Annotated in this window: 89 protein-coding genes and 2 pseudogenes (2 of these 91 running past the window's edge); 49 read left to right on the top strand and 42 right to left on the bottom strand. The window is 72.2% G+C overall.

Annotation, left to right across the window (positions count from 1 at the left end):
• Positions 1 to 274, bottom strand: partial view of a nitroreductase/quinone reductase family protein gene (locus ACGFWI_RS09870; protein WP_393905425.1) — the 5' end (the start) only. It extends 569 nt beyond the left edge of the window; 274 of the gene's 843 nt are visible here — the first part of the coding sequence; its start codon is at positions 272 to 274; the stop codon falls past the left edge of the window.
• 763 nt (positions 275 to 1,037) lie between these two features.
• On the opposite strand from ACGFWI_RS09870, the gene ACGFWI_RS09865 reads away from it, so the two are divergent.
• Positions 1,038 to 2,177 (top strand): glycoside hydrolase family 88 protein, encoded by a 1,140-nt coding sequence (locus tag ACGFWI_RS09865; RefSeq protein WP_393905424.1) that lies wholly within the window; start codon positions 1,038 to 1,040, stop codon positions 2,175 to 2,177.
• A 135-nt stretch (positions 2,178 to 2,312) separates the two neighbouring features.
• On the opposite strand, the gene ACGFWI_RS09860 is transcribed toward ACGFWI_RS09865, so the two are convergent.
• The 5 genes from ACGFWI_RS09860 to ACGFWI_RS09840 form a co-directional block, all read right to left on the bottom strand.
• On the bottom strand, positions 2,313 to 3,326 hold the full coding sequence (locus ACGFWI_RS09860) for a zinc-dependent alcohol dehydrogenase family protein (RefSeq protein WP_393905423.1): 1,014 nt from the start codon (positions 3,324 to 3,326) through the stop codon (positions 2,313 to 2,315).
• 148 nt (positions 3,327 to 3,474) lie between these two features.
• A complete protein-coding gene (locus ACGFWI_RS09855; protein ID WP_393905422.1) occupies positions 3,475 to 3,936 on the bottom strand; it encodes an RpiB/LacA/LacB family sugar-phosphate isomerase in 462 nt (153 codons plus the stop codon).
• 72 nt (positions 3,937 to 4,008) lie between these two features.
• Entirely contained in the window at positions 4,009 to 4,812 is an 804-nt protein-coding gene (locus ACGFWI_RS09850) for a triose-phosphate isomerase family protein (RefSeq protein WP_393905421.1), read from the bottom strand.
• A 187-nt stretch (positions 4,813 to 4,999) separates the two neighbouring features.
• Positions 5,000 to 7,108 carry an alpha-galactosidase gene (locus ACGFWI_RS09845; protein ID WP_393905420.1) on the bottom strand — a complete coding sequence of 703 codons (2,109 nt, stop codon included), beginning with the start codon at positions 7,106 to 7,108 and terminating at the stop codon, positions 5,000 to 5,002.
• A 288-nt stretch (positions 7,109 to 7,396) separates the two neighbouring features.
• A complete protein-coding gene (locus tag ACGFWI_RS09840; RefSeq protein WP_393905419.1) occupies positions 7,397 to 9,301 on the bottom strand; it encodes a multicopper oxidase family protein in 1,905 nt (634 codons plus the stop codon).
• A 436-nt stretch (positions 9,302 to 9,737) separates the two neighbouring features.
• Here ACGFWI_RS09840 and ACGFWI_RS09835 point away from each other — a divergent pair, with 436 nt between their 5' ends.
• From ACGFWI_RS09835 to ACGFWI_RS09815, 5 genes are all read left to right on the top strand, one after another.
• The gene (locus ACGFWI_RS09835) at positions 9,738 to 10,082 is read left to right on the top strand and encodes a DUF1330 domain-containing protein (protein ID WP_393905418.1); all 345 of its coding nucleotides are present in this window, start codon (positions 9,738 to 9,740) and stop codon (positions 10,080 to 10,082) included.
• Between the two features lie 268 nt (positions 10,083 to 10,350).
• The gene (locus ACGFWI_RS09830) at positions 10,351 to 12,405 is read left to right on the top strand and encodes a restriction endonuclease (protein WP_393905417.1); all 2,055 of its coding nucleotides are present in this window, start codon (positions 10,351 to 10,353) and stop codon (positions 12,403 to 12,405) included.
• A gap of 412 nt (positions 12,406 to 12,817) precedes the next feature.
• A complete protein-coding gene (locus ACGFWI_RS09825) occupies positions 12,818 to 14,149 on the top strand; it encodes an NAD(P)/FAD-dependent oxidoreductase (RefSeq protein WP_393905416.1) in 1,332 nt (443 codons plus the stop codon).
• Positions 14,150 to 14,285: 136 nt separating this feature from the next.
• On the top strand, positions 14,286 to 16,742 hold the full coding sequence (gene uvrA / locus ACGFWI_RS09820) for an excinuclease ABC subunit UvrA (protein WP_393905415.1): 2,457 nt from the start codon (positions 14,286 to 14,288) through the stop codon (positions 16,740 to 16,742).
• Positions 16,743 to 16,824: 82 nt separating this feature from the next.
• Entirely contained in the window at positions 16,825 to 17,037 is a 213-nt protein-coding gene (locus tag ACGFWI_RS09815; protein WP_393905414.1) for an EF-hand domain-containing protein, read from the top strand.
• 20 nt (positions 17,038 to 17,057) lie between these two features.
• On the opposite strand, the gene ACGFWI_RS09810 is transcribed toward ACGFWI_RS09815, so the two are convergent.
• The gene (locus ACGFWI_RS09810) at positions 17,058 to 17,255 is read right to left on the bottom strand and encodes a hypothetical protein (RefSeq protein WP_393905413.1); all 198 of its coding nucleotides are present in this window, start codon (positions 17,253 to 17,255) and stop codon (positions 17,058 to 17,060) included.
• 50 nt (positions 17,256 to 17,305) lie between these two features.
• Between ACGFWI_RS09810 and ACGFWI_RS09805 the strand changes: the two genes are divergently transcribed.
• Positions 17,306 to 17,566, top strand: coding sequence for a hypothetical protein (locus tag ACGFWI_RS09805; protein WP_393905412.1), 261 nt, complete (start codon positions 17,306 to 17,308; stop codon positions 17,564 to 17,566).
• Here the strand turns inward: ACGFWI_RS09805 and ACGFWI_RS09800 are convergent.
• Complete coding sequence (locus ACGFWI_RS09800; protein WP_393905411.1) at positions 17,531 to 19,912, bottom strand: GH92 family glycosyl hydrolase; 2,382 nt, start codon at positions 19,910 to 19,912, stop codon at positions 17,531 to 17,533. The genes ACGFWI_RS09805 and ACGFWI_RS09800 overlap by 36 nt on opposite strands.
• Before the next feature lie 289 nt (positions 19,913 to 20,201).
• Positions 20,202 to 20,678 (bottom strand): annotated as a pseudogene (locus ACGFWI_RS09795) (glycoside hydrolase family 2); the annotation flags it as partial.
• Between the two features lie 312 nt (positions 20,679 to 20,990).
• Here ACGFWI_RS09795 and ACGFWI_RS09790 point away from each other — a divergent pair.
• Positions 20,991 to 21,467, top strand: a complete 477-nt coding sequence (locus tag ACGFWI_RS09790) for a hypothetical protein (protein WP_393905410.1) — start codon at positions 20,991 to 20,993, stop codon at positions 21,465 to 21,467.
• 79 nt (positions 21,468 to 21,546) lie between these two features.
• Here the strand turns inward: ACGFWI_RS09790 and ACGFWI_RS09785 are convergent, their stop codons facing one another.
• From ACGFWI_RS09785 to ACGFWI_RS09770, 4 genes are all read right to left on the bottom strand, one after another.
• A complete protein-coding gene (locus ACGFWI_RS09785) occupies positions 21,547 to 22,998 on the bottom strand; it encodes an amino acid permease (protein ID WP_393905409.1) in 1,452 nt (483 codons plus the stop codon).
• Between the two features lie 125 nt (positions 22,999 to 23,123).
• A complete protein-coding gene (locus tag ACGFWI_RS09780) occupies positions 23,124 to 23,339 on the bottom strand; it encodes a dodecin (RefSeq protein WP_393905408.1) in 216 nt (71 codons plus the stop codon).
• 94 nt (positions 23,340 to 23,433) lie between these two features.
• Positions 23,434 to 23,895, bottom strand: a complete 462-nt coding sequence (locus tag ACGFWI_RS09775) for a universal stress protein (RefSeq protein ID WP_393905407.1) — start codon at positions 23,893 to 23,895, stop codon at positions 23,434 to 23,436.
• Positions 23,896 to 23,974: 79 nt separating this feature from the next.
• Positions 23,975 to 24,682 carry a PAS domain-containing protein gene (locus ACGFWI_RS09770; protein ID WP_393905406.1) on the bottom strand — a complete coding sequence of 236 codons (708 nt, stop codon included), beginning with the start codon at positions 24,680 to 24,682 and terminating at the stop codon, positions 23,975 to 23,977.
• Between the two features lie 105 nt (positions 24,683 to 24,787).
• On the opposite strand from ACGFWI_RS09770, the gene ACGFWI_RS09765 reads away from it, so the two are divergent.
• The gene (locus tag ACGFWI_RS09765; RefSeq protein WP_393905405.1) at positions 24,788 to 27,964 is read left to right on the top strand and encodes a bifunctional cytochrome P450/NADPH--P450 reductase; all 3,177 of its coding nucleotides are present in this window, start codon (positions 24,788 to 24,790) and stop codon (positions 27,962 to 27,964) included.
• Positions 27,965 to 28,292: 328 nt separating this feature from the next.
• Here the strand turns inward: ACGFWI_RS09765 and ACGFWI_RS09760 are convergent, their stop codons facing one another.
• Positions 28,293 to 28,832 carry a DUF2165 domain-containing protein gene (locus tag ACGFWI_RS09760; protein ID WP_393905404.1) on the bottom strand — a complete coding sequence of 180 codons (540 nt, stop codon included), beginning with the start codon at positions 28,830 to 28,832 and terminating at the stop codon, positions 28,293 to 28,295.
• A 176-nt stretch (positions 28,833 to 29,008) separates the two neighbouring features.
• Here ACGFWI_RS09760 and ACGFWI_RS09755 point away from each other — a divergent pair, with 176 nt between their 5' ends.
• Positions 29,009 to 30,043: a phosphatidylinositol-specific phospholipase C domain-containing protein gene (locus ACGFWI_RS09755; RefSeq protein WP_393905403.1), complete on the top strand. Its 1,035-nt coding sequence runs from the start codon at positions 29,009 to 29,011 to the stop codon at positions 30,041 to 30,043.
• Here ACGFWI_RS09755 and ACGFWI_RS09750 read toward each other — a convergent pair.
• From ACGFWI_RS09750 to ACGFWI_RS09720, 7 genes are all read right to left on the bottom strand, one after another.
• A complete protein-coding gene (locus ACGFWI_RS09750; protein WP_393905402.1) occupies positions 30,015 to 31,139 on the bottom strand; it encodes a trypsin-like serine peptidase in 1,125 nt (374 codons plus the stop codon). The genes ACGFWI_RS09755 and ACGFWI_RS09750 overlap by 29 nt on opposite strands.
• A gap of 329 nt (positions 31,140 to 31,468) precedes the next feature.
• A complete protein-coding gene (locus tag ACGFWI_RS09745) occupies positions 31,469 to 32,398 on the bottom strand; it encodes a phosphatidylinositol-specific phospholipase C (protein ID WP_393905401.1) in 930 nt (309 codons plus the stop codon).
• A gap of 147 nt (positions 32,399 to 32,545) precedes the next feature.
• The gene (gene egtD / locus ACGFWI_RS09740) at positions 32,546 to 33,508 is read right to left on the bottom strand and encodes an L-histidine N(alpha)-methyltransferase (protein WP_393905400.1); all 963 of its coding nucleotides are present in this window, start codon (positions 33,506 to 33,508) and stop codon (positions 32,546 to 32,548) included.
• Complete coding sequence (gene egtC / locus ACGFWI_RS09735; protein ID WP_393905399.1) at positions 33,505 to 34,260, bottom strand: ergothioneine biosynthesis protein EgtC; 756 nt, start codon at positions 34,258 to 34,260, stop codon at positions 33,505 to 33,507. Before egtC ends, egtD begins: the two co-directional genes overlap by 4 nt.
• 37 nt (positions 34,261 to 34,297) lie before the next feature.
• Complete coding sequence (gene egtB, locus ACGFWI_RS09730) at positions 34,298 to 35,617, bottom strand: ergothioneine biosynthesis protein EgtB (RefSeq protein WP_393905398.1); 1,320 nt, start codon at positions 35,615 to 35,617, stop codon at positions 34,298 to 34,300.
• The gene (egtA, locus tag ACGFWI_RS09725; protein ID WP_393905397.1) at positions 35,614 to 36,891 is read right to left on the bottom strand and encodes an ergothioneine biosynthesis glutamate--cysteine ligase EgtA; all 1,278 of its coding nucleotides are present in this window, start codon (positions 36,889 to 36,891) and stop codon (positions 35,614 to 35,616) included. The genes egtB and egtA overlap by 4 nt, the downstream gene beginning before the upstream one ends.
• 322 nt (positions 36,892 to 37,213) lie before the next feature.
• Positions 37,214 to 38,425: a pyridoxal phosphate-dependent aminotransferase gene (locus ACGFWI_RS09720; RefSeq protein WP_393905396.1), complete on the bottom strand. Its 1,212-nt coding sequence runs from the start codon at positions 38,423 to 38,425 to the stop codon at positions 37,214 to 37,216.
• 113 nt (positions 38,426 to 38,538) lie between these two features.
• Between ACGFWI_RS09720 and ACGFWI_RS09715 the strand changes: the two genes are divergently transcribed.
• From ACGFWI_RS09715 to ACGFWI_RS09705, 3 genes are all read left to right on the top strand, one after another.
• Positions 38,539 to 39,228, top strand: a complete 690-nt coding sequence (locus ACGFWI_RS09715; RefSeq protein WP_393905395.1) for a winged helix-turn-helix transcriptional regulator — start codon at positions 38,539 to 38,541, stop codon at positions 39,226 to 39,228.
• Entirely contained in the window at positions 39,225 to 39,707 is a 483-nt protein-coding gene (locus tag ACGFWI_RS09710; RefSeq protein ID WP_393905394.1) for a hypothetical protein, read from the top strand. The genes ACGFWI_RS09715 and ACGFWI_RS09710 overlap by 4 nt, the downstream gene beginning before the upstream one ends.
• A 117-nt stretch (positions 39,708 to 39,824) precedes the next feature.
• Positions 39,825 to 40,895, top strand: coding sequence for a glycosyl hydrolase family 18 protein (locus ACGFWI_RS09705; protein WP_393905393.1), 1,071 nt, complete (start codon positions 39,825 to 39,827; stop codon positions 40,893 to 40,895).
• On the opposite strand, the gene ACGFWI_RS09700 is transcribed toward ACGFWI_RS09705, so the two are convergent.
• Complete coding sequence (locus ACGFWI_RS09700; RefSeq protein ID WP_393905392.1) at positions 40,839 to 41,735, bottom strand: helix-turn-helix transcriptional regulator; 897 nt, start codon at positions 41,733 to 41,735, stop codon at positions 40,839 to 40,841. The genes ACGFWI_RS09705 and ACGFWI_RS09700 overlap by 57 nt on opposite strands.
• Before the next feature lie 206 nt (positions 41,736 to 41,941).
• On the opposite strand from ACGFWI_RS09700, the gene ACGFWI_RS09695 reads away from it, so the two are divergent.
• Genes ACGFWI_RS09695 through ACGFWI_RS09685 form a run of 3 tightly spaced genes read left to right on the top strand, consistent with a single transcriptional unit; the run spans position 41,942 to position 45,305 of the window.
• On the top strand, positions 41,942 to 42,940 hold the full coding sequence (locus ACGFWI_RS09695; protein WP_393905391.1) for an NADPH:quinone oxidoreductase family protein: 999 nt from the start codon (positions 41,942 to 41,944) through the stop codon (positions 42,938 to 42,940).
• Positions 42,937 to 44,148 carry an acyl-CoA dehydrogenase family protein gene (locus tag ACGFWI_RS09690; protein WP_393905390.1) on the top strand — a complete coding sequence of 404 codons (1,212 nt, stop codon included), beginning with the start codon at positions 42,937 to 42,939 and terminating at the stop codon, positions 44,146 to 44,148. Before ACGFWI_RS09695 ends, ACGFWI_RS09690 begins: the two co-directional genes overlap by 4 nt.
• On the top strand, positions 44,145 to 45,305 hold the full coding sequence (locus tag ACGFWI_RS09685) for an acyl-CoA dehydrogenase family protein (protein WP_393905389.1): 1,161 nt from the start codon (positions 44,145 to 44,147) through the stop codon (positions 45,303 to 45,305). The genes ACGFWI_RS09690 and ACGFWI_RS09685 overlap by 4 nt, the downstream gene beginning before the upstream one ends.
• Positions 45,306 to 45,333: 28 nt before the next feature.
• Here the strand turns inward: ACGFWI_RS09685 and ACGFWI_RS09680 are convergent, their stop codons facing one another.
• On the bottom strand, positions 45,334 to 45,894 hold the full coding sequence (locus tag ACGFWI_RS09680; RefSeq protein WP_393905388.1) for a hypothetical protein: 561 nt from the start codon (positions 45,892 to 45,894) through the stop codon (positions 45,334 to 45,336).
• Positions 45,895 to 46,097: 203 nt separating this feature from the next.
• On the opposite strand from ACGFWI_RS09680, the gene ACGFWI_RS09675 reads away from it, so the two are divergent.
• A complete protein-coding gene (locus ACGFWI_RS09675) occupies positions 46,098 to 47,462 on the top strand; it encodes a hypothetical protein (protein WP_393905387.1) in 1,365 nt (454 codons plus the stop codon).
• 99 nt (positions 47,463 to 47,561) lie between these two features.
• On the opposite strand, the gene ACGFWI_RS09670 is transcribed toward ACGFWI_RS09675, so the two are convergent.
• Positions 47,562 to 48,104, bottom strand: coding sequence for a cell wall hydrolase (locus ACGFWI_RS09670; RefSeq protein WP_393905386.1), 543 nt, complete (start codon positions 48,102 to 48,104; stop codon positions 47,562 to 47,564).
• Positions 48,105 to 48,207: 103 nt separating this feature from the next.
• On the opposite strand from ACGFWI_RS09670, the gene ACGFWI_RS09665 reads away from it, so the two are divergent.
• The 11 genes from ACGFWI_RS09665 to ACGFWI_RS09615 all read left to right on the top strand — a co-directional run bounded on the left by ACGFWI_RS09665 (position 48,208) and on the right by ACGFWI_RS09615 (position 60,301).
• Positions 48,208 to 49,437 carry a S1 family peptidase gene (locus tag ACGFWI_RS09665; protein ID WP_393905385.1) on the top strand — a complete coding sequence of 410 codons (1,230 nt, stop codon included), beginning with the start codon at positions 48,208 to 48,210 and terminating at the stop codon, positions 49,435 to 49,437.
• A gap of 111 nt (positions 49,438 to 49,548) precedes the next feature.
• Positions 49,549 to 50,025, top strand: a complete 477-nt coding sequence (locus tag ACGFWI_RS09660; protein ID WP_393905473.1) for an acyl-CoA thioesterase — start codon at positions 49,549 to 49,551, stop codon at positions 50,023 to 50,025.
• A gap of 69 nt (positions 50,026 to 50,094) precedes the next feature.
• The gene (locus ACGFWI_RS09655) at positions 50,095 to 51,000 is read left to right on the top strand and encodes a LysR family transcriptional regulator (RefSeq protein ID WP_393905472.1); all 906 of its coding nucleotides are present in this window, start codon (positions 50,095 to 50,097) and stop codon (positions 50,998 to 51,000) included.
• Positions 51,001 to 51,145: 145 nt separating this feature from the next.
• Positions 51,146 to 52,315, top strand: coding sequence for a CaiB/BaiF CoA transferase family protein (locus tag ACGFWI_RS09650; protein ID WP_393905384.1), 1,170 nt, complete (start codon positions 51,146 to 51,148; stop codon positions 52,313 to 52,315).
• Positions 52,316 to 52,374: 59 nt separating this feature from the next.
• The gene (locus tag ACGFWI_RS09645) at positions 52,375 to 53,187 is read left to right on the top strand and encodes a crotonase/enoyl-CoA hydratase family protein (RefSeq protein ID WP_393905383.1); all 813 of its coding nucleotides are present in this window, start codon (positions 52,375 to 52,377) and stop codon (positions 53,185 to 53,187) included.
• A 12-nt stretch (positions 53,188 to 53,199) separates the two neighbouring features.
• Positions 53,200 to 53,937: an acetoacetate decarboxylase gene (locus ACGFWI_RS09640; RefSeq protein ID WP_393905382.1), complete on the top strand. Its 738-nt coding sequence runs from the start codon at positions 53,200 to 53,202 to the stop codon at positions 53,935 to 53,937.
• Positions 53,938 to 53,963: 26 nt separating this feature from the next.
• The gene (locus ACGFWI_RS09635) at positions 53,964 to 54,929 is read left to right on the top strand and encodes a 3-hydroxyacyl-CoA dehydrogenase NAD-binding domain-containing protein (protein WP_393905381.1); all 966 of its coding nucleotides are present in this window, start codon (positions 53,964 to 53,966) and stop codon (positions 54,927 to 54,929) included.
• On the top strand, positions 54,926 to 56,134 hold the full coding sequence (locus ACGFWI_RS09630; RefSeq protein WP_393905380.1) for an acyl-CoA dehydrogenase family protein: 1,209 nt from the start codon (positions 54,926 to 54,928) through the stop codon (positions 56,132 to 56,134). The genes ACGFWI_RS09635 and ACGFWI_RS09630 overlap by 4 nt, the downstream gene beginning before the upstream one ends.
• Positions 56,135 to 56,418: 284 nt before the next feature.
• Positions 56,419 to 58,440 carry a LodA/GoxA family CTQ-dependent oxidase gene (locus ACGFWI_RS09625; RefSeq protein ID WP_393905379.1) on the top strand — a complete coding sequence of 674 codons (2,022 nt, stop codon included), beginning with the start codon at positions 56,419 to 56,421 and terminating at the stop codon, positions 58,438 to 58,440.
• Positions 58,437 to 59,585: an NAD(P)/FAD-dependent oxidoreductase gene (locus tag ACGFWI_RS09620; protein ID WP_393905378.1), complete on the top strand. Its 1,149-nt coding sequence runs from the start codon at positions 58,437 to 58,439 to the stop codon at positions 59,583 to 59,585. The genes ACGFWI_RS09625 and ACGFWI_RS09620 overlap by 4 nt, the downstream gene beginning before the upstream one ends.
• Entirely contained in the window at positions 59,582 to 60,301 is a 720-nt protein-coding gene (locus ACGFWI_RS09615) for a hypothetical protein (protein WP_393905377.1), read from the top strand. The genes ACGFWI_RS09620 and ACGFWI_RS09615 overlap by 4 nt, the downstream gene beginning before the upstream one ends.
• Positions 60,302 to 60,405: 104 nt before the next feature.
• On the opposite strand, the gene ACGFWI_RS09610 is transcribed toward ACGFWI_RS09615, so the two are convergent.
• Positions 60,406 to 61,335: a LysR family transcriptional regulator gene (locus tag ACGFWI_RS09610; RefSeq protein WP_393905376.1), complete on the bottom strand. Its 930-nt coding sequence runs from the start codon at positions 61,333 to 61,335 to the stop codon at positions 60,406 to 60,408.
• A 138-nt stretch (positions 61,336 to 61,473) separates the two neighbouring features.
• Between ACGFWI_RS09610 and ACGFWI_RS09605 the strand changes: the two genes are divergently transcribed.
• Both ACGFWI_RS09605 and ACGFWI_RS09600 read left to right on the top strand, forming a co-directional pair.
• Complete coding sequence (locus ACGFWI_RS09605; protein ID WP_393905375.1) at positions 61,474 to 62,529, top strand: YncE family protein; 1,056 nt, start codon at positions 61,474 to 61,476, stop codon at positions 62,527 to 62,529.
• Between the two features lie 144 nt (positions 62,530 to 62,673).
• A complete protein-coding gene (locus ACGFWI_RS09600; RefSeq protein ID WP_393905374.1) occupies positions 62,674 to 63,558 on the top strand; it encodes an NAD(P)H-binding protein in 885 nt (294 codons plus the stop codon).
• Positions 63,559 to 63,711: 153 nt separating this feature from the next.
• On the opposite strand, the gene ACGFWI_RS09595 is transcribed toward ACGFWI_RS09600, so the two are convergent.
• Positions 63,712 to 64,548, bottom strand: coding sequence for a helix-turn-helix transcriptional regulator (locus ACGFWI_RS09595; protein WP_393905373.1), 837 nt, complete (start codon positions 64,546 to 64,548; stop codon positions 63,712 to 63,714).
• A 117-nt stretch (positions 64,549 to 64,665) separates the two neighbouring features.
• On the opposite strand from ACGFWI_RS09595, the gene ACGFWI_RS09590 reads away from it, so the two are divergent.
• Complete coding sequence (locus ACGFWI_RS09590) at positions 64,666 to 65,730, top strand: aldo/keto reductase (protein WP_393905372.1); 1,065 nt, start codon at positions 64,666 to 64,668, stop codon at positions 65,728 to 65,730.
• Positions 65,731 to 65,789: 59 nt separating this feature from the next.
• On the opposite strand, the gene ACGFWI_RS09585 is transcribed toward ACGFWI_RS09590, so the two are convergent.
• Together ACGFWI_RS09585 and ACGFWI_RS09580 are read right to left on the bottom strand one after the other, a co-directional pair.
• Positions 65,790 to 66,554, bottom strand: a complete 765-nt coding sequence (locus ACGFWI_RS09585) for a YqjF family protein (protein WP_393905371.1) — start codon at positions 66,552 to 66,554, stop codon at positions 65,790 to 65,792.
• A 245-nt stretch (positions 66,555 to 66,799) separates the two neighbouring features.
• A complete protein-coding gene (locus tag ACGFWI_RS09580; RefSeq protein ID WP_393905370.1) occupies positions 66,800 to 67,582 on the bottom strand; it encodes a DeoR/GlpR family DNA-binding transcription regulator in 783 nt (260 codons plus the stop codon).
• 274 nt (positions 67,583 to 67,856) lie between these two features.
• Between ACGFWI_RS09580 and ACGFWI_RS09575 the strand changes: the two genes are divergently transcribed.
• The 13 genes from ACGFWI_RS09575 to ACGFWI_RS09515 all read left to right on the top strand — a co-directional run bounded on the left by ACGFWI_RS09575 (position 67,857) and on the right by ACGFWI_RS09515 (position 92,626).
• Entirely contained in the window at positions 67,857 to 69,182 is a 1,326-nt protein-coding gene (locus ACGFWI_RS09575) for an MFS transporter (RefSeq protein WP_393905369.1), read from the top strand.
• Between the two features lie 13 nt (positions 69,183 to 69,195).
• Complete coding sequence (locus tag ACGFWI_RS09570; protein WP_393905368.1) at positions 69,196 to 70,770, top strand: FGGY family carbohydrate kinase; 1,575 nt, start codon at positions 69,196 to 69,198, stop codon at positions 70,768 to 70,770.
• Positions 70,763 to 72,277: an FGGY-family carbohydrate kinase gene (locus ACGFWI_RS09565; RefSeq protein WP_393905367.1), complete on the top strand. Its 1,515-nt coding sequence runs from the start codon at positions 70,763 to 70,765 to the stop codon at positions 72,275 to 72,277. Before ACGFWI_RS09570 ends, ACGFWI_RS09565 begins: the two co-directional genes overlap by 8 nt.
• Positions 72,274 to 72,900, top strand: coding sequence for a histidine phosphatase family protein (locus ACGFWI_RS09560; protein WP_393905366.1), 627 nt, complete (start codon positions 72,274 to 72,276; stop codon positions 72,898 to 72,900). Before ACGFWI_RS09565 ends, ACGFWI_RS09560 begins: the two co-directional genes overlap by 4 nt.
• Positions 72,901 to 72,977: 77 nt before the next feature.
• On the top strand, positions 72,978 to 74,021 hold the full coding sequence (locus ACGFWI_RS09555) for a 2-hydroxyacid dehydrogenase (RefSeq protein ID WP_393905365.1): 1,044 nt from the start codon (positions 72,978 to 72,980) through the stop codon (positions 74,019 to 74,021).
• A gap of 226 nt (positions 74,022 to 74,247) precedes the next feature.
• Positions 74,248 to 81,471: an SDR family NAD(P)-dependent oxidoreductase gene (locus ACGFWI_RS09550; RefSeq protein WP_393905364.1), complete on the top strand. Its 7,224-nt coding sequence runs from the start codon at positions 74,248 to 74,250 to the stop codon at positions 81,469 to 81,471.
• Positions 81,464 to 86,131: a beta-ketoacyl synthase N-terminal-like domain-containing protein gene (locus ACGFWI_RS09545; RefSeq protein WP_393905363.1), complete on the top strand. Its 4,668-nt coding sequence runs from the start codon at positions 81,464 to 81,466 to the stop codon at positions 86,129 to 86,131. The genes ACGFWI_RS09550 and ACGFWI_RS09545 overlap by 8 nt, the downstream gene beginning before the upstream one ends.
• A complete protein-coding gene (locus tag ACGFWI_RS09540) occupies positions 86,121 to 86,438 on the top strand; it encodes a phosphopantetheine-binding protein (RefSeq protein ID WP_393905362.1) in 318 nt (105 codons plus the stop codon). Before ACGFWI_RS09545 ends, ACGFWI_RS09540 begins: the two co-directional genes overlap by 11 nt.
• A 7-nt stretch (positions 86,439 to 86,445) precedes the next feature.
• Complete coding sequence (locus ACGFWI_RS09535; RefSeq protein ID WP_393905361.1) at positions 86,446 to 87,234, top strand: alpha/beta fold hydrolase; 789 nt, start codon at positions 86,446 to 86,448, stop codon at positions 87,232 to 87,234.
• Positions 87,231 to 88,550 carry a nucleotide disphospho-sugar-binding domain-containing protein gene (locus tag ACGFWI_RS09530; protein WP_393905360.1) on the top strand — a complete coding sequence of 440 codons (1,320 nt, stop codon included), beginning with the start codon at positions 87,231 to 87,233 and terminating at the stop codon, positions 88,548 to 88,550. Before ACGFWI_RS09535 ends, ACGFWI_RS09530 begins: the two co-directional genes overlap by 4 nt.
• 5 nt (positions 88,551 to 88,555) lie before the next feature.
• Positions 88,556 to 90,415: a methyltransferase domain-containing protein gene (locus tag ACGFWI_RS09525; RefSeq protein WP_393905359.1), complete on the top strand. Its 1,860-nt coding sequence runs from the start codon at positions 88,556 to 88,558 to the stop codon at positions 90,413 to 90,415.
• Positions 90,412 to 91,398, top strand: a complete 987-nt coding sequence (locus ACGFWI_RS09520) for a galactokinase (protein ID WP_393905358.1) — start codon at positions 90,412 to 90,414, stop codon at positions 91,396 to 91,398. The genes ACGFWI_RS09525 and ACGFWI_RS09520 overlap by 4 nt, the downstream gene beginning before the upstream one ends.
• Positions 91,399 to 91,441: 43 nt before the next feature.
• Positions 91,442 to 92,626 (top strand): alkaline phosphatase family protein, encoded by a 1,185-nt coding sequence (locus ACGFWI_RS09515; protein WP_393905357.1) that lies wholly within the window; start codon positions 91,442 to 91,444, stop codon positions 92,624 to 92,626.
• 159 nt (positions 92,627 to 92,785) lie between these two features.
• Here the strand turns inward: ACGFWI_RS09515 and lysX are convergent, their stop codons facing one another.
• A complete protein-coding gene (gene lysX / locus ACGFWI_RS09510; protein ID WP_393905356.1) occupies positions 92,786 to 96,103 on the bottom strand; it encodes a bifunctional lysylphosphatidylglycerol synthetase/lysine--tRNA ligase LysX in 3,318 nt (1,105 codons plus the stop codon).
• A gap of 68 nt (positions 96,104 to 96,171) precedes the next feature.
• Positions 96,172 to 97,032, bottom strand: coding sequence for an Ig-like domain-containing protein (locus tag ACGFWI_RS09505; RefSeq protein ID WP_393905355.1), 861 nt, complete (start codon positions 97,030 to 97,032; stop codon positions 96,172 to 96,174).
• 439 nt (positions 97,033 to 97,471) lie between these two features.
• On the opposite strand from ACGFWI_RS09505, the gene ACGFWI_RS09500 reads away from it, so the two are divergent.
• Both ACGFWI_RS09500 and ACGFWI_RS09495 read left to right on the top strand, forming a co-directional pair.
• The gene (locus ACGFWI_RS09500; RefSeq protein WP_030088015.1) at positions 97,472 to 97,666 is read left to right on the top strand and encodes a hypothetical protein; all 195 of its coding nucleotides are present in this window, start codon (positions 97,472 to 97,474) and stop codon (positions 97,664 to 97,666) included.
• A pseudogene (locus ACGFWI_RS09495) lies at positions 97,663 to 98,524 on the top strand (MFS transporter). Before ACGFWI_RS09500 ends, ACGFWI_RS09495 begins: the two are co-directional and overlap by 4 nt.
• A 36-nt stretch (positions 98,525 to 98,560) precedes the next feature.
• Here ACGFWI_RS09495 and ACGFWI_RS09490 read toward each other — a convergent pair.
• A complete protein-coding gene (locus tag ACGFWI_RS09490) occupies positions 98,561 to 99,775 on the bottom strand; it encodes a phosphodiester glycosidase family protein (protein ID WP_393905471.1) in 1,215 nt (404 codons plus the stop codon).
• Positions 99,776 to 99,862: 87 nt separating this feature from the next.
• Between ACGFWI_RS09490 and ACGFWI_RS09485 the strand changes: the two genes are divergently transcribed.
• Positions 99,863 to 100,720 (top strand): phosphatidylinositol-specific phospholipase C/glycerophosphodiester phosphodiesterase family protein, encoded by an 858-nt coding sequence (locus tag ACGFWI_RS09485; RefSeq protein ID WP_393905354.1) that lies wholly within the window; start codon positions 99,863 to 99,865, stop codon positions 100,718 to 100,720.
• 86 nt (positions 100,721 to 100,806) lie between these two features.
• Here the strand turns inward: ACGFWI_RS09485 and ACGFWI_RS09480 are convergent, their stop codons facing one another.
• The 5 genes from ACGFWI_RS09480 to xylB all read right to left on the bottom strand — a co-directional run bounded on the left by ACGFWI_RS09480 (position 100,807) and on the right by xylB (position 107,585).
• Complete coding sequence (locus ACGFWI_RS09480; RefSeq protein ID WP_393905353.1) at positions 100,807 to 101,445, bottom strand: N-acetylmuramoyl-L-alanine amidase; 639 nt, start codon at positions 101,443 to 101,445, stop codon at positions 100,807 to 100,809.
• A 241-nt stretch (positions 101,446 to 101,686) separates the two neighbouring features.
• Positions 101,687 to 103,102, bottom strand: a complete 1,416-nt coding sequence (locus tag ACGFWI_RS09475) for a family 2B encapsulin nanocompartment shell protein (RefSeq protein WP_393905352.1) — start codon at positions 103,100 to 103,102, stop codon at positions 101,687 to 101,689.
• Between the two features lie 132 nt (positions 103,103 to 103,234).
• The gene (locus tag ACGFWI_RS09470) at positions 103,235 to 104,647 is read right to left on the bottom strand and encodes a family 2B encapsulin nanocompartment shell protein (protein WP_393905351.1); all 1,413 of its coding nucleotides are present in this window, start codon (positions 104,645 to 104,647) and stop codon (positions 103,235 to 103,237) included.
• A gap of 165 nt (positions 104,648 to 104,812) precedes the next feature.
• Entirely contained in the window at positions 104,813 to 106,090 is a 1,278-nt protein-coding gene (locus ACGFWI_RS09465; protein WP_393905350.1) for an ROK family protein, read from the bottom strand.
• A 64-nt stretch (positions 106,091 to 106,154) separates the two neighbouring features.
• The gene (gene xylB, locus ACGFWI_RS09460) at positions 106,155 to 107,585 is read right to left on the bottom strand and encodes a xylulokinase (RefSeq protein ID WP_393905349.1); all 1,431 of its coding nucleotides are present in this window, start codon (positions 107,583 to 107,585) and stop codon (positions 106,155 to 106,157) included.
• 131 nt (positions 107,586 to 107,716) lie between these two features.
• Here xylB and xylA point away from each other — a divergent pair, with 131 nt between their 5' ends.
• Entirely contained in the window at positions 107,717 to 108,880 is a 1,164-nt protein-coding gene (gene xylA / locus ACGFWI_RS09455; RefSeq protein WP_393905348.1) for a xylose isomerase, read from the top strand.
• Between the two features lie 28 nt (positions 108,881 to 108,908).
• Here xylA and ACGFWI_RS09450 read toward each other — a convergent pair whose 3' ends face one another.
• Positions 108,909 to 109,874, bottom strand: coding sequence for an acetylxylan esterase (locus ACGFWI_RS09450; protein WP_393905347.1), 966 nt, complete (start codon positions 109,872 to 109,874; stop codon positions 108,909 to 108,911).
• Positions 109,875 to 110,009: 135 nt separating this feature from the next.
• On the opposite strand from ACGFWI_RS09450, the gene ACGFWI_RS09445 reads away from it, so the two are divergent.
• Positions 110,010 to 110,870, top strand: a complete 861-nt coding sequence (locus ACGFWI_RS09445; RefSeq protein ID WP_393905346.1) for a hypothetical protein — start codon at positions 110,010 to 110,012, stop codon at positions 110,868 to 110,870.
• Here ACGFWI_RS09445 and ACGFWI_RS09440 read toward each other — a convergent pair.
• From ACGFWI_RS09440 to mmuM, 5 genes are all read right to left on the bottom strand, one after another.
• On the bottom strand, positions 110,851 to 112,170 hold the full coding sequence (locus ACGFWI_RS09440; RefSeq protein ID WP_393905345.1) for an esterase-like activity of phytase family protein: 1,320 nt from the start codon (positions 112,168 to 112,170) through the stop codon (positions 110,851 to 110,853). The genes ACGFWI_RS09445 and ACGFWI_RS09440 overlap by 20 nt on opposite strands.
• A 78-nt stretch (positions 112,171 to 112,248) precedes the next feature.
• A complete protein-coding gene (locus ACGFWI_RS09435) occupies positions 112,249 to 113,088 on the bottom strand; it encodes an amino acid ABC transporter ATP-binding protein (RefSeq protein ID WP_393905344.1) in 840 nt (279 codons plus the stop codon).
• On the bottom strand, positions 113,085 to 113,870 hold the full coding sequence (locus tag ACGFWI_RS09430) for an amino acid ABC transporter permease (protein ID WP_393905343.1): 786 nt from the start codon (positions 113,868 to 113,870) through the stop codon (positions 113,085 to 113,087). Before ACGFWI_RS09430 ends, ACGFWI_RS09435 begins: the two co-directional genes overlap by 4 nt.
• Before the next feature lie 11 nt (positions 113,871 to 113,881).
• Entirely contained in the window at positions 113,882 to 114,676 is a 795-nt protein-coding gene (locus tag ACGFWI_RS09425) for a basic amino acid ABC transporter substrate-binding protein (protein WP_393905342.1), read from the bottom strand.
• A gap of 193 nt (positions 114,677 to 114,869) precedes the next feature.
• A protein-coding gene (gene mmuM, locus ACGFWI_RS09420; protein ID WP_393905341.1) for a homocysteine S-methyltransferase crosses the window boundary here: on the bottom strand, positions 114,870 to 115,343 show its 3' portion. Its footprint extends 447 nt past the window's final position; the window shows 474 of its 921 coding nt (coding positions 448–921); its start codon lies beyond the right edge, outside the window; its stop codon occupies positions 114,870 to 114,872.

The following is a 115,343-nucleotide window of genomic DNA, read 5'->3' as shown; positions in this document are numbered from 1 at the left end:
CGTAGGTGAAGACACCGGCCTCGACCGTGACCCGAGGATGGGCCACGAGATTGTGGAACCAAGCCGGGTGTTTCGGTGCGCCGGCGGCCGAGGCGATGACCAGGACACGCCCGCCGCCGTCGGGGAGATAGCCGAGCGGGGTGGTGTGCGGGGCGCCGGAGCGCGCGCCGAGAGTGGTCAGCAGAAGCAGGCGGCCGCCCTCGAAGGGGCCGCCGACGCGACCGCCGTTGGCGCGGAACTCCTCGATGATCTGTCGGTTGAAATCGATCGGCATCTTCGGTGTTTTCTCCAGGAGTGGTAAGTGCGATGGATGAGCGTGGATGAGCCCCCGGTTGTGTGGGGGCATGGCGGAAAACCCCGGTCGGTGAGACGGGGAACCGCGCTTCGGGCAGGGCGCATCGACCGCGGTCGACAGGAACTCGACCGTGGTGCGGAAAGGTGGAACGGCCCAAAGGCCGAAAGGGGGGAGGAGTTGCGCGCGCAGGCGGACGGTGCGGACAAGCGCGGTATGCGCAGGCCGGCGAAATCTGCGGGCAGAAAGGAAGCATCTGCGGAGGAAATCGCCGTACGGACGACATCCGTCAGCAGACGAAAGGCGCGAAACGCGCAAACAGTGGAGGAGAGGAGGGGCGGGCCTCTGATGGCCCGCCTGGCGGTCACGAGGTGACCGGGTACCTCACTCGCTCGTGGCACATGGCCGACCCGGTAGTCACGGGTCAAAGGTAATGCCGTAAAGGCATCGAGGCAACGCCGGACGGTTATTTCGTGCGTCTCGTATCCCGGCCGGTCCGGGGCGCCAAGGCTCCGGCGGGACGGCGCCGTGTGCGGCACGGCGTCCGGATGGCGCCCGCGGTGGTGCGCCCTGGAGGCGTCCCGAACCCCCCTTCCACAACCGGGAGTTGGCTGTCACCATGTCCCTCGCTGCACATCACATGAAAGAACGCTGTTCGCGTACATGAATGATGCGGGCAGGTGCCTGCAGGGACATGTCGGTGTTCAGCCGCATGCCTGAACGTCCGTACCGGAGGGGTGTGTTCATGGAACGTCGGCAATTCCTCGCCACCGGTGCCGCGCTGACGGCCGGCGCCGCACTGTCCGCCCGACCCGCCGCCGCCACGCCGGGCCGCCGCCCCGCCGACCGGCTGCCGGCCCGCGCCGAGACCGTCGCCGTACTGCGCCGGGTCGCCGACCACTGGATCGGCGCGCACGCCGACCCGGGTGACAACCAGTGGGCCCGCGCCACCTTCTTCAGCGGGCTGCTGGCCCTGCATCGCCTCACCGGGGAGCCTCGCTACCTCGCCCATGCACGCGGCTGGGCGGAGCATCATGCGTACGGGCTGCACAACGGCGTCACCACCCGGCATGCGGACGACCACTGCGCAGGTCAGGCCTACCTCGATCTCTATGCGCTGGACGCCGCGCCGGACCCGGCCAAGATCGCTGCCATCGAGGACTCCCTGCACCGCATGGTCGTCACCTCGGCCGAGCGGCACGACGACTGGTGGTGGGACGACGCACTGCACATGGCGATGCCGCCGTTCGCCCGGCTCGGCGCGCTGCGCGCCGACCCCGCCTACTGGGACGCGATGCACGCGCTCTACACCCACACCAAGAGCGCCGAGGGCGGCCCCGGGCTCCACGACCCCCACAGCGGCCTGTGGTACCGCGACAAGCGGTTCCTGCCCGGCGGCATCTCCTCCCCGAGCGGCAGGCCCGTCCTGTGGTCGCGCGGCAACGGCTGGGTCGCCGGGGCCCATGCCAAGGTGCTCGCCGTCCTTCCCGACACCTTCGCCCCGGTCCGCGCGTACCGGGCCACCCTGGTCGGGGAACTGGCCGCGCTCCGGGCCGTCCAGCGGTCCGACGGGTTCTGGAATGTGAACCTCGCCGATCCCGCGCAGCTGCCCGGTCCGGAAACCAGCGGCACCGCGTTCTTCACGTACGGGACGGCGTATGCGCTGCGGGCCGGGCTCGTCCCGCGCGACCGCTACCGTCCGATGGCCGCCAGGGCGTGGAACGCGATGGTGGAGACCGCCGTACACCCCGACGGTTTCCTCGGCTACGTCCAGAACGTCGGCGACCGGCCGGAATCCAGCCAGCCGGTCACCTACGACTCCACCGCCGACTTCGGCGTCGGCGCTTTCCTGCTGGCGGGTACGGAGGTGGCGGCGCTGGGCTAGGGCATGTCACCCAGGTCCCGTCGTGCGCCCGCGGGCCAGGCGGGACGTGGCGGACACGCCCCGTGCCCTGGCGCCCTGGCGGGCGGTCCCCGCCGGGACCGCCCGCCGAGTCCGCGGTGGACGCGTTCGCCGAGGTCAGGCGAGCGGCCCGCGCGGGACGATCTGCAACTTGCGGCCGGAGCCCTGCTGGAAGGTGTCCAGCGCGGTGACGTACTCGTCGAGCCCGAAACGGTGCGTGATCATGGTGTCGGAGTCGATGAAGCCCTTGCCCAGCAGGTCCAGGGCGCGGCCGTAGCTGTGCAGAATCGCCATGCTGCCGACGATCCGGATCTCGTCGTTGTAGATACGGAACGGGGAGAAGCGCGCCTCCTCCTGGTCGGGCGCGCAGCCGAACTGCTGGAAGGTACCGCCCCGGACGGGCCGCGTCAGCCCGTCCTCGATGGCCTGGATGTTGCCGGTGCAGTCCGTGACCACCTCCCAGCCGCGCGGGTGGGCGGCGGTCAGCGCGTCCGCGCTGGTGGCGACGGCGTCGGCGCCGAGCTTGCGGGCCACCGCCAGCCGGTCCTCGTTGAGGTCGACGACCGATACGGAGGCGGCGCCGGCCCGCTGGGCGACCTGGAGATAGAGCAGCCCCATGGTGCCGGCGCCGTAGATCAGGAAGTTGTCGCCGAGCTTGGGATTCACGAGGTCGAAGCCGCGCACGATGGTCGACAGCGGTTCGATCAGCGGGGCATGGGCGAGCGGCACGGTCTCCGGCAGCCGGTAGCAGTTGCCCGCCGGCACCTTGACGTACTCGGCGCAGGCGCCGTCGACGGTGATGCCGATGGTGCCCCACTGCTCGCAGAGGTTGCCGCGGCCGATGGCGCAGAAGTGACAGGAGCCGCAGTAGATCGCCGGGTCGGCGGCGATCGCGTCGCCCTCGGCGAACTCCGTGACATCTGCGCCCACCGCGACGATCTCGCCGGAGAACTCGTGGCCGGGGATCACCGGATAGCGCGTCGGCCCGAACTCCCCCGCCAGCATGTGCACATCGGTGCCGCACAGACCGGCCGCGGTGACCTTGACGACGACCTCGCCGGGGCCTGGCGTGGGGTCCGCGACGGTGCTGACGGACAGCTGGTTCGGTTCCTCGAGGACAACTGCACGCATGGGCGTTACCGCCTTTCGGAAGTGGAAACGGGTGAGGACGGGAGCTGACGGGAGAGGGGGAGAGGACGGGGACGGGAACGGGGGCCGAGGGCGGGCGGGGAACCGCGGGCCGGTCCCGCGCGCTCCGGACGGAGTCGGGGCGGCGGACTCAGGCCGCGCGCAGATTGCGCGATTCGACCTGCTTGATCTTCTCGACCTTGGGCGCGGAACCCCCGCCGGCGAAGTCGGAGACCAGCCAGTGCTGCAGGCACACCAACGCGGCCTCCACGCCCATGGTGCGACTGCCGAAGCAGGCGATCTGTGCGTCGTTGGACTTCCGGGCGCGCTCGGCGCTGTAGCTGTCGGGGATCTGGGCGGCGCGGATGCCGGGGACCTTGTTGGCGGCGATGGCCATGCCGATGCCGGTGCCACAGATCAGTACGGCGCGTGCGTGCTCGCCGCGGGCGACGCTCCGGGCAACGCGTTCGGCGACGTCCGGGTAGTCCTCGGTGGCGGTGGCACTCATATCGATGACCGGGTAGCCGTGTCCGGTGAGGTAGGCGACCATCGCCTCCTTCAAGACGATCCCGGCGTCGTCGGCGCCGATCGCGATGCGGTAGGTGTCCTGCACGATGGTCTCCCTCGAGGCTGGTGCTGAGGCGGGCGGGCGGTGGACTGCGGTGCGGTGTGGCGGTGCCGGTCGTCAGCCGCCGGGGATCTTCACCCCCGGGACCTCCGCTCCGGCGATCTCTTCGAGGACCTTGCGCAGGCCCTCGGTGTCATGGGCCAGCCGGCCCAGGAACAAACCGTCGACGGCGCCCGCCAGTTCGCCGTACGTACCGGGTCCTGCCGTGCCGCCGTAGATCAGGCGCCCGCGAACCCCGTGATCGCGCAGCACGCCGCGGATGGCCCCGGCCACCGTGCGGACATGCCGGGCGGGGGCCGGTTCACGGGCGCCGATCGCCCAGACCGGCTCATAGGCGATGACGACCTCGCTGCCCGGTGCGGCGCCCGCCAGCGCGGCCCGTACCTGGGACAGCGTTTCGCCGACGGCCGTGTCGAGTTCCTCGGCACGCCGCTCACCGGCGCAGATCACCGGGATCAGCCCGGCACGGGTGGCCGCGCGCGTTTTGGCGGCGACTGCCTCGTCCGTCTCGCCGAAGTACCGGCGGCGCTCGGCATGGCCGACCTCGACATAGCGGGCGCCCGCCTCGGCGAGCATCCCGGCGGAGACCTCGCCCGTGAACGCACCGGTGTCGGCCCAGTGCACATTCTGGGCGCCGAAGGCGATGCGGGTGGCGCCGAGCAGTTCGCGGGCGTCAGTGAGGGCTGGGAAGGAGGGCAGCACGAAGAGGTCGACGGGGCGGGGGAGGGCGGCCAGTGTCGCGTCGAGCGCCGCCACCTCCGCGAGCCAGGTCCGGGTACGCGCCAGGCCGAAGTAGAGCTTCAGCGAGACGCCGATCACCGGGCGAGGGCTCACGGCGGATGGCGAGTTCTCAGGGATCACGTCGTTCATGATGCTTCAAACAAAATCACATGTGAAGTTCTCAAATCAAGACGTGAACTTCACGGGATGCCTGTGATTTTTCTGCCCGCCAGGAACCGCCGACACTGCATGCCCCCACACGCACCCACCCCCACTCATCTCCGCGCCCCACTCATCTCCGCGCCCCCACTCACCTCCGTATGCCCGCTCACCTCCGTACGGCCTCCAGCAGCACCAGCCGCTCCGGGAACAGCGTCGGTGCCTGCACCCCCACCTCGGCCAGCACCCGGCCCGGCAGCGTCACCCCCGTCTCCCACCAGGGCAGCGCCGAGGTGAACGGCCCCTCCGGGCGGTCACCCGGCGCCAGTGGCGACAGGTGGTAATCCGCATCCGGATCCAGCCCCGGCAGCCGCACCCGTCCGGCCGGCGACTGCACACTCGTCGCCATCTGCACCAGCGCGAACACCGCTCGCCCGCCGTCCCCGCCCACCACGCCATGCACCCACAGCGCCGGATCGGGATGGTCGCCGTGCACCACCGTCCCGCTGTGCAGCAGCGGCCGCAGCTCCCGGTACAGCGCCACCCACTCGGCCAGCCGCGCCCGCTCCGCCGCGCTCGCCGCCGTCAGATCCCACTCGATCCCGAAGTGGCAGAACAGCGCCGTCCCCGCCCGGAAGTCCAGGGTGTGCATGCGTCCCGTCGTATGGGCGACCGGCGCCCCGACATGCGCGCCGAGCAGCTCCGGCGGGAGCAGCAGACCGGTCCAGCGCTGGATCCGCTGGCGCTCCAGCGCATCGATGCAGTCACTGGTCCACACCCGGTCGGTGCGCTCCAGCACCCCCAGATCCACCCGGGCGCCCCCGGATGAACAGGACTCGATCTCCAACCGGGGGTGCCGTGCGCGCAGTTCGTCCATCAGCCGGTAGGCGGCCGTCGTCTGGTGGTGCGCGGCCGCGTCCACGAGGTCGCGGTTGTGGTCCCACTTGAGGTAGTCGATACGGTGCTCGCGCAGCAGGGTGTCCAGCCGCTGGAGGATGCAGGCGTACGCCTCGGGGCGCGCCAGATCGAGGACTTGCTGGTGACGTGAGGCCGGCGGCAGCCGTGCCGGAGAGGCGGCCAGGATCCAGTCGGGGTGCGCACGGGCCAGATCGGAGTCCGGGTTGATCATCTCCGGTTCGACCCACAGCCCGAACCGTAGCCCCAGACCGTGCACGGTGTCGATCAGCGGATGCAGTCCGTCCGGCCAGACCTCCGCATCCACATACCAGTCACCGAGCCCGGCACGATCGTCCCGCCGCCCCCGGAACCACCCGTCGTCCAGCACGAATCGCTCCGCCCCGACCTCGGCCGCCGCTTGCGCCAGCCGAGTCAGCGTGGCCAGGTCCTGGTCGAAGTAGACCGCCTCCCAGGTGTTGAGGGTGACCGGCCGCGGGGACGAGGGATGCCCGTCGCGGGTGCGCAGCTCGCGGTGGAAGCGGCCGGCCAGTTCGTCCAGGCCGTGGCGCCCGTAGGAGCCGTAGATCCACGGGGAGCGGTAGGTGTCGCCGGGCGCCAGCCGGATCTCGCCGGGCAGCAGCAGTTCGCCGCCGGCGAGTACGGCCTGCCCGGCCGGGGTGCGCTCGGCGAGCGAGCGGTGGTTGCCGCTCCATGCCACATGCAGCCCCCACACCTCACCGGACCGGAAGCCGAAGCCCGCCTCCCCGGCGGTCTGCAGCAGCGTCGCATCGCTGCCGGTGCGCCCGCGCCGGCTCTCCCGCAGATGGGTGCCGAGGGTGAACGCATGCCGCTGCGGGGCGCGTTCGCGCAGATGCCGCCCGGTGAGATCGAGGAGCTCGGTGGCTTGCGCGGGCACCGGCAGGGCGGGGGTGAGCTCGGTGAGGTGGTACGGGTCGCCGCCGGTGTTGGTGACGGCGGCACGCAGCCGCACGAGCCCGGCATCGGTCAGTCCCAACTCCAGCGTGAGCGCCAGCCCGCCGTCCGCGTCCGCCGCCTCGACGGTCAGCCGGCGGCCCTCCTCCTGTACGGACCTGTTGCGCACCGTGAACGCGGGCGCGGCGGCGGAGCTTTCGCGATGCCCGCTCAGCCCCGGGGTGCCGAGCCAGCCCGCGGACTGCTGTGGCAGCACGCTCAACGGCACCGGCTCGTCCAGCCCATTGGCGACGGTCTGCGCGACATCGGCGGCAAGCAGCCCGGCGAGCCGGCCGGGCGTGAGCGCGCCGAGGTCGGCGCCCCAGTGCGCCATGCGCGGCAGACCGGTACCGGACAGATCCAGCACCAGGCTGGTGCCGGCGGCCCGGAAGTGCAGGAGGTCGTCCATGGCGGGATCCCTTCGTTACGGACGGGACGGCGGGATGGTGCTGCCCGAGGTGCGGGGGTGTGCAGTGTTCCCTGTTCCGTCTTACTCAGGTCAGGCATCCAAGCCGGGTTCCGGGGCGTCGGAGCCTTCCGCTCCAAAGATGTTGTCCAATCGCCTGGGCTCCCTCCTTGATGACGGGGCGCCGTTGGCGAGAGTCGGCCTGTCGCGGCATGCGCGGGGAGCGGGCAGTACGTGGTTGCTGCCAGATGTCCACGTGCCAACCCGGCACACGCGGGTCAATCGATCCCGTCACTTGCCATGGCCGCCGCCGTGGTTGTTACCGCTTCGGTCGCCGTGGCCGACGATCGTCCACGGGCGCATCAGGTCGTCGTCCTCGTGTTCGAGGATGTGGCAGTGGTGGAGGTACGTCGCCGGCAATTCGGCGCCGCTGCCCGGAATCGACGCGATCGTACCCGTCGGCGGGCTGAATTCCTGAATGATGATTCTGGTCACCGTCTCCGGATAGGACTTGAACGTGTCCTTGTCGGACAGTGCTTCGTCCGGGTCCGGCGGACTCGGTGGTCCGGTGAAATAGTTCGCCACCACCGGCCGGTCCTCCGGTTTGCGACCACCGAAAAGCCACTTTTCGTAAGCTACCTGGTAGCCGGCTGCGTCGATCGGCTGCCTGTTCAACACCTGGAAGTTGACGAGGTGGACATGCATCGGGTGGGCGTCGTGGTTGGGATTGATGTACTCCCAGATCTCGGTCGAGCCCGCCTCGATGAAGTCCTGGGACGGCTCCATGAACGGCACCGCGTTGAACGTCATGGTGCCGAAGAGCTTGTGCTGGTACGTGACCCATTCCCGCCGACGGGTGTGCGGTTTCGGCTCGATAGGTACGACCGCCGGCAGATTGAGTTTCTTGGGCGGCGTCGTATTGTCCGCGCCTCCGGACAATGGTTTGGTGACCTGGAATTGCATGATTTCCGAGATTTCCGGACCTTCACCGGGCATGCCGGGGTAGTGGACCGGCGCGTGGTAGTTCATCAATGTGACGTTCGTGCCCATGGGCATCTGACTGAAGTCGATGAGCAGCTCGTACCGCTCGGCCGGCGAGATCAGGAAGTTCAGCATGGGCAACGGAGTACGGAAGCCGCCGTCGGTGCCGATCAGCCAGAACGGCAGTGTGGGCTGAGGCAGTACGTCCCTGGGAACCTCGAACCTCAGCCGCCAGAAACGCTCGTTCGAAGCGTTGAGAATGCGCAGCCGGTAGCGTCGCGGCTCGACGGCCAGGAAGGGGTACGCCTTCCCGTTGACGACCGGGGTGTCCTCGCCTTCCCTCTGGGCCATGGTGTAGGCGAGCGAGCCGTCCCGGTGGAAGGTCCGGTCCTGCAGGATGAGGGGGACCTCGAATTCGCCTCGCGGCAGCCCGAGCCGCTCGTCGGCGGGGTCACGAATGAGGTAGAGACCGGCAAGGCCCGCATAGACGTTGACGCTGGTCATCCCCATGCCGTGATCGTGATACCAGAGCATGCACGAACGGTCGTGGTTGGTGTAGCCGGAGATCGTTTCGTTGGGTTTGACCCGGCTCGGGTCCAGGGTGGCGTAGGACTCGGCATGGAAGCCGTCCGGGCTGAATGACTGCAGCGGCATGCCGTCGGACTGTGGTGCCGTGAAACCGCCGTGCTGGTGTACGACGTTCCACACGCTGACATTCGGGGGAAATGGCGGTTTGCTCTTGTAGGGAGGCGGAGCGGTCGGGGTGAGCTGGGGGTCCCCGTTGCGAATGCCGTCGATCACGGACTGGAACAGGTGGGTGGTCGGTAGCTTGTTGCGGTACTTGACGACCGTCGGGTGGTCCCTGGTCACGCTGAGGGTCGGCCCCAGATAGCCCATGCCGATCGCCTTGCGAGGATCGTGCGGGTTCGCGGCCCAGTAACCCCACACGGTTGCCGGCCCGAGATCCCGGTGGAAGCGCCACGAACCCTGCCGCATCGTGATCTCGTAGTAGTCGGCGCCCGGATAGACGGAAGGATCCGAGATGGCCGTCATCGGCGTGGGCAGCGGGTCAACGTACCTCTCCAGCGGAGGGGTCTGCGTCACCGAGGCGTCCGAAGACCCTGTTCCGTGAGTGGGTGATGCATGCTGCGCTCCCAGAAAACCCCGTGAAAGCATGGCCGCGCCCCCCATGGCACCGGCCGTGGCACCGGCCATGAGGAATTTCCTTCGCCCGAACATCGTCTCCAGCCTTCCATCGCCGCACGTAACGGCCAAGGGATACCGGGCTGGTTGGGAACTTTGCCGCAGCATGCCGGTCCGGTTCGGGAAAGCCACTCATTGAGCCGATCTCAGCAGCAATTCGGCAGGCATCGGAATGGGAATCACATTATTACTGCCGGCCTGAATACGTGTCACACCCTCGCACCTGGTGCGGCCGAGCTCGTTCATCCCGTCCCCGTCCCCGTCCCCGTCCGCTCCCGTCGAACGGCGACTTCCATCCCAGGAACCCACCCGGGTTCGTTCCCATCTTTTCCCGTTCGCACGGTGCCCCCACTCCGGATCCTCTTACCCCGGAGGTAATCGACCCGTACCGCGGCGGCTGGAAACGTGGCAGCCGACGCACCGGTTCACCCACGGGAAGGGCACTCCCATGACCGCATACGCCATCGCTCACCTCCGCTCCGGCGCCCCGCACCCGGAGGTCTTCGACTACATCGAGAAGATCCAGCCGACCCTGGACCCGTTCGGTGGCCGATTCGTCGTCCACGGCGCCGAAGTGGAGGTCAAAGAGGGCACCTGGCCCGGATCCGTGGTCGTCATCGTCTTCCCCGACCTGGCACGGGCCCGCGGCTGGTACGGCTCACCCGCCTATCAGGAGATCCTGCCGCTGCGCACCCGGCACATCGAGGGTGATGTGGTGCTGGTGCCCGGGGTGCCGGAGGGTTATGACCCTGCCGTGACGGCGGCGAAGCTGCGGGCGGCGGCGGCCGGATGACGTGCGGGGCGGGTGCGCGACGGTGGTGGATGACGTCCGGCGCCGGGTCCGCGACCGTGGCCGGATGACGTCCGTGGCCGGTCCGCGACGGTGGCCGGCGCGCATCGTGCGAAGCGGGCGAAATCTTCGTACCCGACCGTGACCGGCCGCTCGCTCCCCCGCTAAAGTCTCCCCAACAGCGCAGGTGAAACCGCTTCTACAGGGTTCCGGGGGCAGCCGCCCCGGGGGGAGGACACAGAGCGACATGAGCCGCCGTTCCCATGGATTAATGGCCGTCTGGGCCGAGGCGCAGCGTCAGCAGCAGCGCCAACAGGAAGCCCAGCGCCGCGCGCAAGCACAGCAGCAGCGCGACCAGGAACGGCAGGCACGGGACGCCGAACGTGCCATGGCGCGGATGCACCGTGAGCGGCAGACGGCCTACCGGCAGCAACGCGAGGCGGACGCCCGCCGGCGGACCGAGGAACTGGACGCCCGCGTCGCCGCACTGACCGGCCTGCTCGTCGACGGCTGTCGCGCCCCCGCGTTCTCGGCTGCCGTGCTGCTGCACCCCGAACGGATAGCGGAGTTCGCGCCCGGCGCCCTCGCCGGCCCGGTACCGATGCCCGACCCGGTCCGCTACCAGGCGCCGACGGGCGGCTGGCATCTCGGCGCCCGCCGCGACCGTGTCCAGGAGGAGGCCCGCGCCCGCTACGAGCAGGACTGGTACACGGCGCAGGCCGCGGAGAGCCGGCGGCAGGCCCAACTCGCCGCCTACCGTCAGCAGTACGACCAGTGGGCCGCGGGCGCCCTGGCCGAGATCCGGCAGCACAACTCCGGCATCGAGGAGCTGCTCTCCGGCCTGCGCGCCGGCGACGCGGACGCGGCCGTCGAGTACTTCTCCGCCGCGCTGTACTCCTCCACGGCCTGGCCGGAGGGCTTCCCCCGGCAGATCGCGGCCGCCTACGACCCGACGGGCCGCCAGCTCGTCCTGGACTGGGAGCTCCCGGGCTACGACATCGTCCCGGAGACCAAGTCCGTCCGCTATATGCCCACCGCCGACAAGGAGAAGGAGACCGCCCGGCCGGCCGCGCAGCGCCGGGCGCTCTACCGCGAAGTGCTGGCCCAGAGCGTGCTGCTGGTGCTGCGCGACCTCTTCGCCGCCGACAGCCACGGCACCCTGGACTCGGTGGCGCTGAACGGTTTCGTGGACGATGTGGACCCGGTGACCGGCCGCCCGGCCCAGGTGTATCTCGCGACCGTCATGGCGCCCCGTAGCTCCTTCGACTCCTTCCACCTCGCGCAGGTCAGTGCGGTGGAGTGTCTGACCGACGGGCTGCGCGGGCAGCTCGCGGCCCGCCCCGACCAGCGGACCGCGGTACGCCCGGTACGCCTTCCGGGCGATGTCGGCGGCGGGGTCGTCTCGCACGGCACGGACAGCGAACCGGATCTGTACGAGATGGATCCGATCGCCTTCGAGAACCTGATCGCCGAGCTGTTCCGCGCCATGGGCATGCAGGCCGTGACCACGCAGCGGTCCGGCGACGGCGGGGTCGATGTGGACGCGCTGGACCCCGACCCGATCCGCGGCGGCAAGATCATTGTGCAGGTCAAGCGCTACCGCAACACCGTCCCGCCGACCGCCGTCCGCGACCTCTACGGCACCGTCCAGTCCGAAGGCGCCAACAAGGGGGTGCTGGTGACCACCTCCCGGTTCGGCCCCGGCGCCCACACCTTCGCCAACGGCAAGCCGCTCAGCCTCATCGCCGGCCCCGAACTCGTCGATCTGCTCGGCCGCTACGGGCTGCGCGGACGGCTCGGCGCGGACGCCCCGTCCGGCTCCGCCACCGCCGACGAGGCGCCGGACCACAACATCCTCGGTATGAACTGGTCCGGCGAGGTCGCCCTCGATGTCTGCGCCCTGGTGTGCAAGGGGACCAGCGTGCTCAGCGACGATCACTTCGTCTTCTACAACAACCCCCGCAGCCCCGACGGTTCGGTGCGGATGCTGCCCGGCTTCGCCCCCGACCGGGCCGCGATGCAGGTGCGGTTCGAGGCGCTGCCGCCGGCCGCCGACCGGCTGGTCCTGGTCGCGGCGATCGACCCCCAGGTCAACCCCGACGCCGATCTCGCGGGCTTCACCGACGCCCGGGTCCGGCTGCTGGACGCGTCGGGGGAGGAGCTGGGCCGGCTGGAGGTCTCGGACGGGCGGCGCGGCGAGACCGCGCTGGTGCTCGGCTCGTTCCGCCAACGGCCGGGTGGCGACTGGGACTTCGTGATCGGCGGCCGGGGCTTCCCCGGGGGCTTGGAAGCGCTGGTGCAGGAGTACGGCATCGAGGTCGCCTGATGGCCGGGTTCCGGGTTCCGGGCGGCTTCGTCAGCTCCCGGCCATGCGGGAGCTCCGCGACCCGGCGGACCCACGGCCCCGCCGGCCCGGCGGATCTCCTCCAGCGGGTACGGAGTCTCCCGGCTCTCCTTATGGGGCTTCCGGTCATCATGAGCCCCCGGCACATTTACCTGTGTATTACGCAAGTAAGTTCACGGGCGTTAGGCGAACGTTCGGCTCATGGCGCACGCCCTGCCGGTGTGCGCGCACTCAGCGAGATGAGCGAGATGACACTTACCAGCGCCCCGGCGCCGCTGCCCGTGGAACCCCCGAGCGGCTGCGTCTTCGATCCTCCCCCACTGCCGAACCTGCCGGACCGGCCCCGCGCCGCATTCGGCGCCGTCCGTCCGGCCGCCGTGAGCGAGGTCCACGTATGACCGGCCTGCCGGTCGCCGTCGTCGGCGCCTCGGCGGCCGGTCTCGCCGCGGCCGAGGCGCTGCGCCGCTTCGGCTGGCGTGGCCCGCTCACCCTCATCGGTGCCGAGCCCCATCTCCCGTACGACCGGCCGCCGTTGTCCAAGCAGCTGCTGCACGGCGCCTGGGCGCCGGAGAAGCTGCTGCTGCGCACCGCGGAGCAGCTCGCCCCGCTCGATCTCGACCTGCGGCTCGGCACCCGGGCGACCGGGCTCGACGTGGCCGGCCGCACCCTCACCCTCGACGGCGGCGAGCGGCTCGGCTGCGCCGGCGTGATCATCGCGACCGGTGTCGCCGCCCGCACCCTGCCCGGCGCCGAGGGCATCGCCGGAGTGCACACCCTGCGCACCCTCGACGACGCACTGGCCCTGCGCGGCCGGCTGGCCAATGGGGGTACCCCCGGCAGTGGGGGCGTAGCCGCCGGGGGAGGCGCTCGCCGCCTGGTGATCGTCGGAAACGGCGTGCTGGGCTGTGAAGCCGCCGCGGTGGCACGGGAGTTGGGGCACGAGGTCACCCTCGTCGGTATCGAGGCGACACCGATGGCCGCCGCCGTCGGCACCGAGGTCGGCGAGCTGCTCGCCGAGGAGCACCGCGCCCGCGGCGTCCGGCTGCTCACGGGGGCGGTGGCCGGCTTCGAGACGGCGCCCGCCGACCCGGCCGGTGCCGACGGCCCGCAGGTCACCGCCGTCCGGCTGGCCGACGGCAGCCGGCTGCCGGCCGATCTCGTGCTGCCGGCGATCGGCTCCCGGCCCGCCGTCGGGTGGCTGGACGACCCGGCCCTGGACACCACCGACGGGCTGCGCTGCGATGCCTACTGCGCCGCCGCCCCCGGCATCTATGCCGCGGGAGATGTGGCCCGCTGGGACCATCCGGTCCACGGCCGCCCGCTGCGCTTCGAGCACCGGATGAACGCCACCGAACAGGGCATGGCCGCCGCCCGCAACCTCCTGGCCGAACTCGCCGCGGACGCCCCCGCCGCCGGGGCCGTGGACGCCGCCCCCGCCCAGGAACGCCGCCCGTTCGCCCCCGTGCCGTACTTCTGGTCCGACCAGTACGCCGTCAAGATCCAGGCGTACGGGCTGACCGCGGGCGCCGACCGGGTCGAAACCACCGTCCTGGACCGGGCGGAGCGCCGTGCCCTTGCGCTCTACGGCCGGGACGGCAGCGCCGTCGGTGTGCTCGCGGCCGGGCTCCCGCCCCGCCAGGTCCGGGCGCTGCGCGCGGTCGTCGCCACTCCGCTGCCCTGGAAGGAGGCGCGCGAGCGGATCCATGCCGCCACGGCGGCCGGCTGACCGTGCCCGACTCGCGGTGGACCGGGCCCGAGCATGGCCGACCGTGCCCGATCACGGCCGACCGGGCCCAGTCGCGGCTGACCGTGCCCGGTCGCGGCGGCCGTGCCCACTGGTGACCGTGCCCGATGATGGAGGGATGACCGACTCGTACGTACGGGTGCGCGGCGCCCGTGAGCACAACCTCCGCACCATCGATGTGGACATCCCGCGGGACGCGCTGGTCGCGTTCACCGGGGTGTCCGGGTCGGGCAAGTCCTCCCTCGCCTTCGGCACCATCTACGCCGAGGCGCAGCGCCGCTACTTCGAGTCGGTGGCCCCCTACGCCCGACGGCTGATCCATCAGGTCGGCGCGCCCAAGGTCGAGGACATCACCGGACTGCCGCCCGCCGTCGCCCTGGAACAGCGGCGCTCCGCGCCCACCTCCCGCTCCTCGGTCGGCACCGTCACCACCCTCTCCAACACCCTGCGCATGCTCTTCTCCCGCGCCGGCGACTACCCGGAGGGGGTGACGGAACGGCTCGATTCCGACGCCTTCTCGCCCAACACCGCGGCCGGCGCCTGCCCGGAATGCCACGGTCTGGGCACCGTCCACCGCGTCACCGAGGAGTCCCTCGTCCCCGACCCCTCGCTCTCCGTCCGCGAGGGCGCCATCGCCGCCTGGCCCGGGGCCTGGCAGGGCAAGAACCTCCGTGACATCGTCGCCGCCCTCGGGTACGACATCGACCGGCCATGGCGTGAGCTGCCGCGGGCCGACCGGGACTGGATCCTGTTCACCGACGAACAGCCCGTCGTCACCGTGCACCCCGTCCGCGAGGTCGGCCGCATCCAACGCCCCTACAAGGGCCAGTACATGAGCGCCAGACGCTATGTGCTGCACACCTTCGCCGACTCCAAGAGCGAGACCCTGCGCAGGCGCGTCCAGGGGTTCATGGTCGCCGAGCCCTGCCCGGTGTGCCACGGGCGGCGGCTGCGCCCCGAGGCGCTGGCCGTCACCTTCGAGGGCCACGACATCGCCACCCTCGCGGGCCGCCCGCTGAGCGCCCTCGCGGAGCTGCTGCGGCCCACCGCCGGGGGGACGGACGACGAGGTGGCGCCGGTGCTGGCCCGCGACCTGGTGGCCCGTATCGAGGTCCTCACCGAACTCGGCCTGGGCTATCTGAGCATGGACCGGCCCTCGCCCACCCTGTCCGCCGGCGAGCTCCAGCGGCTGCGGCTGGCCACCCAGCTGCGCTCCGGCCTCTTCGGCGTCGTCTACGTCCTGGACGAACCGTCCGCCGGCCTCCACCCCGCCGACACGGAGTCCCTGCTCACGGTGCTGGGCCGGCTCAAGGAAGCGGGCAACTCGCTGTTCGTCGTCGAGCACGACATGGACGTGGTGCGCCGCGCCGACTGGATCGTGGACGTCGGCCCGCACGCCGGGGAGCACGGCGGGCAGGTGCTGCACAGCGGCCCCGTCGCCGCGCTCGCTGACGCCCCCGCCTCCGCCACCCGCCGGTTCCTCTTCGACACCGCACCGCCCGCCGAGCGCACCGTGCGCAGCCCCTCGGGCACGCTGACGCTGCGCGGCGTCACCCTGCACAATCTCCGCGGCCTGGACGCGACCTTCCCGCTCGGCGTCTTCACCGCCGTCACCGGCGTCTCGGGATCGGGCAAATCGACGCTGGTCACCCGCGTTCTCGCGGAAGCCGTACGGGACCACCTCGGCGCGGGCGAGGAGCAGCAGGAGCCCGCCGACGGCGACGGCACCGGACCGATGGCACGGGCACAACTCACCGGCGCCGAGGGCCTGGAGGCGATCGACCGGCTGGTCCGCGTGGACCAGAAGCCGATCGGCCGGACCCCGCGCTCCAACCTCGCCACCTACACCGGGCTGTTCGACGCGGTACGCAAGGTCTTCGCCGCCACCGACGAGGCCCGCGCCCGCGGCTACACGGCGGGACGGTTCTCCTTCAACGTCGCGAGCGGCCGCTGCGAGACCTGCCAGGGCGAGGGCTTCGTCGCCGTCGAACTCCTCTTCCTGCCCGGTACGTACGCGCCCTGCACCGCCTGCCACGGCGCCCGCTACAACCCCGAAACCCTCCAGATCACCTACCGGGACCGGACCATCGCCGACGTCCTGGCGATGACCGTCGACGCCGCCGCCGCGTTCCTGGCCGATGTCCCCGCGGCGGCCCGCAGCCTGCGCACCCTCCAGGACGTCGGGCTCGGCTATCTGCGGCTCGGCCAGCCCGCGACCGAGCTGTCCGGCGGCGAGGCACAGCGCATCAAGCTCGCCACCGAACTCCAGCGGACCCGCCGCGGCCACACCCTCTACCTCCTCGACGAGCCCACCACCGGACTGCACCCCGCCGACACCGAGGTGTTGCTGCGCCAGCTGCACGGCCTGGTCGACGCCGGGCACTCCGTCGTGGTCGTCGAGCACGACATGGGCGTGGTCGCCGGCGCCGACCACGTCATCGACCTCGGCCCCGGCGGCGGTGCGGACGGCGGCCGGATCGTGGCGGCGGGAACCCCGGCCGAGGTGGCGGCGGCACCGGAGAGCCGTACCGCGCCCTATCTGGCGCGGCGGAGGGCGCGGCCGGACGCCTCTTGAGGGTCCGCTAATGTACGCAGGTCAGATCACCAGTCAACAGCACCGCGCAGCACTGCGCAGCACCACGAAGGGGGCACCTCTCATGGCAGACATAGAGAAGGCCAGGGCGGCGTTCGACCGGTTCGACGCGGACGGCGACGGCCAGGTCACGCCGGAGGAGTTCAAGCACGCGATGGCCGAGATGGGCGACCCGTTCGTCACCGGCCCGGTCGCCGAGGCGGTCATCAAGGCCAAGGACACCGACAGCGACGGCCGGATGTCCTTCGACGAGTTCTGGCAGTCCCTCCAGGACTGACGTCCGTACCCCGGCCTTCCTCAGGCCCCCTTCGCCTCCCGTTCGCCCGCGGCCGCGCGCAGCGCCGCCAGCCCGCGGGCGATCGGGGGCTGCCGCTCACTTCCGTGGCGGACGGCCGCCACGAACCGCCGTACCGGCAGGGGCTCGCCGCGCAGCGGGACCCGGACGACCGGGTACTGCTGCGGCACCGGCGCCGGCCGCGGCACCAGCTGCGGCACCAGTCCTGGGACGCCCCGCTCGGGCCTATCTCGCCTTTCTGGGACTGACGTTGATCAATCCCTGGGCGGTCCTCTACTTCTCCGCGCTGGTGCTCGCCGGTGGTGCGGGCACCCCCGGCGCCGGTGCCGCCGGCCCCGCCGCCTTCGTGGCGGCGGTGACCCTCGCCTCCGCGAGCCGGCAGCTGTTCCTGGCTGCCGGGGGGACCGTATGGGGCAGGACGCTCAGCGGCCCGCGGGGGCGGGTCGCCACCGCGCTGCTCTCCGCCGTGGTGATCTCAGCGCTGGCGACCGGACTGCTGCTGCGCGGATGAGGTGCCCACGGGCGGCGGTGCGGCATGGTCGCCGGTGCCCCAGCGGGAGGGCTTCGGGCCCACGGTGAAGGCGAGTTCACGGCCCGAACGCAGCTCATCGGTGGTGAGGTACGTCCGGTCATGTCCGGCACCGTCCAGGCGTACCGACTGCACATAGCGGTCGGTGGTGGACGTACCGGGTGCGGCGACGGTGAAGTGCCCGGCCGGGTAGTAGCGCCGGTCCAGGGTCAGGTCCACCCGGTCGAAGACCGGCGTGCTCAGCCCCCAGCTGTCGGTGCCCGGCTGCACCGGGAACACCCCGATCGAGGAGAGCACCATCCACGCCGACATCGTCCCCAGATCGTCGTTCCCGGTCATCCCGGTGGGGGCGTCGGTGAACAGCGTCAGCGCCGCATGCACCACGTCCGTGGTCTTCCAGGGGCGGCCGGTGGAGAGATAGGTGTACGGAGCGATGAGATCGGGCTCGTTCTGCGGGTTGTACTTGTCCGCGTTGTAGTAGTCGTACGGCCCGTTGACCCATACCTCACGGGCCGTCTTCTCCGGGTCCTGCAGCAGCTTCGGGTAGGCGAAGAACGAGTCGAGACGCTCATCGGCCTTGTCCTTGCCGCCGATCAGCTTCAGCATCCCCGGCAGATCCTGCGGAACCAGCCACTGGTACTGCCAGGACGTGCCCTCGTGAAAGCCCTCGCTCTTGGCCGGATCGGCGGGCCCGGCGAAGGCGCCCTTCCCGTCGCGGGCCCGGAAGAAGCCGGTCGAACTGTCGAAGATCTTGCGGTAGTTCTGGGCGCGGGCCGCATACCGGTCGGCGTCCTCACCGTGCCCCAGATCGCGTGCCATCTGTGCCAGCATCGCGTCCGACAGGGCGTATTCGAGGGTGGCCGAGGCGCCGTGGTCGAAGTCGGAGTCGCCGGGCTTGGCGTGCGGACGGCCCTTGAGGTACGGGGCGAAGCCGTCCTTCAGGTACTGCGCATTGGCCTCCCGTCCGACGGCCGGCGCATCGGCCGGCGGCACGCCGTCGGCGTTCTTCTTCAGTGCCGCGTACGCCTGCTCCTCATGACCCCGCAACAGCCCCTGCTGGTAGGCATTGGTGAGGAACGGAGTGACCGGATCGCCGGTCATGATGTTCGTTTCGACCGTTCCGTAGCCCCACTTGGGCAGCCAGCCGCTCTCCTTGTCGATCCGCAGGACCGACAACGCCATATCGCGGGACTCCTGCGGCGCCAGCAGCGCCAGCAGCTGCGCCTGGGTGCGATAGGTGTCCCACAGCGACCAGTTCTGGTAGTACGTGAAGCCCCTGGCGCGATGAGTCCGCTGGTCCCAGCCGGTGTAGCGGCCGTCCACGTCACTGCCGATGTTCGGCGCGAGGAAGGACCGGTAGAGGGAGGAGTAGAAGGTGCGGCGCAGCGTCTTGTCCCCGCCCTGGGCCTTCACCAGTCCGAGCCGCCGCTCCCATGCGGCATCGGCCGCTGCCTTCGTACGGTCGAAGGAACCGCCGCCCTCGGCCCGCAGATTGCGGGCCGCACCCGCCGCGTCCACATAGCTGAGCGCGGTGGTCGCCTCGACGGTGCGGTCCTTGCGGGTGTCGAAACGGGCATAGGCGCCGTGCCGGCCGGTGGCGGTGGAGTCCTTGGAGCCGGCTGTCACCTTGTCGCCGTCCCAGGATCCGTACGAAGCGAACGGCCGGTCGAAGCGGGTGATCGTGTAGACGGTGTACGGCTTGGTGTCCTGGCAGAAGCCGCGGCCGGTGATGGCGGTGCGGATGGTGCGGGAATCCAGCACCTCGACCCGCGTCGAGACCGTCTTGTGCAGCGACTGGCCCGCGTTGAGCAGCACATTGGCCTTGTCGGTGGCCGGGAAGGTGTAGCGCTGTCGGCCGGTGCGGGCGGTGGCGGTCAGCTCGGCGGTGATCCCGCCGTAGGACGTCAGGCCGACGCGGTAGTAGCCGGGCCGGGCCGACTCGTCGTCATGGCCGTAGCCGGCCGCGTACTTGGCATAGTCGGTCTCGGTGATGTCGCCCGTGGTGGGCAGCACCGGCAGATCACCGCCGAGCCCGCAGCCGACGCCGGAGATGTGCACCGAACTGAAGCCGCGGATGTGGTCGTCGTCGTAGCCGTAGCCGGTGGTGTGGCCGGTGTCGGGGGAGAGCTGCACCATGCCGAACGGGACGGCCGCGCCCGGGTAGGTGTTGCCGTCGTTCCGGCTGCCGATGAACGGGTTGACCAGGTCGGTGAGCGGGCCGCCGGGCGGCTCCGCCTGCGCGGCGGGGGCCGCGAGCGCGCTCCCGATGAGCGCGGCCGCCAGCACCGCGCCCGCGGTACGCAGCCGGGTGCGACTGAGCCATGGCATGGATCCGGACCTCCGGGATCGGGTCGCCGAGCGGCCCGTCGGGCGTGCGAGGGCGCACACGGCCGCACGGTTCGACAACGTTGTCAGGGCGCGCTCATTCTTGGCGCCGGTCAGGTGCGCGTCAAGAGGTGGCGCGGCGGTAACTCCGGCACGTCCGGCCCCCGTCGCGGGCCGGGTGCGGGCCGTCGCGAGTGTGTGCGGGGGCCGGACGTGCCGGGCGTGCGGGGCTGGACGTGCCGGGTGTGCGGGAGCGCGACCGGGCGATGCGCTCAGCGGCTTCCGCGCTCCGTCACGGGGTGTCGCAGGGCATCGAGGCGGGATCGGACGCATCCGAGATCAGCGCGCGGTGCGCCGCCGCCAGCCGCCCTACATCGGGTTTGATCACCTTGCGGTCATAGGTCATCAGACCGTTCAACTCGCCCTCCACATCGCTGATCTGGGTGTAGACGGCGCCATTGCCGCCCTGGCAGGCGAGCTTGCGGACGTGGGCCAGCTCGGCCAGATAGTCGTCCGTGTACTCGGCCTGGTCCACGCCGACATAGGTGTGCTGCACCGGCCAGGCGTGGCCCGGTACCGCCAGTCCCAGCCCGCCGTACTCCCCGCTGACCAGCGCGCGGGTGCCGTCCGCCGCGGGCAGCTGCGGGCTCGGATAGCCGTGGGCGTCGGCCACGTCGCCGTTGCCGCCGTCGTGCGCGCCACAGCAGTTGAGCCCGCTCATGTTGTTCACCAGCCGGGTCGGGTCCCAGGACTTCACTTCGTCGCCCAGGGCCGGCGTGCCGCCGACCGGATGATCGAGGCGACCGGCGGCAAGGGCGATAGCGTTCGCCGCGGTCGCGAGGGCGCCGACCCATCCATTGGCGCAGACACGTCAAAAATCATGAAGTGTCTGCCTTGCTCTCTTCAGGGGCGCGTGCCTCAATGGTCAGCGATTCAGGTCGCTGACCACCCGTCAGATCTGGACGGTGGCCGGCACGGGGCCCGACCGCGGGCCCCCACATGGCCGCCAGTCGTTCCCTCGCATCCCCCCCGGCGACCGGTGCCATGGGCCTGCACCCCCCTCAAGAAGGCGGTACCCCCCATGAGACACCTCAGACCAGGCACGCTCGGATTTGGTTCGGCACTCGCCGTCGCAGTCGCCGCCGCGGGCACGCTCGCGATGGCGCCGGCCGCCACCGCGGTGACCCCCGACACCGCCACCCTCTCGTTCGACTGCGGTAGCTTCGGCTCCGGCACGGCGACGCTCACCGCCACCCAGGACGGCACGGCCGCGACCATCAGCCTCGCCACGTCGGCGATCACCTCACCGATAGACATCGGCGCGAACTCGGTCAGCTCCACGCTGACCCTCACCAAGAACGGCTCCGGGACCACGGAGTTCAGCGGCAGCTCCAACCCGGCGATCCCGGCCGGCAGCGAGGTCTCCACCGGTCCGCTCAGCGGCACGGTCGCCGCGGGCGACAGCCTGGAGGCCACGTCCCTGAAGGTCGTGGTGTTCGGCGTCACGGCCACCTGCAATGCCACGTCTCCGCAGTCCCCGGGACCGTTCGTCTTCTGATGCCGAGGGCAGGCGGGGACCGGCGGGCCTTCGTCCGCCGGTCCCCGCCGTCCCTGCCGCGCGGTTCAGCGACCGCGGCTCACGGCCGCGTCCCGCCGCTCGCGCCACCGGCGCTCTCCCGTTCCGCCTGTGCCAGGTTCGAGCGGCGGTAGGAGTACGCGAAGTAGATGACCATGCCGACCAGGAACCACACCACGAACCGCACCCAGGTCTGCCAGGACAGGAACGTGATCAGCCAGATCGAGAAGCACACCCCGATCGCCGGGACCACCGGCATCCCCGGCGTGCGGAACGTCCGCGGCAGGTCGGGACGCTTGTAGCGGAGCACGATCACCGCGACGCAGACCACCACGAACGCCAGCAGGATGCCGATGTTGGTCAGTTCGGCGGCCTCACCGATCGGCAGGAAGCCCGCGATGACCGCGGAGGCGAAGCCGACGATCCAGGTCACCCGGGTCGGCACATGGTGTTTGGGACTGGTCTTGGCGAACCACTTCGGCAGCAGCCCGTCCCGGCTCATCGAGAACCACACCCGGGTCACCCCGAGCATGAAGGTGAACATGACCGTCAGAATGCCGATGATCGCGCCGACCGCGATGACATCCGCCAGGCTGCCCAGGCCCACCGACTTGAACGCCGAGGAGAAACCGCTCTCCGGGTCGATGGACTTGTAGTTCTGCATACCCGTCAGCACCAGGCAGGCCAGGATGTACAGCACCATCGAGATCGCCAGCGAATACATGATCGCCTTCGGCATATGGCGCTGGGCGTCCTTGGACTCCTCGGCCGCCGTGCTCATCGCGTCATAGCCGAAGACCGCGAAGAAGACGGTGGCCGCCCCGGTGAAGGCGCCGCTCGCCCCGAACGGGAAGAACGGCGTGTAGTTCGAGGTCTTGATGTGGAAGAAGCCGACCGCGATCACCACGATCACCACGATGACCTTCAGGGCCACCACGACCGTCTCGAAACGCGCGGCGTTCTTGATGCCCAGCGTCAGCAGATAGGCGATCAGCAGGCACAGCACCGCGGCGAAGAGGTCCACCCGGTGTCCGGGACCGGTCCCCGGCGCGCCCATCATCCAGGCCGGCAGATCGACGCCGAGATCAGTGAGCAGAAAACCCAGATAGCCGGAGATGCCGATCGCGACCACCGCCACGATCGCGGTGTACTCCAGCAGCAGGTCCCAGCCGATGAACCAGCCCGCCACTTCACCGAGGACCGCATAGCCATAGGTGTAGGCCGATCCCGCCTTCGGGATCAGCCCGGCGAATTCGGCGTACGAGAAGGCGGCCGCGGCGCTCGCGATGCCCGCGATGAGGAAGGAGATCAGGACCGCCGGCCCGGCCTTCCCGTTCGCGACGGTGCCGGCCAGCGTGAAGATTCCCGCGCCGATGATGCCGCCGACGCCGATGGCCGTCAGCTGCCACAGGCCGAGTGCCCGGGTCAGCTGCTGGCTCGCGGTCCCTTCCGTCTCTTCGATGTGCTCGATCGGTTTACGGCGCAATACGCCCTGTCCAGCGCGCAGCCCCATGCGTCATCCCTCCGTACGCTCCATCGTGGTCCGACGGCGGATCATCATGGACCCTCAGGAGCGACTAAGGAAGGCGACTCCCTAATACTGCCGGGACTCGCCGGGAGACGTACACGGGAGAGGCGTCAATCGGCGTCCTCAAGCCGGAAACCGACTTTCAGGCCGACCTGGTAGTGGTCGATTTCGCCCTCGACGATATGCCCGCGGACCTGGGAGATCTCGAACCAGTCGAGATTGCGCAGGGTCCGCGAGGCGCGCTTGATGCCATTTCTGATCGCGTCGTCCACGCTCTGCTGGGACGTACCGACGATCTCGGTCACGCGATACGTGCGGTCGGTCACGGTGGTCTCCCTCGCCGGGGCGGCGCTCCGCCCGTCCACCCTCCACCGTGCCCCAGGGCGGCCCACCCCACCAGCGGGAGCGTCCGGACACGCTCTAGGGGACGACGGTGACCGGCCAGCGCCCGGCCTTGACCAGGCGCACCGCGACCGAGCCCATGATGCGGTGCCCGGCCGATTCCGAGGCACCGACCACCACCGCGTCGGCCTTGAGCTCGTCGGCCATCTGCACCATGCCGTTGTACGGGTCACCACGCAGGGTGTGGAACTCCCAGCGCAGGCTGTAGATCCCCGCAAGCCGCTCGGTCGCCCGGCGGATCTCAGCCATCAGCTCCTCGGCGACCTCGTTGGTCGTATCCGCGACCGGGGCACCCATCGCCGCCCCGGCCGGCAGCACCGGCTGGACGTAGACCAGCACGAGCTTCGAGGACTGGCGCCTGGCCAGCCCCGCCGCATACGAGGCGGCACGCCACGACGAGTCGGAGCCGTCGATGCCGACGACGATGACCTTCGGGCCGTCCGTTCCGCGCTCGAACTGCGCGGCTGCGTTCTCCTCCACACCAGGGAGGTTATCCGCACAGGTGTGCTGCCGGCATGGCGGGCCGTACCGCCGGGCCCCGCGGAGGTGTCCGACCTGCTCAGGCGGGGGCCGGCGGCCAGCTGTCCGGGGACAGCACGCCCAGCACGTACGCCCTGGCGACCAGCGCGGTACGGCCCTGCACCCGCCAGCGGCGGGCCAGTCGGGTGAGGTGGTAGTTCACCCCGTCGACCGTCAGCCCCAGCGCCGTACCGATCGACGCCGTGGTCGCGCCGCCCGCGGCCAGCGCCAGGATCCGGGCCTCCACCGGACTCGCCGACCCCCGCGGCGCCGGCAGCGGGGCACTCTCGCTCACCCGCAGCAGCGCCAGCAGGGCGGGCGGGTGCACCGAAGGGTCACCCACCGGATCGATCGTCAGCTCCCCTTCCCGCTCCGTCCCGTCCGACCCGGCGCGCCAGCGCACCTCGACCGGATAGCGCGAACGGCGCCCCAGGCGCAGGGCCTCGGTGAGCCGGTCGAGCTGGGCCTTCGCGCGGGGCTCGAAAAGGTCCAGCAGATTGCGGCCGCGCAGCGCTCCCGGGGCCGTGCCCCACTGCTCGGCCATCGCCGGATTGGCGATCAGCACCTCGCCGTGCGCCCGGCACACCGCGATCGGCGTGGGGATACGGTCCAGCAGAATCAGGAAGTAGTTGCGCCACGGGCCGCCCGCGTACGGCCCGGCCGGGTCGATATAGCCGCTCCCGCAGGCCGGCGCGCCCGTGCCGTCGGCGTCCGTGTCCGGCGTCCCGTCGCCAGTCCCGTTGTCCATTTCCCCTTCTCAGGTCCGCGCGCAAGAGCGAGCACCGAAAAACCACTGCACAATCATGCAGTTGTCCGGGCGTGACCTGCACGTGGGGGCCCTCACGCTGGAGGTATGACCGACACCATCGCGCTCCACAGCGACGAACGCGCCGCCGATGACGACATTCCGGTGGCCGACCTCACGGCGGCCGGGCTCACCCACACGCCCATCCAGCAGTCCATGGACCTCGCCCGGGTCCACGGCCCGGTCTTCAAGCGCAAGTTCGGCGACCGCGAGACGCTGTTTCTCTCCTCACTGGACCTGGTCACCGAGGTCGCCGACGAGTCCCGCTTCGCCAAGGGCGTGTCGGTCGTCCTGGAGAACGTCAGAGAGTTCGCCGGTGACGGTCTGTTCACCGCTTACAACGACGAGCCGAACTGGGCCAAGGCACATGAGGTCCTGATGCCGGCCTTCGCCCTCGGCTCGATGCGCACCTACCACCCGGCGATGCTCAAGGTCGCCCGCCGGGTCATGGCTTCCTGGGACCGGCGGGTGGCCGACGGCACGCCCGTCCAGGTCGCCGAGGACATGACCCGGATGACGCTGGACACCATCGGGCTCGCCGGTTTCGGCTTCGACTTCGAGTCGTTCTCCCGCGGCGACACCCCGCATCCGTTCGTCGAGGCGATGGTGCGCTGCCTCGAATGGAGCATGACGAAGTTCTCCCGCGACCCCGACGCGGACCACTCCGCTGCCGACGCGGACTTCCAGCGTGACGCCGACTATCTCGCGTCGGTCGTCGACGAGGTCATCGCCGCCCGGACGCAGAGCGGGGAGAGCGGTGACGACGATCTGCTGGGCCTGATGCTCGGCGCCGGGGGCCAGGGGGACGGCGGACCGGCCCTCGACCTCGCGAACATCCGCAACCAGGTCATCACCTTCCTGATCGCCGGCCACGAGACCACTTCGGGCGCGCTCTCCTTCGCCCTCCACCACCTGCTCAAGGACCCGCTCGCGCTGCGCATGGTCCAGCGCGAGGCCGATGAGCTGTGGGGCGACCGGAGCGACCCCGACCCCTCGTTCGAGGACATCGGGCGACTGCCGTTCACCCGCCAGGTCCTCAACGAGGCGCTGCGGCTGTGGCCCACCGCCGCCGCTTTCACCCGGCAGGCCCGCGAGGACACGCTGCTCGGCGGCCGCTACCCGGTCAAGGCCGGCGAGCTGGTCACGGTGCTCACCCCGATGCTGCACCGCGACCCCGTCTGGGGCGACAACCCCGAGCTGTTCGACCCGTCCCGCTTCAGCCCGGAGGCCGAGGCGGCCCGCTCGCCGCATGCGTACAAGCCGTTCGGGACCGGTGAACGCGCCTGCATCGGGCGGCAGTTCGCGCTCCACGAGGCGACCATGCTGCTCGCCCTCCTCGTGCACCGCTACCGCCTGATCGACCACGGCGACTACCGGCTGCGCATCAAGGAGACGCTGACCCTCAAGCCCGACGGGTTCACCTTCACCCTGGCCGCCCGTACGCCCGCCGACCGGGCCGCGGTCCGCGCCGCGCTGGCCGTGCTCCCCGGCGGCGGCGCCGGCACCACGGACGACACCGCCACCGACGACGGGCTGCCGACCCGCGTCCCGCAGGGCACCGGCCTGCTGCTGTTGCACGGCAGCAACTACGGCACCTGCCGGGAGTTCGCCGAGCGGCTCGCCGACGAGGCCACCGGCCTGGGCTTCGCCACCGATGTGGCGCCGCTCGACGCGTATGCCGGTGCGCTGCCCGCCGACCGTCCCGTCGTCATCGTCGCCGCCTCCTACAACGGCCGGCCCACCGATGACGCCGCCGCCTTCGTCAACTGGCTCAACACCGCGCAGGACGGCGCCGCCACCGGCCTCCCGTTCGCCGTCCTCGGCGTCGGCGACCGCAACTGGGCCGCCACCTACCAGCACATACCGACCCTCATCGACGACCGGCTCGACGCGCTCGGCGCCCACCGGCTGCTGCCGCGCGCCGAGGCCGACGCCTCCGGCGACCTGAGCGGCACCGTCAAGGAGTTCACCGCGGCGCTGCGCACCCAGCTGCTGACGCGCTACGGCGATCCGGCGAGCATCGGCGCGAGCGCACCGGACGCCGAGGACACCGGGTACACCGTCACCGAGATCACCGGCGGCCCGCTGGACGCGCTCGCCGCACGTCATGACCTCGTCCCGATGACCGTCACCGAGTCCTACGACCTCACCGCACAGGACTGGCCGCGGCCCAAGCGCTTCCTGCGCATCGCCCTGCCGGACGGCGTCGGCTACCGCACCGCCGACCACCTCGCCGTGCTGCCGGTCAACGCCCCGGCCGCCGTCGAGCGGGCCGCCCGCGCCCTCGGCGCCGGCCTGGACACCGTCCTCGCGCTGCACTCCGGCCGCCGCGCGAGCCGCGACACGCTGCCCGTCGACCGCCCCCTGACGGTCCGTGAACTGCTCACCCGTCACCTGGAGTTGGGCATGCGCCCGACCCCCGGGCAGGTGGCGGAGCTGGCCGCCCACAACCCCTGCCCGCCCGAGCGCCAGGCCCTGGAAAACCTCGCCGAGGACGACCCGCGCACCCTGATCGACCTGATCGAGGCCCATCCGGCGCTGCGCGGCGCGCTGCCCTGGCCGACGGTCCTGGAGCTGCTGCCGCCGCTGCGCATCCGGCACTACTCCCTGTCGTCCTCGCCCGCTGCCGACCCACGGCACGCCGATCTGATGGTCTCGCTGCTGCCCGGCGGCACCGGCTCGACCCATCTGCACGCGCTGCGGCCCGGCGACACGGTCCTGGCCCGCGTCCAGCCCTGCCGTGAGGCCTTCCGCCTCGATGCGGCCGATGACACCCCCGTCATCCTGATCGCGGCGGGCACCGGTCTCGCGCCCTTCCGCGGGGCCGTCGCCGACCGCGTCGCCGCGGGCCGGCAGGCCCCCGCCCGGCTCTACTTCGGCTGCGACGACCCCACCGCCGACTTCCTGCACGCCGCGGAGTTCGCCGAGGCCGAAGCCGCCGGCGTCATCTCCGTACGCCCCGTCTTCAGCGCACGCCCCGAGAACGGCCACCGCTTCGTCCAGCACCGGATCGCCGCCGAGGCGGCAGAAGTGTGGGAGCTGCTGCAGGCCGGTGCGCGGGTGTATGTCTGCGGCGACGGCAGCCGGATGGCTCCCGGTGTACGGGCCGCGTTCCGCGAGCTGCACGGAGCCCGCACCGGCGCCTCGCCCCAGGAGTCCGAGGCCTGGCTGCGCGAACTGACCGCCGCCGGCCGCTACATCGAGGATGTGTACGCGGCGGGCTGAGACCCGGCGCCCCCTCCCGGCGGGCCGGATCTTCCGGCCCGCCGGGGTCGAGGCGGCCCCGCGCCGGCCGCAACGACCCTCTCCACCCGCTCCCTGCGCAGTTCCTCGTACACGGCGAAGGCGCTGCCCCCCGGGTCGGGCTCGTCGCGCAGGCACCTGGCGAGGTCGACACCGTCCTCGATGCTGGCCGAGCTCACCGCCTCGGGGGCGACCGGCCGCCCCGACAGCCACAGCCGTACGGAGCGCGGCAGCGCGGGTGCCGACAACTGGCTGACGGGCTACCGCATCGAGCGGTGAGTCCGCGGGGCGGGGAGCGGCGGCGCGCCCGCTACTCCCCGCTCCGGTCCTTCCCGGCCGCGCCCGGCAGATGGACGACCACCAGCGCGATCCCGGCGACCGTGAGATTGCGGGTCGCGGCCTCCAGCCCGTTCCACTCCTTGGACTGCCACATCGCGAACCACTCGCCGCCGATCGCGAGGAAGCCCGCCCCGAACAGCAGCACCACCATCAGCAGCCCGAGGGTGCTGATCTGCCGGGCCCGAGCGAAGCTGCCGCGCCGTGCGCCGACGGCCCACAGTGCGGTGGCCACGAGCAGCACCACCGCGGCCACCGTCTCCCAGGCGATGACCGCCTGGTAGGCGGCGTCCTGCAGCGCGTGCGAGGTGATGGCCCGCCACATCAGGTCCTGGTCCTTGAACGTGGTGTCCATGGCCAGCACATGGCGGACGAACTCCCGGTTGGTGTCGAAGTCGGTGATGTTGCCGAAGGCGACGAGCGAGACGCAGAGCGCGACCGTCCCGGTCAGAAGGGCCGCCGCGAGCGGCAGTCCGGTGCGTGGTGTGCTGTCGGTGCGTTGCTTGTCGGTCATGCGCTCTCCCCGGCCGGTTCCTGTCATCGGCTGTTTCCTTACCCGCCGTTCGCCCGCGTGGCTCCTCCGGTACCGAACTCCCGTACGCTGCTGCCCGATCGACCGGGTGACCGACCGGTCGAAACGACGTTCGGGAACCTTACCGACGGCCGACGACCTAGGGGAAAGCGGGGCACATGAACGGGAAGCGGTGTGTGGGGACGGTCGCCGTCGCGGCGGCGGCAGTGATCGCGGTGAGCGGGCCGGCGGGCGCCGAGCCGGCCGCCACGACATACGGCACCAGCACGTCCGTGGGCGTCCACAACGCCTATGACAAGGAGAAGTACCACTATTTCGCGGACGCCCTGGACTCCGGCGCCGCACTGCTCGAACTCGACCTCTGGTCCAACGGACTGGGCCGGTCCTGGCGGGTCTCGCACAGCAACCCGCTCGGGAACAACAGCAACTGCGAGGGCGCCGCGAACGCCTCGGAACTGCGCACCAAGAGCCGGGACCAGGACTTCGCCGGCTGCCTGGCCGATATGAAGGCCTGGCACGACGCCCACCCCGGCCACCGTCCGGTGCTGCTCAAGGTCGAGATGAAGGACGGCTTCAACGCCAAGGGCGGCCGTGGCCCCGCCGAGTTCGATGCGCTGGTACGGCAGAAGCTGGGCGATGCGGTCTACGGCCCCGGGGACCTCACCGGCGGACATGCCACCGCCGACGAGGCGGTGCGGGCCGGCGGCTGGCCCTCGCGCGCCGACATGGCCGGCAAGTTCCTGTTCGAGCTGATACCCGGCACGGTCGAGGAGAAGAACCCGTTCGACAAGCTGTGGACGGACGTCGAGTACGCCGGCCACCTCAAGGACCTTGCGGCGCAAGGAAAGCTGGCGCAGTCGACGGCGTTCCCCGCGGTGCACGGTGCCGTGCCCGGCGACCCCCGGGAGCGCTACGCCGACCCGGCGCTGCGTCCCTGGTTCGTGGTCTTCGACGGCGACGCCGCGACCTATCTGAACGGCAGTATCGACACCTCCTGGTACGACACCCGCCACTACCTGCTCATCATGACCGACGCCCACAATGTGCCGCCGGTCATCGACGGCACCCACCCGACCGAGGCGGAGGCGCTGGCCCGGGTCGGGCAACTGGCCGCGGCGCATGCGAGCTTCGCGACCGCCGACTGGTATCCGCTGCCGTCCGTCCTCAAGACCGTGGTGCCGCGCGGGGCATGACGCCGGAGGCGGCGGCCCGGACGCCGGGCTGTGCGGCCCGTGGATCCGGCTCCGTGGTCGCCCGCCGGTAGAGCGTGGCCACGTCCTCGCCGAACCGGCTGCTGTACGAGACGAGGTCGTCACCGCCTTCGTCGAGCCCGCCTATCACGCCGATCAGCGACCCGGTGCCGGTGGCCGGGTCGAGGTCGGTGAGCATCGGCCCGCCGCTGGTCCCGTTCGGGAACCCCGCGCAGACGAAGCGGAGTTGGGTCGCGCTCTGGGCGTCCACCGTGTGCCGGCAGCTGACCGGTGCGTCCTGGTCCTCGGGGTAACCGGTCAGCAGTGCCGGCCGTCCGGCCGGTGCGCCGAACCGGATCCGTTCGGCGCCGGTGACGTCCTCTATCCGGCCGCCGGCCTGCCCCGCTCGGCGCACCCTCAGGAACGCCACATCGTGGTCGGGGTCCCGGCTGCTGATCCAGCGCGGATCGACATGGATACGGGTCGGCACCCACAGGCCGTACGGTGCGATCCCGTCGTGCAGTCCGGGCGCGAACACCAGCCGGGTGCGGAAGCCGTCGTCGTGCACACAGTGCGCCGCGGTGACGACGAGGTCGCCCCCAGGGGCATGCACCACGCTGGCCGTGCAGTGGTGGACCGGGGCACCGTCATCGTCGGGGGAGAAGAGCGCGCCGATCGCCGGTGAGGCCGCCGCCGGGGCCGCCAGCAAAGGGTGCGACGCCGTCAGCGGGGCCGCCCTCCCGCCGCCGTACCGCGCCGTCACCGGTGGCCCCGGCCGCTCCCGGTAGGGGCCGGCGAGGACCGCGGCGGCGGCCCGGTCGCCGTCGGCGCGGGTGGCGAGATAGGCGCCGGTGGCGGTGTCCCCGGCGGCCAGGAAGGGGTCGCGTGACGGGGACCCCAGGGCCAGCGCCGTGCTGCCCACGACCACGGTCAGCACCCCGAGCGCCAGGGTCGCCCGCAGCGGAACGCCGACCCGGCCGCGGCCCGTGCAGGCCGGCCCGCCGGGACCGAGGCAGTCCTCGGCCGACGGTGTCCCGGCGTACCGGTCCGCCCCGCCGGCGTTGTCCGCCGGTTCGGTCCCGCGTTCGCTCGTCTCCACCAACAGCCGCCTCGCCGCATCAGCCGGCGGACGCTGGGGCCACACCGGAACCAGACATTTCACCCAGTCTGATGCAGGGATGCGTGCCGCGGTTCGGTCACTTGGCGCATCATTCCGCTCAGGCGTCGAAGATCACGGCAGAGATCCGCGCCGGAACAACCGGCACATCCGCCGTCCGAGGGGCCCGACGGGCCGGGGGCTGACGAGCGCGGCGACCGTACTGCCGGAGCCCGCCCCGCTGAGCCGTTCGGGTGAACCGCGCCGCGCCCCCGCCGAGGCCGGTGCGGACCTCTGCGGCCCGCCGTCCCGCGCGCGCCCGCCGGCCCCGCTCACGCCGCGAGCCGCACTCCCCGCCCCGCGAGGTTGTGCCGGATCAGCGTCTCCGCCAGGCCGGCCTCGTTGGGGAAGTCCATCGGGACGATGCCGAGACCCGTCCAGCCGATCCCCTCCGAGCCCGCCAGCAGATTCTTGACCTGCGGGTTGAGACGGTCCGCGTTGGAGCGGGGCGGAAGCAGGGCGGCGGTGCTGACGTAATTGACGAAGAGCTTGCCGGGCTGGGTGACGGCCTTGCGGAACTGGGTCTCGATCTTCGGGTACTTGCCGAACGGCTCCGCCATGTAGTCGTCCTGGATGTCGAACAGCTGCGGATCGGCGTAACGGACGCCGCCCAGACCGTCGGAGTCCGCCAGCAGGACCACCCGGCCGCGGGCCTGACCCAGCGTCGGCAGGCCGTCGTCCAGCCGGAACAGCGACCGGTAGCCCTTGTCGTCCAGGTAGCTGCCGAAGATCCGGCGGAACTCCTCGGCGCTGACCTCCGAGTACTCCTGCTTGACCCGCATCAGCACCGTCTCGGAGGGATGGGCCTGCAGGAACGCCCGGCAGGCGTTGAGCACATCGCCGAACATCAACTCCTGGTAGAAGGCGCCGTGATGGATGGCGAAGGCGTTGTCGATGGCCCGGCAGCGGACGTCCAGGAAGCGGATACCGCTGTTGAGCTGGGCGTCGACGGGCGTGTTCTGGCAGGCGACCCAGGGGCCGCCTATCCGGGCACCCGAGTCATGGGTGCCGGGGATCGTCAGCCGCTGGACGGGGGTGGCGTCGCCGAGCGCCGACATCCAGTCCTGCACGGACAGTACGGACGCCCGGCGCTGGGCCGCGCCGGCCGTGAACTGCCCGCTGCCGACGCCCGCCAGCGCCCCGGCGGCCGACAGCCCGGCCGCGCCCCGGAGGAAACCCCGCCGATCCAGTCCCAGCCCCATGCCGCTTCCCCTGTCCGTCGAGTCTGCGTGGGTGCGCAGCGGCAGCCCCGGTGCGCACCTGCGGTCGGGGCATCGAACCACATGGAGCGTGCGCGCGGCACCCGGCCGGCGGACCGGAGGGTCACGCCGGCCGGGAAGGGGCGAATATCAGACGCGGAAGGAGAGCGACAGCGCGAAGCGGTCCGCGCTGTCCGTCCACCAGTTGGTCAACTCCAGTCCGGCGGCTGCGAGTTCGGCCCGCACGCCGTCCTGGCGGAACTTGGCCGAGATCTCGGTCCGCAGCTCCTCGCCCGCGGTGAAGCTCACCGCCAGGTCCACTCCGGGAATCTTGACGCTCAGGTCCTTGTGGGCCCGCAGCCGCATCTCGATCCACTCGCGTTCGGTGTTCCACAGTGCGACATGGTCGAAGTCCGCCGGGTCGAAATCGCCGCCCAGCTCGCGGTTGATGACCTCCAGGACGTTCTTGTTGAACGCGGCCGTCACGCCCTGCGGATCGTCATAGGCGGCGACGAGCGTGGCCTCCTCCTTGACCAGGTCGGTGCCGAGCAGCAGCGCATCGCCCGGGGAGAGCATGTCGTGCACGGAGTGCAGGAACGCGGAGCGTTCCTCGGGGAGCAGATTGCCGATGGTGCCGCCGAGGAAGGCGAGCAGCCGCGGACCGGGGGTGTCGGGGAGTTCGATGCCCTGCTGGAAGTCGGCGACCAGTGCATGCACGGTGAGTCCGGGGTGCTCGGTGAGCAGCGTCTCGCCCGCCGCGGCCAGCGCGGATTCGCTGACGTCGATGGGCACATAGGCGTGCAGCTCGGTCAGCGCGCCGATGAGATGGCGGGTCTTGTCGGAGGAGCCCGACCCCAGCTCGATCAAGGTGCGGGCCTGGGTCGCCGCGGCGATGTGATCGGCACGGGTGAGCAGGATCTCCCGCTCGGCGCGGGTCGGGTAGTAGTCGGGCAGCTTGGTGATGTCCTCGAACAGCTCGCTGCCACGGGCGTCGTAGAACCACTTGGGCGGCAGCTGTTTGGGGGTACGGGTCAGGCCCTGGCTGACATCGGCGCGCAGCGCGGCCGCGGTGGCGTCGGCAGGGAGGGTGCGGGTGATGCTGAGCGGGCTCACGTAGCGGGCTCCTTGAGCGGGATGAGGTGGACATCGGTCCGGGTGGCGCGCAGCAGAGTGCGGTCCGGGACCTCGGTCCAGTGGGGGGAATCGTCGTACGGTTCGGAGGCCACTACCGTGCCGCCTCCGGGAACGGCCAGGTGGCACAGCGTGTCGCCCCAGGCGGTGGCGGCGATGGCGGTGCCGTCGGTCAGCAGCAGATTGAGCCGTGAGGCGGGCGCGGCCGCGACGACCGCCGCGACGGTGCCGGCCAGCGCCTCGCCGAGCTCGTCACCGCGCGCCAGCCGGTGCCGGACCAGCGCCCACAGGAACGCCGCGTCGCAGCGGGCCGGCAGCCGCAGCAGCTCCCCCGGCGGCAGCTCGGCAGCCAGCGGGGCGAGCGACTCCGGCCAGCCGGACACCGCGCCGTTGTGGCTGAACAGATAGCGCCCCTCGGCGAACGGCGCGGCCGCGGCCTCGGCGTCCGCACCGGCCACGGTGGCGTCCCGTACGGCGGCGAGCAGCGCGCCGGTGCGTACCACCCGCCCCAGGTCGGGCAGCAGATCGTCGCCCCAGATCGGCCCGGCCCGGCGGTAGCGGGCGGGCACCGGATCGCCCGGCGCGTACCAGCCGACGCCGAACCCGTCCGCATTGACCGTGCCGTGGCGCTGCCGGCGCGGTTCCCACGACTGCCGGTAGAGGCTGTACGGCGGAGCGAGTACCACCTGGCCGAAGGGTATCTCCGGCCCCAGATAAGCAAGATGACGGCACATCAGGCAACGGCCTCCCGGGCCGGCGGGGCCGCGGCCGTCATGCGTCCGCCGCCGGGTCGGCGTCCCGGGCGGTACGGAACCCGGAGAAGATCTGGCGCCGGACGGGCAGGTCCCAGTTGCGGAAGGTGCCCCGGCAGGCGACCGGGCCGACCGCGAACGAACCGCCGCGCAGCACCTTGTACTCGTCGCCGAAGAACACCTCCGAGTACTCCCGGTAGGGGAAGGCGGCGAAGCCCGGATACGGCAGGAAGTCGCTCGCCGTCCACTCCCACACATCGCCGATCAGCTGCCGTACGCCGAGCGGCGACCGGCCGTCGGGGTAGCTGCCGATGGGGGCGGGCCGCAGATGCCGCTGGCCGAGGTTGGCGTGCGCCGCCGTGGGGTCCTCGTCGCCCCAGGGATAGCGCCTGGCCCGCCCGGTCGCCGGGTCGTGCCGGGCGGCCTTCTCCCACTCGGCCTCGCTCGGCAGCCGTCGGCCGGCCCAGCGCGCATAGGCGTCCGCCTCGTACCAGCTCACATGCAGTACGGGCTCGTCCGGCGGCACCGGTTCGGTCACCCCGAACCGCCGGCGCAGCCACTGGCCCCCGTCGCGCTTCCAGAAGAGCGGTGCGCGCAGCGTGTGCTCCTGTACGTGGGCCCAGCCCTGCGCGGACCACCAGCGCGGCTCCTCGTAGCCGCCGGCCTCGATGAACCGCTGGTAGGCGCCGTTGCTGACGGGTGTGGTGTCGATCAGGAAGGAGGGCACCAGCCGGCGGTGTGCGGGCCGCTCGTTGTCCAGCGCCCAGGGCTCGGTGGAGGTGCCCATGGTGAACGGCCCGCCGGGAACGAGGACTTCGGCGGGCAGGATGTCGTCGGAGGCGGGCGGCGGCTCGGGCGCGGTGAGTACGGCCGGGCCGTGGCGCAGCTGGTGGGTGATGAGCATGGTCTCGTCGTGCTGCTGCTCATGCTGCGCGATCATGCCGAAGGCGAAGCCGGAGTCGAGCAGCGGACCGCCGTGCAGCGGAGCGCGCTCCAGGATGTCCAGCACCCGGCCGCGGACCTCGGCGACATAGCCGTGCGCCTCGTCGGGCGCCAGCAGCGGCAGGGAAGGGCGCTTGGCGCGGGGGTGCTCGAAGGCGTCGTAGACGGAGTCGATGTCCGGGCGCAGTGCGTCACGGCCGCCCACGGTGCGCAGCAGCCACTGCTCCTCCTGGTTGCCTATGTGCGCCAGGTCCCACACCAGCGGGGACATCAGCGGGGAGTGCTGCGCCATGAGGTCGGGATCCTCGACGCAGGTGGTCAGCAGGCGGGTGCGGTCGCGGGCGGCGAGCAGTGCCGAGGCCGCGCGTTCACGAAGGAGCTCGGGGTCGAGGGTCACTGGCTGTCCTTCCCAACTATGAGATCGCCCTCCGCGGCGTACAGGGCGTCGAGATGATCGTCCGCGGGGCAGCGGCCGGGTGTCACATAGCGTTCGGTGAACTCCGCGACCGCCGCGAGCACGTCGGGGGAGGCGCCGAGCCGTGGCAGGGCCTCCTGTGCGGCGGCGAAGCAGCCCACCGCCGCCGCGTGCAGTTCCGGGTCGGTCAACGCCCCGCGGGCGGCCCGCCGCCACAGCGGATTGCGCGGTGCGGGGCGGGAACCCGCCGTCTCCGCCAGGGGTTTGACGATGCGGTACGCCCGCTCCGCGGCCTCCGGGTCGTCGAACAGCGCGGCCGTGACGGCCAGCGGAACGACCCACCCGGCGTCGCCCGACTGTGCGTCGATCATGCGCAGTTCCAGATGGCCGCGCGGCCGGACGGGCGGGAAGAGGGTGGTGACGTGGTAGTCCAGATCCTCCTGGGTGGGCGGTCTGGGCACGCCGGTACGGATCCACTCGCGGAAGGTGAGCCCCTCCGGCGCGTCCCAGGGGCCTTCCTCGGCGCGCAGGCACATCACCGGAGCGTCCAGGACGTAGCTCACCCAGGCGGTGCGCGGATCGGGCCCGTGCGACGGGGCGAGCGTACGGCCGGGGTCGAGCTGCGACCAGACGACCTGGCGGGTGGTGCGGTAGCCGGTGGGGCAGCCCTCGCTGGTCGGCGAATTGGCGAAGGCCGCGGCCAGCACCGCGCCCAGCAGATGGGCCAGCAGCCAGCGCCGGCCGTACCCGAGCGAGCCCGGCTCCTCGTAGCCGGCGTCCACACACACCTGCACGGACGCGGTGGCGCACATCATGGACCGCCCGGCGGAGCCCCAGCGGTCGAAGTACGCCTCCATGGCCTGGTAGCGCGGTTCGGTCAGCACCCGCTGCGGGCGGTGCCACGGATTGTGACCGTGGCCGGCCATGCCCAGGCCCATGGCCAGCATGGCGGGGCGGACCAGTGCGAGATCGGCGGTGACCGTCTCGATGCACTCGGTGAGGGAGCGGGCGGGGAGCGAGCTGAGCTCCAGCTGGCCGCCGGGCTCGAAGGTCAGCAGGGAATGGAGGGGAAGGGCGCGCAAGGTGGTGGCCGCGCTGTGCAGCCGGTCCGGCTCGATGGGACATCGGGGGTTGCGCGCGTCATGGACCAGCCATTCGATCTCGACCCCGATACGGCGCGGCGGACCCGTCTTGAAGCATATTCCGTGCAGGTGAGCTTCCAGCTCCGCTTCTGTTTCTGCAGGCCGTACGGGCATGGAATCCCTCTCCCTGGTGGGGTGGCGGCAGGATTGCCGCCCTCCACCTAATCTCCTGCGGGCGATGCGCTCAAGGGCGCGTTCGCGCCGCGGCGGGCGGGACGGGCGTCCACGGGGCGAGGGGGCCGTCCGGGGCGGGAGACCACCGGACGGTGCCGCGGCAACGTCCGGGCGCCAGGACGGCCTTCCCGCCCGCCGCCGGGGACTGGGACCGGACCGGCGGGCGGCGGGTGGGGACGGGGGAGGGGTACGGCCGTTCGAGTGAGTGCCGGGTAGGGCGGGTTTTGCCGCCACGGTGTCACGGCACGTCCGCCGCCCGATGTCACTGTCGGTAGCCCGCCAGGAAGCGTCCGATCCGGCTGATCGCCGCGTCGAGGTCATCGGCGTGGGGGAGGGTGAGGATGCGGAAGTGGTCCGGGTGCGGCCAGTTGAAACCGGTGCCCTGGACGACCTGGATCTTCTCCCGCAGGAGCAGATCCAGAACGAACTTCTCATCGTCGTGGATCTTGTGGACGGCGGGATCGAGGCGGGGGAAGGCGTAGAGCGCGCCCTTGGGCTTGACGCAGGAGACGCCCGGGATCTCGTTCAGCCGCTCCCAGGCCCGGTCGCGCTGCTCACGCAGCCGGCCGCCCGGCAGTACCAGGTCGTTGATGCTCTGCCGGCCGCCGAGCGCGGCCTGGATGGCGTACTGGGCGGGCGCGTTCGGGCACAGCCGCATGGACGCGAGGGTGCCCAGGCCCTCCAGATAGTCGGCGGCGTGCTGCTTGGGGCCGGAGACCACCAGCCAGCCGGAGCGGAATCCGGCCACACGGTAGGACTTGGACAGCCCGCTGAAGGTGAGGCAGACCAGGTCGGGGGCGAGCACCGCGGCATGGTGGTGGACCTCGTCGTCGTACAGGATCCGGTCGTAGATCTCATCGGCGAAGACCATCAGCTGATGGCGCCGGGCGAGATCGAGCATGCCGTCCAGCAGCTCGCGCGGGTAGACCGCGCCGGTCGGGTTGTTGGGGTTGATGATGACCATCGCCCGGGTCCGGTCGGTGATCTTCGAGGCGAGGTCGTCGAGGTCCGGCAGCCAGTCCGCGGACTCGTCGCAGAGGTAGTGCACGGCCTTGCCGCCGGCGAGCGTGGTGACCGCCGTCCACAGAGGGAAGTCGGGGGCCGGGATGAGAACCTCGTCGCCGTCGTCGAGCAGCGCCTGCACCGACATCGAGACGAGTTCGGAGACGCCGTTGCCCAGGTAGATGTCGTCCACGCCGACATCCGGCAGTCCGCTCTGCTGGTAGTGCTGGGCCACCGCGCGGCGGGCCGAGAGGATGCCCTGGGACTCCGTATAGCCGTGCGCGCGGGAGAGGTTGCGCATCACGTCCTGCAGGATCTCGTCGGGGCACTCGAAGCCGAACAGCGCCGGATTGCCGGTGTTCAGCCGCAGCACACTGTGGCCGGCCTCCTCCAGCGCGTCCGCGTGCTCGATCACCGGCCCGCGGATCTCGTAACAGACGTCGGCCATCTTGCTGGACTGCTTGAACTGCATGCGGTGGCCTCCAGGTCCCTCGCTCACCGCGCGGCGCGGCAGCACTCGTAATACCGTACTTGGTTTTACCAAGTGGAGACTTGGAAAGTCCAACCTCTGTCTATGCTGGTGTCATGCCGCGCCGAAGTTATGACCAGTACTGCGCCGTCGCCCGAGCCCTGGATGCCGTGGGCGACCGCTGGACGCTCCTGATCGTCCGGGAACTGCTGGGCGGCTCCCGGCGCTACACCGATCTGCACGCCGACCTGCCGGGCGTCAGTACCGACATGCTCGCCTCGCGCCTCAAGGACATGGAGCGGGACGGCCTGGTCACCCGCCGCCGGCTCGCCCCGCCCGGGGCCGCCTTCGTCTATGAGCTCACCCCGCGCGGCCGTGCGCTGCTGCCCGCGCTCACCGCCCTCGCCGACTGGGGCGCCCCCGCCCTCGACGAGAAGCGCCCGACGGACGCGGTGCGGGCCCACTGGTTCGCGGTGCCCCTCGTCGCACGGCTGGCCCGGCACTTCACCGACGGCATCGACGTGGTCGACATCGCCCTCGACGAGGGCGAGTTCCATGTCGTCCTCGGGGGCGACGGAGCGGGTGGCGACGGGGCGGACCCCGGCAGCCCGGATGGCGGGCCCGGTTATGCGGACGGCCCCGCCGAGCGCCCCGACATCCGGCTGCGCATGGACACCGTGACCTGTGCCGAGATCGCGTACGATCGCCTCTCCCTCGCACAGGGAATCGCCTCCGGCCGGATCGTGGTCACGCCGCCCGAGGTGCCCGGCGAACGGCGGCGACGGAAGAGGACGACAACGGCATGACGACGCGCCCCCTGGCGGTCTTCGACCTGGACGGCACACTCGCCGACACCACCCACCGGCAGCATCTGCTGCAGCGCGCCCCGCGCGACTGGAAGGCCTTCTTCGCGGCCGCCACCGAGGACCCTCCGCTCGCCGAGGGGGTGGCCCTGGCGCTGCGCAGCACCGAGGACTGCGAGGTCGTCTACCTCACCGGCCGCCCGGAGCGCTGCCGCCGCGACACGCTGGCCTGGCTCGCCCGGCACGGGCTGCCCAAGGGCCGGTTGTGGATGCGGCCCGACAGCGACCGGCGCCCGGCCCGGCACGCCAAGCTGGACATCCTGCGCCGGATCGCCCGCGGCCGCGAGGTCCGCCATGTCGTCGACGACGACGAACTCGTCTGCGACGCATGCGAGAAGGCCGGCTTCCGGGTGATACGGGCCCGGTGGGCCACGCCGTCCGACACCCTGCGGGACGCCCAGCAGCGGGCCGGGCGAACCTGAGATCCGTCCGGAGCCGGGTCCGGGCCGCGGAGCGCCCCGGGCCCGCCCCGCCGCCGGGCGCACCCCGTTCGGTCGAACTGACGATGCGTCAGCAATGAAACCGGGCACGCTCCGGAAATGGATCATGCATCAAGAACCCGGACGCGCACCGGGCTTGCGCTCCTGCTGACCGTGGCGGTGCTCACCGGGCTCTGGACCCCGCCGGCCGCGGCGGCGACGGACCCGAGGGGCGGCGGGCGGACCGGCTCGGCCTGGCTGCCCTACTGGGGCGACATGGATGCCGCCTACCGCGACGCGCTGCGGCACGCCTCCCAGCTGCACACCGTCAGCCCCTTCTGGTACGAGACCTCCTCCGACACCACCGTCACGGGACACCCGGGCGCGGGACGGCGCGACATCATCGACGGGTTGCACGACGCCGGGATCGATGTCGTGCCGACCGTGACCGAGACCCTCGGCGCCGAGGAGATGGCCGACCTGATGCACGATCCGCAGCGGCGGCGGGACCACATCGACACGCTGCTGGATCTGGTCGCGAGCCGTGCGTACGACGGGATCGACCTGGACTACGAGGCGATGGCGGTCACCGGCGACCGCGAGACCCGCGACGACGTGCGGACCGGATACAACCGGCTCGTCAAGGAGCTGTGCGCGCGGCTGCACGACCGTGACAAGCAGTGCGTGGTCACGGTGCTCGCCCGGGTCCGCGGCAGCGGCCAGGCCTTCGACTACGAGCGGCTCGGCGGGTACGTCGACCGGTTCCGCATCATGGGCTACGACCTGCACTGGTCGGGCGGCGAGGCGGGCCCGCTGTCCGCCAAGGACTGGTACGACGAATTTCTGCGCTACGCCACCGACACCGTCCCCCGGCACAAGATCGAGGTGGCCTTCCCGGGCTACGGCTGGGACTGGATCAGCGGGGTCACGGGCCATGCGGCCCATCTGACCTGGAAGGAGGCCGAGGCGCTGCGCGAGCGGGAGGACGCGGACTACCTCTTCGACGAGCGGTCCGGCACCCCGCACTTCACCTACCGCAAGGACGGCGTCGACCACGAGGTCTGGTACCAGGACGCACGCGGTGTCAGCGAGCAGCTGCCGCTGCTGAGGAAGTACGGGGTGCGGGGCACCGGCCTATGGGCGCTCGGGTTCGAGGACCCGGAGTTCTGGGCCGCGCTCCGCGGCGAGTAGCCGCAGGGCCGCCTCGGACGGTGAGCCCTGCGCCGCGGTGTACATCAGCACGCCCTGCCCGGAGCCGTCCGGCGTCTGCATCATCTCGAAGTCCAGCTCCAGATCGCCCACCAGCGGATGGTGGAACCGCTTGGTCCCGAAGGTGCAGTTATGGACGGCATGACGTGACCACAGACTGCTGAACTCGGTGCTCTTCATCGACAACTCACCGATCAGTTCGGCCAGTTGCGGATCGTCGGAGCGCTGCCCCGCGGCCACCCGCAGGGAGGAGACGGCCCGCCGGACCTCCTCGTCGCGGTCCGGGTACAGCTCGCGGGTGTGCGGGTCGAGGAAGAGCAGCCGCTGGGCATTGGGGCGGTCCTGCGGGCGGCCGGGGCTGTCGAAGTCGAGGTGCCCGGCGGTCAGGGCGTGCCCCAGGCGATTCCAGGCCAGGATCTCGAAGCGCGGCCCGAGGGCGAGGGCCGGTACGTCCGCCACGGCGGCGAGCAACTGCCGTACGCCGGGGCGGACCTTGTCGTGGCGTACCGCGGGGCGGCGGCGCGCCTTGGCCGGGCTTGCCAGCTCGCGCAGATGCGCCCGCTCGTCGTCGGTCAGCCGCAGCGCACGGGCCAGCGCGTCCAGCACCCCCTCCGAGGCCTGGTGGCTCTCCCCTTGTTCGAGGCGGGTGTAGTACGCGACGCTGACGCCGGCCAGCTGGGCCAGCTCCTCGCGGCGCAGGCCGGGGACGCGGCGGCGCGCCCCGTAGGAGACCAGCCCGACGTCCTCCGGCTGCAGCCGGGCGCGGCGGGTGCGCAGAAAGTCTCCCAAGGCGGCGGGTGAGTCCATGGCGGGTGAGTCCATGCCCGCCAGTCTCCGGCATCGGGCGGGCACGAGCATGACCCTGTCAGTACCAGCCTCGGGCCCCGCACAGTGGGTTCTGCCGGGGCATCGCCGCGATGTGGCGGAGACTGTTCCCTGCGGGATACCGACCGCTTAGTATGTCGCTGGCGAGGGCGCCGGTGCGCCCTCCGTCCGACCCGCGTATCCAAGGTCTGTGGAGGCACCAGGTGAAGGCATGGCGCGTACACGCGAACGGCGAGCCGCGTGAAGTGATGCGGCTGGAGGAGGTGCCGGACCCGCAGCCCGGACCCGGGCAGCTGCTGCTGCGGGTGCGGGCCGCCAACGTCAACTTCCCCGACGCCCTGCTGTGCCGGGGCCAGTACCAGGTGCGGCCGCCGCTGCCGTTCACCCCTGGCGTGGAGATCTGCGGCGAGGTGCTCGCCGCGGGGGAGGGGGCGACCGGTGAGATCGGGGCGCGGGTGCTGGCCCAGCCGCCGCTGCCCGACGGCGGTTTCGCCGAACTCGCCGTCGTCGACGCGGCGACGGTACGCGCGGCCCCCGAGGCTCTGGACGACGCCGAGGCCGCCGCGCTGCACATCGGCTACCAGACCGGCTGGTTCGGACTGCACCGCAGGGCCCGGCTCCAGGCCGGCGAGACCCTGCTTGTGCACGCCGCCGCAGGGGGCGTCGGCAGTGCCGCCGTACAGCTCGGCAAGGCAGCGGGCGCGCGGGTGATCGGCGTCGTGGGCGGCGAGGACAAGGCCAAGGCCGCCCGCGAACTGGGCTGCGATGTCGTCCTCGACCGCCGCAGTGACGACATCATCGCCGCCGTGAAGGAAGCCACCGGCGGCCGCGGCGCGGATGTGGTCTACGACCCGGTGGGCGGTGAGGCGTACGCCAAGTCCGTCAAGTGCATCGCCTTCGAGGGCCGGATCATCGTCGTCGGCTTCGCCGGCGGCGCCATCCCGACCCCGGCGCTCAACCACGCGCTGGTGAAGAACTACGCGATCCTGGGCCTGCACTGGGGCCTCTACAACACCAAGGACCCGGCCGCGGTCGACGCCTGCCACGAGGAGCTCGCCAGGCTCGCCGCACAGGGCGCCGTCAAGCCGCTCATCGGCGGCAGGTTCCCGCTGAAGGACGCCGCCGAAGCCGTCCAGCGGGTCGCCGACGGTACGTCCACCGGCCGGCTGGTCGTGCTGCCCGCGGCGGAGGAGACCCGATGACCGACGCCGAAGACCTGCGCCGGCGCACCGCCGAGCTGCTCGCCGCACACCCGCCCGCCACCACCGGCCGGCTGGATTTCCTGCGCGCCCGCTTCGACGCGGGGCTGGCCTGGGTCCACTTCCCCAAGGGCCTCGGCGGGCTGGACGCGCCGCGCTCCCTGCAAGCGGTCGTGGACGCGGAGCTGGAGGCCGCCGACGCCCCCGGCAACGACCCCGGCCGCATCGGCATCGGCCTCGGCATGGCCGCGCCCACCATCCTGCGCTTCGGCACCGACGAGCAGAAGCAGCGTCTGCTGCGCCCGTTGTGGACCGGCGAGGAGGTGTGGTGCCAGCTGTTCAGCGAGCCCGGCGCCGGCTCCGACCTGGCGGCGCTGGCGACCCGCGCGGTACGTGACGAGGCGGGCGACTGGATCGTGGACGGCCAGAAGGTCTGGACGTCCAGCGCACATCTGGCCCGCTGGGCGATCCTGATCGCCCGTACCGACCCCGACCTGCCCAAACACCGCGGCATCAGCTACTTCGTATGCGATATGACCGACCCCGGCGTCGAGGTGCGTCCGCTGCGGCAGATCACCGGCGAGGCCGAGTTCAACGAGGTCTTCCTCACCGGCGTCCGCATCCCCGACGCCCAGCGCCTCGGCGAGGTCGGCGAGGGCTGGAAGGTCGCCCAGACCACGCTGATGAACGAGCGGGTCGCCATCGGCGGCTCCCGCACCCCCCGCGAGGGTGCGGGCACCCCCGCCGACGGCAGGGGCAGCATGATCGGCGTGGCCGCCGCCGGCTGGCGTGCACGCCCCGAACTGCGCACCCACGATCTGCACCAGCGGCTGCTGAAGCTGTGGGTGGAGGCCGAGGTCGCCCGGCTGACCGGCGAGCGGCTGCGCCAGCAGCTCACCAAGGGCCAGCCCGGCCCCGAGGGCAGCGGGATGAAGCTGGCCTTCGCCCGGCTCGCCCAGGAGATCAGCGGCTGGGAGGTGGAGTTCCTCGCCGAGGACGGGCTGACCTACGACGACTGGACGATGCGCCGCCCCGACGGCGTCGACTTCACCGGCCGCGAGGGCGGCTACCGCTATCTGCGCGCCAAGGGGAACTCCATCGAAGGAGGCACCTCGGAAGTGCTGCTCAACATCGTCGCCGAACGTGTGCTGGGGCTGCCGCCCGAGCCGCGCACCGACAAGGACGTCGCGTGGAAGGACCTCCCCCGATGAACGACGGGACATCCCTGACCGGCACCCCGGCAGCCGACCCCGACCTGCTGTACTCCGAGGACGAGGACGCGCTGCGCGACGCCGTACGGTCGCTGCTCGCCGACCGCAGCGACCCGGCCACCGTGCTCGCCGGGCTGGAGTCGGAGGTCGCCTACGACACCCGCCTCTGGCACGCGCTCGCCACGGAGATCGGCGCCGCGGGGCTGCTGGTGCCCGAAAAGCTCGGGGGAGCGGGCGCGAGCGCCCGCGAGGCCGCCGTCGTGCTGGAGGAGGTGGGCCGCTCCGTCGCGCCCGTCCCCTATCTGACCAGCGCGGTCATCGCGGTGACCGCCCTGCTCGGCTGCGACCACGGCCAGGAGGACGTCGCCGCGCCGCTCGCCGCGCTCGCCGGGGGCCGCACCGTCGGTGTGCTCGCGGTCCCGCTGCCCACCACTCCGGGCGGGCTGCCGGAACCGGCCGTACGAGCCACGGCGGACGGCGCCCTGACCGGCCGGGTGACCTCGGTCGCCGACGCCGCGGGCGCCGAACTCCTGCTGGTCCCGGCCCAGGGACCCGACGGCCCGGCCCTCTACGCGGTCGAGGCCTCGGCGGACGGCGTCCGTACCGACCCCGTGACCGCGCTCGACCTCACCCGCCCCCTGGGCCACCTCACCCTCGACGGTGCCCATGGACGGCTCCTGGCCGGCGGGGACCGGGCCCGCACCGCCGTCGAACGCGCCCTGCTCACCGGGGCCGGGCTGCTCGCCTCGGAACAGCTGGGCGTCGCCGAATGGTGCCTGACCGAAACCGTGCGCTACACGGCACAGCGCACCCAGTTCGGCCGCCCCATCGGCTCGTTCCAGGCGCTCAAGCACCGGTTGGCCGCGCTCTGGCTGGAGGTGGCCTCGGCCCGCGCCGCCGCCCGCAACGCCGCGGACGCGCTGGCCACCGACAGTCCGGACGCCCCGGTGGCGGTGGCCGTCGCCCAGGCGTACTGCGCGCCGGTGGCGGTGCGCGCCGCCGAGGAGTGCATCCAGCTGCACGGCGGCATCGGCATGACCTGGGAACACCCGGCCCATCTGTATCTCAAGCGGGCCAAGAGCGATGAGCTCGCCCTGGGGACGCCGGGGCGGCACCGGGAGGCCCTGGCGGGACTGGTCGCGCTCGGGGCACCGTAGGCCACCTCCCCGGGCCGGTGGTGTGCGGTCATTCGGTGATGGCGAAGGTCCGGCTGACATCGCCGACCGCGGCGTCACCGGCGGTGGCCACCTCCAGGAAGTAGCGGGGGCCCGGCGGCACCTTGGGCAGCGTCACGATCGCCTCACCGGTCGGTCCGGCGTCCGCCCGGGGCACCACCAGGGCCACCCGCTGCGACCGGCCGTGACCCGTCGCCGTCCGCAGCCATACGTCCACCTTCTCGCCCGTGCTGTTCTTCCAGGCCACCGTGAAGCTGCCGTTCGCCTTGTAGTCGACACCCGGCTCCGGCGCGGTCACCTCGATCCGCCCGGTCGGCGGCGAGGCGAACTCCTCGGGTTCCTCGGGCTCCTCGGGTCCGGCACTGGCGGTGGTCGCGTTGAGGGCGGAGGTGGCGGCCCGCGCGGCCGAGCCCGCATGGCCGGACATGGCGGCCGTCGGACTGCCCGCCGAGGGCCAGCTCTTGCCGGCGTCCGGGCGGGACGGCGTCAGCGAGATCACCAGCATGCATCCGACGGCGGTGGCGGCGACGGCGACGGCCAGATTGGTGGCCATCGAGGTGGCCCTGCACATCGTCTCCTCGTTTCCTCGGGGGAGTGGCGAGCCGGAACATCCCCGGCGCTTTGACCGCCAAAAACGACGCGCGGAGCGATCACCTGGATGGACATCTCCGGCGCGACAGCCCTCCGTGAGCGAGGGAAAATACCCCGATGCGGACCGGATCGACCTCTGCATCGGTGATGTCCTGAAAGTGCGGTTCAGGTAGCGTCGAACACATGAAGACCGCAACGCGTCGTGCGCTGATCGGACCGGTTCTGCTGCTGGTGGCCGCACTGCTGGCGGTGGTCGCCGCGATGGCACCGGGAGCCCGTGCGGCCGGCGGGCTCGACGAGGCTGCGGCAGCCCTCAAGAAGGGCCCGGTCTATGTGGATCCCCGCGCTTCGAGCCAGTTCTCCTCGGCCCAAGCGGATGCGCTGGCCAAGAAAATCAAAGACGCGAACAAGCCGGTCTTCGTCGCCGTGCTGCCCCGGGCCGCCGAGTACCAGCCCAGCACACTGCTGCGGGATCTGCGCACCAAGGCCGGGATCAGCGGTGTCTACGCCGTCGAGCTCGGCAACGGCTTCAATGCCGGCGCCGACCCGCGGGTGATGTCGCGCAGCGCGGTGCAGAACCTCGTCGGATCGGTCCAGCGCTCCCACTACCCGAACGTCAGCGGCCGTCTGAACAGCTTCGTCGACACCGCGCTCAAGTCGGCGCACGGCCAGGCCCCCTCCTCCTGGGGCGGTTCCGGCGGCAGCGGCTTCGACACCGGCACCGCCATCGGTCTCGGTGTGCTGGTGGTCGTCGGCGGTGGCGGCGCGTACGCCATCGCCCGCCGCAACCGCAGAAGGCGGGCCGAGGAGGAGCGGGCGGCGCTGGAGGACCTGCGGGTCGTCGTCGACGAGGACATCACCGCCTTCGGTGAGGAACTGGACCGGCTCGACTTCCACCCCGGTGAGCGCGGCGCCGACGACGCGATGCGGGCGGACTACAGCCATGCGCTGGACACGTACGAGAACGCCAAGTCGTCGATGGCGGCGGCCGGGCACCCCGGCGATGTGCAGGCCGTGACCAAGGCCCTGGAGGACGGCCGGTTCTCGCTGGCCACCCTTGCCGCGCGCCGCGAGGGCAGGCCGCTGCCCGAGCGCCGGCTGCCCTGCTTCTTCGATCCGCGGCACGGTCCGTCCGTCGTCGATGCCGCCTGGGCACCCGCGGGCGGCGCCGAGCGCACCGTGCCGGTCTGCGCCGCGGACAAGAGCCGCCTGGACGACGGCCGGGAGCCGCTGGCCCGTACGGTCCGGACCCCGAACGGCGACCGCCCCTACTGGGATGCGGGCCCGGCCTACGGCCCCTGGGCCGGCGGCTACTTCGGCGGCGGCCTGCTGCCCGGCCTGCTGGTGGGCACGCTGCTCGGCAACATGATGTGGTCGACCGACGCCTACGGCGCCGGCTTCGGCGGCCCCACGGGCGCCGAGGGCGGCGACTCCTCCGGAGCCGACTTCAACTCCGACGACTTCGGCGGCGGCTTCGGTGACGGCGGAGGCTTCGGAGACGGCGGCGGCTTCGGCGGCGGTGACGGGGGCTTCGGCGGCGGTTTCTAAGCGTCGGGCGCCCTGCGTGGTGAGTGCTCCAGGCCCCTGAGCGTGTGAGCTGCCACGCCCCCCGCGGTGAGCGCTCTCGCCCCGCCGCCCCCGGGGCGCTCAGCGATCCGCCGCGCGCACCGCCCGCTTGGCGCCGAGGAAGCGCCCGTAGCGCGGGCGCGCCGCGAAGTCGGCATAGCGCCACACGGCGGGCCGGCCGACCTCCCGGCACAGATGCAGCACCTGGTCGGGCCCCAGGTGCACGCCCACATGCGCGCCGTATCCCGGTGGCCGGCCGGCGGCCGGCCCGGAGTCGAACAGCACCAGATCCAGCGGTTGCGGACGGCCGGCCCGCCGTGTTGCCCGTTCGTCCGCCCAGAGTTCCGCCGAGCGCAACGGCGGTATCAGCAGGCCGAAGTGGCGCAGCACCGCATAGGCGTAGCGCTGGCAGTTCGCGCCCCCGGCCAGGTCGGCGAAGGCGTCCGGGGCGGTGCCGCCCGGCGCATCGTCCGCCCCGTCCGGACCGTATGACGGGCATTCAGGTGTCTGCGCTCCCGGATGGCGGGCGCCCGAGTAGGTCACCTTGCGCAGCGCCTCGGGCAGCCGACGGAACGCTACCGCGCCATGGGGGGCGGGGACTTGGCGGCCGGGGTCGTGGATCACCCGGTCATGATGCAGGGGATCTCCCTCATGCCGCACGCGCCGGTGTCGAGCAGGCTCGACGAATCGGATCCGACGTGCTCTCGACACCGCGAGGAGATCCCCGATGGAACGCCGCTTTCGCAAGGCAGCTCTCTGGGGCGCGACCGTCGCCGCCGTCATGGCGGCTGCCGGCCCGCTCAGCCCGGCGCGTGCCGTGTCGCGGCCCGACCCGTCGCCCCAGCCCTCGCCGCGCGCCATGCTGGACGCGATGCGCCGGGACCTCGGGCTGACGGCGGAACAGGTGCGCACCCGGCTCGCGCAGGAGGCCGCCGCCCACCGCGCCGCGGCCGTCGTGCGCCGGGCGCTCGGCGCACCGCCCGCCGGAATGTGGTTCGACAAGTCGGCCGGCAAGCTCGTCGTCGCGGTCACCGGCGCGGCCGATGCACAGCGGGTACGGTCCGCCGGGGCGGTGCCCAAGACGGTGCCGCACGGCCACGCCGCGCTCACCGGGCTGGTGCGGCAGATCACCGGCCGGGCCGGCAAGGGCGTACCGGGCGTCACCGGGTGGGGCGTGGACGAGCGCGCCAACGGCGTCGTGGTCCGTATCGACCACACCAAACGCACCGCCCGGACCGACACCTTCGAGAAGGCCGTCCGCGCTCTCGCCACGCACGCGAAGATCCCCGTCACCATCGATCGTAGCGACCGGACGCCGCGCCAGCAGGGCGGCTCGGTGGTGGGCGGCGAGCGGTGGATGCCCGGCAGCGAGGGCATCTGCTCCATCGGTTTCTCGGTGACCGGGCCGGACGGCTTCCAGGGATTTCTGACGGCCGGTCACTGCACCCTGACCGCCGACCAGGCCGCGTACGGCAAGGACGGCAGCCGCCTGGGGACCTCCAACCAGGGCGGCGGACACAGCATCAACGACCGCGAGGGCGACTTCGGGCTGGTGGAGGTCGACCAGCCGGGCTGGACCGTCAGCTCGTACGTGGCGGGCCAGGGCGGTACGCCGGTTACCGTCACCGGCTCCCAGGAGGGCATGGTGGGTATGTCGATCTGCCGTTCCGGGCAGAGCAGCGGCTGGCACTGCGGGGAGATCACCCGGGTCGACCAGACCGTGGACTACGGCAACACGGTCATCGAGGGCCTCTCGTTCACCAACGCCTGCTCGGCGCCCGGCGATTCGGGCGGCTCCTATGTCACCCAGCCCAACGCCCCGATGGCCATCGGCGTGCACTCCGGTGGCGGCGCCGCCACCTGCGGCAACTTCGGCGGTGCCACCGTCACCATCTTCCAGCCGGTCGGTGAGGCCCTGGCCAAATGGAACCTGAGGCTGAAGACGGGCAGCCCCTGACGGGCCGGCCGCCGCCCGCCGGTCCCCGGCGCCTACGATGGCAAGCTGGCGGCCATGGGGCCGGGGTGCGTCCGAGTGGCGCACGGCACGTACGGGGAACGGGGAGAGATCGTGGCGGAAGCGGCGCAGTCGGGGGACACGGAACGTGGCACGGACGCGGCGGAGCCGTTCGCGGTCCCGATCACCGTGCGCGGATACGAGACGGACACCCAGGGCCATCTGAACCAGAGCGTCTATCTGCAGTACGCCGAGCACGCCCGCTGGTCGCTGCTGCAGGCGAGCGGCATCCGCCAGAGCTCGATGGTGGACCGGCACATCGGCCCGGTGACCATCGAGACCACCATCCGCTATCGGCGGGAGCTGCGGGCCGGTGACGAGGTCGAGGTGAGCTGCGCCTTCCTCTGGGGCGAGGGCAGGACCTTCCGGATCGAGCAGACCGTCCGCACGGCGGACGGGACGGTGGCCGCCGAGGTGAGCGCCGTCGGCGGGGTGCTCGACCTCACCGAGCGCAAGCTGCTCAAGGACCCGCGAGCGGCCTTCCGCGACCTGGCCGATGACCCCTCGCTGCTCGGTCTGGCCGACGACTGACGAGCGTCCCCGGGGCCGCCGCGGTCCGCGAACGGCGGTACCGGCCCCGGGTAGTGTGGTCGTGTGGACATGCTGCACCTGCGCTACTTCGTGGCGGTCGCCGAAGAGTTGAATTTCTCCCAGGCGGCACGCAAGTTGCATATGGCGGCCTCTCCTCTGAGCCAGCGGATCAAGGACCTTGAGCGTGAGCTGAACCAGCCGCTCTTCGACCGCACCACGCATCACGTCGAGCTGACGCCCGCCGGTGCCGCGTTGCTGCCGATGGCGCGCGATGTTCTCGAACGCGTCAACTCCATTCCCTGGCGGCTGCGTGACGCCGTCCGTCCGCAGCGCACCACCCTGCTCATCGGGATGCCCTCCGGGGTGCATCCCGCACTCCGCGCCCGGGTCCGGGAGCTGGAGGACGCCTGTGGGGAGACCTACGAGCTCAAGCGCTGGCCCGGCCGCTCCACCAGCCTCGCCGAAGCCGTCCGCGACGGCCGGCTGGCCCTCGCGCTGGCCCGGCTGCCGGTCGCTGACCCCGCGCTCGGCCTCATCGAGGTCATGCGGGAACGGCTCGGGGCGGCGGTCCCCGCCGACCGGTTCGAAGGCCGGGAGTCGGTCACCCTGGACGAGCTGAAGCAATTCCCCTATGTGGCCACCGCCCCCGAGGCCATGCCCGCGTATTTCGATGAAATCGATGCACGGCTGAATTCCGCGGGGCTGAGGAAGAGAATTCGCATCAATAGCTCCGACTATGCGGGGACCTCGGAACTGGTTTCCGGCGGGCTCGCCTTTTCGATGACGATGCTCTCTCCGGAAAGTCCGATGCATCTTTACCGGCTGGACAATGTGCGGGTGCTGCCGGTGCTGGATTTCCAGCCCGAACTGGCCACCGGTCTGCTCTTCCGCAAGGACCGGGCGGAGCCCGGCGGTGACCTCGGCGACCTCGTCACGGCGGCGCGGCGCATCTTCGCCGAGGAACTCTTCGCCTGATTCACGCGCCCCATAACCCGGGAAAAATGGCATGACCGCTGTGGTCATGCCATTCTTCGTTTCTTGATCGTTCTCATTCCGCGGCATCTCGCCTACCGTCGAAGACGGAAACATTCGCAGTACAGCTACTTCCGCAGGAGCGACAATGGACGCCACGACCGAAAGCGCCAACGGCCCGCTGGACGGCGTACGGGTGATCGATCTGTCCACGGTGGTGATGGGCCCCTACGCCGCCCAGATCCTCGGGGACCTCGGCGCCGACGTCATCAAGATCGAGTCGCCGTCGGACACCGTACGGTCGGGCCGGTACCGGACCACGCCCGGGATGACACCGCTCAACCTGAACGTCAACCGCAACAAGCGCAGCGTCTCCCTGAACCTCAAGGACGAGGACGACCACGAGCGCGCACTGGCGCTCATCGGCACGGCCGACGTGCTGATCACCAATATGCGCCCCGGCGCCCTGGCCCGGCTCGGTCTGACCCACGCCGACCTCGCCGAGCGCCACCCCGGTCTGGTCTACGCCCACGCCCAGGGCTTCCGCAGCGACTCCGACCGCGCGGGGCACGCCGCCTACGACGAAACGGTGCAGGCGTCCTCCGGTCTGGTGGACGTGGCCAACCGTGCGCTGGGCCGGCCCGTCTACCTGCCGACGATCATCGGTGACAAGGTCGCCGCGCTCACCATCGTCTACGCGGTGCTCGCCGCGCTGGTCCACCGCGACCGCACGGGACGCGGCCAGCACATCGAAGTCCCCATGACGGACACCCTCATCGCCTTCAACCTCGTCGAGCACCTCTCGGGCCATGTCTACGAGCCGGCCGAGGGCTCCACCGGATTCCCCCTGTCGATGAAGCGCGGCCACCGGGCCGTGCCCACGGCCGACGGGCTCGCCTGCGTCGTGCCGTACACCCCGCAGAACTTCCGCGACTTCTTCGCCGCCGCCGGCCGCCCCGACCTCGCCGAGGACCCCCGGGTGGCGGGCCCGGTCATCGAGGACGCCGACGTCGACCCGCTCCTGGAGCTGGTGGCCCGGAGCGCGCCGAGCCTGACCACGCAGGAGTGGGAGGACGTCTGCGCCAAGCACAGCATCCCCATGGCGCCCGTGCTGGAACTGGACCGGGCGGCCGACGACCCCTACGTCCGCGACGGCCACCTCCTCGACCTGGTCGAGCACCCGAGCGAGGGGCCGATCCGTTCGGTCGGCATCCCCGTGCGCTACTCCGCCACCCCGGGCTCGGTCCGGCGGCTCGCCCCGCTGCCCGGCCAGCACACCGAAGAGGTCTTCGACGAACTCGACGCGGCCCGGCGCTGACGGCCCGCCACGCCGTCACCGCTCCCGCACCACACTCCGACCATCAAAGGACCCGGGCCATGCCCAGCACACCGGACACCACCCCAGCCCCCACCCGTCCCGCGGACCCCGCCCCCGAAGTCCGCACCGAGAGGATCGGTACCGCCCTCCTCATCACCCTCGACCGGCCCCGCGCCCGTAACGCGGTCAATGCCGCCGTGGCGGCCGGACTCGCCCGCGCCCTCGACGAGTTGGCGGCCGACCCCGCGCTCCGGGTCGGCGTCCTGACCGGCGCGGGCGGCACCTTCAGCGCCGGTATGGACCTCAAGGCCGCGCTGGCCGGTGAATCGCCCGAGATCCCGGGCCGCGGCTTCGGCGGGCTGACCGAGACCGTGACGGCCAAGCCGCTGATCGCCGCAGTCGAGGGCTGGGCCATGGGCGGCGGCTTCGAACTCGCCCTGGCCTGCGACCTCATCGTCGCGGCCGACGACGCCCGGTTCGGCCTTCCGGAGGTCAAGCGCGGCCTCATCGCGGCCGGCGGCGGGGTGATCCGGCTGCCCAAGCGGATTCCCCACCACCTGGCCATGGAGCTGCTGCTGACCGGAGAGCCGGTCTCCGGCGAGCGGGCCGGTCTGCTCGGCATCGCCAACCGCGTCGTACCGGCCGGCGAAACCGTCGCCACGGCACTGGAGTTGGCCGCACAGCTCGCGGCGAACGCCCCGCTCGCCCTCGCCGCGGTGAAGAAGATCGCCCACGCCGCCGACGGCACGCCCGAGCCGGCCGCCTTCGCCGCCCAGCGCAGGGAGATGGCCGCCCTCGCCGCGTCGGCCGACGTACGGGAAGGCATGACGGCCTTCGCCGAGCGCCGCGCCCCCGTCTGGCAGGGCAAGTAGGAGGAGCACACCATGAAGCAGCACGACGTCACCCGGCACCATGCCACCCCCCTGATCAACCCGGCGTACCCACCCGTCATCCCGCGCTTCACCCACCGCGAGTACCTCAACATCGTCTACCGCACCGACTACGACGCGCTGCGCGCGGTGGTACCCGAGCCGTTGGAGATCGACGAGCCGCTGGTCCGCTTCGAGGTGATGCGGATGGGCGATGTCAGCGGGTACGGGCCGTACACCGAATCCGGCCAGGCGATCCCGGTCCGCCACGAAGGCGAGCGGGGCGAGTACCTGCACGCCATGTACCTCGACAACTTCCCGGCCACGGTCTCCGGACGCGAGGCCAGTGCCTACCCGAAGACCGTCGGATCGCCGGCCCTGTACGTGGACCACGGCGCGCTCGTCGGCGTCCTCGACTACGGCACGGTCCGGGTGGCGACCGCCACGATGGGCTACAAGCACCATGAGCTGGACCCCGAAGAGGCGGCCGCGCAGATCACGGTGCCGACCTTCATGCTCAAGCTGGTGCCCGGGTACGACGGAGCGCCGCAGGTGGCCCAGTTGGTCCGCACCCAGATCAGCGATGTGGTCGTCAAGGGCGCCTGGACCGGCCCCGCCCGGCTGCAACTGGGTGCGCATGCGCTGGCCCCGCTGGCCGATCTGCCGGTCCGCGAGATCGTCTCGGCGAGCCACCTCCTCACCGACCTCACCCTGGCGCCGGTCAAGCCGGTGCACGACTACCTCGCGCGCTGACGCCGCGTACGAAAGAAGCATCTGCCATGAGTCACACCCACCCCACCGTGGCCGTGATCGGCGCCGGGACCATCGGCCTCTCGTGGGCCGCCCTGTTCGCCGGGCACGGACTGAACGTGCGGGTCACCGATCCGCGCCCCGACCTCGCCGAAGCCGTCGATACGGCGCTGACCGAGGCCGCCCCGCAGCTGGCCCGGCAGGGCCTCGACACAGCCGGCCTCGCCGGCCGGGTCCAGCTGGCCGACGAGGTCACCGAGGCGGTCCGCCACGCCGATGTGGTCCAGGAGAACGGCCCGGAGAACACCGCCTTCAAGCGTGAGCTCTTCGCCACCCTGGTGCGCGAAGCCCCGTCCCACGCACTCCTGTTGAGCTCCTCCTCCGCCATCCCGTCCACCGCGTTCACCGACCGGCTCGACGACGCCGGGCGCATCCTGATCGGCCATCCGTTCAACCCGCCGCACCTGGTGCCGCTGGTGGAGGTGGTGCCCGGCCGGCGCACCAGCGAGGACTCCGTCACCCGGGCGGTGGCGTTCTACCGCTCGGTCGGCCGGGTCCCCGTGGTGGAGCGCAAGGAGCTCCCCGGCTTTGTCGGCAACCGCCTGCAGAACGCGCTCAGCCGCGAGGCGATCCACCTGGTGGAGCAGGGTGTGGTCAGCCCGTCCGAGCTCGACGCGATCATGGTGAACTCGCTCGGTCTGCGCTGGTCGACGGTGGGTCCCTTCCTCGGCGCCCACCTGGGCGGCGGCCCCGGCGGCTACCGGCACATGGCCGAGCACATCGGCCCGTCGATGCAGCAGATGTGGGACTCCCTCGGCCGCCCCGAGCAGAACCCCGAACAGACCGAACGGCTCATCAGGGCCGTGGAGGACGCGTACGGCTCGCGCTCGTACCGCGACCTCACCCAGGACCGCGACCGCAAGCAGCTCGCCGTCCTCGGCGCCCTGAAGAACGCCGGCACCACCAGCGAGCAGAACGAGGAGACCCGGTCATGACCGCCACCCACCCCGAGACCGCCCTGTCCGACGGCCTCACCGCCGACTTCTACGGCTATGAGAACCTGCTGCCCGACGAGGAGCGCAAACTGCTCCTGCAGGCCCGTGACTTTATGCGTACCGAGGTGAAGCCGCTGGTCAACGACGCCTGGGCCAAGGGGGAGTTCCCCCGCGAACTGATCGGCAAGTTCCGCGGACTGGGCCTTTCCGGCGTCCCGTACGAGGGGTACGGCGACCCGCTGCCCGCCGGGAGCCATCTGCTGGTCGGCATGCTCGCGATGGAGTACACCCGCACCGACGCCTCGTCCGCGACCTTCTTCGGCGTCCACAACGGCCTGGCCATGTACAGCATCTACCGCGGCGGCGACCAGGAGCAGCGCGACCGCTGGCTGCCGGCGATGGCCGCCCTCGACAAGATCGGCGCCTTCGCCATGACCGAGCCCCTCGGCGGCTCCGACGTGGCAGGCGGTATGCGCACCACCGCCCGGCGGGCCGGCGACCACTGGATCCTCAACGGCGCCAAGCGGTGGATCGGCAACGGCACCTTTGCCGATCTGGTCATCGTCTGGGCCCGCGACGAGGCCGACAACAAGGTCAAGGGCTTCGTGGTGGAGCGGGGCACGCCCGGCTTCTCGGCTGCCAAGATCGAGAACAAGACCGCCTTCCGGATCGTCGAGAACGCCGATCTCACCCTGACCGAGGTCCGTGTCCCGGAAGCCAACCGCCTCCAGCGGGTGGACTCCTTCCGCGATGTCGCGGAGATCCTGCGCGCCACCCGCAGCGGCGTCGCCTGGCAGGCCCTCGGCGTGATGATCGGCGCCTATGAACTCGCGCTCGCCTACGCCAAGGAGCGCCGGCAGTTCGGCCGCCCGATCGCCCGCTTCCAGCTGGTGCAGGACCTCCTCGTCAAGAGCCTCGGAAATATCACCGCTTCCTGGGGGATGCTCGTCCAGCTGGCCCGCCTCCAGGACGCCGGCATCTTCCGCGACGAGCACTCCTCCCTGGCCAAGGCCTTCGTCACGGCCCGGATGCGCGAGGTCGTGGCCTGGAGCCGGGAGATATTCGGCGGCAACGGCATCGTCCTCGACTACGACGTCGCGCGCTTCTTCGCCGACGCCGAGGCCATCTACTCCTTCGAGGGCACCCGCGAGATGAACACCCTCATCGTGGGCAAGGCCATCACCGGCGAGAGCGCCTTCGTCTGACCTCCCCGGCCCTCCCGCGGAACGCGGGGCGGACGGCGATCCCCTGCCGCGTCCGGTGCCCAGGCACCACCGGGCGCGGCCTTCCGCTGGGTGCAGCACCCCGCCGGTCCGGCGGCCGCCGTCACGGTCCGTGAGCGGGCCCGGCGTGGCTCCGCGTGTCGGCCCTCTCGAAAGGGTGAATCCGTGCACCCATTGTGACGCCTCGATGTCACCTTGCGAACGACGTCGATCCTACGTTTGAGGCCTTCGGGGGCATCCACACCCGTCCACTGAAAGGCTCCTCGATGGACACACGGATCGCACAGGTGAAGATCCACCCCGCCATAGGAATCGCCCGGATCGGCAACAGCGACAAACAGCCCATCATAGGCCCGGAGTCACCGGACCAGCCGCCGCTGCCGGCCGGTTCCTACAAGGACAGCTCAGGGAAGATCATCCGGCAGGCCGCCCGCTTCCGGATCTACGGCTACAACCAGGCGGGCGAGATCGTCCGCGAGCTGACGCTGGACGACGAGGACGTCACCGAGATCAAGTGGTCGGTGCACCTGGCCAACAAGAAGGCCGCCTGGTACCAGTTCCACATCCCGCTCGACATCCCCGAGGCCACCGGACTGCCGGACACCCAGCGGCGCCGGCGCAATGCCGACGTCAGCGGAGCGGAGCGCAAGAAGCTCGTCATCGACCCCGGCCGCCAGACCATCCGCGCCTCCCAGCACGAGACCGCCACCTTCGCCGGAAAGATCATGACCCGGGCGGTCGCCCTGGGCTCGATCTCCACCCAGACCGACGGACGCCTGCTGGTCGTCGGCGGTGCCGGCAAGTCGGCCTCCTACGCCACACCCGAGAAGCCGATCTCGGGCGTCGCCAACAACGACACCTGGTACGACGACGTCTCCGACGGCCCGGTCACGGCGGAGGTCACCATCGGGGGCGCCACGAAGACCGCGACCCCGGCCTGGGCCGTGGTCGCCCCGCCGCACTACGCGCCCGGTGTGAAGACCGTCCGCACCCTCTACGACCTGCTCCACGACGTGTTCGTCACCGAGCACACCCTGCCCGTCGAGCCGCAGGTGTCCTACCCCGACCACATCGAACCGATCCTGCGGCGGTTCTGCGACCTGCAGTGGGTCAACCACGGCTTCGCCACCCAGTTCGGCTGGGACGGCCCGTACCACTTCCTCGCCCCGGCCATGCGCAAGCGGCTCGCCGACCCGGGCCAGGCCAGCCAGGAACTCCGCCGCCAGGTCTACGTCCACATGCGCGACTACGACCGCGACGGCACGTCCCCGCTGCCCTGGCCGTGGCTCTACGGCGATGCCATGTCCGGCGGCAAGGCCACCTCCGTCCGGCAGCACATCACGCTCTCCGCCGCCCAGGACCGGATGCTGGCCCTGTGGGCCGACGGCCACTTCACCTCCGGCCCGACCCGCACCGGCTTCCCGGACGTGGACGAGGCGCCGCCCGCCGACCAGCCGCATCTGCTGGACCGGGCCGCGCTGGAGAACTGCGCCGCCGACGCGTTCCACCCCGGCTGCGAGGTCACTTGGCCGATGCGGCACAAGACCATGTACTCCGAGCCGTTCCGCATCCTGCACCGCAGCCCGGAGAACCCGGAACGCGACTACGGCGAGGTGCTCACCCTCCAGGACGCCCTGGGCAAGAACGGCCCGCTGTTCGCGCAGGGGCCGGGCGACCTCACCCGCTGGATGGCCGCCCCCTGGCAGTGCGACACGGCGAGCTGCCGCTCCGGCTACCAGGTGCAGTCGGGTCTCGGCCCCCGCTACAGCCCCTATCTGCCCACCTTCTGGCCCGCCCAGATGCCCAACCATGTGCTCAAGCAGTCGGACTTCGCCACCGTCAACACCCCGCCGACCGGCTCCGACGACAGCGCCAGGGAGAAGGCCTTCGAGAACCGCGCGGTGTGGCTGCGCGGCCTGAAGGGCACCAACTTCAACGTTCAGCGCCGGCAGATGATCGACGACTGGTTCAAGTTCGGCATCGTCGAGACACACGAATACACCGTGGGCGACGCGAAGTTCCCCCGGTACCTCCAGGTCGAGTCCGAGCCCGGCTATCCGCCGGCCGCCGACCACGCCAACCTCATCAACATCCAGGTACCCGAGGCGGGTGTGCCCCAACGGGCCGGCGCGGCCGATGCCTGGACCGGGGAGGTCCCGGCCGAGACCGTCGAGTCCATGCTCGTCCAGCAGGCGGTCCAGGAGGTCAAGGAGGCGACCGGCCAGGACGAGACGGCGATCGCCGCCGGTTATCTGGAGAAGCTCGACCCCTTCCACGGCGCCCAGTGAGTCCCGTCCCGGGCTATGACGTCGTGGTCGCGGGTGGTGGCCCGGCCGGCAGCGCCGCCGCGCTCGCCCTCGTACGGGCCGGGCGCACCGTCCTGCTGGCCGACGCGGGCACCGGCCCGCCCAAGGCCGGCGAGGCACTGGTGTCCATGGGGCGGCTGCTCCTGGCCGACCTCGGCGTCGAGGAGCCGGTCCTCGGCACCGGCCATCTGCCCTGCCACGGCAACCTGTCCGCCTGGGGCTCGGCCGAACTGCACGCCGTGGACTTCATCAACGACCCGTACGGCCACGGCTGGCACCTCGACCGTCCGCTCTTCGACCGGCGGTTGCGCGATGCCGCCCGTGCGGCGGGCGCCGAGGTCGCCGAGCACACCCGCGTACGGTGCCCCTCCCGGCAGCCGGACGGCACCTGGCGGCTCGCCCTGCGCGACCGCTCCGGCGGCGGGGAGCGGACGGTCCGCTGCCGCTGGGTGGTGGACGCCACCGGACGGGGCGCCGCGATCGCCGTCCGCTCCGGTGCGCGGCGGCGCACCGGGGACCGGCTCACGGCCTTCCACCTCACCCTCGGCCCGGCCCCGCAGGCCACCACCGACGGCCGTTCGCTGGTCGAGTCCGACCAGGACGGCTGGTGGTACACCGCCCTGCTGCCCTCCCGGCACCGGCTGGTCGCCTACTTCACCGACCCCGATCTGCCCGTCGCCGCCGCGCGCGGTGCCGAGCGGTTCCGCGACCGTCTGCTGGCCACCCGGCACATCTCCCGCCGGGCCCGCCCGCACGGCCTCACCGCCCTGCGGCCACCCCGCCGCGCCCCCGCGCACAGCGCACATCTGGACCGGGTGCACGGCGACGGCTGGACGGCCGCCGGAGACGCGGCGGCCGCCTTCGACCCGCTCAGCTCGCAGGGCATCCTGACCGCCCTCTACACCGGGCTGAGCGCGGGCCGGGCGGTCGACGCCCGGCTGCACGGCGACCGGGCGGCGCTGGCCGACTACGCGGCGAAGGTCGCCACGGCCCGAGCCGCCTACCAGCACGGCCACCGTGCCGTGCACGCACAGGAAACCCGCTGGGCCGACCGCCCCTTCTGGGCCCGGCGCCGGCAGAACACCCGACCGAACCCCCACCCGACGAAAGGCGAGACCTTCTCATGAACACCACTCCCGGGCCCGACCACGACGGACACGAGCACATCCACCGCTTCCTGGTGCTGGGCAAGAAGAAGCTGTTCTTCTACCACCTCGCGCTCTACAACCCCCAGTCCGGCCACAACTACCAGGCGGTGTTCACCTTCACCATCAAGGACAGCGGTGAGCTGCGGGAGAGGTACCTGCAGGACCTGGCGCAGCACGAGAACGAGCGGGTCTTCTACGCCCTGCGCTGTCCGCACCACTTCGAGCTCCCGGAGCTGCAGCAGGGCAAGGAGTTCAGCGTCCATCTGGAGCGGGTCGTCGTGAAGCCGGACGGCAGCCGCGACTTCCAGCAGATGACGACGACCGAGACCCCGGTGGAGTGCAAGAGGGAAGACGTCCGCTCCTTCCGCAAGCTCGGAGACCTGGCCTACCCCGAGTACCTCACCTATCTGATGTTCGGCGAGGGCGACGAGATCCACCTCGCCCACCAGCTCGCGGACCGCCCGAACTGGGACGAGGCCGTCACCGTCGCCACCACGAGGCCCATCGACCCGGCGACGCTCAAGAAGGTCCCGACCCTCGTCATCGACTCGATCCAGGACGCCCACGACAAGCTGATCGAGAGCCCGCTGAAGAACGGCCAGCAGTACCAGGGCAAGATCGACGGGACTGGCCAGACGGTCGACCTCACCGTCGGCCGCCAGGGCTGGTGGAACCACACCAGCCTCAACAACTGACCTGCCGCGCCCTTTCACTCCGTCCCATCGGACATCCGGTGGGGCGGAGCCGTGAACGGCAGGTCCCGTCACCCACGTTGCGGGGGCAGCGCACACCCTCACCCCTACGACGTGGTGCCCGGCTCGGCGTCGCCGTCCCCCGTTCCGGACGGGGCCAGGACCGAGGCCGCCAAGTGGTCGCGGAACCAGCGGTGGCCCGGGTCCGAAGAGTTGCGGGGGTGCCAGGCCATTCCGAGGTCGAGGGGTGCCAGGTCGAGGGGGAGGGGGAAGGTGCGCAGTCCCAGTGCGGAGGTGGTCCCGGGGAGCCAGTCGGCCAGGGTGAGCGCAACGAGGTCGGTGTCCCGGGCGAGCATCATCGCGCTCGTATGGCTGGGTACCACGACCGCGATCCGGCGCCGCAGCCCGCGTTCCGCGAGCGCGCTGTCGATGGGGCCGAGACGCTTGCCGAGCCGGGAGATGCCGATGTGGCCGGCCGCGGCGAAACGGCGGGCGTCGATCCGCCCGTCGAAGAGGGGATGACCGCTGCGGGCGATGCCGACCAGCGTCATCCGGGTGAGCTGCCGGGTCCGGATCTCCGGGTCGAGGTGTCCGAGGACACCCAGTTCGACGTCCACCCAGCCCTGCCGTAGCGCGGGGCCGCCCTCCATGGCCTCCGGCAGGAAGACCACGTCCACGTGCGGGGCCTCCGCGTGGATCCGGTCGGTCAAGGTCCCGGCCAGCCCCGTCAGGAGCAGGTCGGTGGCCTGCACGGCGAAGGTGCGCTGGAGATGCACGGCATCGAAACCGGCTCCGGGCCGCAGGACGTTGTCGCAGTTGCGCAGCAACGCGCCCACCTCCTCCCGGAGTTCCAGGGCTCGCGGGGTCGGGACCATCCCCTGGCCCGCGCGGACCAGCAGAGGGTCGCCGACGGCGCGGCGGAGCCGGGCCAGGGTACGGCTGGCCGCCGCGGGCGACGTGCCGAGTCGCTCCGCGGCGCGGGTCACGCTGTTCTCCTGGAGCAGGGCGTCCAGGGCGCGGAGCAGGTTGAGATCCATTGACGCTCCTGAGCTGCACTTTTACGCCTGAGTCAATTATTGGATGCCAATCTTTGCATTGCCGCGCAATCCTCTGGTGCCGAGAGTGGAGGTGTTCGTGAAGACGCGTCACAACCCTTCGCCCCGTAGGAGCCCGCAATGCAGCAGTCCCCCCGTGCCGGTCGGGAAGGAGAGGTGCTGGCCGTGGTCAGTCAGAGCGGGCCGACGGTCTCGTTCTTCGACGCCGCCTCCGACCGGCACCTCGGTACGACGGAAGTCCTCGCCGAGCCACACGAGTTGTGCTTCGACCCGACGCAGCGACTGCTGTGGTGCACAACGGCCTATCACTCGGGCTACTACCACGCGCACACCGGCCGACGGACCGAGCTGACCGTCATCGACCCCGACACCCGCCGCATCGTCGAGGTCGTCGATCTCGCCCCGGAACACGGGCCGCACGGACTGGCATTGGACACGGCACGTCGTCGCCTCTACGTCAGCGTGGAGGGCTCGGCGGACCGGCCCGGCGGTGTCGTGGTGATCGACACGGAGACCCGTCGGCCGCTGGGCAGGATCGACACGGACGCGCCCGGCCCGCACTGGTTCGCCATCGATCCGGCGGGAAGGACGGGTTACGCCACCAACAAGGAGGCGCCGTTCGTGTCGGTGGTCGACCTCGAACGGGGAACCCTCACCGCGAAGATCGAGGTGCCGGGCAGCGAGGGACTCGCCGTCTCCGCCGACGGCACGCACGTTTTCGTCGCCGAGCCCTACGCCGGTCCCTTCTTCGCCACCGACGAGGAGCGGCCGGCCACCGGGATCGCGGTCATCGACGCCCGGACGGCATCCGTCGTCGACACCCTGCCCACGGAGAACGTCGTCGTGCCGGTGCACCTGACGTCGACGGGAAAGCTGCTCGCGGGCGAACTGCGCATGGCACCCGACCCGGTGTCCCGACTCGGGCGCCAAGCGCCGGGCCGCCTCACCGTGTTCTGCGCCGACACCCGGAAGCAGCTGGGCGAGCTCGAGGTGGGGCTCGGCCCGCTGACCATCACCTCGTCGCCCGACGGCCGGATCGCCTATGTGGCCTGCGTCGTCTCGTCCACCGTCAACCTCGTCGACCTGGAGACGCTGCAGGTCCTGGCCCGGCTGGACATCGCCAAGCTCGGCGAGCCCGGCGCCCACGGCCTGGCCTACCTCCCACGCCCGGCCTGACCTCGTGACACCGCGAACCCTGCGGGCCGGCGATGCCGCCGCTTTCGGGGACGTCGGACTCCATGCCGGGGTCGCGCTGCGTGTGCTCACGACCGCCGCTGTCTGTCACCACCACCCGAAGAAACAGAAACGGAAAAGCACCACATGATCGTCATTACCGCACCCACCAGCACCATCGGCCGCCGGCTCGTCGATGACCTGCTCGACCGCGGGGCGCCGCTGCGCCTCGTCGTCCGCGACGCCTCGCGGCTCGCACCCGAGGTCCGTGAGCGCGTCGAGATCGTCGAGGGCTCGCACAGCGAGACCGCCGTGATCGACCGGGCCTGCGAGGGCGCCGCGGCTGTCTTCTGGCTCGCGCCGGGCGAGCCGGCCGCGCCGACCGCCGAAGCCGCCTATCTCGACTTCACGCGCCCCGCGTGCGAGGCGTTCGCTCGCCACGGCGTCGAGCGCGTCGTCGGGATCTCCGCGCTCGGTCGCGGGACGCCGATGGCCGGTCAGGCCGGCCTGGTGACCGCCTCGCTGGCGATGGACGACCTGATCGCCGCCTCGGGCGTCGCCTACCGAGCGGTGATCTGCCCGTCGTTCATGCACAACCTGCTCCACCAGGTCGGCGCGATCAAGGCGCAGGGCATGTTCTCCATGATGGCCGACCCGGACCTGAAGAGCCCCACCGTTGCCACCCGTGACATCGCCGCCACCGCCGCGCGGCTGCTGCTCGACGACGCGTGGGAGGGGTCCGGCCAGGTCGCCTGCCTCGGGCCCGAAGACCTGTCGCCCAACGAGATGGCACAGATCATCTCCGAGGTCCTCGGCACCGGGGTCAGCTACCGGCAGACTCCGGGCGCGGCGCTCAAGGAACGCCTCACCGGCTTCGGGACGACCGACGCGATGGCGCAGGCGATGGTCGACATGTTCGACGCCAAGAACCAGGGCCTCGACAACGCCGAGCCGCGTACCGCGGAGTCGACGACCCCGACGACGTTCCGGCAGTGGTGTGAGGAGGTCCTCAAGCCGGCCGTCACGGCCTGAACCCGCGATCCAGCGGCCCCCGATCACTCCGTGCCGGTGTCACCCGCCGGCGCGGAGTGGTCCGGGGGCTCAAAGTCCTGCCCTGACCTCGTTGCAGGTCAAAGCCGTTTCCTGGGATTCTGATTTAAAGAACGCCGGAATGACGGTTCGACATCACCGTGCGCACAACCGGTCCAATGCCGACTGGCTCTCATCGTCCGCGGCGCGGTAGATCACCAACCGCTGGTCCGGATCTTGAAGTGGCATCAGCACTTCGAAATGCACGGCGAGCGCACCGACGTCAGGATGCCGCATCACCTTGCGCCCGCGGCCGTTGACCTTGACGTCTCGCTCGGCCCACAAGCGCGCGAATTCCTCGTCATGAGCGGTGAATTCGGCGATGAGGCCGGTCAACGCCTGATCCTCCGGATGCGCGGCCCACGCAGCGCGCAGGTGGGCGATCCCCTCCCGCACGACGCGTTCGCGGTCGACGTAGAACTCGCGTATCTCCGGATGCATCAGGCACAGCCACATCGAATTGCGCTGCGACGGCGGCAGGGTGTCGAAATCCAGTAGCAGCCTCGCCATTTCGCCGTTCCAGGCCAGGATGTCGTAGCGGTGGTTCATCAGCATGGCCGGCAGCGGCGCCAGGTCGGCGACCAGCCGGGCCAGCGGCGGCACTGCTGTGGTGGCGGGCTTGTCGGCGTGGCGGGGGCGGCGCTGCCGGGCCAGGTCGAAGAGGTAGGTGCGTTCGTCGGGGGCCAGGCGCAGCGCACGGGACAGCGCCTCCACCACGTCCGCCGAGGGCCGCAGCCCACGAGCCTGTTCCAGCCGCACGATGTAGTCGACGCTGACCCCGGCCAGTTCGGCTACCTCTTCGCGGCGCAGTCCCGGGGTCCGCCGGGACTGCCGACGCGACGGCAGACCGAGGTCGCGCGGGTCCAGACGTTCGCGCCGGGTCCGCAGGAACGCGGCCAGCTCCTGTGTCGTGTCCACGGTGCGTGTCGTCATGGTCGATCCAACAGCCAGGGTGGGATTGGTGTTCCCAGGATCTTCTTTCCCTTATCCCCGGCTCGCGGCGGTCACAGGCTTGTTCTCGACGACGGATCACAAGCACAGGAGGACATGATGTCGCTCACCCTTGACACCTATCGGCTGCTGGGCTGCTCCGGGCTGCGGGTCTCACCGCTGGCGCTGGGGGCGGCGACCTTCGGCACCGAGTGGGGCTGGGGCGCCGAGCAGGATGAGGCGCGCAAGCTGTTCGACCTCTACGTCGAGCGCGGCGGCAACTTCATCGACACCGCCAACACCTACACGCAAGGCAGCTCCGAGCGTCTGCTGGGCGAATTCACCCGCGATCACCGCGAAAGCCTGGTGCTGGCAACGAAATACACGACGCTGCGCCGGCCCGGCGATCCGAATTCCGGTGGCCCGCACCGCAAGAGCCTGTTCGCGTCGGTGGAAGCCAGTCTGCGACAGCTGAATACGGATTACATCGATCTGCTCTACCTGCACATGTGGGATTTCACGACACCGGTCGAGGAGATCCTGCGCGGCATGGACGATCTGGTCCGGCAGGGCAAGGTCCTGTACGTGGCGATGTCCAACGTCCCGGCCTGGCAGGTGTCGCGCATGCAGGCGATCGCCGACCTGCGCGGCTGGTCGCCGCTGGTCGCGCTGCAGATCGAATACAGCCTGATCGAGCGTACCGGGGAACGTGATCTGATCCCCATGGCACGCGAGATGGGGCTGGGGGTGCTGCCGTACTCACCGCTGGCCGGCGGGGTGCTCACCGGCAAGTACAGCCGCGACGACCTGACCGCGACGCATGCCGACGTCGACGACGGCACCCGCAAGAGGGTCACCATCGCCAACGGCGCGCTCACCGAGCGCAACTTCGCCATCATGGACGTCGTGAAGGAGGTCGCCACGGAGCTGGGCCGCACATCCGCCCAGGTCGGGCTCGCCTGGACCCTGCAGAACCCGGGCGTGACGGCACCGGTCATCGGCGCCCGCACCCCCGCGCAGCTGGCGGACAATCTGGGCGCCCTGGAGGTTGACTTCACCGCCTCCCAACTGGCCCGCCTCGACGAGGCCGGCGCGATCGGACTCGGCGTCCCGCACGACCTGCTCGCCGGCGACTTCGGCCGCACGCTGACCCGCGGCGATCTGAAGGTCGAAACTCACCGCTGATACCCGATCGAGCGCCGAGGGCAGCACTACCGCCGCCCTCGGCGCGATCTCCAGTCCACTCAGGGGGTGGGCAGGCCGCCCGGGCGGGCAGGGCGGCCGAAGCGGACCGGCACGCCGGGGGAGTACAGCACGCTCACCGGTGGCCCGACCGGCGACGGCAGCCCGGCGGCGGTCACCAACTCATCCTCGCAGTGCAGGAGTTCGGCCCGGTGCAGTGGCCAGCGCGGGTGGATGTTGGGCAGATACACCGACCGGCCGAAGAAGGCGTTGTGCATGCCCCAGCGGGCGGTCAGGAAGTGTTCGAGGGCGGTCGGCTCCTCGATCCGCTCGCCGACCCGCACCCCGATCCGACAGCACGCCCCGCGCGGCCCCGGCCAGCGTCGGCTGCTGGTGTAGCTGATGGTGTCCCCGTCGCGGTGGATCGCCATCTTGGCCCACATGTAGGGCAGCCGGAAGGCGCTGCGGGCGAAGGCCACCGGTAGCAGCCGCGATGCCTCCAGAGAGCGGAACACCACGCCGCGTCGGCCGTGCCGGTCCACCGAGTAGAGCCGCACGTTGGTCTCTGGAAAGGTGCCGAGGTACGGGATGCCCGGCACCCTGAACCAGCCCACCTGGTACATCCTGAACGCCACCAGGCCGAGGTAGGTGAGCCCGTCGTGCGTGTCCGGCACGGTCCCGGCCGGCAGCAGCGGCGCCACGTCCGCAGGGTCGGCGGCCCAGTGCAGGAACGACAGGTCGAGCCAGGACTGGGTGAGCAGCGTGCCCGGCACCTCGCGCACCGGATCGGGCGCTATCGGCTCTGCGGGGTCAGGGGCGAGCGACATCGCATCAGCGTCGCACACCCATACGGCCATCGACCCGGGCACCCCCGGCCGGCCCGTCGTGGCGGATGCCGCAACGCGCCCGAACCCACGCGTGGTACCGCTCGGCTGTGCGCGCTCTATCGTGTCGAACTGCTCACCGAGGACGGGGAAGTGACCCTCGCGGCCGAGCGAGCCTGTCGATACACCTGTCGATACACCTGGGGCCTATCGAAGGCACAGAACCGAGCGGAGCGGAGCGGGGCAAGCTAGCCCCGGGCCGGTACCACCAACACCTCGGTGCCGCCCGCCCGTACGTCCCGTACCTGCTCCGCGGGCAGTCCGTCGTCGACGATCAGCAGGTCGAAGTCGGTCAGCGGGGCCAGCGCATAGAGGCCGCCCTTGGCGAACTTGGTGTGGTCGGCGACCAGGACGCGGCGGCCGGCGCTTTCCATCATGGCCCGCTTGACCTGCACGGTCTCCGGTGAGGTGTGGTAGCAGCGGCCGTTGGTGACGGCCGTGGTGGACATGAACAGCACATCGGCGCGAAAGGCCCGTACGGCATCGGCGGTGTGCGGGCCCATGAAGGCGTCATACGCCGGGAAGTAGGCACCGCCCAGCGTGATCAGCGAGATGCCGGGCTCCTTGGCGAGGGTGGTGATGGCCGGCAGCGAGTTGGTGATCACCGTCAGCGGGGTGTGCTCGGCGACCTGGTGGGCCAGCAGCAGACAGGTCGTGCTGTCGTCGAGCAGCACCGTCTGGCCGGGGACCAGCAGCGTCGCGGCGGCCCGTGCCAGCTGCTGCTTGGTCTGCGCCATGGTGGCCATCCGCTCCGCGACGCTGCCGTGGAACTGCGCCGACGGCAGCCCGGTCGCCCCGCCGCGCACCTTGCGCAGCCAGCCCTGCGCCTGAAGGGCGTCCAGGTCGCGGTGCGCGGTCATCAGACTGACGCCGCACTCCTCGGCGAGGTCCGCGGTGCGCACGAAGCCGCGGGCGATGACCGTGTCGCGCATGCGGCGCCGCCGCTCCTCCTGGGCCTCGACCCGGTCCATGGCTTCGCTCCCTCCGGTCCCCGCGCGGCCGCCCGGTGTGGTGATGCGGCCCGTCGTACGGATCCGCCGCGTGAATTCGCCGCGTTATGTTCGCACGGATTTCACATGGCGCGCGCGGTGACCATGGCGTCCACATGCGGTTCCGGTACGACACAACATGGCAGGTCGCGGCCCCGATGCGAAGATTCCGGCGGCCATTGACGCCCGTTTCTGCCCGGCGGTTCCATCACAGCGTTCACCCCTCCTGCCCCGCCGCAGCAGAAAGGGAGATTCGATGACGAACTCTCCGCCGCGTTCGCTGATCACACGCCTGGGTATCCCGCCGACGCTTGCCTGGGGATACCTCGGACTCCTCCTCTTCATGATCGGGGACGGGGTCGAGTCCGGCTATCTCTCGCCGTACCTCATCGACCAGGGCATCTCGGAGTCCCGGGTCGCGCTGCTGTTCACCGTCTACGGGATCGCGGCGGGCATCGCCGCCTGGCTCTCCGGCGTGCTGTCCGACCTGTGGGGCCCGCGCCGCGTCATGTGGACCGGACTGGGCATCTGGGGCGCCTTCCAGCTGCTCTTCCTGCTCGTCGCCATCCCGCTGACCAGCTATCCGCTGCTGATGCTCGCCTACGGGCTGCGCGGTCTGGGCTATCCGCTGTTCGCCTACGGGTTCCTCGTCTGGATCGCCAACGTGACGCCGCGCGTCCGGCTCGGTACGGCGATGGGGTGGTTCTGGTTCGCCTTCACCGGCGGTCTGCCCACTCTCGGCTCGCTGGTCGCGGGCGGCCTCATCCCGCACATCGGCGCCTACGCCACGCTGTGGGCCGCGCTGGTCCTGGTGGTCGCCGGCGGTCTGATCGCCCTGCTGCTGGTCCGTGACGACCACGGCGCACGGCGGCCCCGCGGCGCGGGGGAGGGGCCGGTGGCCACCCTGCTCGGCAGCGTCACGATCCTGTGGCGCAACCCGAGGGTCGGGGCCGGGTCGGTGGTCCGGGTGATCAACACTGCCTCGCAGTTCGGCTTCTTCGTGATCATGCCGATCCACTTCACCAGGACGGTCGGCTTCAGCCTCACCCAGTGGCTGCATCTGCTCAGCGCGATGTTCGCCACCAATATCTTCGCCAACCTGCTGTTCGGCGTGGTCGGCGACCGGTTCGGCTGGCGCCGCACCATCGCCTGGTTCGGTGGTGCCGGCTGCACGCTCAGCACCCTGCTGCTCTTCTATGTGCCGGATGCGGCGGGCGCGAACTTCCCGCTCGCCCTCCTGGTCGCCGCGTTCTACGGCGCTACGCTGGCAGGTTATGTACCGCTATCGGCGCTGGTGCCCACCCTGGAGCCGAAACACCAGGGGCAGGCGCTGGCCGCCCTCAACCTGGGCGCGGGCGCCAGCACCTTCGTCGGCCCGGCCGTCGTCGCCGCCTTCGTCGGGCCGCTCGGCGTCGAAGGGGTTGTCTGGATCTTTGCGGGGATGTACGCGGTGAGCTGTGTGCTCGCCCCTTTCCTGAAGCTGCCGGACGAGCCGGGTACGGCGGATGTGCGGGGTGTTGCCGCACAGCGCGGCGACGCCCCGGAGGACACCGCGGCCGGCGCCGCCTCGGCCCCGGCGTGAGAGGACCCCACTGATGTCCGTACTGACCATCGACGTCGGCACCACGGTGATCAAGTCCGTCGTCTTCGATGACGAGGGCACCGAGATCGCCGTCGCCCGCCGGGCCACCGAGGTCCTGCGCCCGCACCCCGGCTGGGCGGAACAGGACATGGACGCCGTCTGGCACGCCGTCGTCCACACCGTCCGCACGGTCCTCGACGGGCTGGCCGACCCGGTCTGGCTGGTGTCCTTCACCGCCCAGGGCGACGGCGCCTGGCTCGTCGACGACCGCGGCCGGCCCACCGGACCCGCCATCCTGTGGTCCGACGGCCGCGCCGGGGAGCTGCTCACCGGCTGGCAGCAAGACGGCGTCCTGGAGGCGGCCTTCCGCCGCAACGGCTCGCTGACCTGCGCCGGGATGCCCAACGCCCTCTTCAGCTGGCTCGCGGCCCACGACCCGGACCGGCTGGCCCGCTCCGCCACCTCGCTCACCGCCGCCGGCTGGCTCTTCCTGCGCTTCACCGGTGTGCGCGCCAGCGATGAATCCGATGCCTCCGCCCCGTTCCTCGACCACGCCACCGGTGACTACGACCCGTACATCCTCGATCTGTTCGGCCTCGGCGGGTACGAGCGGCTGCTGCCCACCGTCCTCGGGGAGTCGCAGCGGATCGCCGAGATCACCGGCGAGGCGGCGGGCGAACTGGGGCTGCCGGCCGGGCTCCCGGTCGTGATGTCCCCCTACGACATCGCCGCCACCGCCCGTGGCGTCGGCGTCGTCAACCCCGGCCAGGCCTGCAGCATCCTCGGGACCACGCTGTGCACCGAGATCGTCCGTACCGACCTCGACACCAGCGGCGAACCGTCCGGTATCCACATCGCCTACCGGGGCCGCGAGCGGGTGCTGCGGGCCTTCCCCACGCTCAACGGCGCCGAGGTGCTCGGCTGGGCGGCGCGGCTGCTCCATCTGCCCGGTCCCCCGGAGCTGGCGCAACTGGCCTTCGAGTCGGAGCCGGGCGCCCGCGGGCTGATGTTCCTGCCGTACCTCTCCCCGGCCGGTGAGCGGGCCCCCTTCCTCGACCCGGGCGCCCGCGGCTCCTTCTGGGGCCTGTCGCTGGAGCACACCCCCGCCGATCTGGCACGCGCCGTCTTCGACGGACTCTCGCTGGTCCTGCGCGACTCGCTGGCCGCCGCCCGTACGGACGTCAGCGAGCTGCGGCTGTGCGGCGGCGGCGCCAACAGCGACGCCTGGTGTGCGCTGATCGCCGATGCCACGGGTGTGCCCACCGCCCGCTCCGGCGACACCGAACTCGGCGCCAAGGGCGCCTTCCTCACCGGCCTGGTCCGCACCGGCGCCGAGACCAGCATGCACAGCGCCGCCGCCAAGTACGTCCGGATGCAGCGCAGTTGGGAGCCCGTGCCGGAACGCGCGGAGTTCTATGCCGCGCTGTACGAGGACTTCCTCGGGTGGCGGGCGCGCGCCCGGGAGGCCGGCTGGCGGGGCGGCGCCGTCTGGCGGGGGAGCGCCCGCCGGCGGGCCGAGGCCCCCGGCCGCCCGACCGAAACCCCCGCCCGCCCCGCCGGCACCACCCCCGGAGGCCCCCGTGACTGATCCGCGCCGCAACGGCGGTACCCCCGCCCCGAGCCTCGACGGCATCTGGCTCGGCCTCGACCTGGGCACCCAGAGCGCGCGCTGCGTCGCCGTCGACGGCACCGGGCAGGTCCTCGCCACCGCCGCCCGCCCGCTCACCGGCCGCCGCGACGGCAACCGGCACGAGCAGGACCCCGAGGAGTGGTGGAGCGCGCTGGCCGCCGCCTGCCGGGAGGCCCTGGGGGGTATCGACACCCGGCGGATCCGCGGTCTGGCGATCGACGGGACCTCCGGAACGATCCTGCTCGCCGACGCCCACGGCACCCCGCTCACCCCCGGGCTGATGTACGACGACGGGCGCGCCGCCGCGCAGGCCGCGGCCGTCAACGCCGCCGGGGAGACGGTCTGGCAGGAGCTGGGCTACCGCAGCATGCAGCCGTCCTGGGCGCTGCCCAAACTCGTCTCCCTGCTGGCGGACACCCCCGCCCTCCGGTCCCGCGTCCGGCTGCTGCACCAGGTCGACCTGGTGACCTGGCGGCTGGCGGGCCACCAGGTCGCCAGCGACGCCAGCCACGCCCTCAAGACCGGCTACCACCTCGTCGAGGAGGGCTGGCCGCACGAGGTGATGGCGGAACTCGGCGTACCCGAGGGCGTGTTGCCCGATGTGGTACGCCCCGGCAGCCCGCTCGGCATCGTGTGCGCCGCCGCGGCCGAGGTCACCGGCATCCCCGAAGGGACCACGATCGTCGCCGGGATGACCGACGGCTGTGCCGCGCAGATCGGCGCCGGGGCGCTCGCGCCGGGCGCCTGGAACTCGGTGCTCGGCACCACCCTCGTCCTCAAGGGAAGCAGCCCGCATCTGGTCCGCGACCCGACGGGCGTCGTCTACTGCCACCGCGGACCGGACGACAACTGGCTGCCGGGCGGCGCCTCCAGCAGCGGCGCCGGGGTCCTCTCCCGGCACTTCCGCGGCGCGGACCTGGACGCGCTCACCGCACAGGCCGCGGCCCTGGACGCGGACGCGGTCGCCTACCCCCTGGTCTCCAGCGGCGGCGAACGCTTCCCCTTCCGCGCCCCCGACGCCGAACCCTTCGTCCTGGGCCAGGTCCCCACCCGGGCCGCCGAATTCCACGCCTGTCTTCTCGGCGTCGCCTGCCTCGAACGGCTCTGCTTCGACTATCTCGACCACCTCGGCGCCCCCGTCGACGGGCCGCTCACCCTCACCGGCGGCGGCGCCCGCAACGCCTACTGGTGCCAGCTGCGCGCCGATGTCCTCGGCCGCCCCGTACGGCTGCCGCACCAGGCCGAGGGCGCGCTCGGCATGGCCGTCCTCGCCGCCACCTCCTCCGGCGCCGGCCTCCAGGAAGCGGCGGCCGCCATGGTCCGCATCGACCGGGAGCTGGCGCCCGCACCTGAGCGCACCGCCCGCTACGCCCCCGTCCATCTCCGCTTCATCGACGCACTCACCCGCCGTGGCTGGCTCGACCAGGCCGTGGCCGACCACGCCCGCAGGAGGGCAGCACCGTGACCGACTTCATCCTCGTACGCCATGGCGAGACCGTCTGGCATGCGGAGAACCGCTACGCCGGCCGCACCGATGTGCCCCTCACCGCCCACGGCCGCGAGCAGGCCGCCGCCCTCGCCACCTGGGCCGCCACCGCCGGCCTCACCGCCGTCGCAAGCTCCCCGCTCTCCCGCGCCCGCCTCACCGCCGCCCCGGCGGCCGACGCCTGCGGCCTCACCGCGCACACCGACGAGCGGCTCTACGAGCTCGACTTCGGCCAGGGCGAGGGCCTGACCAGGGACGATATGCGCCGGCGCTTCCCGGAGCGGCTCGCCGCCTTCCTCGCCGACCCGGTCGAGAACCATCTGCCCGACGGGGAACACCCGCGCCACGCCGCCGAGCGCGCCGCCGACTGCCTCGCCGACCTCGCCCGCGCGGAGCCGCACGGCCGGATCCTGGTCGTCGCGCACTCCACCCTCGTCCGGGTCCTGCTCTGCCATCTGCTGGGCATCCCGCTCGCCGACTACCGCCGGGTGTTCCCCCTGCTGCACAACGGCGCCCTCACCGAGATCCGCATCGAGAACGGGCGCACCGCACTGCTCAGCTTCAACACCCCGGCCCTGGCCCAGGCTCCCGCCCTCCACTGACCGACCGACCCCGGCCCCCGCCCTCCACCGGCCGTCCGGCCACCCGCACCGCACCCGCCCCTCAGGAGAAGCCCCTCATGAGCACCACCGTCCTCGCCGCCGGCAACCACTTCATCCGCCCGAGTCTGTTCACCCGGTCGGTGCACGAGGCCGCCGGGGACGCACCACTGGACGTGCGCGAGATCCAATTCGACTGGCCGCACACCCCTTTCGGGCCGGTCGCCGAGGTCATCGAGGCCTCCGGCAGTGAGGACGAGATGATCGAGGCCCTCCAGGGCGTCGAGATCTGTGTCACCGAGCACGGCCCGCTCACCGAGCGGATCCTCGCCAACTGCCCCGATCTGAAGCTGTTCTGCACCAGCCGCGGCGGCCCGGTCAACGCCAATGTCGAAGCCGCCACCCGGCACGGCGTCGCGGTCTGCTACGCCCCCGGCCGCAACGCCACCGCCACCGCGGAGCACACCCTCACCCTGCTGCTGGCCGCCGCCCGCGGCGTCGGCGACACCCACACCGATCTGCGCAGCGGCGTCTGGCGTGGCGACTACTACGACTTCGACAACTGCGGCATCGAGATCGACGGCACCACCGTCGGGCTGATCGGGTTCGGCGCCATCGGCAGCCGGGTCGCCAAGGTCCTTACCGCCATGGGCGCCCAGGTCCTCGTCCACGACCCCTACGTCCGCCCCGAGGCGCTGACCGGCCTCGCCGAGCAGGTCTCTCTGGACGCACTGCTGACCCGCTCCCGCATCGTCTCCCTGCACGCCAGGGTCACCGAGGAGACCACGGGCATGATCGGACGCAAGGAGATCGCCGCGATGCCCCGTGGCGCGATCCTGGTCAACTGTGCCCGCGGTGCGCTCCTCGACTACGACGCGGTCTGCGACGCCCTGGACTCCGGACAGCTCTCCGGCGCCGGCTTCGACGTCTTCCCCGAAGAACCGCTGCCCGCCGGCTCCCGCCTGCTGACCGCCCCCGGCGTCGTGCTCACCCCGCATATCGCGGGCGGCAGCCAGGAAGTCGCGCACAAGGCGGCACGGATCGTCGCCGCCGAGGTCGGCCGCTATCTGCGGGGCGAGCCGCTGGTGCACTGCGCCAACCCTGGTGTATTTCAGGCCAGTTGAGACATCGGGAATCGGTCGCCCGGGGCGCGTCCGCCGAGGTGCCGGGGAGGTGGCGGAGGTGGAACAGCACTTTTGTGACCTTGGCGGAATCAACTACTGCCTGATGCACGTGCGTTGACAGTGCATGGGGGTGGCTCCACCATGCAACGCGGCATCAGCGGGCTGACCGCTGGTTACCGCAGGTGGCAGTGGTAAAGCGTGTCCGCCCCCAGCAGAAGGAGCGCCCGTGGCCCCCTGGCCCCCTCTCCCCGGCACCCCCTTTTCCGGTTCTGGTGACCCCGGTTCCCGGCCCGCCGGCTCCACCGGTCCCGGCCTCGCCGCCGCCGCGCCCCCTCGCCCGGAAACCGCCGGCCGGGACCTCGTCGTCGCGCTCTCGCCCTTCGAGGAGCCGGGCGAGCGGATCGTCGTGGCGGCCGAACGCGCGGGCGCGCTCGGCCTGCTGGACCTGGGCCGGGACGCCGAAGCCGCCCGCGACGCGCTCGCCCGGACAGGGCGATTACGTCACGGAGTGCGGGTACCGGTGGGGTGTCCGCTCACGCCCGCCGACCTGCCCGATGGGGTCGACACCGTGCTGCTCGCCGACCCGCGGGCGTACGCCGCCACCGGCCCGAGGGCGGTCCCCGGGCCGGACGACTGGGCCGGCAGCGGGCGGCGCCGGGTATGGGCCGAGATCACCACCCCCGAGGAGGCCGCGGCGGCGTGTGCCGCCGGCGCCACCGCGCTCGTCGCCCGGGGCCATGAGTCGGGCGGCCGGGTGGGCGAACTCACCACCTGTGTCCTGCTGCAGCGCGTACTGGCCGACCCGTCCGTGACGGTGCCCGTGCTCGCCGCCGGGGGGATCGGCCCGCACACCGCCGCCGCGGCCGTCGCCGGCGGAGCGGCCGGGGTGCTGCTCGACTCCCAGCTCGCGCTGACCACCGAGGGGGCGGCCCGGCTGCCCCGCGCGGTCGCCGACGCGATCCGGGCCATGGACGGCAGCGAGACCACGCTCATCGCGGGCCACCGGGTCCTCACCCGCCCGGACCTCGGCACTCCCGCGGCGGCCGCGGACACCGCAGGCGACCGCGCCGGGACCGCCGCGGCGGACGCCGGTCCCGTCCGCGTCGCCGCTCTCCTCGGCGCCCGGGACCTGCACACCCAGCTGCTCCCCATCGGGCAGGACGGGGCGTTCGCCGCCCGGCTCGCCGCGCGGCACCGCACCACCGGCGGTCTCGTGCAGGCGGTGCGGTCCGCCCTCACGGAACACCTCGCCGCCGCGGCGCGCACCCGGCCGCTCGCGCCGCGCCCCGGAGCCCGTCATCTTCCCGTGGCCCAGGGGCCGATGACCCGGGTCAGCGATGTGTCCGCCTTCGCCGCCGCCGTCGCCGCCGAGGGCGGACTGCCCTTCCTCGCCCTCGCCGTCATGGACGGCGAGCAGGTGCGCCGGCTGCTGGCCGAGACCGCCGAGCGGCTGGGCGAGCGGCCCTGGGGCGTCGGCCTGCTGGGCTTCGCACCGCCGGAGCTGCGGAGTCAACAGCTGGCCGCCGTGGCCGAGTTCGCCCCCGAGTACGCACTGATCGCCGGTGGCCGGCCCGCCCAGGCCGCGCCTCTCGAAGCGGCCGGGACACGGACGTATCTCCATGTCCCGGCGCCCGGCCTGCTGGAGCGCTACCTCGCCGAAGGCGCCCGGAGATTCGTCTTCGAAGGGCAGGAGTGCGGTGGTCACATCGGCCCCCGCGCCAGCTTCCCGCTGTGGGAGGAGCAGATCGAGCGGCTGACCGCCCACACCCGGACGCACGGCGGGACGGCCGAGGACCTGGACCTGCTCTTCGCGGGCGGCATCCACGACGCCACCTCCGCCGCCATGGCCGCCGCCGCCGCGGCCCCGCTCGCCGAGCTCGGCGCCCGCATCGGTGTCCTGATGGGCACCGCCTACCTCTTCACCCAGGAGGCCGTGGCCACCGGCGCCGTACTCCCGGGCTTCCACGACACCGCGCTGGCCTGCGACCGGACCGTACTGCTGCGGACCGCACCGGGTCATGCCACACGGTGCGCCGAGACCGCCTACGCCGAGGAGTTCGCGGCCGCCGAACGACGCCTCACCGAGCAGGGCACGGACCCGCGAGCACGGTGGGAGGAGCTGGAGCGGCGCAACCTCGGACGGCTGCGCCTGGCGAGCAAGGGGCTGCGCCACACGGACGGCGGGCGGCCCGCGCCGGCGGGGGAGCGGGAACAGCGCCGGGAGGGCCTCTACATGCTGGGCCAGGTCGCCACCGCCCGCAGCGCCGCCACCACTGTCGCCGCGCTGCACACGGCCGTGACCGAGGGGGCCACCGCGCAGCTCACGGCACGGGCCGAGCGGTTCAGGACCCCCGACGGGCCTCAGGACCCCTACCGGGGGCGGGAGGCGGAGCCGCTGGACATCGCCATCGTCGGGATGGCGTGCTGCTACCCCGGAGCGGCCGACACCGCCCGATTCTGGTCCAATGTCGTCGCCGGCGTCGACTCCGTCACCGAGGTCCCCGCCGAGCGCTGGGACACCGGTACGTACCACGACCCGGACCCCGCGCGGGCGGGCGAACGCACCCCGTCGCGCTGGGGCGGCTTCCTGCCCGCCATCCCCTTCGACGCCCTCGCCCACGGCATCCCCCCGGCCTCCCTCACCGGCATCGATCCAGTGCAGCTGCTCGCCCTCGAAACGGCCGCCAAGGCCCTGGCGGACGCCGGATACGCCGAGCGCGACTTCGACCGCGCCCGCACCAGCGTCGTCTTCGGCGCCGAGGCGGGCACCGAACTGGCGGGCGCCTACGGCCTGCGCGCGCTGCACCCTGCCTACCTGGGAGAACTGCCGCCCGAGCTCGACGCCGAACTGCCCCGCCTGACCGAGGACTCCTTCCCCGGCGTGCTCGCCAACGTCATCGCCGGACGCATCGCGAGCCGGCTCGACCTGGGCGGCGCCAACTGCACCGTGGACGCCGCCTGCGCCTCCTCGCTCGCCGCACTCGACCTGGCTTGCCGTCAACTGCGCGACCATGACAGCGACATGGCGCTGTGCGGCGGCGCCGATGTGCACAACGGCATCAACGACTACCTGATGTTCGCGTCCGTGCGCGCCCTGTCGCCCACCGGCCGCTGCCGCCCCTTCGACGCCGCGGCCGACGGCATCGCGCTCGGCGAGGGCGTCGGCGTTCTGGTCCTCAAGCGGCTCGCGGACGCCGAGCGCGACGGCGACCGGATCTACGCGGTCGTCAAGGCGGTCGGCACCTCCAGCGACGGGCGCTCCCTCGGGCTGACCGCACCCCGGCCCGAGGGCCAGCGGCGGGCCCTCGAACGCGCCTACCGACGCGCCGGGATCAGCCCCGCACAGGTCGGTCTCATCGAAGCCCACGGCACCGGAACGGTCGTCGGCGACACCGCCGAACTCGGCGTGCTCACCGACGTGTTCGAGGCAGCGGGCGCCGCCCCCGGCAGCTGCACACTGGGCTCGGTCAAGTCGCAGATCGGACACACCAAGTGCGCGGCCGGCCTGGCCGGTCTCATCAAGGCCGCGCGCGCCGTACACACGGGCGTCCGGCCGCCGACCCTGCATCTGACCCGGCCGGCCGCGGACACCGGCCCGTTCCGCTTCGACGCCGCAAGCGCCCGTCCCTGGCCGGTCCCCGTGGGGCGGCGCATCGCGGGGGTGAGCGCCTTCGGCTTCGGGGGCACCAACTACCATGCCGTGCTGGCCGGTTACGAGGGTGCTCCCGAGCCCGCCCACGCCCTGACGCACTGGCCCGCCGAGCTCTTCTGCTTCCGGGGGGCCGACCGTCCCGCCGCTGTCCGGGCCATGGAGCGCCTCGCCGCGCGACTGGCGGACAACGACGCCGCCGGGCGGCCGTGGCCGCTGCGCGACCTGGCCGCCGAGACCGCGTCGGCCACCGGCCCGGTCCAGGTCTGTGTGGTGGCCGACGACCTCGACGATCTCGCCGCCAAGCTGGCCGCCGCCCGCCGGTCCGACGCCGCCGAGGGCGTGTATCCGCGCCGGCCGGACGCCGATCCCGGGCTGGTCTCCTTCCTCTTCCCCGGACAGGGGAGCCAACGGCCCGGAATGCTCGGCGAGTTGTTCCTCGCCTTCCCCGCGCTGCGCGGCCTCCTCGATGACGCCGATCCGGAGTGGGTCGCGGCCATGTTCCCGCCCACCGCCTTCACCGCCGAGCGGCGGGCCGCCCAGCAGGCCGCCCTCACCGACACCCGCGTCGCCCAGCCGGCGCTCGGCCTCGCCTCCGCCGCCGCGCACCGGCTGCTCAGCACCCTCGGCGTGCGCCCCGACTGCACGGCGGGGCACTCCTACGGCGAGCTGACCGCACTGTGGGCCGCGGGCGCCTACGACACCGGGACGCTGCTCCGGCTCAGCGCCCGCCGCGGCGAGGCGATCCTCGGAGCTGCCGGGGACGACCCCGGGGCGATGGCCGCCGTCGTGGCCACTCCGGCGCGGGTAACGAACCTGACCCACGGTGCCGGGGTCGTCGTCGCCAATCACAATGCGCCCGAACAGTGCGTGATCTCGGGGCCCACGGACGCCGTGGAAGCGGCCGTGGCGGCTCTGCGCACGGCCGGCGTGCAGGCGCGACGCCTGCCGGTGGCCTGTGCCTTCCACAGCCCGCAACTCGCCGCCGCCCGCGAGACGCTCGCCGCCGAACTGTCCGCGGCACAGGTGTCCGCGCCCGCCTTCCCCGTCTGGTCCGGCGCCACCGCACGCCCCTACGACCGCGAGGCGTCCGCCGTACGCGCCACACTGGCCGGCCAGGTCGCCGCGCCCGTGCGCTTCGTGGACCAGATCGAGAACATGTACGCGGCCGGGGTGCGCACCTTTGTGGAGGCCGGGCCCGGCCGGGTGCTCACCGGCCTCGTCGGGCACATCCTGGACGGGCGGCCGCACACGGCCGTGGCGCTGGATGTCCCGGGCGAGCCGGGACTGGCCCGGCTGCCGCACGTCCTGGCCCGGCTCGCCGCGGCCGGGGTCCCGATCGACCCGGAGGCTCTGTTCCACGGGCGCACGGAGACACTGCCCCCGGCCGCACCCCGCCGCCCGGGATGGCTGGTCGACGGGCATCTGGTGCGCACCGCCGACGGCGCCTGTCTGCCGGGCGGGCTGCGCCCGGCGCGACGGGTGGACACCCGGCGGGGCGGCGAGGGGGCGACACCCGAAGGCGGTGCCGCACCCGGTGACTTCGCCCGGCAGGATGCGGTGCTGGAGTATCTGCGGGCCTCGCGCGAGCTCGTCGCCGCCCAACGGGACGTCGTGCTGCGGTATTTGGGGGAAACAGGGGAGACAGGGGAGGCAGGGGAGGCAGGGGAGGCAGGGGAGGCAGGGGAGGAGACCGCGGGCGCACCGCCGATGCCCGTCCCGGAGCGGGCGGTCGCCCCGTCGTACACCGCAGCCGTCGGATCCGGAGCCGGGGCGGTGGCCGGTGCCGCCGTCGGGCAGGAGCCCGTCACCGCGGCACGGCGTCTGCGTCCCGAGGAACTCCTGGATGCCGTACGGGAGATCATCCACACCCGCACCGGTTATCCGCACGAGATGCTCGACGCCGGGCTCGACCTGGAGGCCGACCTTTCGGTGGACTCCATCAAGCGGGTGGAGATCATCGGTGCGCTGGCCGACCGGATCGGACTGCCGCAGGACGCCGACGGGGCCACGGAGTCGGCGGTGGAACAGCTCGCCCGGGTGAAGACCATCCGCGGCATCGTCGACTGGATCGCCGCCGCCCACACCGAGCCGGCACCGGCGGCCCCGTCCTCATCCGAGTCCGTACCGGCCCCCGCCCTGCCCGAGCCCGCACCGGCCCACTCGCTGTCCGAACCCGCACCGGCTCCGGCCTCCTCCGCGCCAGGAACGGCCCCCGCCGCCCCCGGGCCCGCACCGGCCGCGCCGTTGCGGCCCGCGGTATCCGCTCCCGCGCCGCCCGTCACCGCGAACCCGCCGGCCGAGGGCGAGGCCGAGGGCGTGCCCGTGCCGCATCGCCCCACCCGATACCTGGTCCAGATCGCGCCCCTCGGACCGCCCGCGAGCCGGCCGCCCGCCGAGGTGGTGGCGGGCAGCGACTTCGCCGTGGTGGAGGACGGGCAGGGCGTGGCGCTCGCCCTCACCGCCCTCCTGGAGAGCCATGGAGCCCGGGTACGCACCGTCCCCGCCGAGCGGCTGGCCGAGGTCAGCGCGGACGGGGTGGGCGGACTGGTGGACCTCAGCGCCCTGCGGGCGGGCCGCGGTGCCGTACTGCCCGGCCAGTACGCGGGGCTGCGCACCGCCCTGACCGGCGGGGCCCGGTGGCTGCTGTTGGCCACCGCGGCCGGCGGCAGCTTCGGCCAGGACACCACCGAGGACGCTCCCGACCCCCTGCCCGGCGCCGGGCTGCGCGGCTTCGCCCGTACGGCAGCCCTCGAATACCCCGACGTTCTGATCCGCGCCGTGGACATCGACCCCAAGGACCGCCCCGAACGCATCGCGGCCCACCTCCTCGCCGAACTCTGCGCCCCCGGCGAACCGGTCGTCGTCGGCCGTACCAACGGCACCCGCACCACCCTGCGCACCGTTCCCACGCCGCTGCCCCACGGCCGGCCCGCCACCGGCCGGCCACCGCTCGGCGCCGGCTCCGTGGTGCTGCTGACCGGCGGCGCGCGCGGCATCACCGCCCGTACCGCTCACGCCCTGGCCCGCGCCCACGGCTGCCACATCGAACTCCTCGGGCGCACGCCCCTGGAGGAGACCCCCGAGGACCCGGCGCTCGTGCATGCCCACGACCGCATCGCGCTGCGCGCCGCGCTCATCGCCCAAGGGCTGCGCAGACCGGCGGAGATCGAGGCGGCGGCCACCCGTGTCCTGGCCCGCCGGGAGATCACCGGCACCCTCGCCGCCCTGGAACCGCTCGCCGCTTCCGTGCGCTACCACGCGGCCGATGTCACCGACGCGGACGCCGTGCGCGCCGTGGCGCGGGACATCCGGGACCGGCACGGCCGCCTCGACGGGATCGTGCACGGCGCGGGAACCCTGGAGGACAAGCTGCTGCGGGACAAGGACCCGGCCTCCTTCGCCCGGGTCTTCGCCACCAAGGTCGACGGCGCCCGTCATCTCCTGTCGGCCGCCGGTGACGACACGGGCCTCCTCGTCCTCTTCGGCAGCGTCGCCGGGGTCTTCGGCAACCGCGGCCAGGCCGACTACGCCGCCGCCAACGACGCCCTGGACACCCTCGCCAGGCACTGGTCGGCCCGTACGGCGGGCCGCGTCCTCGCCGTCGACTGGGGGCCGTGGGCGGCCGACGGCGGCGGCATGGTCACCCCGGAGCTGGCACGCGCCTACGCCCGCCGCGGCATCCCGCTCCTGGACCCCGACGCCGCGGTCGCCGCCTTGCTGGACGAACTGGCCCACGGCTCCTCGGCCCAGGTCGTCCTGGCGGCGGGGGCGGGCGGGGAGGTGGCGGGCGATGAGTGAGACCGGTGCCCGGCGGACCGGCCCCCGCCCCACGGACGCCGCGATCGTCGGCATGGGGGCGCTCTTCCCCGGCGCCGCTGATCTCGCCGCGTACCGGCGCAACCTGCTGGCCGGTACGGACTGCATCACCGATGTGCCGCCCGGCCGCTGGGACCCGGAGATCTACTACGACCCGCACGGCGCCGAGGGCCCCGTCCGCAGCGACCGCTTCTACTGCCGGCGGGGCGGTTTCCTGGACGAGCCGGCCGCCTTCGACCCCACCCGCTTCGGCATCATGCCCGCCACCGTCCCGGGTGCCGAGCCCGACCAACTGCTCGCGCTGCACGTCATCGCCGACGCCATCGCCGACGCGGGCGGCCAGGAGCGGCTGCCCGCCGACCGCTCCCGCATCGGCGTCATCCTCGGCCGCGGCGGCTTCATGGGCGTGGCCACCGCCCGGCTCGACCAGCGGGTCCGCACGGCCCACCAGCTCGCCGTCACCCTGCGCGAACTCGCCCCGGAACTGGGGGAGTCGAAGATCTCCGCCGTACGGGAAGCCTTCCAGGAGAGCCTCGGCCCGGAGCGTCCGGAGGCGTCCATCGGCCTGGTGCCCAGCTTCACCGCCGCCCGGACCGCCAACCGGCTGGACTTCCGCGGGCCCGCCTACACTCTGGACGCGGCCTGCGCCTCCTCGCTGCTGGCCGTGGCACAGGCCGTCGATCTGCTGGCCGCCGGGCGCTGCGACATCGTGGTCGCCGGAGCCGTGCACCACTGCCATATCGCCACCCTCTGGAGCGTCTTCACCCAGCTGCGCGCCCTCAGCCCCACCCAGTGCATCCGCCCCTTCGACCGCCGGGCCGACGGCACGCTGCTGTCCGAGGGCACCGGCGTCGTCCTCCTCAAACGCCTGGCCGAAGCGGAACGCGACGGGGACCGGGTGTACGCGGTCCTCCGCGGGACGGGGGTGGCGGGGGACGGGCGGGCATCGAGCCTGATGAATCCCCGGACGGAGGGGCAGATACGGGCGCTGGAGCAGGCCTGGGGCAGCGCCGGCCTCGACCCCGAACACCCCACCGCGCTCGGCCTGCTGGAGGCGCACGGCACCGGGACCCCGGTCGGTGACGGCGCCGAACTCGACACCCTGGCCCGGGTGTTCGGGCCGCCCGGCGCGGGCCGGGCGCCGGTCGGGCTGGGCTCGGTGAAGTCGATGCTCGGCCACACCATGCAGGCCGCCGGCATCGCCGGACTGATCAAGGCCGCCCTTGCCGTCCACCACCGGACCCTGCCGCCGACCCTGCACCTGGACGAGCCGCACGAGGGCCTGGCCCGGACCCGGATGCGTCCGGTCACCGAGGCCGAGCCCTGGGACGCCGGACGCGCACCCTTACGGGCCGGTGTCAACGCCTTCGGCTTCGGCGGGATCAACGCCCACGCCATCCTGGAAGAAGCCCCGGGGCGCCGGAGCGCCGGAGCGCCGCCCGTGCCCCGTCACTCCCCGCTGCGGACGGCGGAGCCGGAGCGCACCGTCCTCCTCACCGCGGACTCGCCCGGCGAACTGGCGGAGAAATTACGGAACATGGGAGACGGGGACGGGGGCACGGGCGTCCCCGCGGACGACGGGCCCTGCCGCCTGGCCCTCCTCGACCCCACCCCGCAGCGCCGCGCCCTGGCCGCCAAGATCCTTGCGCGCGGAGTGCCCTGGCGCGGACGCGGCGAGGTGTGGTTCACCCCGAGCCCCTTCTTCGGGCCGTACGCCCGGGAGGCGGGCGCGCAGCTGGCTTTCGTCTTCCCGGGACTGGAAGCCGAACCACCGCCGCGGGTGGACGACCTCGCCGAGCTGATGTCCCTGCCGCGCCCCGCGGTCTCCGGCGGCAGCGGCCTGGTCGAACGGGCCGTCGACTCCCTCGCCGTCGGCCGGCTGCTCGCACGCGCCCTTGCCGAACTGGGCATCGCCCCCGATCTGCTGACCGGCCACAGCCTGGGCGAGTGGACGGCCATGGTGGTCGCCGGAATGTATCCGCCGCAGGCCGTGGACACCTTCCTCGACTCGCTGCGGCCCGGCTCCCTCGCCGTACCCGATCTGGTGTACGCGGCCCTGGGCTGCGGTGTCGTACAAGCGCAGGCGGCGCTGGAAGGCCTGGAGCAGGTCGCGGTCAGCCACGACAACTGCCCGCACCAGTCGGTGATCTGCGGAGCTCCGCGGCAGCTGGCCGAGGCCGTCCGCAGACTCGCCGGTCAGGGCGTACGGGCTCAGGAGATGCCGTTCCGCTCCGGCTTCCACACGCCGATGTGGGCGCCCTACCTCGACCAGGCCGGCGCCGCATTCGACGCCCTGCCGCTGCGGGACCCGCACCTGCCCGTCTGGTCGGCCACGACCGTCGCACCCTTCCCCGAAGACGCCTCGACGGTACGTGCGTTGGTGCTGCGGCACCTACTGGAACCGGTCCGCTTCCGGCAACTGACCCGCCGGCTGTACGAGACGGGGGTACGCGCCTTCGTCCAGATCGGCGCCGGCAGCCTGACCGGCTTCGTCGGCGACACCCTCCACGGTGCGGACCATCTCGCCGTGGCGGCGGCCGACGCCCGCGGCGACGGAAGGACGCAACTGCTCCGGCTGGCCGCCGCGTTGTGGGCCGAGGGGCTGAACCCGCGCTGGGAGCGGCTGGCGCCTCCCGTCGGCGCCGCCCCGGCCGTGGACCGGGCCACGGTCCCGGAGGGAGCCGGCGCACCGGTCCAGCTCGACCTCGGCTCGCCGCTGGTCCGCCTCGGCGGCGCGGCGCCGGGCGGTCGGCTTTTCGCGCCCGCGGACCCACCCCCACCCCCGAACCCACCCCCCGCCCCCTCCCCCGAAGGGGGAGGAGGGGGAGGGGCCGGGGGAGCGCTGCCGCACCCCCGCCCGCCCGCCGCGGAACCCGTCCGGCAGGCCCTGGACGCCCTCCTCGCCGAAACCCGGGCCGCCACCCGCACGGTCGCCGCCGCAGCCGCCCGCCCGACCCCGGCCCCGGCCCCGGGCCCCCGCCGCACCGCCGGGCCGGCCCCGGCACCAGGCTCCCGCCCCACCACCAGCCCGGGTCCGGCACCGGGCCCCCGCCCCACCACCAGCCCGGCCCCGGGCCCCCGCCGCACCGTCCGCCACCTCTCCCTCGGCACCCTCCCGTACGTCCGCGACCACTGCGTCTACCTCCAGCCCGACGACTGGCCGGAGCCCGCCGACCGCTTCCCCGTCGTGCCCATGACCACACTGCTGGAACTGGCCGCCGAGGCGGCCCATGAGGCACGGCCCGGACACACCGTCACCGGCTACTCCGACGTACGGGCCCTGCGCTGGCTGCCCGTCGCCCCGCCCGTCGACCTGGCCGTCACCGCCACCCCTGCCGACGACGGCCGCGTACGGGTGGCCCTCGGGGACCACGCGGCCGTCACCGTTCACCTCGCGGCACACCACCCGGCTCCGCCGCCGCCCGACACCGCGGCTCTGACGTCCTGCCGACCGGCGCCCGTGAGCGCCGAGGCCCTCTACCGGGACCGGTGGATGTTCCACGGCCCGGCGTTCGCCGGGGTCCACGAGGTCAGCACGCTCGCCGCCGACGGCATCCGCGGAACGCTGCGCGCACTGCCCGCGCCCGGCGCACTCCTGGACGCCGCCGGCCAGCTCCTCGGGCACTGGATGCAACTGCAACTGACCGGTGACCGGCTGGTCTTCCCCGCGACTCTGGACCGCGTACGGCTCTACGGGCCCCCGCCCCGCGAGGGCGCGCTGCTGGCGGCCACCGCCCGGATTCGTGAGGTACGGCCCGGCTCGGTGCGCGGTGATGTGGAGCTGCGCGGCGCCGACGGCGGCGTATGGGCGCGGCTGGAGGGCTGGACGTACCGGCGCTTCGGGGCGGACGAGCGGGTGTGGCCGATGAAGTTCACCCCGGAGGTGTGCGGCATCGGCGAACCCCGGCCGGGCGGCTGGTGTCTGGCCCGGCGCCGCTGGACGGACCCGGCCTCGCAGGAGCTGGTCATGCGCCGCTATCTGGGCGCGGCCGAGCGCGCACGCTACGAACGGTGCGCACCGCGCGCCCGCGCGGCCTGGCTGCTGGGCCGGATCGCCGCCAAGGACGCGGTCCGTGAGCTGCTGTGGGAGTCGGGAGCCGGGCCCGTCTTCCCCGCCGAGGTGGCCGTCGGCAACGACCACCACGGCCGCCCCGGGCCCGAGGGCCCGCTCACCGCCGGCATCCATCTCTCGCTCGCGCACAAGGACCATGTCGCCGTCGCCCTCGCCCACCGTTCGGGCCCCGTCGGCATCGACATCGAACCGGTCACCGACGATCCGCAGGCCCTCGAACGGATCGCCCTCACCCCGGCCGAACGCCGCCTGGCGGACGGCCTCCAGGCCCGGGAGGCAACCGGGGGCACCGGCCGTGCCTACTGGCTCACCGCGTTGTGGTGCGCCAAGGAGGCCGCGGCCAAGGCGGCGGGCAGCGGGCTCGGCGGCCGGCCGCTGGAGTGGGCCGTGACGGCCGCACCGGGCGGCGCGCTCCAGGTGGTCTCCCCGGACGGCCGGCACCACCTCGTCCACCTCGACTCCGTCCACGACCTGTCCGCGCGCCATGTCGTCGCCTGGACCGGGCCGCCGCCCGAGGACGGTACGGGCACCGACACCCCCACTTCCACGGAGGCCACCCATGGCAGCTGACCCGTTCCCCGAGCGCACCGGGGCGATCCTGGCCGAGATCACCGACATGCTGGTGAGCGTCGTCGGCGACGAGCTGCTCGTCGTCGGCGAGATCACCCCCGCGACCACCTTCAACGACGATCTGGCGCTGGAGAGCATCGAGTTCGTCGCGCTCGCCGAGCTGCTGCAACAGCGCTACGGCAGCTCGGTGGACCTCCTCGGTCTCCTCGCGGAGAAGGACATCGACCAGATCCTGGCCATGACGGTCGGCGAACTCGCCGCCCATATCGACCGGGTCACCGCCGCCGACCAGGCCTGCGCGGGCTGAGCGCACCATGGCCCTGACCCCCGCAGGCGGGCTGCGCCTCCACACCCAGACGCTGCCGGGCCGCGGCGGCCCCACGGTCGTCTTCCTCCACGGCCTCGTGATGGACAACCTGTCGAGCTTCTACTGCACCCTCGCGGGCCCCGTCTCCCGCGCCGGATACCAGGTGCTCCTCTACGACCAGCGCGGACACGGCCGCAGCGAACGCCCGCCCGGCGGCTACGACAGGGACACCGCGGTGGCCGATCTCACCGCCCTGCTCGCAACCCTCGGCCTCGACCGCCGCCCGGTCCACCTGGTCGGCAACAGCTACGGCGGTGTGCTCGCCCTGCACACCGCGCTCGTCCGGCCCGACCTGGTCGCCTCACTCGTGCTGATCGATGCCCAACTGACCGGTGACTGGGTCGCGAACATGACCGACACCCTCACCGTCGCGGCCCTCGGCCTCGAACACCGCCGCCTGCCCGAGCAACTCGCCGCGCTCGGGCGGCGCAAGGAGGCCCGGCTGACCGCCGGCGCCGACGCCCTGCTCAACCGCACCTCCCTGATCGAGGACATCGCGGCGGGCCCCGCCTTCACCGCCCACGACTTCGCCCGGCTCGGCCGCCCGGTCCTCGCCGTCTACGGAGAGCACTCCGAACTCCTCCCCGGAGCACGGGAACTCGCGGCCGCCGCGCCGGACTGCGAGCTGTGTGTGCTCCCGGGGGTGGGACACACCGTGCTCAACGAAGCCACCGAACGGCTCTGTGCCGCCGTGCTGGAACGGCTCGGCGCCCGGGCAGGGGCGGTGGCCGGATGAGAGTGCTGTTCGTCGTCCCGCCACTGGTAGGACATGTCAACCCCACGGTCGCCGTCGCCGCCGAACTCACCGCGCGCGGCCACCGGGTCGCCTGGACCGGCCCCGCGGCGTCCCTCGCACCGCTGCTCTCCGCGGGCTCCCTCCTGTACCCGGCGGGAGAGCGGGGCGCGGGCGACGGCACCGACGTACTGCACGGGCGGTGGCGCGATCTGCGGGGTATCGCGGCCCTGCGCTTCCTCTGGGCGGAGGTCCTCATCCCCCTCGCCCGCGCGATGCTGCCCGGTGTGCACACCGCCGTCGAAGCCTTTGCGCCCGATGTGGTGGTGGCCGACCAACAGGCCCTGGCCGGGCCCCTGGTGGCGCGGCGCCACGGTCTGCCCTGGGCGACCTCGGCGACCACGTCGGCCGAGTTCACCCGTCCCTTCGACGGTGTCCCCAAGGTGGGGGAGTGGGTGGCGCAGCGCATCGCCGCACTGCTCGCCGAATGCGGCGCACCCGGCGGCTGGGACCCACGCTTCTCCCCGCACCTCGTCCTGGTCTTCTCCACCCCCGCGCTCATCGGGGACGGCGGGCCGGCCGGCGACGCGGTGCGCCCGGGTGGGCCGGCCGTCGCCGGAAAGGGCGCCGTGGCCCGCCCCGGGGGACGGCGGTATCCGCCCCACTACGCCTTCGTCGGGCCCGCCTTCGGCGCCCGCCCCTCCGCCGGAGACTTCCCGTGGCACCGGCTGGACCCCGGGCGCGCGCGGGTGCTCGTCTCCCTCGGCACCCTCAACCGCGAGGCGGGCGCCCGTTTCTACCCCGCGGTACTGCGCGCCGCTGACGCCCTCGCGGACCGGGCGCAGCTGATCCTGGCCGCCCCCGGAGAGCTCGCCGGGACCGTCCCGCGCCATGTGGTGCACCAGGAGTACGTCCCCCAACTCGCCCTGCTGCCGCACCTCGACGCCGTGCTGTGCCACGGCGGCCACAACACCGTGTGCGAGGCGCTCGCCCATGGACTGCCGCTGGTCGTGGCGCCCGTCCGCGACGATCAGCCGATCGTCGCGGGGCAGGTGGCCGGGACCGGTGCGGGGGTGCGGGTGCGGTTCGGCCGGGCCCGCGCGGACGAGCTCCACCAGGCGCTGGCCGCCGTACTGGACGACCCGGCCCACCGTCGTGCGGCCCGCCGTATCCAGGCGTCCTTCGCCGAGGCGGGCGGCGCCCGCACCGCGGCCGACCGTCTGGAGAAGCTGCCGCCCGGCACATCCGCAGGCCGGCACCCCGGCCGGCCCGCACTCTGCACCGCCCCCACCGAGACCGAGAACGAGAAGGGACCGTGAGCCCGATGACGCGAGTGCACCGTTCGGGACCCCGTACACGATGGGTGGCGGCCGCCGCCGTGGCGGCCCTGGGAGCGGGCACCGTGCGCGCCCGCCGCAGGCTCGCCGCGCTGCCGGTGCTCGCCCCCGCCCCGCCGCACGATGCCCCAGGACCGCTCCAGGGCTGGCACCTGATCACCGCGCCCGGCGTCACGGCCGACGAGGCGACCCTGCGCGCCGCGGTCGACCACGCCGTACGCGAGGGGCTGTGCGTCGTCGACCTCATCCCGGCGCGCCTGGACACCGAGAGCACCCTCGGTCTGCTTCGGCTGCTCGACCCCGCGGCCCACCGCACCGACCGGTGCGCCCCGGGCCACGGCGCGGGCCACGCCCTGCTGGTGGCCGACGACGTCCACCGGCGGGCCGGGCTCGGCGACGGGACACCGCCGCGTTCGGTGCCCGATCTGCTCCGCCTCGTCCGCACCCTCAAGGAGTACGCCCCCGACACCACCGGCTGGGCCCTCGCCCCCGGTCTCACCGTGCCGCCCCCCGACCCCGCGCGGCACGCCGAGGAACTCAGGGCCCGCGGCCTCCCGCCGGCCCTGCTGGCCGCCGCTCGGCTCGCCGGCCTCGCCCTGCTGGTGAAGTGCCTGGTCTCGGCGCCGCGTTGGGGTGCCGCGGCAACCGCCCTGTACTGGCTGCAGCCCGCCGCCGTCCTGGGCCCGGTCCCCGGACCGCGCCCCGCGGACCTCGCCCGCGCCACCGCCTCCCGTCCGCTGCGCGCCCTGTCGACCGCGCTGCGGACCCTCGCCACCCCGGCCGCCGAGGGGCCGGACGCCGCCGGTGCCGCGGCCCGCCGGGACGCGTACGCGGCCGAACTCGCGGGCGGCATGGACCGGTTCTTCGAGCCCCGCCGCACGGACTGCCCCTGGTGCTCGACGCCCGGACCCGTCGTGCGGATCCGCACGCCCGACCTGCTCCAGGGCAAGCCCGGCCGGTTCACCCTGGAGGAGTGCCGCCACTGCGGCCACATCTTCCAGAACCCCCGGCTCACCCCGGACGGGCTCGACTTCTACTACCGCGACTTCTACGAAGGCCTCGGCGGTGACGGCGCCTCCCTGGTCCTGGGCCGGATGAGCGGCACCTACCGTGCCCGTGCCGAGATGCTCCGGCCCTTCACCACCCCCAGAACCTGGCTCGACGTCGGAACCGCCGCGGCACACTTCTGCAACGCCGCACGTGCCGTATGGCCCGACACCCGCTTCGACGGGCTGGATATGGGCGAAGGGGTGCACGAGGCCGCTCGCCGGGGCTGGATCGACACCGCCTACCAGGGCCAGTTCCCCGACCTCGCCGACCGGCTCGCCGGACGTTACGACACGGTGAGCATGCACCACTACCTCGAACACACCCGGGACCCCTTCGCCGAACTCGACGCGGCCGTCAAGGTCCTGGCCCCCGGCGGCCATCTGCTCATCGAACTCCCCGATCCCCGGTCCCGTGCCGGCCGGCTGCTCGGCCGCTACTGGCTGCCCTGGTTCCAGCCCCAGCACCAGCACCTCATGCCGGCCGGAAACCTCAAACAGGCCCTGGCAGCACGGGGATTCACCGTCCTCGCCGAGCAGCACGGCGCGGCCCACCAGCCCAACGGCGATTTCCTCGGCGCCGTCGCGCTCGCCGCGAACGGGCTCGCCCCCGACCCGCTCGCCCCCTGGGCCACCGTCCCCGCCACCCCGGCCCGCCGCGCCGCCCGAAGCGCCGTACAGGCCATGGCGGTGCCCTGCTACGCCGCCGCGCTCGCCCTCGACAGCCTGCGCACCGTGGTGGCCCGGGCCACCGACGGCGGCAACGCCTACCGGCTGCTGGCCCGCAAAGAGCTGGGGTGAGCGCGGTGGACCTGGTGTACCGCACCACGGCGGACCCGCTGCTGCGCCTGCTCTCCCACGGCTTCGCGACGGCGTACCACCGCCCGCCCGACGCGGTGTGGCGGGCCCCGTACGCCTTCCGGGTCACCGCGTCCGCCGTCCCGCCCGGCCCGCCGCGAAACGGGACGGCGCCACGGACCGACTGGTGCGCGGCGGCCGACCAATACGTCGATGTGGCCGTCGCCCCGCGCGCCGACGGGGTGCTGCGCTGCGCCTCGCTCAACCACCCGGCCGAGACCGCCGAACTCCCCCTCACCGGACCGGCCGCCCAGGCCCCCGGCTGGATCGCCCGCCCGTACGCCGTGCTGCGCACCCTCGCCGCCGCCGGATGCGGCCGGGGCGGCGCCGATCTGCAGCTGAACGCCCCCTTGCCCGAAGCCGTGGGGCTGCCCGTCGCCGAACCGCTGGAGTGCGCGGTCGCCCTCGCCGTCGCGGACGTACACGCCGGCCGGGGCGAAGGCCCTCCGGTCCGCGCGCAGTTGGCGCGTCTGCTGGGCGCCGCCGTGCCCGGCGATGACGGGCTGCGCCGGGCCGTGCTCTTCGCCCGGGCCGGCCACCTCCTGGCGGCCGACGGCAGCCATCAGCCGCTGCGTGCCCCTGACGGCGGTACGGACGCCTGTCTGCTGCTCCTGACGGCCCGTCCCGCCACGGGCGGCGGCGCGGGTATGGACGGCGCCGGCCCGGCCACCGCGACAGCCGCTGCCACCGCCTCTTCCCTTGCCACCGGCCTCGCCGACGCGGTCCGCGCGGCCCTGCGCGCCGGTGCGTGGTCCGCCTGGTGGCCCGGCACCCGGCCGGGGCGCAGTGTGCTGCTGCTGGTGCCCCCGGACCGGCGTGCGGCGGTGCGGACCGCCGCCGCCGATGCCTTCCGCCGCTGTGATCTGCCCGTGCCCCGCGTACTGCGGATCGCCGTCGCGGCCGCGGCCCGCCGCGAGGACCGATGACCACGACCTCGGCAGCCCCCGGCAAGGAGGGAGAGGAGACCTGATGACACGCACAGCGGCCCGTCTGCGCAGGGCGACCGTGGCGGTGCTCGGCGCGCTCGGCCTGATCCTCGCGGCCACCACCGCCGACGCCCACACCCCCCGAGGAGACACCGCCGTTGCGGGCAGCGGCACCCGCACCGCGCTGCCGTCCTACGACCACGTGGTGATCGTCGTCTTCGAGAACAAGCAGTACGGCGAGATCATCGGCAGCGCCGACGCGCCCTACCTCAACCAACTCGCCCAGGACGGCGCCGGCCTGACCGGAATGAAGGCGCTGACCCACCCCAGCCAGCCGAACTACTTCAACCTCTTCTCCGGCACCACACAGGGGATCACCGGCGACGGCTGCTACGCCGCGCAGTCGATGACCGCGCCCAACCTCGGCCAGGAGCTGCTCGCCGCCGGCAAGACCTTTGCGAGCTACAACGAGGGCCTGCCGGCCGAGGGTTCCACGACCTGCGCCGACGGCCGGTACGCCCAGAAGCACAACCCCTGGTTCGCCTTCACGAACGTGCCCGTGCAGACCGGCAAGACCTTCGCCCAGTTCCCCAAGGACGACTTCACCCGGCTGCCGACCGTGTCCTTCGTCATCCCGGACATGTGCAACGACATGCACGACTGCGCCGTGGGCAGCGGCGACACCTGGCTCAAGAACAACCTCGCCTCCTACGCCCAGTGGGCCAAGGAGCACAACAGTCTGCTGATGGTGACCTGGGACGAGGACAACTACCTCGGCTCCAACAGGATCGCGACCGTGTTCCACGGCGCCCATGTCCGGCAGGGCACCGTCAGCGGTGCCTACAACCACTTCAGCCTGCTGCGGACGGTCGAGGACATCTACGGCACCGGGCATGCGGGCAACGCCGCCACCGCCGCCCCCGTCACCGGGGTGTTCGACACCGGAGGCACCGAGCCGCCCGGCGGTGATCTGAAGCTCACCGCCCCCGGCCCGCAGACCTGCCGCTTCCTCCAGGACTGCACCGTCCCGCTGACCGCCACCGGCGGCACACCCCCGCTCACCTACCGCGCCACCGGTCTGCCGCTGGGACTGAGCGCCGACGCCGCCGGCGGCCGGATCGGCGGCCGGCCCTGGCAGACCGGCTCCTTCCCGGTCACCGCCACCGCCACCGACTCCCTCGGCGCCACGGCCACCGCCTCCTTCCCGCTCACCGTCACCTGGTTCTGACGGCCCCGGGCACGGTGGCCGACCGCCGCACTCCCGGCCGTGCCCTTCCCGGTGACTGCGGCACCGGCCCGTGCCGAGCCGCCTGCGCACGGCGAAGGCCACCACCGAGCGGTGGTGGCCTTCGCCGTGCGGCCCGCCGTGACCGGGCCCGGAGTGCCGTCAGCGGCGCCGCACCAGCGGGAACGGCAGCGTCTCGCGGATCGACAGACCGGTGAGGAACATGACCAGCCGGTCCACACCGATGCCCAGACCACCGGTCGGCGGCATCGCGTACTCCAGGGCCTGCAGGAAGTCCTCGTCCAGCTCCATCGCCTCCGGGTCACCGCCGGCCGCCAGCAGCGACTGGGCGGTGAGCCGCCGCCGCTGCTCCACCGGGTCGGTCAGCTCGGAGTAGGCGGTGCCCAGTTCGGTGCCGAACGCGACCAGGTCCCAGCGCTCGGCGAGCCGCGGGTCCCGCCGGTGCTGACGGGTCAGCGGCGAGACCTCGGTGGGGAAGTCCTTGTAGAACGTGGGGAGCTGAGTCCGCTCCTCCACCAGCCGCTCATACATCTCCAGCACGATGTCGCCACGGCCCATCTCCGGCTTCAGCGGCACCGAAGAGGCGTGGCACAGCCGGCGCAGCACGTCCTGCCCGGTGTCCGCGTCGACCTCCTCGCCGAGCGCCTCGGAGATCGCGCCGTAGACGGTCTTCACCGGCCAGATGCCCGAGATGTCGTGCTCGACCAGCCGGCCGTTCTCGTCCGCCTTGCGGGCGGTGGCGCTGCCGAACGCGGCGATCGCCGCGCTCTGGATCAGCTCCCGGGTCAGATCGAGCATCACGTCGTAGTCGGCGAACGCCTGGTACGCCTCCAGCATCGTGAACTCGGGGTTGTGCTTGTAGGAGATGCCCTCGTTGCGGAAGGTCCGCCCCATCTCGAAGACCTTCTCCATACCGCCCACGCACAGCCGCTTGAGATACAGCTCCGGCGCGATCCGCAGATACAGATCGAGGTCGTAGGCGTTGATATGGGTGTGGAACGGGCGGGCGTTGGCGCCACCGTGGATCTGCTGCAGCATCGGCGTCTCGACCTCGAGGTAGCCGCGGTCGATCAGCCCCTGGCGCAGCGCCTGGACGGCCGTGCTGCGCGCCCGTACGTTGTCCCGCGCGTCCGGCGAGACGACCAGGTCCACATACCGCTGGCGGACCTTGGCCTCCGGGTCGGACAGTCCGCGCCGCTTGTCCGGCAGCGGCCGCAGGCACTTGGCCGTCAGCCGCCACTGCGTCACGAACACCGTCAGCTCACCGCGGGCGCTGCTGCCGACCTCGCCCTCCGCCTCGATGTGGTCACCGAGGTCGATGTCCGAACCGAAGCGCTCCAGTACCTCCTTGCCGCTGCCGTCGCGGGTCAGCGCGATCTGCAGATCGCCCGACCAGTCCCGCAGCACCGCGAAGAGCACGCCACCGTGGTCGCGGGTGAGCAGCACCCGCCCCGCGATGCTGACGGACTTGCCGGTCCGCGCCCCGGACGTCAGGTCGGGGTACTCGGCGCGGACCTCGCCCAGGGTGTGCGTACGCTCCACGCCCACCGGATACGGGTCGGTGCCGGCCTCCCGCAGCCGCTCCAGCTTCCGGTGGCGCACCCGCACCTGCTCGGGCAGCGCGGCCAGTTCCCGCTCGTGCAGCTCCTCCTCGGTGGCCGGACCGGTCTGCACCAGGCCGAGCTCGTCCAGCGAGGGCAGGCCCGCGGTGCTGGCCGGGGCCAGCACCCGCTTCTTGTGGCCCTTGCCCCACAGCTTGCCCAGGCTCGGCACGGCCACGAAGCCCTCGGCGATACCGGAGGCCAGGCCGATACGGGCCAGCGCGCCGGCGTCCGCGTAGCACAGGAACCGCGGATACCACTCCGGGTTGTACTTCGCGTTGGATCGGTAGAGGGCTTCCAGCTGCCACCACTTGGAGAAGAACAGCAGCAGCTTGCGCCAGAACTTCAGCACCGGCCCGGCACCGATCCGGGCGCCCTCCTCGAAGGCGGACCGGAACACCGCGAAGTTCAGCGAGATCCGGCGCACGCCCATCGCACCGGCCTGGGCGCACAGCCGGGCCACCATGAACTCCATGACACCGTTGGGCGCGGTGCGGTCACGGCGCATGACATCCAGCGAGATGCCGTCCTTGCCCCACGGCACGAAGGACAACAGCGCGATCATGTTGCCGTCGCCGTCGAACGCCTCGGCCAGCAGGCACTCACCGTCCTCCGGGTCGCCCAGCCGGTCCAGCGCCATCGAGAATCCGCGCTCGGTCTCGGTGTCCCGCCAGGCGTCCGCCCGGTGGATGACTTCCTGCATCTCCTCGTCGCTCAGCGCGGAGTGGCGCCGTACGCGGAAGGCCGCGCCGGTGCGCTCGACGCGGTTGACGGCCTGGCGGGTCACCCGCATCTCCCGGCCGTCGAGGTCGAAGTCCTTCACCTGCAAGATCGCCTCGTCGCCGAGCTGCAGCGCCCCGAGCCCGCTGCGGGCGAAGGCCTTGGCGCCGCTCTCGCTGGCCCCCATGACGGCGGGCTGCCAGCCGTACCGTCCGGCGACCTCCAGCCATGCCTCGATGGCCTGCGTCCACGCCTCGCGGTCACCGACCGGGTCACCACTGGCCAGACAGACACCGGCCTCGACGCGGTAGGTGACGGCGGCCTTGCCGCTGGGGGAGAAGACCACGGCCTTGTCGCGGCGGGAGGCGAAGTAGCCGAGCGAGTCCTGGCTGCCGTAGCGGTCCAGCAGCGCCCGGATCCGGGCCTCCTCGTCGCCGTGCAGCGCGGCCTCCATACGCTGCGAACGGAACAGCGCGGCCGCCGCGTTCAGCAGTGCCAGCGCACCGAGCAGCCCGAGAACGGCGCTGGTCCAGTGCGGCGGATGGCCCTCGATCAGCCGGCCGCCGACCAGCCCGCCGCAGACGCGATTGGCCGCCCACAGCAGCCGGTTGGCGGCGCCGGGCTCCAGCGTGCCGGGGGCCAGCGACACCAGTCCCCAGCCGATCAGCACCGCCGCGGCGAGCCCGCCGATCAGCACCCCGATCGCGCGCAGGAACGCGCCGCGCCGGGTGATCGCATAGAACTCGCGGTGCGAGACGAGCAGAAGCACCAGCGCACCGGCGCACAGCACCAGGGAGAAGGCGTACTCCCAGTACCCCGCGGCCAGGAACAGCGCGTCCGCCAGGGTGACCAGCACCATGTAGGTCACCACGAACCACAGCGCGACCTGTTTGCGTGCGGTCATCGCCGCGGCCAGGAGGAAGAGGAAGGCCGCGTAGGCGAAGTTCGGCACCACCGGGATGGTGAGCGTGTCCAGCCAGTAGATCACCGGGTGGAACCCGCGCCGGAGGGGCCCGATCAGCGCCATCAGGGCACAGAAGAGCCCCAACAGGCTGAAGACGATGGCGAAGCCATTGGGGACACGGCGCCGGAAGCGCTGCCACCCCGCGAGTTGATCCTGGTCCTGCACGGTGCTCATTCCGTCACACTAGGCTCTGAAAGGGGCCAGCTGCTCGACGCTCGGGCGCTGGTTCACTGCCACGGGGATCAGCCGTCATTCCGGTCTCCGATCCCGATGGCCCTGTTGTCTTCCCCTCCCCGTAAGGAGGGTGTGGTGACCTCTACAGGGTCACCCACGTGGACCCTGCCACAAACCCGCCCCGTGTCCGAGTCGGTGCAACTCCGGCCGATGGTGAAGTTCAGGTCATAGTCGTTGGCGAAGTAACGGCCGCCGCCGGAGTCCACCCCGTCGAGATCCGCCCGTAGCGTGACCTCGGTGCCCGGCTTCCAGGGCCGCGCGGGCCGCCAGTCCACCCGGTCGCTGCCGCTGCGGTCCTTCCCCCAGTCCCACGACCCGGTCATGCGGTGGTCGGCGGTGACGCTCAGCCGCCGCTCCACCGTGGTCCGGTCGGTGACCGGGAAGTCGAAGACGATCGAGAGGGGCCGGTCGGCGCCGGTCGCCGCGCCCGGTGAGCGGGGATCGAGCATCAGCGTGTTGAGCTCGGCGGCCTTCGCGGTGGTCAGCGACTCCTTGGCCGCACCGGCACCGCCCTGTGCGTTCCTGGTCCTGGCGACGACGGAGTACCGGGTGTCCGGCGCGGCCTTCTCCCTGGACGTCCAGCTGGTCGCGCCCCGGCCGAGGCCGCCCGGCAGCTGCCGTCCCCTGGGGTCGGTGACCCTCACCCCGGTCAGTACCCCGCCCTCCGCGGTCACCCGGAGGCGGTCGCCGGCCTGAACGGTCCTGGTCCCGCTCGCCGCGCCCAGCGCCACCTTCACCGGACCGCCCTGCGGGGCCGGCTCCGCGTTTCCCCCGCACGCGGTGAGCGTGCCCGCACCGAGCACCGCGACCAGCGCGAGTGCGCCGCGCTGCGGCCGGAGGGGCCGGCGGCGGGCGGGGGGCTGGCTCATGTCGGGGGCTTTCGTCTGCGGTGCGGGAGGGCGGCGCTGTCGGCCGCTAAGACGGCCGATCGCTCTACCTCGTTGCAGGGAGTGATGTGATACACGGCACACCGGCCGGCGGCCTGCGGTGTGGAGGGTGAACGGCCGAGCGCCGCTTGGCACTTGCGGCGATATGGGCGATTCCTTCCGAGCGGACCGGCCGGTGGCAGGTGAGGGGGCGGATCGGCGGACGGCCGGCCGGCGGCGGAGGTGCCCGCCCGGGACGTGGGTAAGTGGACTCCCGGCCCGGGTGGGCTCACCGGTCCGCTGCGCCCCGCGGCCGCTCCCCGTGACCCGCAGTGATCACCTGATCGGAGCACCCGGACGAGAACCGTACATACCCTGAAATACGCCAAACTGGCCACCCCTTGCTGCCCGTTCGGGCGGCGATTGAGGAGGCGTGCGTCCCATGGCCATTTCCATCTCGGTCGTACTGCTGCTGGTGATCCTGACCGTGATCTTCCTGCGCAGCGGAAAGCTCAAGATCTCGCACGCCCTGGTGTGCGCGCTGCTCGGCTTCTACCTGGCGAACAGCAGCCTCGCCCCGGACATCCACCAAGGGCTGTCCGGCGCCGCCGACGTGGTGAGCAGTGTGCGTCCGTGACACCGGCGGCCTGCCGGAACCTCATCCTCGCCACCCTCGGTTTCACGGTCACCTTCTGGGCCTGGAACCTGCTCTCCCCTCTGGGCAACGCCTTCCAGGCCGGCCTCGGCCTGACCGACGTCGAGGCCTCGGCGCTGGTGGCGGTGCCGTTGCTGGCCGGCTCGCTGGGCCGGGTGCCGGTCGGTGCGCTCACCGACCGCTATGGCGCCCGGGTGATGTTCCCGCTGGTCTCCGGGCTCACCCTCGTGCCGGTGCTGCTGATCGTGCCCGCCAAGCACTCCTACGCCCAGATGCTCGCCATGGGCGTTCTGCTCGGCCTGGGCGGCACCACGTTCGCCATCGGCGTCCCCCTCGTGAACGCCTGGTCTGGAGTCCCGGTAACACCTCGGCGGCACCGAAGCGGGCACCGAAACGGCCGGCTTCGTCCTGGCCGCCGTCGTCTTCCGGCCCCTCGGCGGCTGGTGCGCGGACCGGGTGCACCCCGCCGTCGTCACCGCAGGGGCGCTGGGCGTGGTCGCGCTGGCCGCGATCTTCCAGGCCTTCGACCCGCCGCTGAACCCGAGGGGATGCGCGCACTTCCTGGTGAGGGCGGCGGGCCTGGGCGCGGCCGGCGGTGCCCTCTTCGCGCTCGTCCCGCGGGTGACGCCGCAGTCGCAGCTCGGCAGCGTCACCGGCATCGTCGGCGCCGCCGGCGGCCTGGGCGGCTTCGTTCCGCCGCTCGTCCTGGGCGCGGTCCACCGCGGCAAGGGCACCTGCTCCCTCGGCTTCATGCTGCTCTCCGACCTGGCCCTGGCCGGCAGCGTCTACGCCGTGGTCCGGATGCGCACCGCGGGCGCCGCGACCGCCGGGAAGGCCTGACCCCCGGCCGGGCGCCGCCAGTTGGCGGCCCGCCGCTCACCTGGAGGAGAACACCCCGATCGCGTTGGGCACCGGCCGCTCGGCACCGCCCGACGGATGGTTGCGGACCGTGGCCCCGTACCTGTCGCCGGTGACCAGCGTCGAGGAGCCGCCACCGTCCAGATCCATCGCGTCCCGCGCGCCCAACTCCTCCATCAGGTCCGCCAGTTCGTGCACCGTCAGACCGGTCTGGCCCGGGGCCCCGTCCAGCGCCATGAGATACAGCAGCCGCCCGCCGTCCCCGATCCCCGCTGACGTGCGCACCGCCACCGCGACGGTGTCCAGACCGGCCACCGGCTCGTCGTCCCGCACGATCGGGAAGCCGCCCACCGCGAACCGCAGGGGGACGGGCCCCCGGCCGACGAGGTGAGGGGTGAGGTGCACCGGCTCACCGGTCTGCAGCGTGCGCAGCTGCCGCGCACCGTCCTCCCGGCCCACCAGCACCACGCTGCCCGCGGGCACTCCGCCGGCCCCCGGCACGTCCTCCACCGCCGTCACCCGGCCGTGCCGGACGGTCACCTCCGTGGTGTCCGTACTGCACGGCGCCGCCCGGTCGGTGTCCGTGCCGCAGGTGGCGCGCACCCGGGACGCCGGGCCCCACCGGGCGGTGTAGGCGCCGATGCCGCCCACCGGCAGTGCGTACTGGTTCAGCCCGTCCAGCGGCAGCACCCCCTGCGCAGTCAGCACCGCACCGCGCAGTGTGAGCCGGTCCAGCCGGGCCCGGCGGTCGTAGCCGACGCCGAGGACGTCCTCGGTGGTCGCGCCCGGCGGCATGACCGGCCCGAACCGCTGACCGTCGGGCACCGCGCCCTTCAGCTGCCGCCCCGAGGCCACCGCCGGGCCGACCGAGGCGCCGGTCGCCTCCACACCCGGGTGCTGGGTCTCGGTGATGTTGAAGAAGTCGCCGTTGACGGCCCCCACCGCGCGGCGGTCGGCCGCCAGTTGGGACACCGGCGACCGCGCGCCGACCGCCCCCGGATAGAGCAGATCGACAGAGACCCGCGGATCGGCCAGATCGACCGTCAGCAGATGCCCGTGCACGATGCCGCGCGGCACCGTCATCCGGAATTCGCCGTATGCCACACCGGGCGCCACCGACCTGGCATGGAAGCGGTGGACAGTGGGGCCCGCGGCGGTGGCCGGTGCCCCGCCCGCCATCCCTCCGCCGGCCAGCACCCCCCACGCCACCAGCACCGTCAGCACCGCGCGCACTCGACCGAATCGCCGCTTCACGATCCCCCCTGACGTCATGCCAACTGTCCCAGGTGCCGAAGACGTTCACTATGACCCGGAGATGTCATGAATCCGTACACCCGCAGAACGGCCGTCGTGTCGCTGGGAGCCGTCCTCGCCGCGGGCCTCACCGCGCCCGCCGCCGCCCGTGACACGACCGTCCGCCCCAGCGGCTCCCTGCCGCTGCGCCGTGCCCATGCGCACAACGACTACGAGCACCCCCGGCCGCTGCTCGACGCCCTCGACCACGGCTTCGGCAGCGTGGAGGCGGACATCTGGCTCGTGGACGGCCGGCTGCTGGTCGCCCACGAGGAGGGCGACCTCGACCCGGCCCGCACCCTGGAGTCGCTGTATCTCGACCCGCTGCGCCGACGGATTCGCGCCAACGGCGGCACGGTCTACCGGGGCCACCGTCTCTCCCTCCAACTGCTGATCGACATCAAGACCGCGGGTGACCCCACCTACCGCGCGCTGTCCCGTGTCCTGTACGGCTACCGGGAACTGCTGAGCGTCTGCCGCGCGAGCCGGGTCCACGGCGGCCCGGTGACCGCCGTGATCTCCGGAGACCGGGCCGCCCGTGTGCCCATGGAGGCCGAGCGGGTGCGCCACGCCTTCTACGACGGGCGCCCCGAGGACCTGGGGACCGCCGTTCCCGCTTCCTTCGCGCCGCTGGTCTCCGCCTCCTGGACGGATCTCTTCGGCTGGCAGGGCGTGGGCCCGATGCCGGCCGCCGAGCGCGAGCGACTGCGCCGGCTGGTGGCGGCCGCGCACGGTGAGCGGCGCCGGCTGCGTTTCTGGGCGACGCCGGACGCGGCCGGACCGCCGCGGGAGGCGGTGTGGACGGCGCTGTTCGACGCCGGCGTCGACCACCTCAACTCGGACGATCTCCCGGGCCTGGAGCGCTTTCTGCGGGCGGCTCACTGACCCTCGCGCCGAGCGGCGCCGCCGGAATGTGCGCGCCGTACCGCGGTCCTTCGGACCCCCCGGAGGGCGTGGTATGGCGCGCCGCGTCATCCGGCGCTCCGCCAGGTGGCCTCGTTGACCAGTTGCAGATAGCGCGCCCAGTCCCAGAATTCCCCGGGGTCGGTGTGGTCGGTGCCGGGCACTTCGACATGGCCGATGATGTGCTCGCGGTCCTTGGGGATCCGGTAGCGGTCGCAGATGGCAGCGGTGAGCCGGGCGGACTGCTCGTAGAGCGGGTCGGTGAACCACGTCGGGTCGTCGATCCAGCCCTCGTGCTCGATGCCGATGCTGCGGGTGTTGTAGTCCCAGTTCCCGGCGTGCCAGGCGACATTCCGCTCTTTGACGCACTGGGCGAGACGGCCGTCGGCGGACCGTACGACATAGTGCGCGGCCGCTTTGTGCCGAGGGTCCTGGAACAGCTTGAGGGTGTCCTTGTAGGTCTCCTGGGTCACATGCACCACGACCATCTCGACCGGGTACTGCGCCGGGCGGTCGGCGGTGGTGAAATTGGACGGGCTTGCCGGAACCTGCTGGAGCGGAGGGTAGGCGCTGCCGCGCGGAGCCTGCCGGCGCCCAGCGGCAGCCGCCCTGGCCGCGGTGAGGGGAGTGAGAGCGGCGGATGCGGCGAGCGCGGCCGCACCGGTGAGCAGGCGCCGGCGGTCCGGGCGACGGTGGTCGGGCTCCATATGAACTCCTGACAGGACCGTGGGGGCGTGGTCGCGTACATGTCACGCACAGGCGGTGCGTTCATGATGCGCAACAGGGCACGCCCTGCCAAGGGAATGGCCGTTCTGCCAATGGCTCGACCAAAGGCAGAACGGCGCAGGTCAGAAGAAGCGAGATACCTGATCGGACGTCACCCGGGTGCCACGCCAGCGGCCCTGACGGCCGGTCGTGAGCGGGCACCCGGACCGAAGCCCCCGCGGGTCAGTGACCGATCTCCACGTCCTCCAGGATGCCCAGCGCGTCCGGCACCAGCACCGCCGCCGAATAGTAGGCGCTGACCAGGTAATTGATGACGGCCTGGTCATTGATGCCCATGAAGCGCACCGACAGTCCGGGCCGGTACTCGTCCGGGATGCCGGTCTGGTGCAGTCCCACCACGCCCTGGTTCTCCTCGCCGACCCGCAGCGCCAGAATCGAGCTGGTCTGCTCCGGGGTGACCGGGATCTTGTTGCAGGGCAGCAGCGGGATGCCCCGCCAGGCGCGGACCGCCGTGCCCTCGCACTCCGCGGTGGTGGGGTAGATCCCCCGGGCGTTCCACTCCCGCCCGATCGCCGCGATGGTGCGCGGATGCGCCAGCAGGAACTGGGTCTTCCGGCGCCGGGAGATCAGTTCGTCCAGATCGTCGGGGGTGGGCGGTCCGCTGCGAGTGTGGAGGCGCTGCTTGAGGTCGGCGTTGTGCAGCAGCCCGAACGCGGGGTTGTTGATCATCTCGTGTTCCTGGCGCTCGCGCAGCGCCTCCACGGTCAGCCGCAGCTGCTGGTCCAGCTGGTTCATCGGGTCGTTGTAGAGATCGGCGACCCGCGAGTGCACCTTCAACACGGTCTGAGCCACGCTGAGTTCGTACTCCCGCGGCGCCAGCTCGTAGTCGGCGAAGGCGCCCGGCAGGGCCGGCTCCCCGACATGGCCCGCGGCCATCTCGATGGCCGCCTCACCGTGCTTGTTCTGCGCCGGCGCCAACGCCGCACGGAACTCCTCCAGGTGGGTGCGCAGCGACTGTGACCGGCCCAGCACCTCTTCGAGGTCGCTGCGGTAGAGGGTCAGCGCGGTCACCCGGGTCACCGCCCGTACGGAGTGCTCCCACTCCGCGTCCGGCGCCAGCAGCGCCGCGGCACCGAGGGCGTCACCGTCGGCCAGCACTCCCAGAACCGTCTCATCGCCGTACTTGCCGGCGCCGATGCGGTCGAGCTTGCCGTGGGCGATCAGGATGACCCGGTCCGTGGGGGCGCCCGTCCGGGCCAGCACATCACCGGGCGCGAACTCCCGCTGGACGAAGCGGTCCGCCAGTGCCTCCAGCGTCGCGGCGTCGGTGTACCCGCGCAGCGGCGCCAGCTCCCGCAACTCCTCGGGGATCACCCGGACTTCGGTGCCGGTCGAGGTGAATTCCACCCGCCCGTCCCCGAGGGTGTGGGTGAGGCGGCGGTTGACGCGGTACGTACCGCCGGAGACCTGCGTCCAGGGCAGGATGCGCAGCAGCCAGCGGGAGGAGATCCCCTGCATCTGCGGCACGGTCTTGGTCGTGGTCGCCAGCTTGCGGGCGGCCGCGGTGTCCAGGCTGGAGCGGCTCTGCTCGGTCGCGGACGGCTGCGGGCCGGACGTCGGATCCACCGATGTGGTCATGAAGAAGGCTCACCTGTTCTTGTCGGTGCCTGCTGTGTGGTGCATGCGATGCCTGCACGTGTGTGCGGCCGGCGCGGCCGGGCGGCGATACGGGCCGTTCCCCGGGGCGCGCCGTTCCCCTCCGCGGGCCGTTCAGTGGCCGATCTGTACGTCGTCGAGAACGCCCAGCGCATCCGGCACGAGAATGGCCGCCGAATAGTAGGCGCTGACGAGATACTTGATTACGGCGCGATCGTCGAGACCCATATAACGCACCGACAGGCTCGGTTCGTATTCATCAGGAATTCCGGTCTGGTGCAGGCCGACGACGCCCTGCTTTTCCTCGCCGGTGCGCATCAGCAGAATCGAACTCGTCCGCTCCTTCGTCACCGGAATCTTGTTGCACGGGAAAATCGGCACCCCGCGCCAGGAGGGCAGCGAATGCCCCATGAAATCGACCGCGGTCGGATACAGTCCGCGGGCACTGCACTCCCGGCCGATCGCGGCGATCGTGAGTGGATGCGCGAGGAGGAAGCCCGGGTCCTTCCATACCGTCGCCAGCAGATCGTCGAGGTCGTCGGGGGTGGGCGGGCCGGTGCGGGTGTGGATGCGCTGCTTGAGGTCGGCGTGGTGCAGCAGCCCGAACCCGGGGTTGTTGATCATCTCGTGTTCCTGGCGCTCGCGCAGCGCCTGGACGGTCAGCTTCAGCTGCTCCTCGACCTGGTTCATCGGGTCGCTGTAGAGGTCGCCGACCCGGCTGTGGGCGCGCAACACCGTCTGCGCGACGCTGAGTTCGTACTCCCGCGGCGCCAGGTCGTAGTCGACGAAGGTGCCGGGGAGGGACGGCTCGCCGTGGTGCCCCGAGGTGACGGAGACCGCCGATTCCCCCGTGGCGTTCGTCGGCTGTGCGTCGCCCTGCCGGGCGGTCGCCAGATGCTCGCGCAGCCCGGGGGAGCGGTCGAGGATCTCCTGCAGGGCCTGCCGGGGCAGCGCCATGACGGTCACCCGGGTCACCGCGCGATAGCCGAACTCCCAGGTCCCCTCGGGGTCGGTGAGCGGCACGTCACCGAGGTGGTCGCCGCCGGCCAGCGCTTCGAGCACCGCCTCTTCGCCGTATTTGCCGGTACCGATACGGTCCACCCGGCCGTGCGCGAGCAGCACCAGCCGGTCGCCCGGCGTGCCGGCTTCGACGATCACTTCACCGGGTGCGTATTCCTGCTGGGTGAACCGCCCGCCGAGCGCGGCCAGTACCTCGGTATCGGTGAATTCCCGCAGGGCGGGCAGCTCGCGCAGCTCCTCGGGGATGATGGAGACGTCGCTGCCGCTGATATCGAAGTCGATGCGCCCGTCGCCGAGCGTGTGCGTCAGCCGGCGGTTCACCCGGTAGGTGCCACCGGACACCTGCACCCAGGGCAGCAGCCGCAGCAGCCAGCGGGAAGTGATGCCCTGCATCTGCGGCGCGGTCTTGGTGGTGGTCGCCAAATTCCGCGCGGCGGTGGTACTCAGACTGGAATTCTGGGCTTCTTCCGCACTGCCGTGCAGCGATTCGTCGGCAATCGTCACCATGCCACCTATCTCTTCGAAGGGTGCGATGCGGACCGCCTCCGAAACCGCGGTTCAAGGCAGCTCCGCGGCAACCCGCCGAACCGACGGTAGTCGTGCTGTTTTTATCGGCACAATCGCTCGATGGGGTGGCATGGAATTCCTGTTCCATGGAAAGGTTTAGCGGGTTCAATTCCGGGGAGAGTGTGCCGGGGCGCAGGAATGGAGGGGATCGTCCAGCACGGCCTGCAGCGCCGCGTGCGCCGCCCCGAGCAGCGGTCCGTCCGCGCCCAGGCGGGACACCGTCACCCATGGCCCGCCGGCTCGTCCGGGATCGGCCGCGACGGCCGTCCGCAGCGCCAACTCCCGCTCCAGGGAGGGCAGGATCCAGGGGGCCAGCCCGGCCAGTGCGCCACCGAGGACCACCGCCCGCGGATCGAGCAGATTCACCGCCCCGGCGAGTGCGATACCGAGCGCCGTCCCCGCCTCGTGCAGCGCACGCACGATGGCCGTGTCCCCGTCGGCGGCACGGCGCGCCAGCAGCCCGATACGGGCACCCGGCCCCGGATGGGCGGCCGCCGCCCGCCCGGGGGTGAGCCCGCCCGCGCGCAGCACGGCCTCTTCCCCGGCGTACTGCTCCAGGCAGCCCCGGCCGCCGCAGCCGCACGCCGGGCCGTCCGGATACACCGGCACATGCCCCAGCTCACCCGCGAACCCCCGTGCCCCCCGCAGTAGTTGACCGTCCACGACGACCGCGGCACCGATACCGATCTCGGCCGACACATGCACGAAGTCCGGTGGCGGGCCCGGCAGCCCGTCGCCCGCGCCCAGCCGCAGTTCGGCCAGCGCGCCGAGGTTGGCCTCGTTCTCGACGGTGAGCGGGAGGGCCGGGGCACCGTCCACCGGGGCCGTCACCCCGGCGAGCCCCGGTGCGAGATCGGCCGCCCGCCAGCCGAGGTTGGGGGCGTGCACCACGGTCGTCGCTCCGCGGGCCACCAGTCCGGGCACGGCCACCGCCAGTCCGGCCGGCCGCAGCCCCTCGGCGGCGATCTCGGCGGTCACCTCTGCGAGCAGCGCGGACAACTGCCGCAGCACGGGCCCGGGAGCGCTCCGCCGGTTCGCCGCGTCGGCCGCCACCCGGGCCCGGACCCGCCCGCGCAGATCGACCGCGCACACCGCCAGATGATCGACGCCTATCTCGGCACCGATCCCGGCCGGGCCACGGTCGCTGACCGCCAGTTCGCCGCCCGGCCGGCCACGGCCGCTGGGCGCCGCCCGCCCCGTCCCGACCAGCAGCCCGGCCCGCAGCAGCTCGTCGACCAGCGGGGCCACTCCCGCCCGGGTCAGCCCGATCCGCGCCGCGACCGCCGGCCGGGAGAGCGGCCCCTGCGCGGCAACGGTCTGCAGCACCCGGGCCAGATTGCGCCGCCGGATGCCGTGCTGGGTGTCGCCGCCGGGCGCGGTCACGGGGTTCTCCTCGGGGTGTGGGCGGGAGCGTGGTCCCTCCAGGTGTTCGGCGACGGTGTCACGGTCACCGTCGCAGCAGTGCCCCGCCGTCGGCGAGCGTCGCCGCCAGCCGGTCACAGGCGGCGCCGTCCCGCGGCTGCGCCCCGTACTCGGCGCCGCGCGCCGTCCCCCAACGACGGGCCACCGCCGCCGGGTCCTCCTCCAGCAGCAGCCCCGCCGCCTGCGCCGCCGCACCGAGCGCCACCAGCTCCTGCGCCTCGGGCACCACCACCGGGCGGCCCGACAGCCGGCGTACGGTCTCCCGCCAGGCCCGGCCCTTCGCGCCGCCGCCGATCAGCAGTAGCGGCGTATCGGGCGCGGCGTCCGCGTCCAGCACCCGGTCCAGGGCCTGCAGCAGGGTGAACACCGCGCCGTCGTAGGCGGCCTGGAGCAGCTGACCGGCCGTGGTGTCGTGCCGCAGCCCGTGGACCAGGCCCGAGGCCCCCGGCAGATTGGGGGTGCGCTCACCGTCGAGGAACGGCAGCATCACCACCTCGCCGCCCTCCTCCACGGCCTCCCGGTCGCGTCCCAGCAGCGCCGCCACCCGGTCCACGGCGAGCGTGCAGTTCAGGGTGCAGGCCAGCGGCAGCCAGCCGCCGCGGGCATCGGCGAAGCCCGCCACGGTGCCGGTCGGATCGGCGGGCCGGCGGGTGGAGACCGCATAGACCGTCCCCGAGGTGCCCAGGCTCAGCACCGGCTGCCCGGGACGCAGGCCCAGCCCGAGTGCGGCCGCCATGTTGTCCCCCGTCCCGGCGGCCACCAACGCGCCGTGGGGCAGCGGCAGATCGTCGGCGTGCACCGTCCCGGCGGCCTCCCCCGGGAGCGCCACCCGCGGCAGCGCCTCGGGGGCGAGCCCGACATGCTCCAGGATCTCCGGGTCGTAGGACTCGGTGGACGACGCCCACCAGCCCGTTCCGGACGCATCGCCGCGATCGGTGACGGACTCGCCGGTCAGACGCTGGGTGAGGTAGTCGTGCGGCAGCCGCACCGCGGCGGTGGCGGCTGCCGCGGCCGGCTCGTTCTCCCGCAGCCAGGCCCACTTGGCCACCGTGAACGCCGGCCCCGGCACGCTCCCCACCCGCTGTGCCCAGGCCTGCGCGCCGCCCAGCTCCGCGATCAGCCGCTCGCTCTGGGGCGCCGGCCGGACGTCGTTCCACAGCATGGCGGGGCGCACCGGCTCACCGGCCGCGTCCAGGGTGACCAGCCCGTGCTGCTGCCCGCCGACGGACAGCGCCGAGGCCTGCCGGGCCGCCGCACCGCACTGCGCCAGCGCCTCGCCCAGCGCCCGCCACCACTGCGCGGGGTCGCTCTCCTTGCCCTCGCCGCCGCTGACCGTGTGCGGCGCCTGGCCCCGGGCGATGACCGCACCGGTCGCCGCATCCACGACCAGCGCCTTGGTGGACTGCGTCGAACTGTCCACCCCGACGACCAGCGGTCCCGCTGACTGTGCGCCCATCGTGCACTCTCTCCCTCGGCGGCCGTACTCCATGGTCTCTGTCCAGGGGGTTCCCCGGTGTGCTGCCGCATATTAGTTTGGCCGCGGCGCAATTTGTAAAGCGCCTTGACGAAATGACCGAGGGAGTCACGATGAGCCACCAGCCCGTGCCCGAGGACAAGTTCAGTTTCGGACTGTGGACCGTCGGCTGGCAGGGCCGCGACCCCTTCGGGGACGCCACCCGCCGCGCCCTGGACCCCGTCGAATCGGTGCATCGCCTCGCGGACCTCGGCGCGTACGGCGTCACCTTCCACGACGACGATCTGATCCCGTTCGGCGCCGGGGACATCGAGCGCGAGACGGCCGTCAAACGCTTCCGGCAGGCGCTGGACGCCACCGGCCTGGTCGTCCCGATGGCCACCACCAACCTCTTCACCCACCCCGTTTTCAAGGACGGCGCCTTCACCGCCAACGACCGCGGCATCCGCCGCTATGCGCTGCGCAAGACGCTCCGCAACATCGATCTCGCCGTCGAGCTGGGCGCCCACACCTATGTGGCCTGGGGCGGACGGGAAGGCGCGGAATCCGGCGCGGCCAAGGACGTACGGGCCGCCCTGGACCGGATGAAGGAGGCGTTCGACCTCCTCGGCCAGTACGTCGTCGAGCAGGGCTACGACCTGCGGTTCGCCATCGAACCCAAGCCCAACGAGCCGCGCGGCGACATCCTTCTGCCCACCGTCGGCCACGCCCTCGCCTTCATCGAGCGGCTGGAGCGCCCCGAGCTCTACGGCGTCAACCCCGAAGTGGGGCACGAGCAGATGGCCGGGCTGAACGTCCCGCACGGCATCGCGCAGGCGCTGTGGGCGGACAAGCTCCTCCATATCGACCTCAACGGCCAGAGCGGGATCAAGTACGACCAGGACCTGCGGTTCGGCGCGGGCGATCTGCGTTCCGCCTTCTGGCTGGTCGATCTGCTGGAGACGGCCGGATACGACGGGCCGCGGCACTTCGACTTCAAGCCGCCGCGCACCGAGGATCTGGCGGGCGTCTGGACCTCGGCGGCCGGCTGTATGCGCAACTATCTGATCCTCAAGGAGCGCGCCGCGGCCTTCCGGGCCGACCCGGCCGTCCAGGACGCGCTGCACGCGGCGCGCCTGGACCAGTTGGGCCGGCCCACCGCCGAGGACGGCCTGGCCGGGCTGCTCGCCGACGGCACCGCCTACGAGACCTTCGACATCGAGGCGGCGGCCGCCCGCGGGATGGCCTTCGAGCATCTGGACCAGCTGGCGCTGGAGCACCTGCTGGGGGCCGTCTGAGAGGTTCCGCCCCTGCGCGCCGGGCCGCTCAGCCGAACAGCTTGCGCACAAAGCCGACTTCGGCGGCCCGCTGCTCGCCACCGCCCCCCTCATGGGCGTTGAACCGCCATACCTTCAGCTCCTTCTCGCCCGCATAGTGGTGGAAGGCGGCGAAGCCGGTGGAGGGCGGTACCACGTCGTCGCGCAGCGCCGTGCCGAAGAGTGCCGGGGCGGTGGCGCGGGCCGCGAAGTTCAGGCCGTCGAAGTGGTCCAGGGTGTGCAGTGCGGTGTCGATCTGGCCGCGCGCACCCGCGAAGTAGCGGGTGAGCTCGCCGTAGGGCCCGACGTCCGTGATCTCGACGGCGCGGCGCACATGGGTCAGGAACGGCACATCGATCAACGCGCCCGCCAGACCGGGGACCAGCCCGGCCGTCGCCAGGGCGGCGGCGCCACCCTGGCTGCGGCCGGCGACCACGATCCGGCCGGCGTCCACCGCCGGGTGTCCCCGTGCCGCCTCCACGGCCCGTACCGCGTCGCTGAACAGCCGCCGGTAGTAGTAGTCATCGGGATCGAGCAGTCCCTGGGTCATCTTGCCGGGCACGCCCGGATTGCCGGATCCGACCGGATCGGGGGTGTCACCGGGCCGGTTGGGGCCGCTCTGCCCACGGGTGTCCATGACGAGCGTGGCGTACCCCGCGGACGGCCACAGCAGCCAGTCGTGCGGCAGCAGCCGGCCGCCGCCGTAGCCGAGGTACTGCACGATGCACGGCAGTGGCCCGTCGGCCGCGCGCGGGAAGAGGAACCAGCCGCGGATACGGTGCCCGTCGAAGCCGGAGAACGTCACGTCACGGGTGCACAGCAGCGCCAGCCCCGCATCGACCTCGGTGAAGCGTGCATCGAGGTCGTGGGCACGGGTTTCTTCGAGGGTGCGCTGCCAGAACGCCTCAAAACCGGCCGGCTCGGGGCGGGGTGGGCGGTAGGTGTGCAGCTCGTCCAGGGGCAGGTCGGTGAACACGGAGGACCTCCGAGCCGTAGGGTGGCTTGCTGCCTGTCGCCAACGGTGCCCACGGGCCGGATATTTCAGACGCGAAATGTTCCAGGTTGGTCACCGAGTCCCTGAAAACCGATTGAAGAAGCGATCATTTCCACCATGAGTTTTCCTCCGCCTCCGCCGTCGAACCCGCCGAATCAGCCGCCCCACGGCAACCCGGGCGGCTACGGCCCGCCGGCCGGTGGCTACGGTCCGGGCGGTCCGGGCCAGGGCGGGTACGGCCCGGGTGGTTACGGCCCGCCCGCGGGCGGCAATCAGCCTCCCGGCGGCTTCGGTCCGCCCGCGGGCGGCTACGGCCCTCCGGGCCCGGTCGGCCCCGGAGGCCCCGGCGGTTGGCAGCAGCCGCCCGGCCCGCCCGGTGGCGGCGGCAATGGCAAGATCATCGCGGCGATCATCGGCGGTGGCGTGGTCGTACTGGCCGCCGTCATCGCCTTCATCGTGATCAACAACAGTGACGACAGCGACAACAACAACCGTGCCCGGCATCCCGGTTCGAGCGCCGGGCCCACACCCTCCGAGAGCGCGTCCGCGACGCCCTCCTACGACCCCACCCCCACCGAGACGCCCACCGGCAGCGACTTCGACAACAGCACATCGACGCCCGCCGACGGCAAGATCCCGTTCTATCTGCTGAAGGTCGGCGACTGCTACGACCTGCCGGCGGGCGGCGGCGGCAACAACGACGAGGCCTCCTGCAGCGGCCCGCACGACGCCGAGGTCGTCACCGTCCACCGCCTCGAATCCGGCCTGACGACCGAAACCGGCATCAAGGACAAGGCGTCGTCGCTGTGCCGTAACGAACTGGAGCGCAAGGCCGCCCGGCAGCCCGCCGGGACCGCCGAGGGCACCTACGTCCAGTACCCCAGCCTCAACGGCTACAAGCTCGGCATAAAATCCGTCAGCTGCAGCCTGATGGGCAACCGCACCGGCACCAAGAAGCTCACCAAGCCGCTTTCCTGAGCCGGACGGTCACCGCCGTCGTCGGCACCCCGCTGTCCACGAGACGGCCCTGCGCGTCGAACGCACCGGGGCCGTCCGTCATCCCGAAGTCGTTGTCGTTGATGAGCGTGAGGGTGCGCCGTCCGCTGACCGCGATGCCTTCGATCTTCTGCGGCACGCCCTCGACCTTGCGCAGATCGACGACCAGCCGCTTGGGCAGCACCGGCGCACGGCCGCCGGCCTGCTCCAGCGACGGAGCGGTCGCCGGGTCGTCCCAGCGTGAGCCGAGAAGGTCCGTTCCCCCGTCCAGCTCGACCCGCTGCAGCCGGGCTGCCCTGTCGGTGCGCTCCTCCACCAGCAGCCGGTCGCGGCCCACCGCCACCACCGAGGAGATCTTCAGCTCGGAGGTGTCGTCCTCGCCGGGGTCGACCTCGCCGACCGGATCGAAGCGGTATGCGTACTCGGCGGTCACCGCGCCCCTGGCGGGCGAGAAGCGCAGCAGCCGGGCGGTACGGGAAGCCTCGCCGGCCGCGGTGTCGGGGTGGGACAGCGGGCTCTGCACGGCGGCCACCAGATCGCCGTCCGGCAGCAGCGCCAGACCCTCGAAACCGCGGTTGGTCTTGCGCTTCAGCAGCAGTCCTGGCAGCGACTCGACGACCGGATAGCCGGTACCGGTCAGCCGCAGCCCCTTGGGGACATGACGGGCCAGCACCCGCCCGGACGCCGACACATGAACCAGGGAAGGGCCGTACTCGTCGGCCAGCCAGAAACTGCCGTCGGCCGCCCGCACCACGCCCTCGGTGTCCAGGCCGTCGGGGTCGAAGGGCAGCGGCTGCCCGGCGTCGTAGGTGTAGGGCGCCTCGTCCCGGCCGCGCTGGTCGGGCAGCCCGGTGACCGCCTTTCCGGCACGGGTGGTGATCGCTCGCGACTCCAGCACGGTGATCCGGTCGCCCCGCACCCTGATCTTCACCAGGGCCGGGTCGAAGCCCGGCACCGGGAATGTCCGCCGCTTGTCGCCCGCCACCTTGATCTGGCCGTTGGGCCCGCGGTCGGTGACCGTCCAGAACTCGCCGGCCCGCCCGGCCGGGAAGAGGTCGCTGCCGATGCCGCCCAGCTTCACCCCGCGGTCATCGCCGACACTGCCCGGCAGCAGCGCATTGCTGAACGCGCCCAGCGGGATCGCCGGCAGCCGGGCGGACCCGGTGACGGCGGCCGGCGGCGGACCGGCCTGGGCCGTGGTGGCACCCAGCACCACGGCCGCGGCCAGCACCGCGGCCGGCAGCGCCACCCCGAGCGGACGGCGCAGCTGACGTAGGGACATCGAACCTCCAGGACAGTGACGGAACACAGCTTTCCCAGCGTTCCGGCACTGCCCCAACGGCAGGTGAACGGCGGCCGATCAGCGATCGACGCGCTTGCCCGCCGCGCCGGTGTCCGTGACCTCGCCGACCTCGGCGGCCGCCGGATCCAGCACCCGCGCCAGAAAGGTCCTGGTCCGCTCGTGCTGCGGGGCGCCCACCACCTGCTCCGGAGTGCCCTCCTCGACGATCACCCCGCCGTCCATGAACACCACCCGGTCGGCGACCTCCCGCGCAAAGCTCATCTCATGGGTGACGACGAGCATCGTCATGCCCTCCTGCGCCAGCGCACGCATCACCGCCAGCACATCGCCGACCAGCTCCGGGTCCAGCGCCGAGGTCGGCTCGTCGAAGAGCATCAGCTCCGGGTCCATGGACAGCGCACGGGCGATGGCCACCCGCTGCTGCTGCCCGCCCGACAACTGCGCCGGATAGGCCGCCGCCTTGTCACTCAGCCCGACCCGTTCGAGGTTGGCGCGGGCGATCCGCTCCGCCTCGCCGCGGTCGCGGCGCAGCACCCGCCGCTGGGCGATCGTCAGATTCTCCAGCGCGGTCAGATGCGGAAAGAGGTTGAAGGCCTGGAAGACCATCCCGATCCGCCGCCGGACCCGGTCGATGTCCACGTCGGGGTCGGTCACGTCGGTACCGGCCACCATGACCCGGCCCGCGCTCGGCTCCTCCAGCAGATTCACACAGCGCAACAGGGTCGACTTCCCGGACCCCGAGGGCCCGATGACACACACCACCTCGCCGCGCGCCACCGAGAAGTCGATCCCGCGCAGCACCTCCAGCTCCCCGAACGCCTTGCGCAGGCCCTGTACATCGATGGCCTTCGCGTCTGCCGTCTCCGGTGCCGCCTGGTCGGTCGTCACGCCGCTCACCTGGCCTTCGCCGTACGGGCCTCCAGCCGACGGACCAGCTGGCCGAGCGGGAGGGTGATCACGAGATAGAGCAGTCCGGCGATCAGGATCGGGGTCAGGCTCTTGTGCTCATTGAGCGCATCCCGGCCGAAGTTGGCCAGCTCGAACTGGGTGAGGGAGAGCCCCAGCAGATACACCAGCGACGAATCCTTGGTCAGCAGGATCAATTCATTGGTCAGCGGCGGCAGCACGATACGGAACGCCTGCGGAATGACGATCGAGAGCATCGCCCGCCCGTGCGACATCCCCAAAGAACGCGCCGCCTCCGTCTGTCCCTTGGGGACCGCCTGAATGCCGGCCCGGATGGTCTCCGCCATATACGCCGCGCCCACCAGCCCGAGCGACAGCATCACCGTGATGTTCATATCGAGCGCGACCTCGAAGGCCAGCGGCACACCGAAGCCGAGCGCGATGAACACCAGCAGACAGGGGATTCCGCGGAAGAACTCGATATAGGTGACCGCGATCCAGCGGTAGGGCGGCACCGACGAGAGCCGCATCAGTGCGAGCACCAGCCCGAGCGCCAGCCCGAAACCGAAGCCGAGCAGGGTGTAGAGGACCGTGTTGACCAGCGCCGTGGTGATGATCTCCGGGAACAGCGCCTTCGCGACCTCCACGTCGAAGAACGCCATCCGCAGCTGATGCCAGTCGGCGATCAGTGCGAAGACCACCACGGCGACGACCAGGACGCCGTACTGCACACCGCGGATCACCCGGGCGCGCTGTCGTTTGGACAAAGACATGACGGCCGGCCTCAGCTCTGCGGGGTGGTGCCGAACCACTTCTTGTAGATCCGGTCGTAACTCCCGTCGGATTTCGCCTTCTTGATGACCGCGTTGATCTTCTTCCGCAGCGCGTCGTTCCCGGTGCGCACACCGATGCCGTAATGCTCACCGGTATTGAATTCCGCGGTGACCTCGGTGTCCGGATTCTGCTTCACATAGTCGAAGAGCACACCGTTGTCATTGATGCCGGCATCGACCTGGCCGGACTTCACGGCGGTCAGCAGCAGCCCCAGATCCTCGAACTCCACCAGCTCGACGCCCTTGCCGTGCTTCTTGGCGTAGATCCCGCCGGTGGTGGCCTTCTGGTAGCCGAGCTTCTTGCCCTTGAGGTCCTCGACCTTCTTGAAGGGCTTGCCCTTCTTCGTCAGCAGTGCCTGCGTGGCATTGAAATAAGGGTCGGAGAAGTCCATGACCTTGTCCCGCGCGGACGTGATCGTCATGCCGGCGGCGGCCAGATCGCATTTGCGGATGGTGAAGTCCTGGCCGGTCTCGATGCCTTCGAAGGGCGTATTGACGATCTCCTGCTTCACGCCCAGGTCCTTGGCGACCAGGTCCACGAGATCCACATCGAACCCGACGACCTTGCCGTCCTTCTTCACCTGGAACGGCGCGTACGGAAGGTGGGTGCAGGTCTTCAAGGTCCCGGAAGAGACCAGTTCCAGACCGCCGCCCTTCTTCCCGTCGGACTTGGTGCTGCTGCACCCCGCCAGAACGGTGACGGCCGCGAAAACGGCTATGACAGGCAACGCGGAGCGAGCGGACACAGGCCCTCCAGGGGCAGGATGAACATCAACCAAGCCATGCGTGCTGCGATGTGGCTGCATCCTGCCATCGGGCCGGGGCTCTGTCGCCGCCGCGTCGGTTGCGTCTGTGTAACGCCTTCGGCCCGCATCCGGGCCGGTGGCGGCCGTCGTACCCGTCGCAACCGGCCGCCGTTCCCGCTCCCGCGCCGCCCCTTCAGCGGCCGAGCCCGGCCGCCAGCTCGGCAATGGCGTCCGGGCCCACCCGGCAGCAGCCTCCGATGAGCCGGGCGCCGTCCGCGGCCCAGGCGGCGACCCGGTCCGCGCGGAACGCCGGGTCGCCGCACCAGGCCCGCGCCCCGGCGTCCCAGCTCTCCCCGCTGTTGGGGTAGACCACCACCGGCTTGCCGGTGACCCGGGCCGCCAGCCGCACCGCCCGGTCCGCATCGTCCGGCGCGCAGCAGTTCACCCCCACCGCGATCACCTCGTCGGCGTCGGCGGCCAGCGCGAACGCCTCCGTCAGCGGCTGCCCGGCCCGGGTGCGGTCACCCGCGACGCTGTACGACAGATAGGCCGGTACCCCCAGCCCGCGCACCGCCCGCAGGAGTGCGCGGGCCTCCTCGGCATCCGGCACCGTCTCCAGCGCCAGCACATCGGGACGCGCCGCGGCCAGCACCTCCAGGCGCGGCCG

This window comes from Streptomyces sp. NPDC048434, assembly GCF_043200375.1.
GTDB lineage: Bacteria > Actinomycetota > Actinomycetes > Streptomycetales > Streptomycetaceae > Streptomyces.
Note: the sequence above shows the minus strand (reverse complement) of the source record. Positions and strands in the feature narration are given on the sequence as shown.

What these genes read in the sequence shown, in the direction of transcription:
- ACGFWI_RS09690 (WP_393905390.1), top strand. Translation starts at nt 42,937, where the DNA reads ATGACCGACGCCGAAGACCTGCGCCGGCGCACCGCCGAGCTGCTCGCC.
- ACGFWI_RS09555 (WP_393905365.1), top strand. Translation starts at nt 72,978, where the DNA reads ATGAGCACCACCGTCCTCGCCGCCGGCAACCACTTCATCCGCCCGAGT.
- ACGFWI_RS09860 (WP_393905423.1), bottom strand. Translation starts at nt 3,326, where the DNA reads ATGCGTGCAGTTGTCCTCGAGGAACCGAACCAGCTGTCCGTCAGCACC.
- ACGFWI_RS09760 (WP_393905404.1), bottom strand. Translation starts at nt 28,832, where the DNA reads ATGACCGACAAGCAACGCACCGACAGCACACCACGCACCGGACTGCCG.
- ACGFWI_RS09680 (WP_393905388.1), bottom strand. Translation starts at nt 45,894, where the DNA reads ATGTGCAGGGCCACCTCGATGGCCACCAATCTGGCCGTCGCCGTCGCC.
- ACGFWI_RS09470 (WP_393905351.1), bottom strand. Translation starts at nt 104,647, where the DNA reads ATGGTGACGATTGCCGACGAATCGCTGCACGGCAGTGCGGAAGAAGCC.
- ACGFWI_RS09530 (WP_393905360.1), top strand. Translation starts at nt 87,231, where the DNA reads ATGAGAGTGCTGTTCGTCGTCCCGCCACTGGTAGGACATGTCAACCCC.
- ACGFWI_RS09475 (WP_393905352.1), bottom strand. Translation starts at nt 103,102, where the DNA reads ATGACCACATCGGTGGATCCGACGTCCGGCCCGCAGCCGTCCGCGACC.
- ACGFWI_RS09790 (WP_393905410.1), top strand. Translation starts at nt 20,991, where the DNA reads ATGAGACACCTCAGACCAGGCACGCTCGGATTTGGTTCGGCACTCGCC.
- ACGFWI_RS09585 (WP_393905371.1), bottom strand. Translation starts at nt 66,554, where the DNA reads ATGTCGCTCGCCCCTGACCCCGCAGAGCCGATAGCGCCCGATCCGGTG.
- ACGFWI_RS09505 (WP_393905355.1), bottom strand. Translation starts at nt 97,032, where the DNA reads ATGAGCCAGCCCCCCGCCCGCCGCCGGCCCCTCCGGCCGCAGCGCGGC.
- ACGFWI_RS09665 (WP_393905385.1), top strand. Translation starts at nt 48,208, where the DNA reads ATGGAACGCCGCTTTCGCAAGGCAGCTCTCTGGGGCGCGACCGTCGCC.
- xylB (WP_393905349.1), bottom strand. Translation starts at nt 107,585, where the DNA reads ATGGGCGCACAGTCAGCGGGACCGCTGGTCGTCGGGGTGGACAGTTCG.
- ACGFWI_RS09485 (WP_393905354.1), top strand. Translation starts at nt 99,863, where the DNA reads ATGAATCCGTACACCCGCAGAACGGCCGTCGTGTCGCTGGGAGCCGTC.
- ACGFWI_RS09840 (WP_393905419.1), bottom strand. Translation starts at nt 9,301, where the DNA reads ATGGCCGGTGCCACGGCCGGTGCCATGGGGGGCGCGGCCATGCTTTCA.
- ACGFWI_RS09605 (WP_393905375.1), top strand. Translation starts at nt 61,474, where the DNA reads ATGCAGCAGTCCCCCCGTGCCGGTCGGGAAGGAGAGGTGCTGGCCGTG.
- ACGFWI_RS09500 (WP_030088015.1), top strand. Translation starts at nt 97,472, where the DNA reads ATGGCCATTTCCATCTCGGTCGTACTGCTGCTGGTGATCCTGACCGTG.
- ACGFWI_RS09430 (WP_393905343.1), bottom strand. Translation starts at nt 113,870, where the DNA reads ATGTCTTTGTCCAAACGACAGCGCGCCCGGGTGATCCGCGGTGTGCAG.
- ACGFWI_RS09590 (WP_393905372.1), top strand. Translation starts at nt 64,666, where the DNA reads ATGTCGCTCACCCTTGACACCTATCGGCTGCTGGGCTGCTCCGGGCTG.
- ACGFWI_RS09570 (WP_393905368.1), top strand. Translation starts at nt 69,196, where the DNA reads ATGTCCGTACTGACCATCGACGTCGGCACCACGGTGATCAAGTCCGTC.
- ACGFWI_RS09600 (WP_393905374.1), top strand. Translation starts at nt 62,674, where the DNA reads ATGATCGTCATTACCGCACCCACCAGCACCATCGGCCGCCGGCTCGTC.
- ACGFWI_RS09515 (WP_393905357.1), top strand. Translation starts at nt 91,442, where the DNA reads ATGACACGCACAGCGGCCCGTCTGCGCAGGGCGACCGTGGCGGTGCTC.
- ACGFWI_RS09720 (WP_393905396.1), bottom strand. Translation starts at nt 38,425, where the DNA reads ATGCAGTTCAAGCAGTCCAGCAAGATGGCCGACGTCTGTTACGAGATC.
- ACGFWI_RS09625 (WP_393905379.1), top strand. Translation starts at nt 56,419, where the DNA reads ATGGACACACGGATCGCACAGGTGAAGATCCACCCCGCCATAGGAATC.
- ACGFWI_RS09575 (WP_393905369.1), top strand. Translation starts at nt 67,857, where the DNA reads ATGACGAACTCTCCGCCGCGTTCGCTGATCACACGCCTGGGTATCCCG.
- ACGFWI_RS09615 (WP_393905377.1), top strand. Translation starts at nt 59,582, where the DNA reads ATGAACACCACTCCCGGGCCCGACCACGACGGACACGAGCACATCCAC.
- ACGFWI_RS09705 (WP_393905393.1), top strand. Translation starts at nt 39,825, where the DNA reads ATGGATCATGCATCAAGAACCCGGACGCGCACCGGGCTTGCGCTCCTG.
- egtC (WP_393905399.1), bottom strand. Translation starts at nt 34,260, where the DNA reads ATGTGCCGTCATCTTGCTTATCTGGGGCCGGAGATACCCTTCGGCCAG.
- ACGFWI_RS09545 (WP_393905363.1), top strand. Translation starts at nt 81,464, where the DNA reads ATGAGTGAGACCGGTGCCCGGCGGACCGGCCCCCGCCCCACGGACGCC.
- ACGFWI_RS09745 (WP_393905401.1), bottom strand. Translation starts at nt 32,398, where the DNA reads ATGGGGCTGGGACTGGATCGGCGGGGTTTCCTCCGGGGCGCGGCCGGG.
- ACGFWI_RS09635 (WP_393905381.1), top strand. Translation starts at nt 53,964, where the DNA reads ATGAGTCACACCCACCCCACCGTGGCCGTGATCGGCGCCGGGACCATC.
- ACGFWI_RS09675 (WP_393905387.1), top strand. Translation starts at nt 46,098, where the DNA reads ATGAAGACCGCAACGCGTCGTGCGCTGATCGGACCGGTTCTGCTGCTG.
- ACGFWI_RS09785 (WP_393905409.1), bottom strand. Translation starts at nt 22,998, where the DNA reads ATGGGGCTGCGCGCTGGACAGGGCGTATTGCGCCGTAAACCGATCGAG.
- ACGFWI_RS09815 (WP_393905414.1), top strand. Translation starts at nt 16,825, where the DNA reads ATGGCAGACATAGAGAAGGCCAGGGCGGCGTTCGACCGGTTCGACGCG.
- uvrA (WP_393905415.1), top strand. Translation starts at nt 14,286, where the DNA reads ATGACCGACTCGTACGTACGGGTGCGCGGCGCCCGTGAGCACAACCTC.
- ACGFWI_RS09765 (WP_393905405.1), top strand. Translation starts at nt 24,788, where the DNA reads ATGACCGACACCATCGCGCTCCACAGCGACGAACGCGCCGCCGATGAC.
- egtA (WP_393905397.1), bottom strand. Translation starts at nt 36,891, where the DNA reads ATGCCCGTACGGCCTGCAGAAACAGAAGCGGAGCTGGAAGCTCACCTG.
- ACGFWI_RS09440 (WP_393905345.1), bottom strand. Translation starts at nt 112,170, where the DNA reads ATGTCCCTACGTCAGCTGCGCCGTCCGCTCGGGGTGGCGCTGCCGGCC.
- ACGFWI_RS09845 (WP_393905420.1), bottom strand. Translation starts at nt 7,108, where the DNA reads ATGGACGACCTCCTGCACTTCCGGGCCGCCGGCACCAGCCTGGTGCTG.
- ACGFWI_RS09830 (WP_393905417.1), top strand. Translation starts at nt 10,351, where the DNA reads ATGGCCGTCTGGGCCGAGGCGCAGCGTCAGCAGCAGCGCCAACAGGAA.
- ACGFWI_RS09645 (WP_393905383.1), top strand. Translation starts at nt 52,375, where the DNA reads ATGCCCAGCACACCGGACACCACCCCAGCCCCCACCCGTCCCGCGGAC.
- ACGFWI_RS09755 (WP_393905403.1), top strand. Translation starts at nt 29,009, where the DNA reads ATGAACGGGAAGCGGTGTGTGGGGACGGTCGCCGTCGCGGCGGCGGCA.
- ACGFWI_RS09770 (WP_393905406.1), bottom strand. Translation starts at nt 24,682, where the DNA reads ATGGACAACGGGACTGGCGACGGGACGCCGGACACGGACGCCGACGGC.
- ACGFWI_RS09715 (WP_393905395.1), top strand. Translation starts at nt 38,539, where the DNA reads ATGCCGCGCCGAAGTTATGACCAGTACTGCGCCGTCGCCCGAGCCCTG.
- ACGFWI_RS09800 (WP_393905411.1), bottom strand. Translation starts at nt 19,912, where the DNA reads ATGCCATGGCTCAGTCGCACCCGGCTGCGTACCGCGGGCGCGGTGCTG.
- ACGFWI_RS09825 (WP_393905416.1), top strand. Translation starts at nt 12,818, where the DNA reads ATGACCGGCCTGCCGGTCGCCGTCGTCGGCGCCTCGGCGGCCGGTCTC.
- lysX (WP_393905356.1), bottom strand. Translation starts at nt 96,103, where the DNA reads ATGAGCACCGTGCAGGACCAGGATCAACTCGCGGGGTGGCAGCGCTTC.
- ACGFWI_RS09445 (WP_393905346.1), top strand. Translation starts at nt 110,010, where the DNA reads ATGAGTTTTCCTCCGCCTCCGCCGTCGAACCCGCCGAATCAGCCGCCC.
- ACGFWI_RS09655 (WP_393905472.1), top strand. Translation starts at nt 50,095, where the DNA reads ATGCTGCACCTGCGCTACTTCGTGGCGGTCGCCGAAGAGTTGAATTTC.
- ACGFWI_RS09535 (WP_393905361.1), top strand. Translation starts at nt 86,446, where the DNA reads ATGGCCCTGACCCCCGCAGGCGGGCTGCGCCTCCACACCCAGACGCTG.
- ACGFWI_RS09640 (WP_393905382.1), top strand. Translation starts at nt 53,200, where the DNA reads ATGAAGCAGCACGACGTCACCCGGCACCATGCCACCCCCCTGATCAAC.
- ACGFWI_RS09835 (WP_393905418.1), top strand. Translation starts at nt 9,738, where the DNA reads ATGACCGCATACGCCATCGCTCACCTCCGCTCCGGCGCCCCGCACCCG.
- xylA (WP_393905348.1), top strand. Translation starts at nt 107,717, where the DNA reads ATGAGCCACCAGCCCGTGCCCGAGGACAAGTTCAGTTTCGGACTGTGG.
- ACGFWI_RS09685 (WP_393905389.1), top strand. Translation starts at nt 44,145, where the DNA reads ATGAACGACGGGACATCCCTGACCGGCACCCCGGCAGCCGACCCCGAC.
- ACGFWI_RS09630 (WP_393905380.1), top strand. Translation starts at nt 54,926, where the DNA reads ATGACCGCCACCCACCCCGAGACCGCCCTGTCCGACGGCCTCACCGCC.
- ACGFWI_RS09710 (WP_393905394.1), top strand. Translation starts at nt 39,225, where the DNA reads ATGACGACGCGCCCCCTGGCGGTCTTCGACCTGGACGGCACACTCGCC.
- ACGFWI_RS09525 (WP_393905359.1), top strand. Translation starts at nt 88,556, where the DNA reads ATGACGCGAGTGCACCGTTCGGGACCCCGTACACGATGGGTGGCGGCC.
- ACGFWI_RS09480 (WP_393905353.1), bottom strand. Translation starts at nt 101,445, where the DNA reads ATGGAGCCCGACCACCGTCGCCCGGACCGCCGGCGCCTGCTCACCGGT.
- ACGFWI_RS09540 (WP_393905362.1), top strand. Translation starts at nt 86,121, where the DNA reads ATGGCAGCTGACCCGTTCCCCGAGCGCACCGGGGCGATCCTGGCCGAG.
- ACGFWI_RS09595 (WP_393905373.1), bottom strand. Translation starts at nt 64,548, where the DNA reads ATGACGACACGCACCGTGGACACGACACAGGAGCTGGCCGCGTTCCTG.
- ACGFWI_RS09650 (WP_393905384.1), top strand. Translation starts at nt 51,146, where the DNA reads ATGGACGCCACGACCGAAAGCGCCAACGGCCCGCTGGACGGCGTACGG.
- ACGFWI_RS09610 (WP_393905376.1), bottom strand. Translation starts at nt 61,335, where the DNA reads ATGGATCTCAACCTGCTCCGCGCCCTGGACGCCCTGCTCCAGGAGAAC.
- ACGFWI_RS09865 (WP_393905424.1), top strand. Translation starts at nt 1,038, where the DNA reads ATGGAACGTCGGCAATTCCTCGCCACCGGTGCCGCGCTGACGGCCGGC.
- ACGFWI_RS09580 (WP_393905370.1), bottom strand. Translation starts at nt 67,582, where the DNA reads ATGGACCGGGTCGAGGCCCAGGAGGAGCGGCGGCGCCGCATGCGCGAC.
- ACGFWI_RS09700 (WP_393905392.1), bottom strand. Translation starts at nt 41,735, where the DNA reads ATGGACTCACCCGCCATGGACTCACCCGCCGCCTTGGGAGACTTTCTG.